This window comes from Hamadaea sp. NPDC050747, assembly GCF_040654195.1.
Lineage (GTDB): Bacteria > Actinomycetota > Actinomycetes > Mycobacteriales > Micromonosporaceae > Hamadaea.
This window is the reverse complement of record NZ_JBFAHM010000005.1, coordinates 195,163-310,505: the sequence shown is the minus strand read 5'-3', so window position 1 is coordinate 310,505 and position 115,343 is coordinate 195,163. Positions and strand designations below refer to the sequence as shown.

Annotated in this window: 91 protein-coding genes and 2 pseudogenes (2 of these 93 only partly in view); 59 read left to right on the top strand and 34 right to left on the bottom strand. The window is 66.5% G+C overall.

Annotated features, from left to right (window positions below):
- A protein-coding gene (locus AB0H43_RS13580) for a hypothetical protein (RefSeq protein ID WP_359999619.1) crosses the window boundary here: on the bottom strand, window positions 1-379 show its 5' portion. The gene continues 182 nt to the left of window position 1, outside the view; only the first 379 of its 561 coding nucleotides appear in the window; it begins with the start codon at window positions 377-379; its stop codon lies beyond the left edge, outside the window.
- A gap of 595 nt (window positions 380-974) precedes the next feature.
- Here AB0H43_RS13580 and AB0H43_RS13575 point away from each other — a divergent pair.
- Together AB0H43_RS13575 and AB0H43_RS13570 are read left to right on the top strand one after the other, a co-directional pair.
- On the top strand, window positions 975-1,220 hold the full coding sequence (locus tag AB0H43_RS13575; protein ID WP_359999618.1) for a hypothetical protein: 246 nt from the start codon (window positions 975-977) through the stop codon (window positions 1,218-1,220).
- A 325-nt stretch (window positions 1,221-1,545) separates the two neighbouring features.
- On the top strand, window positions 1,546-2,418 hold the full coding sequence (locus AB0H43_RS13570) for a DNA ligase (RefSeq protein WP_359999617.1): 873 nt from the start codon (window positions 1,546-1,548) through the stop codon (window positions 2,416-2,418).
- Window positions 2,419-2,478: 60 nt separating this feature from the next.
- Here the strand turns inward: AB0H43_RS13570 and AB0H43_RS13565 are convergent, their stop codons facing one another.
- Window positions 2,479-3,216, bottom strand: coding sequence for a hypothetical protein (locus AB0H43_RS13565; protein ID WP_359999616.1), 738 nt, complete (start codon window positions 3,214-3,216; stop codon window positions 2,479-2,481).
- A gap of 381 nt (window positions 3,217-3,597) precedes the next feature.
- Between AB0H43_RS13565 and AB0H43_RS13560 the strand changes: the two genes are divergently transcribed.
- Complete coding sequence (locus tag AB0H43_RS13560) at window positions 3,598-3,843, top strand: hypothetical protein (RefSeq protein ID WP_359999615.1); 246 nt, start codon at window positions 3,598-3,600, stop codon at window positions 3,841-3,843.
- 83 nt (window positions 3,844-3,926) lie between these two features.
- Here the strand turns inward: AB0H43_RS13560 and AB0H43_RS13555 are convergent, their stop codons facing one another.
- Window positions 3,927-4,796: an SOS response-associated peptidase gene (locus tag AB0H43_RS13555; RefSeq protein WP_359999614.1), complete on the bottom strand. Its 870-nt coding sequence runs from the start codon at window positions 4,794-4,796 to the stop codon at window positions 3,927-3,929.
- Window positions 4,797-4,851: 55 nt separating this feature from the next.
- Here AB0H43_RS13555 and AB0H43_RS13550 point away from each other — a divergent pair, with 55 nt between their 5' ends.
- From AB0H43_RS13550 to AB0H43_RS13535, 4 genes are all read left to right on the top strand, one after another.
- Window positions 4,852-5,214 (top strand): hypothetical protein, encoded by a 363-nt coding sequence (locus tag AB0H43_RS13550; protein ID WP_359999613.1) that lies wholly within the window; start codon window positions 4,852-4,854, stop codon window positions 5,212-5,214.
- Between the two features lie 164 nt (window positions 5,215-5,378).
- Window positions 5,379-6,212, top strand: a complete 834-nt coding sequence (locus AB0H43_RS13545) for a hypothetical protein (RefSeq protein WP_359999612.1) — start codon at window positions 5,379-5,381, stop codon at window positions 6,210-6,212.
- A 446-nt stretch (window positions 6,213-6,658) separates the two neighbouring features.
- On the top strand, window positions 6,659-6,844 hold the full coding sequence (locus AB0H43_RS13540; RefSeq protein WP_359999611.1) for a hypothetical protein: 186 nt from the start codon (window positions 6,659-6,661) through the stop codon (window positions 6,842-6,844).
- 192 nt (window positions 6,845-7,036) lie between these two features.
- Window positions 7,037-7,288: a hypothetical protein gene (locus tag AB0H43_RS13535; RefSeq protein ID WP_359999610.1), complete on the top strand. Its 252-nt coding sequence runs from the start codon at window positions 7,037-7,039 to the stop codon at window positions 7,286-7,288.
- 33 nt (window positions 7,289-7,321) lie between these two features.
- Here AB0H43_RS13535 and AB0H43_RS13530 read toward each other — a convergent pair whose 3' ends face one another.
- Both AB0H43_RS13530 and AB0H43_RS13525 read right to left on the bottom strand, forming a co-directional pair.
- Entirely contained in the window at window positions 7,322-8,407 is a 1,086-nt protein-coding gene (locus tag AB0H43_RS13530) for a Xaa-Pro peptidase family protein (RefSeq protein WP_359999609.1), read from the bottom strand.
- Window positions 8,408-8,653: 246 nt separating this feature from the next.
- Window positions 8,654-9,145 (bottom strand): hypothetical protein, encoded by a 492-nt coding sequence (locus AB0H43_RS13525; RefSeq protein WP_359999608.1) that lies wholly within the window; start codon window positions 9,143-9,145, stop codon window positions 8,654-8,656.
- 358 nt (window positions 9,146-9,503) lie between these two features.
- On the opposite strand from AB0H43_RS13525, the gene AB0H43_RS13520 reads away from it, so the two are divergent.
- The 11 genes from AB0H43_RS13520 (at window position 9,504) to AB0H43_RS13470 (ending at window position 19,180) form a co-directional block, all read left to right on the top strand.
- Entirely contained in the window at window positions 9,504-10,136 is a 633-nt protein-coding gene (locus AB0H43_RS13520; RefSeq protein WP_359999607.1) for a hypothetical protein, read from the top strand.
- Window positions 10,133-11,035, top strand: a complete 903-nt coding sequence (locus AB0H43_RS13515) for a DNA methyltransferase (RefSeq protein WP_359999606.1) — start codon at window positions 10,133-10,135, stop codon at window positions 11,033-11,035. Before AB0H43_RS13520 ends, AB0H43_RS13515 begins: the two co-directional genes overlap by 4 nt.
- Window positions 11,036-11,135: 100 nt before the next feature.
- On the top strand, window positions 11,136-11,645 hold the full coding sequence (gene dcm, locus AB0H43_RS13510; protein WP_359999604.1) for a DNA (cytosine-5-)-methyltransferase: 510 nt from the start codon (window positions 11,136-11,138) through the stop codon (window positions 11,643-11,645).
- A gap of 199 nt (window positions 11,646-11,844) precedes the next feature.
- Window positions 11,845-12,477: a hypothetical protein gene (locus AB0H43_RS13505; protein WP_359999602.1), complete on the top strand. Its 633-nt coding sequence runs from the start codon at window positions 11,845-11,847 to the stop codon at window positions 12,475-12,477.
- Window positions 12,474-13,532, top strand: a complete 1,059-nt coding sequence (locus AB0H43_RS13500) for a site-specific DNA-methyltransferase (RefSeq protein WP_359999601.1) — start codon at window positions 12,474-12,476, stop codon at window positions 13,530-13,532. Before AB0H43_RS13505 ends, AB0H43_RS13500 begins: the two co-directional genes overlap by 4 nt.
- The gene (locus AB0H43_RS13495) at window positions 13,529-13,816 is read left to right on the top strand and encodes a helix-turn-helix domain-containing protein (protein ID WP_359999600.1); all 288 of its coding nucleotides are present in this window, start codon (window positions 13,529-13,531) and stop codon (window positions 13,814-13,816) included. The genes AB0H43_RS13500 and AB0H43_RS13495 overlap by 4 nt, the downstream gene beginning before the upstream one ends.
- Entirely contained in the window at window positions 13,813-15,276 is a 1,464-nt protein-coding gene (locus AB0H43_RS13490; RefSeq protein ID WP_359999599.1) for a site-specific integrase, read from the top strand. Before AB0H43_RS13495 ends, AB0H43_RS13490 begins: the two co-directional genes overlap by 4 nt.
- Window positions 15,277-15,845: 569 nt before the next feature.
- Window positions 15,846-16,298, top strand: a complete 453-nt coding sequence (locus AB0H43_RS13485) for a DUF4262 domain-containing protein (protein WP_359999598.1) — start codon at window positions 15,846-15,848, stop codon at window positions 16,296-16,298.
- 291 nt (window positions 16,299-16,589) lie between these two features.
- On the top strand, window positions 16,590-17,228 hold the full coding sequence (locus AB0H43_RS13480) for a hypothetical protein (RefSeq protein WP_359999597.1): 639 nt from the start codon (window positions 16,590-16,592) through the stop codon (window positions 17,226-17,228).
- A gap of 114 nt (window positions 17,229-17,342) precedes the next feature.
- A complete protein-coding gene (locus tag AB0H43_RS13475; protein ID WP_359999596.1) occupies window positions 17,343-18,674 on the top strand; it encodes an ATP-binding protein in 1,332 nt (443 codons plus the stop codon).
- A gap of 89 nt (window positions 18,675-18,763) precedes the next feature.
- Entirely contained in the window at window positions 18,764-19,180 is a 417-nt protein-coding gene (locus tag AB0H43_RS13470) for a very short patch repair endonuclease (RefSeq protein WP_359999595.1), read from the top strand.
- Here the strand turns inward: AB0H43_RS13470 and dcm (AB0H43_RS13465) are convergent.
- Window positions 19,138-21,051, bottom strand: coding sequence for a DNA (cytosine-5-)-methyltransferase (gene dcm / locus AB0H43_RS13465; protein ID WP_359999594.1), 1,914 nt, complete (start codon window positions 21,049-21,051; stop codon window positions 19,138-19,140). The genes AB0H43_RS13470 and dcm (AB0H43_RS13465) overlap by 43 nt on opposite strands.
- A 524-nt stretch (window positions 21,052-21,575) precedes the next feature.
- On the opposite strand from dcm (AB0H43_RS13465), the gene AB0H43_RS13460 reads away from it, so the two are divergent.
- Genes AB0H43_RS13460 through AB0H43_RS13445 form a run of 4 tightly spaced genes read left to right on the top strand, consistent with a single transcriptional unit; the run spans window position 21,576 to window position 28,838 of the window.
- Entirely contained in the window at window positions 21,576-23,039 is a 1,464-nt protein-coding gene (locus AB0H43_RS13460) for an ATP-binding protein (RefSeq protein ID WP_359999593.1), read from the top strand.
- A 20-nt stretch (window positions 23,040-23,059) separates the two neighbouring features.
- On the top strand, window positions 23,060-25,837 hold the full coding sequence (locus AB0H43_RS13455) for a Z1 domain-containing protein (RefSeq protein WP_359999592.1): 2,778 nt from the start codon (window positions 23,060-23,062) through the stop codon (window positions 25,835-25,837).
- Window positions 25,834-26,838, top strand: coding sequence for a PD-(D/E)XK motif protein (locus AB0H43_RS13450; protein ID WP_359999590.1), 1,005 nt, complete (start codon window positions 25,834-25,836; stop codon window positions 26,836-26,838). The genes AB0H43_RS13455 and AB0H43_RS13450 overlap by 4 nt, the downstream gene beginning before the upstream one ends.
- Window positions 26,835-28,838 (top strand): AIPR family protein, encoded by a 2,004-nt coding sequence (locus tag AB0H43_RS13445; protein WP_359999589.1) that lies wholly within the window; start codon window positions 26,835-26,837, stop codon window positions 28,836-28,838. Before AB0H43_RS13450 ends, AB0H43_RS13445 begins: the two co-directional genes overlap by 4 nt.
- 275 nt (window positions 28,839-29,113) lie before the next feature.
- Here the strand turns inward: AB0H43_RS13445 and AB0H43_RS13440 are convergent, their stop codons facing one another.
- The 4 genes from AB0H43_RS13440 to AB0H43_RS13425 all read right to left on the bottom strand — a co-directional run bounded on the left by AB0H43_RS13440 (window position 29,114) and on the right by AB0H43_RS13425 (window position 36,970).
- Window positions 29,114-31,639, bottom strand: a complete 2,526-nt coding sequence (locus tag AB0H43_RS13440; protein WP_359999587.1) for an RNaseH domain-containing protein — start codon at window positions 31,637-31,639, stop codon at window positions 29,114-29,116.
- Window positions 31,630-34,938 (bottom strand): hypothetical protein, encoded by a 3,309-nt coding sequence (locus AB0H43_RS13435; protein ID WP_359999586.1) that lies wholly within the window; start codon window positions 34,936-34,938, stop codon window positions 31,630-31,632. Before AB0H43_RS13435 ends, AB0H43_RS13440 begins: the two co-directional genes overlap by 10 nt.
- Window positions 34,939-34,940: 2 nt before the next feature.
- The gene (locus tag AB0H43_RS13430; protein WP_359999585.1) at window positions 34,941-36,107 is read right to left on the bottom strand and encodes a hypothetical protein; all 1,167 of its coding nucleotides are present in this window, start codon (window positions 36,105-36,107) and stop codon (window positions 34,941-34,943) included.
- 98 nt (window positions 36,108-36,205) lie between these two features.
- On the bottom strand, window positions 36,206-36,970 hold the full coding sequence (locus AB0H43_RS13425) for a hypothetical protein (RefSeq protein WP_359999584.1): 765 nt from the start codon (window positions 36,968-36,970) through the stop codon (window positions 36,206-36,208).
- 537 nt (window positions 36,971-37,507) lie between these two features.
- Between AB0H43_RS13425 and istA (AB0H43_RS13420) the strand changes: the two are divergent.
- The 10 genes and pseudogenes from istA (AB0H43_RS13420) (at window position 37,508) to istB (AB0H43_RS13375) (ending at window position 50,755) form a co-directional block, all read left to right on the top strand.
- Window positions 37,508-38,733, top strand: a pseudogene (gene istA / locus AB0H43_RS13420) (IS21 family transposase).
- Window positions 38,733-39,518 (top strand): IS21-like element helper ATPase IstB, encoded by a 786-nt coding sequence (istB, locus tag AB0H43_RS13415; protein WP_359999582.1) that lies wholly within the window; start codon window positions 38,733-38,735, stop codon window positions 39,516-39,518. The pseudogene istA (AB0H43_RS13420) and the gene istB (AB0H43_RS13415) overlap by 1 nt, the downstream one beginning before the upstream one ends.
- Before the next feature lie 269 nt (window positions 39,519-39,787).
- A complete protein-coding gene (locus AB0H43_RS13410; RefSeq protein ID WP_359999580.1) occupies window positions 39,788-40,318 on the top strand; it encodes a hypothetical protein in 531 nt (176 codons plus the stop codon).
- Window positions 40,319-40,419: 101 nt separating this feature from the next.
- Window positions 40,420-41,112: a hypothetical protein gene (locus AB0H43_RS13405; protein WP_359999579.1), complete on the top strand. Its 693-nt coding sequence runs from the start codon at window positions 40,420-40,422 to the stop codon at window positions 41,110-41,112.
- Window positions 41,113-41,663: 551 nt separating this feature from the next.
- Window positions 41,664-42,758 (top strand): hypothetical protein, encoded by a 1,095-nt coding sequence (locus AB0H43_RS13400; RefSeq protein WP_359999577.1) that lies wholly within the window; start codon window positions 41,664-41,666, stop codon window positions 42,756-42,758.
- 33 nt (window positions 42,759-42,791) lie between these two features.
- Complete coding sequence (locus AB0H43_RS13395) at window positions 42,792-45,239, top strand: AAA family ATPase (protein ID WP_359999576.1); 2,448 nt, start codon at window positions 42,792-42,794, stop codon at window positions 45,237-45,239.
- A 606-nt stretch (window positions 45,240-45,845) separates the two neighbouring features.
- On the top strand, window positions 45,846-47,318 hold the full coding sequence (locus tag AB0H43_RS13390) for a hypothetical protein (RefSeq protein ID WP_359999575.1): 1,473 nt from the start codon (window positions 45,846-45,848) through the stop codon (window positions 47,316-47,318).
- Between the two features lie 618 nt (window positions 47,319-47,936).
- The gene (locus tag AB0H43_RS13385; RefSeq protein ID WP_359999574.1) at window positions 47,937-48,239 is read left to right on the top strand and encodes a hypothetical protein; all 303 of its coding nucleotides are present in this window, start codon (window positions 47,937-47,939) and stop codon (window positions 48,237-48,239) included.
- A 117-nt stretch (window positions 48,240-48,356) separates the two neighbouring features.
- Window positions 48,357-49,790 (top strand): annotated as a pseudogene (gene istA, locus AB0H43_RS13380) (IS21 family transposase); the annotation flags it as partial.
- 188 nt (window positions 49,791-49,978) lie between these two features.
- The gene (gene istB, locus AB0H43_RS13375; RefSeq protein WP_359999572.1) at window positions 49,979-50,755 is read left to right on the top strand and encodes an IS21-like element helper ATPase IstB; all 777 of its coding nucleotides are present in this window, start codon (window positions 49,979-49,981) and stop codon (window positions 50,753-50,755) included.
- Between the two features lie 566 nt (window positions 50,756-51,321).
- Here the strand turns inward: istB (AB0H43_RS13375) and AB0H43_RS13370 are convergent.
- From AB0H43_RS13370 to AB0H43_RS13350, 5 genes are all read right to left on the bottom strand, one after another.
- Window positions 51,322-51,924 carry a hypothetical protein gene (locus AB0H43_RS13370; protein ID WP_359999571.1) on the bottom strand — a complete coding sequence of 201 codons (603 nt, stop codon included), beginning with the start codon at window positions 51,922-51,924 and terminating at the stop codon, window positions 51,322-51,324.
- A 26-nt stretch (window positions 51,925-51,950) separates the two neighbouring features.
- Entirely contained in the window at window positions 51,951-53,213 is a 1,263-nt protein-coding gene (locus AB0H43_RS13365; protein WP_359999570.1) for a hypothetical protein, read from the bottom strand.
- Window positions 53,210-53,932, bottom strand: a complete 723-nt coding sequence (locus AB0H43_RS13360) for an ATP-binding cassette domain-containing protein (RefSeq protein ID WP_359999569.1) — start codon at window positions 53,930-53,932, stop codon at window positions 53,210-53,212. The genes AB0H43_RS13365 and AB0H43_RS13360 overlap by 4 nt, the downstream gene beginning before the upstream one ends.
- A 122-nt stretch (window positions 53,933-54,054) precedes the next feature.
- Complete coding sequence (locus tag AB0H43_RS13355; RefSeq protein ID WP_359999567.1) at window positions 54,055-54,561, bottom strand: hypothetical protein; 507 nt, start codon at window positions 54,559-54,561, stop codon at window positions 54,055-54,057.
- A gap of 51 nt (window positions 54,562-54,612) precedes the next feature.
- A complete protein-coding gene (locus tag AB0H43_RS13350) occupies window positions 54,613-55,131 on the bottom strand; it encodes a hypothetical protein (protein ID WP_359999566.1) in 519 nt (172 codons plus the stop codon).
- Between the two features lie 700 nt (window positions 55,132-55,831).
- Here AB0H43_RS13350 and AB0H43_RS13345 point away from each other — a divergent pair.
- From AB0H43_RS13345 to AB0H43_RS13335, 3 genes are read left to right on the top strand one after another with little or no spacing between them, the layout of a single operon-like run.
- Entirely contained in the window at window positions 55,832-55,996 is a 165-nt protein-coding gene (locus AB0H43_RS13345; protein WP_359999565.1) for a hypothetical protein, read from the top strand.
- Window positions 55,996-57,198, top strand: coding sequence for a tetratricopeptide repeat protein (locus AB0H43_RS13340; RefSeq protein ID WP_359999564.1), 1,203 nt, complete (start codon window positions 55,996-55,998; stop codon window positions 57,196-57,198). Before AB0H43_RS13345 ends, AB0H43_RS13340 begins: the two co-directional genes overlap by 1 nt.
- Window positions 57,084-57,335, top strand: a complete 252-nt coding sequence (locus AB0H43_RS13335) for a tetratricopeptide repeat protein (RefSeq protein WP_359999873.1) — start codon at window positions 57,084-57,086, stop codon at window positions 57,333-57,335. Before AB0H43_RS13340 ends, AB0H43_RS13335 begins: the two co-directional genes overlap by 115 nt.
- A 52-nt stretch (window positions 57,336-57,387) precedes the next feature.
- On the opposite strand, the gene AB0H43_RS13330 is transcribed toward AB0H43_RS13335, so the two are convergent.
- A complete protein-coding gene (locus AB0H43_RS13330) occupies window positions 57,388-57,642 on the bottom strand; it encodes a hypothetical protein (protein WP_359999563.1) in 255 nt (84 codons plus the stop codon).
- A 258-nt stretch (window positions 57,643-57,900) separates the two neighbouring features.
- Here AB0H43_RS13330 and AB0H43_RS13325 point away from each other — a divergent pair, with 258 nt between their 5' ends.
- Complete coding sequence (locus AB0H43_RS13325) at window positions 57,901-59,118, top strand: PQQ-binding-like beta-propeller repeat protein (protein WP_359999562.1); 1,218 nt, start codon at window positions 57,901-57,903, stop codon at window positions 59,116-59,118.
- Window positions 59,119-59,522: 404 nt separating this feature from the next.
- On the opposite strand, the gene AB0H43_RS13320 is transcribed toward AB0H43_RS13325, so the two are convergent.
- Together AB0H43_RS13320 and AB0H43_RS13315 are read right to left on the bottom strand one after the other, a co-directional pair.
- Window positions 59,523-59,927: a hypothetical protein gene (locus AB0H43_RS13320; protein ID WP_359999561.1), complete on the bottom strand. Its 405-nt coding sequence runs from the start codon at window positions 59,925-59,927 to the stop codon at window positions 59,523-59,525.
- Complete coding sequence (locus AB0H43_RS13315; protein ID WP_359999560.1) at window positions 59,924-61,120, bottom strand: hypothetical protein; 1,197 nt, start codon at window positions 61,118-61,120, stop codon at window positions 59,924-59,926. Before AB0H43_RS13315 ends, AB0H43_RS13320 begins: the two co-directional genes overlap by 4 nt.
- A gap of 100 nt (window positions 61,121-61,220) precedes the next feature.
- Here AB0H43_RS13315 and AB0H43_RS13310 point away from each other — a divergent pair, with 100 nt between their 5' ends.
- The gene (locus tag AB0H43_RS13310) at window positions 61,221-61,406 is read left to right on the top strand and encodes a hypothetical protein (RefSeq protein WP_359999559.1); all 186 of its coding nucleotides are present in this window, start codon (window positions 61,221-61,223) and stop codon (window positions 61,404-61,406) included.
- 49 nt (window positions 61,407-61,455) lie between these two features.
- On the opposite strand, the gene AB0H43_RS13305 is transcribed toward AB0H43_RS13310, so the two are convergent.
- Window positions 61,456-61,980: a peptidase inhibitor family I36 protein gene (locus tag AB0H43_RS13305; protein WP_359999558.1), complete on the bottom strand. Its 525-nt coding sequence runs from the start codon at window positions 61,978-61,980 to the stop codon at window positions 61,456-61,458.
- 391 nt (window positions 61,981-62,371) lie between these two features.
- Between AB0H43_RS13305 and AB0H43_RS13300 the strand changes: the two genes are divergently transcribed.
- The 4 genes from AB0H43_RS13300 (at window position 62,372) to AB0H43_RS13285 (ending at window position 66,253) form a co-directional block, all read left to right on the top strand.
- Window positions 62,372-62,962: a sigma-70 family RNA polymerase sigma factor gene (locus AB0H43_RS13300; RefSeq protein WP_359999557.1), complete on the top strand. Its 591-nt coding sequence runs from the start codon at window positions 62,372-62,374 to the stop codon at window positions 62,960-62,962.
- Window positions 62,959-64,110 (top strand): hypothetical protein, encoded by a 1,152-nt coding sequence (locus tag AB0H43_RS13295; protein ID WP_359999556.1) that lies wholly within the window; start codon window positions 62,959-62,961, stop codon window positions 64,108-64,110. The genes AB0H43_RS13300 and AB0H43_RS13295 overlap by 4 nt, the downstream gene beginning before the upstream one ends.
- 944 nt (window positions 64,111-65,054) lie before the next feature.
- On the top strand, window positions 65,055-65,318 hold the full coding sequence (locus AB0H43_RS13290; RefSeq protein WP_359999554.1) for a hypothetical protein: 264 nt from the start codon (window positions 65,055-65,057) through the stop codon (window positions 65,316-65,318).
- A 65-nt stretch (window positions 65,319-65,383) separates the two neighbouring features.
- Complete coding sequence (locus AB0H43_RS13285) at window positions 65,384-66,253, top strand: helix-turn-helix transcriptional regulator (protein WP_359999553.1); 870 nt, start codon at window positions 65,384-65,386, stop codon at window positions 66,251-66,253.
- Window positions 66,254-67,723: 1,470 nt separating this feature from the next.
- Here the strand turns inward: AB0H43_RS13285 and AB0H43_RS13280 are convergent.
- The gene (locus AB0H43_RS13280) at window positions 67,724-73,012 is read right to left on the bottom strand and encodes a phospholipase A2 (protein ID WP_359999872.1); all 5,289 of its coding nucleotides are present in this window, start codon (window positions 73,010-73,012) and stop codon (window positions 67,724-67,726) included.
- Window positions 73,013-73,834: 822 nt separating this feature from the next.
- Between AB0H43_RS13280 and AB0H43_RS13275 the strand changes: the two genes are divergently transcribed.
- The gene (locus tag AB0H43_RS13275; protein WP_359999551.1) at window positions 73,835-76,933 is read left to right on the top strand and encodes a BTAD domain-containing putative transcriptional regulator; all 3,099 of its coding nucleotides are present in this window, start codon (window positions 73,835-73,837) and stop codon (window positions 76,931-76,933) included.
- A 438-nt stretch (window positions 76,934-77,371) separates the two neighbouring features.
- Window positions 77,372-77,665, top strand: coding sequence for an STAS domain-containing protein (locus AB0H43_RS13270; protein WP_359999550.1), 294 nt, complete (start codon window positions 77,372-77,374; stop codon window positions 77,663-77,665).
- Between the two features lie 740 nt (window positions 77,666-78,405).
- Here AB0H43_RS13270 and AB0H43_RS13265 read toward each other — a convergent pair.
- Window positions 78,406-79,047, bottom strand: a complete 642-nt coding sequence (locus AB0H43_RS13265; RefSeq protein ID WP_359999549.1) for a response regulator transcription factor — start codon at window positions 79,045-79,047, stop codon at window positions 78,406-78,408.
- Complete coding sequence (locus AB0H43_RS13260; protein WP_359999548.1) at window positions 79,044-80,945, bottom strand: histidine kinase; 1,902 nt, start codon at window positions 80,943-80,945, stop codon at window positions 79,044-79,046. The genes AB0H43_RS13265 and AB0H43_RS13260 overlap by 4 nt, the downstream gene beginning before the upstream one ends.
- Window positions 80,946-81,206: 261 nt before the next feature.
- Between AB0H43_RS13260 and AB0H43_RS13255 the strand changes: the two genes are divergently transcribed.
- Both AB0H43_RS13255 and AB0H43_RS13250 read left to right on the top strand, forming a co-directional pair.
- Window positions 81,207-81,542 (top strand): hypothetical protein, encoded by a 336-nt coding sequence (locus AB0H43_RS13255; protein WP_359999547.1) that lies wholly within the window; start codon window positions 81,207-81,209, stop codon window positions 81,540-81,542.
- A 10-nt stretch (window positions 81,543-81,552) separates the two neighbouring features.
- Window positions 81,553-82,254, top strand: a complete 702-nt coding sequence (locus tag AB0H43_RS13250) for a hypothetical protein (protein WP_359999546.1) — start codon at window positions 81,553-81,555, stop codon at window positions 82,252-82,254.
- A 174-nt stretch (window positions 82,255-82,428) separates the two neighbouring features.
- On the opposite strand, the gene AB0H43_RS13245 is transcribed toward AB0H43_RS13250, so the two are convergent.
- From AB0H43_RS13245 to AB0H43_RS13235, 3 genes are all read right to left on the bottom strand, one after another.
- On the bottom strand, window positions 82,429-83,796 hold the full coding sequence (locus AB0H43_RS13245; protein WP_359999545.1) for a GGDEF domain-containing protein: 1,368 nt from the start codon (window positions 83,794-83,796) through the stop codon (window positions 82,429-82,431).
- Between the two features lie 534 nt (window positions 83,797-84,330).
- Window positions 84,331-85,254, bottom strand: a complete 924-nt coding sequence (locus AB0H43_RS13240; protein WP_359999544.1) for a M56 family metallopeptidase — start codon at window positions 85,252-85,254, stop codon at window positions 84,331-84,333.
- Window positions 85,254-85,625, bottom strand: coding sequence for a BlaI/MecI/CopY family transcriptional regulator (locus AB0H43_RS13235; RefSeq protein WP_359999543.1), 372 nt, complete (start codon window positions 85,623-85,625; stop codon window positions 85,254-85,256). The genes AB0H43_RS13240 and AB0H43_RS13235 overlap by 1 nt, the downstream gene beginning before the upstream one ends.
- Before the next feature lie 95 nt (window positions 85,626-85,720).
- On the opposite strand from AB0H43_RS13235, the gene AB0H43_RS13230 reads away from it, so the two are divergent.
- Complete coding sequence (locus AB0H43_RS13230) at window positions 85,721-86,314, top strand: phosphatase PAP2 family protein (protein WP_359999542.1); 594 nt, start codon at window positions 85,721-85,723, stop codon at window positions 86,312-86,314.
- The gene (locus tag AB0H43_RS13225) at window positions 86,311-86,925 is read left to right on the top strand and encodes a DedA family protein (protein WP_359999541.1); all 615 of its coding nucleotides are present in this window, start codon (window positions 86,311-86,313) and stop codon (window positions 86,923-86,925) included. Before AB0H43_RS13230 ends, AB0H43_RS13225 begins: the two co-directional genes overlap by 4 nt.
- 393 nt (window positions 86,926-87,318) lie before the next feature.
- On the opposite strand, the gene AB0H43_RS13220 is transcribed toward AB0H43_RS13225, so the two are convergent.
- From AB0H43_RS13220 to AB0H43_RS13210, 3 genes are all read right to left on the bottom strand, one after another.
- Window positions 87,319-87,966, bottom strand: a complete 648-nt coding sequence (locus tag AB0H43_RS13220; protein ID WP_359999540.1) for a hypothetical protein — start codon at window positions 87,964-87,966, stop codon at window positions 87,319-87,321.
- A gap of 106 nt (window positions 87,967-88,072) precedes the next feature.
- Window positions 88,073-88,747 (bottom strand): response regulator transcription factor, encoded by a 675-nt coding sequence (locus AB0H43_RS13215; RefSeq protein ID WP_359999539.1) that lies wholly within the window; start codon window positions 88,745-88,747, stop codon window positions 88,073-88,075.
- Complete coding sequence (locus AB0H43_RS13210; RefSeq protein WP_359999538.1) at window positions 88,744-89,847, bottom strand: sensor histidine kinase; 1,104 nt, start codon at window positions 89,845-89,847, stop codon at window positions 88,744-88,746. The genes AB0H43_RS13215 and AB0H43_RS13210 overlap by 4 nt, the downstream gene beginning before the upstream one ends.
- 263 nt (window positions 89,848-90,110) lie before the next feature.
- Here AB0H43_RS13210 and AB0H43_RS13205 point away from each other — a divergent pair, with 263 nt between their 5' ends.
- Entirely contained in the window at window positions 90,111-90,584 is a 474-nt protein-coding gene (locus AB0H43_RS13205) for an IS3 family transposase (RefSeq protein WP_359999537.1), read from the top strand.
- On the opposite strand, the gene AB0H43_RS13200 is transcribed toward AB0H43_RS13205, so the two are convergent.
- From AB0H43_RS13200 to AB0H43_RS13190, 3 genes are all read right to left on the bottom strand, one after another.
- A complete protein-coding gene (locus tag AB0H43_RS13200) occupies window positions 90,556-94,506 on the bottom strand; it encodes a hypothetical protein (RefSeq protein ID WP_359999536.1) in 3,951 nt (1,316 codons plus the stop codon). The genes AB0H43_RS13205 and AB0H43_RS13200 overlap by 29 nt on opposite strands.
- A gap of 360 nt (window positions 94,507-94,866) precedes the next feature.
- A complete protein-coding gene (locus tag AB0H43_RS13195) occupies window positions 94,867-95,271 on the bottom strand; it encodes a peptidase inhibitor family I36 protein (RefSeq protein WP_359999535.1) in 405 nt (134 codons plus the stop codon).
- A gap of 44 nt (window positions 95,272-95,315) precedes the next feature.
- Window positions 95,316-96,218, bottom strand: a complete 903-nt coding sequence (locus AB0H43_RS13190) for a hypothetical protein (protein ID WP_359999534.1) — start codon at window positions 96,216-96,218, stop codon at window positions 95,316-95,318.
- 160 nt (window positions 96,219-96,378) lie between these two features.
- On the opposite strand from AB0H43_RS13190, the gene AB0H43_RS13185 reads away from it, so the two are divergent.
- The gene (locus tag AB0H43_RS13185) at window positions 96,379-99,462 is read left to right on the top strand and encodes a BTAD domain-containing putative transcriptional regulator (protein WP_359999533.1); all 3,084 of its coding nucleotides are present in this window, start codon (window positions 96,379-96,381) and stop codon (window positions 99,460-99,462) included.
- A gap of 288 nt (window positions 99,463-99,750) precedes the next feature.
- On the opposite strand, the gene AB0H43_RS13180 is transcribed toward AB0H43_RS13185, so the two are convergent.
- The 3 genes from AB0H43_RS13180 to AB0H43_RS13170 form a co-directional block, all read right to left on the bottom strand.
- A complete protein-coding gene (locus tag AB0H43_RS13180) occupies window positions 99,751-105,828 on the bottom strand; it encodes an RHS repeat-associated core domain-containing protein (RefSeq protein ID WP_359999532.1) in 6,078 nt (2,025 codons plus the stop codon).
- 18 nt (window positions 105,829-105,846) lie between these two features.
- Window positions 105,847-107,364: a hypothetical protein gene (locus tag AB0H43_RS13175; RefSeq protein WP_359999531.1), complete on the bottom strand. Its 1,518-nt coding sequence runs from the start codon at window positions 107,362-107,364 to the stop codon at window positions 105,847-105,849.
- 98 nt (window positions 107,365-107,462) lie between these two features.
- On the bottom strand, window positions 107,463-109,478 hold the full coding sequence (locus AB0H43_RS13170) for a LamG domain-containing protein (RefSeq protein ID WP_359999530.1): 2,016 nt from the start codon (window positions 109,476-109,478) through the stop codon (window positions 107,463-107,465).
- A gap of 198 nt (window positions 109,479-109,676) precedes the next feature.
- Here AB0H43_RS13170 and AB0H43_RS13165 point away from each other — a divergent pair, with 198 nt between their 5' ends.
- The 10 genes from AB0H43_RS13165 to AB0H43_RS13120 all read left to right on the top strand — a co-directional run.
- Entirely contained in the window at window positions 109,677-110,339 is a 663-nt protein-coding gene (locus AB0H43_RS13165; RefSeq protein WP_359999529.1) for a serine hydrolase domain-containing protein, read from the top strand.
- Window positions 110,340-110,355: 16 nt separating this feature from the next.
- Entirely contained in the window at window positions 110,356-110,568 is a 213-nt protein-coding gene (locus tag AB0H43_RS13160) for a helix-turn-helix transcriptional regulator (protein WP_359999528.1), read from the top strand.
- Window positions 110,552-110,947: a hypothetical protein gene (locus AB0H43_RS13155; protein WP_359999527.1), complete on the top strand. Its 396-nt coding sequence runs from the start codon at window positions 110,552-110,554 to the stop codon at window positions 110,945-110,947. Before AB0H43_RS13160 ends, AB0H43_RS13155 begins: the two co-directional genes overlap by 17 nt.
- 364 nt (window positions 110,948-111,311) lie before the next feature.
- Complete coding sequence (locus tag AB0H43_RS13150; RefSeq protein ID WP_359999526.1) at window positions 111,312-111,947, top strand: hypothetical protein; 636 nt, start codon at window positions 111,312-111,314, stop codon at window positions 111,945-111,947.
- A gap of 539 nt (window positions 111,948-112,486) precedes the next feature.
- The gene (locus AB0H43_RS13145; protein WP_359999525.1) at window positions 112,487-112,681 is read left to right on the top strand and encodes a hypothetical protein; all 195 of its coding nucleotides are present in this window, start codon (window positions 112,487-112,489) and stop codon (window positions 112,679-112,681) included.
- Window positions 112,682-112,912: 231 nt separating this feature from the next.
- Entirely contained in the window at window positions 112,913-113,473 is a 561-nt protein-coding gene (locus AB0H43_RS13140; RefSeq protein WP_359999523.1) for a hypothetical protein, read from the top strand.
- Window positions 113,470-113,757 (top strand): abortive infection family protein, encoded by a 288-nt coding sequence (locus AB0H43_RS13135; protein WP_359999522.1) that lies wholly within the window; start codon window positions 113,470-113,472, stop codon window positions 113,755-113,757. The genes AB0H43_RS13140 and AB0H43_RS13135 overlap by 4 nt, the downstream gene beginning before the upstream one ends.
- Before the next feature lie 173 nt (window positions 113,758-113,930).
- Window positions 113,931-114,209 carry a TnsA-like heteromeric transposase endonuclease subunit gene (locus AB0H43_RS13130; protein WP_359999871.1) on the top strand — a complete coding sequence of 93 codons (279 nt, stop codon included), beginning with the start codon at window positions 113,931-113,933 and terminating at the stop codon, window positions 114,207-114,209.
- Window positions 114,210-114,677: 468 nt separating this feature from the next.
- Window positions 114,678-114,908: a hypothetical protein gene (locus tag AB0H43_RS13125; RefSeq protein ID WP_359999521.1), complete on the top strand. Its 231-nt coding sequence runs from the start codon at window positions 114,678-114,680 to the stop codon at window positions 114,906-114,908.
- Window positions 114,909-115,069: 161 nt separating this feature from the next.
- A protein-coding gene (locus AB0H43_RS13120; protein WP_359999520.1) for a PadR family transcriptional regulator crosses the window boundary here: on the top strand, window positions 115,070-115,343 show its 5' portion. It continues 74 nt past the right edge of the window; the window shows 274 of its 348 coding nt (coding positions 1-274); its start codon is at window positions 115,070-115,072; its stop codon lies off the right edge, out of view.

Here is a 115,343-nt window from a genome sequence, read left to right as displayed (position 1 = left end):
ATTTTTCGATCCAGGGATCTAGCACCGCCTGAAGTTCCTCCATGCCTCGCGTCAGTTTCCAACCACGTAGTTTTTCAACCTCGGCAAGCTCCCTGACCTTTTGTTTCACGCTAGTCAAGTCCTCGTGCCACTGGCGGACCGAATCGTCAAAACCGCTAGGGTGATCCACGATGACCCAGATCGTATAGCTCAGGTGCGTCAAATCGGTTTGTAGATGGTCAATCTCGGTGGCCGCTTTGCTGCCGTCTATCATACTGGCGAGGACGCTCGAAAGCGCCACGGCTCCGAAGCAAAAGCCGACGGTGCCAGATAGCAAATTGACGAGAATCGGATGCTTACTTAGCAAATCAAGGTTGTTAACTTCAAGATAGACGCTCAACGCTAGTAGCATCGACCCAACGACTAGGAGCAGAATCGTTATACCTCGAGGCAGCCTTGTCGACATTGGTCCCTCACGTGGTTGGCTGGTGAGTACATGATGACCGAAGACGTCAGATGATGCTGCGGGTCTCACACGCCGTGGCCGAAACCCATGCCCGTGCAGAGATCGTGGTCGCCCAGACAGGAGGCGACGCTGTGAAGGCCCGCGGCTGGCAAAGTGCGGCGACACCATCAGCCAGACGGACCGTGCCGGCCGATGCATGGATGGCAGCGAATGGTCGCCTGCTGCGAAGGGTGTGGCAACCTCCGGCTCGCCGAAGAACTGCACTCGCCGATGAGCGCGAAGAACCTGGCGCCGGCGAGCCAAACATGATCCCCTACAGTTCCCTTCCGAAGGCGGGAAGCCGGAACCCCTCTCAACCCACAGGGCCAATTGGCCAGTAGCCAGGCTCGCGAGAATTGGCTACGGCGGCTGAGTCCCTGCACCAATCGAGGTCGACCGTCTCGGCACCTCGGGCGTCCCCGGACACAATGCCCCGATCAGCTGCTCGCCGGCGACTCGTGTGCAATCTCGGCTACCCACCCTGGCCGGGGTGCTGGGGCTGATCAAGCTGATCCGCTCGCGCCCGGTCCACGGCAGCGGCATCGCGATGCGCCAACGCTCGCCGCAAAGCCGCCTGGTCGGCGCCACGCTGCAGCGCGTCCGCGGCCCGGTCATGAGCCGGGGCGCTGCGATGCAACGCGCTCACCAGCCGCACGTGGGCATCGTCCGCCTGGCGGCGAGCACGCGCGAGTTCCTCGGCCGACGAGACCGGAGCATCCGCCCCGCCGTGCCGTGACCGGCGCGCGGCCTGCAGCTGCGCTATTCGATCGGCTGCGGCCAAGGCTCGGGCGCTAGCGAGCTGAGCCAGCGCGCCGAAGCTGATGCCGTCGGTCGTGGCGGTGAAGCCCGAGTCCTCCACTAGATGATTGTCCGCCGCGGCGGCGTCCTCGTGGCGTGACGGCCCTGGAACCAGAGAAGCGACGTCGGCATGCGGCCAGGACTCGAGATCGAGATGCCCGTGATCCGCGACCCAGGAACGCGTCCCAGACGTCGCCGATCGCCCGCACCCCGGTTAAGCTGCGCAAATGGCACAGTGTCAGGCTCCGGGCTTCGTTGAGCCGATGCTGCTGACACGCGGGGTGGACCTGCCCACCGGTGACGGCTGGCTGGCCCAGCTCAAGCTCGACGGCGCCCGGGGGCAGTTGCGCGTCGTCGACGGATCCATCCAGCTGCGTACGCGCCGGGGACGTCGGTGCGAAGCGGAGTTCCCGGAACTCGTCCGGGCGGCCAGTGGGCTGCCCGATGTTGTGCTTGATGGGGAGATTGTTGTCCTCGACCGGCGAGGTTCGCCCGATTTCGCCGTCCTGCGGTCCCGGCTGGGAGCCTCGGCACGGCGGGCCGCACAGGCGGCAGCCACGATACCCGCGACGTTCTTCGCGTTCGATGTTCTGTGGCACAGGGGCTGCGATCTTCGGCCGCGGCCCCTGACCGAGCGTCGTGAAGTGCTGGAGTCGCTGCCGTTGGCCGGCGCTATCGCGGCCGTCGACTTCCACACCGGCGGCGCGGCCCACGTCATGGCGTTCGCCCGGCAGCGCCGGCTGGAGGGAGTGGTGGTCAAGCGCGCGGACTCCCCGTACCAGCCTGGCCGCCGGTCGCCGGCCTGGCAGAAGTTCAAGATCATGACCGCCGAACAGGTGTGGGTCACCGCGTGGCGGCCTGGGGGTCCAGGCGAACTCGACCGCTACTGGGTCGGCCGCCTCTCCGATGGGCGGTTGGCGCCTACCGGCGAGGTCAGCCTCGGCCTCGGGCGCGGTCAGACCGCACGGCTGCGGCGGATTCTGCAGGCCGCGAGCCTCAGCCCCGCACGGCATGGGCTGATCCCCGTCGTTCCGGTCGTGACGATGACCGTGGAGAGTCACGGCTCCGGCGACTGGCTGCGAGATCCGATCATCACCAGCGTCGACTTCGATCCCACCGGTCAGTTTCGCGCGTGACCAGCCGCCGTTGGGGAAGGCGCCTGCGCTGCTCCGCGTGAGGGGTTGAACCCATCGGTGTCAGGCGGCTGCGGTCAAGTCGCCGTTGCGGATGGCGCGCACGAGCTTTTCTTCGGCCCTGACCCTGCGCATCCGCAGAACGTCGACGCTCACGCCGCGTTGCCGGGCGGCGACCTGTGCCGGGACCTTGTCCAGGCGTGTGGCCGAGATGAGTTCTGCCTGCTCGGCGGTCAGCACGCCACTGGCGACCGCGCGACCCAGGATCAGGTCCTCGTGCCCGTATAGCGGCGGTGGCAGCAACGCGCCGGCGTCCAGGGGTCGGCTCACCTTCCAGTAGTCCGCCTCCCAATGGCGGGCCTTGACCCCGGCCCGGTGCGCGGTACGCAGCAGCGATACCGGTAAGACTGCGGTCAGTGGGTCGGCGCTGCGCAGTGCGACCAGAAATCCTTCCAAGATCGCCGAATCGAGGTCGGCGACATCGCCGTTCCATCCCTGGGCAAGCCGGCCGGCTATCGCGGTAAGGGCCGGGCGGGCCATGGCCGCGGCGGCGATCACCCAGTGCGGGCCGCCGGACTGCGCGTATGTGACCAGCAGCGACCAGACCGCCGCACGGGCCTGCTGCCCGACTTCCCGGGTCAGCAGCCGCTTGCGCAATTCGTCTAGGGCAACATGCCGGTTGGGCAGCTGTGGATGCAGGCCGCGGCAGTCCAGCGCGAGCGGCGATGGGCGAGTCACCAGTGCTTGGAAGGTGCGCTCGACCGCTTCGATGGCCGACGCTGGCCACACTTCGATACTCATGATCAGCCTCCATGGGAGTTCGTCTGCTCCCATGGCATGCGGTGCCGCTGACAATCATTGACAAGCGGCCCCGCGGCGAGGCTGTCGTCGGCTTGACCTGCGTAGACGGGTCACTGTCAGCGGAGTGCCGTAACCTGGCTGACTGGTGCTTGGCCGTAGGCGTTGGTTCGCGGCATCGTCGGCTGGGGGTTGTCAGCCTGACAGCACGCGCGTGCGTTTCTTAACGGCCTCCGGTTCGCTGCCCTGCGAAGATCAGGTCAATGGGCTTCGGTGGCGAGTCGCGGGCGGGGCGGAGCGATTGCATCCCCGGCGCGTGCGTTCGGCCGACCGGATTCGTCGTGGCGCGTTGCGCGCCGATGGGCGGCGGCTCATGCTGACGCCATGCCCGAAGGTTCCGATGCCCGCTGGCCGCGTCCACTGCTGGATGTCGACGCCCGAGCGATGATCGGCGTGTTGGCCATTGTGGAAGGGTATCTGCTGGCTGACGCGCTGCCGGCGGTGATCGTCGACCGGCTTCGGGATCGGCTGGCCGGGCTGGGACTCGTTACGGCCGACGCGGACGGACGCGGGGTGGCGCGTGCGCTCAACGATCTCAACCAGCGAGTCCGCCGTATTCGAGGTGAGTGAGGCTCCCTAGCGCGTCGAGGAATGCCATCGTCCGATGTGGCCCACCCTTGGGCGTTGGCAGGTCCGCGAGGAGGGCGGATGTTTCAGGCGAGCTGCTCGATCGGTTCGATGAGTTGCGGGCCGTTGTTCTTGGCGCTGTTGACGGTGGTGGCGACCTTGACGATGCTCAGGGTGCCGCTGGGCGGTGTCGCCAGGAGAGCCTGGGCGGTGTCCATGTCTTTCATGGACGGGTCGAGCCAGGAGCCCCAGTTCTCGGGCCGGACAATGACGGGCATCCGCTGATGGATCTTGCCGATATCGTCGGTCGCCTCGGTCGTGATGATCGTGTACGTGGGAATCTTCTTGTCCGGGTCACGCGGGTCTTTCGCCCACTGCATCAAGCCGGCCAACGCCAGCACTCCCCCGTCCTTCGGAGTGAAGTAATAGGGCTGGTTGATCTGCTTGCCTGAATCGTCGGTCTCCTTCCACCACTCGTAGAAGCCGCTCATCGGGACAAGGATCCGGCCCTCGCGCAGCGGCTTGGCGAAGCTGCGCTTCTCGGCCAGGCCCTCGATCCGGGCGTTGGCGAAACCCCGCTGCTCGGGTTTGAGGAACCCCGGCCGCAACCCCCACAATGCCAACTTGACCTGACGAACCGGGTCCGCGGCCGCATCCTCAGGCGGCGCCGCAGATAGCACGATCGGCGCCCGCTTCTGCGGCGTCACGTTGTAGTCCGGCAGATCCTTGAGTTCGACATACTTCTCGGCCACAGAAAAGTCAGCGACGATCTGCGCCTTGGACCGGGCGTTGGCGTAGCGACCACACATGGAACCAGCCTGCCACGCCCCAACCGCCTCGCGCGTAAAGGCAGACGGCCAGCGTCGCTGTGAAGCCACACCCTCGGTGAGTTTCCGATGGCCGAGCCTCCCGTCGCGCTGCGCCTCATGGGTGAATCCCGCTGCGCTTCCCAGCACACGAATGCCATCATTGATTTGCCCGAAACACCCGTTAAGCGAAAGGATTGGCACGATGGACGATTCGGCATTTCGCGCGGCCCAGCAGACGTTGACCGCCGCGCGGCGGCGATTCGCCCAGACCGCGCAGAGCACGTATGCCAGTCCGACCGACTTTTACGAAGCGCAGCTCGCGCGTTCTCCGCGCCTTGCCGATCGGGTGCCACTGGCCAAGATCGCCGAGATCGGCAGTACGGCGACGTACCGGCAGGCCGGCGATGTCGCCAGCTGCACCGAATGGCTCGACACTGCGATCGCCTTCTACGAGGTGGCAGTGGAGTCACTCAAGGCAGGCGATCTTGAAGGGGCGAACACCGCCGCGTCGATGGGCACCTGGGCCGAGATGGCAGCAGTCGACTGCATGCAGCTCACCAACTAAGCCCAACGCCGACGACAGACCGGCTCATCGACGACAAACAGCTCACCGTCCAGGCAGCGGCGGCGATCGCTTGACCCATGATGACCGACCACTGCTATCCTTCGAACAAGCGTACGCATCTTCCCCTGCGTCGGCACAGTTCGTTGCCTGGGAAGGAGCAGAAGGTGGCGTCGTCGGCGGCCGCATCCGCACCCGGGGAAGGAACGCGGATCACCGGCCCGGCCGACATTCAGCGCGCCCTGTCCGTCGTCCGCGATCAAGCGGAGGCACGCGCGAACACCGCCCAGATGCAGGCCGCCGTCGCCCGCGCCGACCACCTCGACGAGCTGCGCCCGGAGCCCGAGCTACCGATCGCGGCCGAACTGCGCAGCCTTCTGCCGTGGACGGGCCTTCGTCGCGGGACGGTCGTCGCCGTGCACAGCTCGGCCTTGGCTTTGCTCGCCCTGCTCGGCGAAGCCAGCAAGAACGGCGCCTGGATCAGCTTCGTGGGCTTCCCGCACCTGGGCATCGCCGCGGCGGCCGAGGCCGGCATCGTCCTGGAACGCGTCATCCTCGTCCCTCAGCCGGGCGCGAAGTGGCTCGAGGTCATGGCGATCATGCTCGACGGCACGCAGATCGTGGTCGCCCCAGTGCCACCCGGCGGCGTCACCGACGCGCAGGCCCGGACGCTGGCCGCACGCGCGCGCCAGCGCGGTTCGGTGATCGTGCCGTTCGGTCCCGGCTGGCCGGGCGCCGATCTCACAATCGAGCGGACCGCGGCCCGCTGGCAAGGGCTGGCCATGGGGCACGGCAGGCTGCGCTGGATGGAGGCCGATTACGTCACGCGTGGCCGGGGCAGCGCGATGCGCCCGCGGCGGTGCACCATCTCCTTACCGCTAGGCGCGCAGGAGAAGTGGGAGCGTGGGAGAGGTCGCCCAGTTGCGCCTCAGACCACGGGCGGGCGGAACCTGCGCGCCGTGCCTGATCCGGGCAACAACGGCGGTCCGGTGCAACGGTGAACACGCCAGGCCGCCGGTATTCGAATCCCCACGTCTTGGGTTTGCGCGCGTAAGCATGCCGTCGATGAGCGCGCCGCCGTTGGCTCGATCACCGCTCATGAGCGTTGAGAATTGCCGCGCCGCCGCGTCCGCGACGATCGTGTGCACGTTTTGGTGTACCGAGGTTTGCAGCGCACGCGTACGCCGAAAGCCGGTTCGCCGACGGAGCGCCGCGCCGACTCCCCGACCGACATTGATCATGGAATCGGCCATGACCAGGCCTCGCCTACCACCGCATCGCCGGCCGACCATCGCAACCCAACGTGCGCCTCCCCGGCCCACCGACATCGGCGACTCCGGCATCCTCAGACGGAGAGCAACCACGCACAGAACACAACTCCATCGTCCGTGTCACACCCGTCCCGTCTGCGGGATCGGACTTCCGGGCGTCCGCCTAGCATGTTCGCGTGGCCGAGCAAACACCATCCAGCGCCGACGACGACGGTCTGTGCTGCGGCGACAACGCGGGCAAGTCGTACGGGCCGAAGAAGGGCGAACCTCGCAACCTGCACTGCATCAAGGGATGCCCGAACAGTCCCCGCTACTGGAATAGGGACAACGATGCCGAGCTCAGACCACTCGGCGAACGCTGACCGGCTCGGCCCTTATGAGCTGCACCCCGCCCGGCGTGCGGCAACCAGCGACCGCCAGAACACCAACAGCAAGTCGCGACATCCGGACAGCCAGCAGCGTTTCGCTCCGGGCAAACTCGCTTCACACGTGCGTATCCTTCGCCGGGCACAGCAGCCGTTCATCGAACTGGCGTTCGACTACGATGATCGACTGTGGGACGGCAGCCGACACGACATGACTTGGCAAGCGCACGGCGCCGCTACGCCGAGGCCGTCCGGCGCGTCCAGCAGGCGATCCTCGGCTTTCATGCCGCCGGGATTGCGCTGAACCCCGAGGTGCGTCAGATCGCGCACTTGTGGACGCGCGAACAAGTGGCCGCCGTCGTGGAGATCCGCGACGCATGGATCGAACTCGCTGACGCCCGGCGCGCGTATGAGCGGATTCTGCGCGCCGACTCCAGCTGATCCCAGGCGACGGGCCGCGGTCGTGACGCCGGGCTACAGAACGCGGAGTTGCCGTGGCGTGTTGTTGAGCGTCTCGACTCCGTCATCGGTGCAGATGACGATGTCTTCGATCCGAGCACCGTGCCGGCCTGGAAAGTAGATGCCGGGTTCGATGGAAAACGCCATGCCCGTGGCGAGAATGCGAGGGGATCCGGCGACAATGTACGGATCTTCGTGAACGTCGAGGCCGATGCCATGCCCGGTCCGGTGAAGGAAGTTCGGTCCGTAGCCTGCTGCGGTGATGATGTCGCGGCCCACCGCGTCGAGTTCACCGGCGGTGATGCCAGGCTGTGCTGTGGCGACCTGTGCTGATTGTGCGGCCAGCAGGACCTCGTAGTAGGCGAGGAACTCGGCGGGCGGCGCGCCGATGCTGTAGGTGCGCGTGCTGTCCGAGCGGTAGCCGTCGGGCATCGTGCCGCTGATGTCCACCACGACTGGTTCGCCAGGGCCGATCATCCGATCGGACGCCTCGTGGTGGGGGCTGGCACTGTTCGGGCCGGAACCGACGATGACGAAGTCTGCCCGGGCGTGGCCGGACTGCAGCATCGCGTCGGCGATGTCACGAGCGACCTGCCGTTCGGTGCGTCCAGGAGACAGCCACTGGTTGATCTCGGCGTGCACCCGGTCGATCGCCGCACCGGCCGCTCGCAGCGACGCAATCTCCTGGGCGGTCTTGCGCATCCGCAGGTCACCGAGGATCGTGTTGGCCGGGCCGAAGTGTGCCCGTGGCAAGGCGGCCTGGAGGGCGAGCACCTTCTCTGCCCACATGTGGTTGTCCACGAGGATCCGGCCGACGTTGCCCGGAAGCCGGTGACGGATCAGCTCATAGGGGTCCACCGTGTCGGCCCATGCGACGATCTCCACCCGGACTGGACCTAAGGAGGCGTGCGCGGCCGGCAGCTCAAGCTCAGGAACTACCAGGAACGGATCCACGGCGGCCGGGATCACCAGGCATGTCAGCCGTTCTAGCAGCAGCGCGTCGTAGCCGATCAGATATCGAAGGTCTGCGCCTGGCGATATCAGCAGTGCGTCTACCTCTGCAATTTCGGCGGCCCTCCGCGCGCGTTCGATCTGCCGCATTCTCAGCTCCTAACCGCTCATGAGTCGAGTGGACATTGGCGCGGCCGGTCGGCGCCGCCGACATCACCTTGGCGTGGCCACGTCACGGCGCCTAGCGAACTGCGTCGAAGGAGAAACCTCGCCGACATTGGCCCGCGCGCAGTATGCCGCCGACCGCTCGCCGATCGCGCGATCTAAGTAGGGGTTGATCGCTTCACAACACCGGGACGGAGAAGAGGCCCGGCCTGCCGCGGCCGGGCCCATCGGTTATTCGTCGGCCGCGAAAGGGCCGTTGGTGTCGTACCAGTCGATGAACTTGCTAACCGACCCACCGAAGTCGGCGCGGATGCGGTCATGGATCGCCCGCTGGTCGTGGCCCTGCATCCATTCGCCACGAACGACAGTCTCGCCGCAGCCGCAGCGGCAGGTGGCCTCGTCGACCGGGTCGGCCAGGTAAAGCACCGGAAACCGGCTGGTGGACTCAGCCGGGTCCGGGTTGCCGACGAACTTGTCATGAACGGGATCGCCGGGCCGAAGGATGTCGCCCTTGAACGCTCGCCGGTCAGCCTCGTGCTGCCATTCCGTGATTCGGATAGCCATCACGGTCAAACCGCCCGCTACGACGACGGCGTAGCGTTCCTGCTCGGCGCGCTGGTTGAGCCGCCACCAACCGCGGGCGGCGTCGTAGACCTCCTTCTCAGTCATAGTCGGATCCCATCCGGCGTGCTGACGCGGCAGGAATGAGTGCGAACCCTGCACGTCCCCAACGTACGTGCGCTGACCCAGCTTGATACGCAGCAATCTAGAACCCCTTCTGGTTAATGGCCGTTCGAAATAAAGACCATAGAACCACCTGCCTGTCTTTAGCGCAAGAGTCGATCAGGCTTAGAGGGTGCTGGCAGTAGATCCATACCGGTGCAGGCCTAAGAAGCCCGGTGGTTGGGGCGGCAAATTTGAGAACGGCGCAGGTCACCTGCGAAAGGACACGGTTCTCAGCTGGCCTCAGCGATCTCGACGGCTCCGTTGTCAGCCTGACAGGCCGTTCGGTGGCGCTGACAGGGACGCCTTTAGGGAACGTCAGCGCGCTCAGATCCAGCCCGCGAGGGCCACCCCACGTATGACCACACCGCATTCCCCCAGCGGTGACTTCGACGTCACCGCCGGTGATCCGCCCGTGCCACTGGCCACGTGGCGGACACCCCGCGATCCCGCGGCCCCGCCGCATCACGTTCCCGAGGCGCTCGCGGCCCGGCTGTGCGCCGCCTACAGCCACCCCGGCGATCCGATCATCGACATGATCGGCGAACCGTCGGTCGCTGCCGCGGCAGCCGCCTACGGCCGCCATCACCTTCCCGCCACCGTCCACGACCTCATTCACCTGCTACCGGTCGAGCAGCCCATCGCCGCACTGGTCCTGCTGCGCTGGCCCCCGATCCCACCCGTGCCCGACCGCGTCACCGTCGAGCACGTGATCGCCGGGGTCCGGTGGCTGCTGCGTCCGGGTGGCTGCCTGGCCGTGCTCGCCGACCTGACGGCCGGCCCGGTCAATCTCGGCACCATCGTCGGCGCTGCCGCCCGGCACGGGCTGCGTTACCTGCAGCACGTGGTCGCGATCGACGCCGACATCGTCGGCGACCGCCTGACCACCGACAGCGTCCCGGTTCCTCCGGCCCGCCACGCTCGCGTCCACCGGGACGTTCTGGTGTTCACCCGCCCCCGTCCTGACGATGTGGATCGGGGTGCGCCATGACCAGCCCGGTACCACAGCTGCCCCTGTCGGTGTGGCTCACCGCGCAGAAGACCTCCCGCTGGCAACGCCACGGACGCTATCTGCCCGACTCTGTCCGCCACCCGGCACGGATGCTGCCCGCCATCGCCGCGCACGCCATCACCACTTACACCCAGCCCGGCGACCTGGTCCTCGACCCCATGTGCGGCATCGGCACCACCCTCGTCGAAGCCATCCATCTCGACCGGGACGCCATCGGCGTCGAATATGAAACCGCCTGGGCCAGCCTGGCCATCCGCAACATCCGCCACGCCGCCGACCAAGGCGCCACCGGAACCGCCACCGTCCACACCGCAGACGCAACCCGGCTCACCCAGCTGCTGCCTGCCGACATGTTCGGCCGGGTGGCACTGGTGGTTACCTCGCCGCCGTACGGTCCCGCCACACATGGGCAAGTCAAGCCCGAGCACGGCCACGGGATCGCCAAAACCCACCACGCCTATGGCGATCCGCACGACCGGGTTAACCTCGCCCACGCCGGCCGTGACCTCGTCGACGGATTCACGCAGATCCTGGCCGAATGCGTCACAGCGCTGCGGCCCGGAGGGATCGTCGCGGTCACCGCCCGCCCGTTCCGCCGCAACGGCACGCTCATCGATCTGCCGTCCCAGGTCGTGCAGGCCGGTGTTGACGTCGGCCTACAACCGGTCGAACGATGCGTCGCCCTGCTCGCGGCCCTCCGCGACGGCCGGCTCATCAGCCGGGCCAGCTTCTTCCAAACCCACCTCGTCCGGAAGGCACGGGCAGCAGGCGTCCCCATGCAGCTCCTGGTGCACGAAGACGTCCTCATCCTCCAAAAGCCACATAACGCTCAAATGCCGTCGGCGACGCCAGCCGGAACGCGCCGGGGCCGCCCATGACTGCCACACAACACCCAACCGCCTCGCACGGGGACGCCCCAATAGCGAGTCCACTCCCGGCCCATCACAACGGCCTCACCACCGATGCCCGGCGGGTGGCGTGAGTGCCACGACCCAGCCCGCGCAGCTCACAATCGGCAGCCTCTGCACCGGATACGGCGGCCTCGACCTCGCTGTCGAAGCCGTCCTCGGTGCCCACCTCGTCTGGTACGCAGACAATGACCCCGCCGCCAGCCGCGTCCTGGCCGCCCGCTACCCCAACCTGCCCAACCTCGGCGACATCACCACCATTGACTGGACGACCGTCCCCCCTGTCGACGTCCTCACCGCAGGATTTCCATGCCAGGACATCTCCAACGCCGGCCGCCGAGCCGGCATCACCGGCAGCCGATCCAGCTTGTGGACCACCGTCGCCCAAGCCATTCGCACGCTACATCCGGCGATCGCGTTCGTGGAGAACGTGGCCGCCCTCCGGACCCGCGGCCTCGACACCGTCGTCGGTGACCTGGCCCAGGTCGGGTACGACACACGCTGGCTTTGCCTACGCGCATCCGACATCGGCGCCCCCCACCGCCGCGACCGAATGTTCCTGCTGGCCCACCGCCAGTGAGCAACCTGGCGGGCTCCTGCCGACCCCGTGCGCCCGTGACGGCAAAGGCGCCGGACACCAGACCGCCAGCCTGCCCAACCTGATCCGCGACACACCCGGCCTGACCCAACCCCCAGCCGCCGCACCGCCCGACGACCACCCGACCACCCCTGCAGAAGACCCGGGTCTGAACCCGCCGGCCCCACGCGGCCAACCGCTGTTGCCCACACCGCGGGCCAGCGACACCGGCAGCCCCGGCCGCGCCGCCGGCCCCGGGTTCCGGCCGCCACTGTCCCAAGTCGTCCTCCCCCTCGCACAGCAGAGTCTCCTGCCTACCCCGCGAGCGACCGACGGCACGAAAGGATCCCCAGGGCAACGCGGCTCCGCTGGAGACCTCACCCTGCCGTCCGCCGCGATCCAGCTCCTGCCCACACCGACGGCCGCAAGGCACGGCAGCAACAAGACCCGATCACCGGGAGCCACCCTGCGCCCCGGCCTGGACTCGATCAACCGGCTCCTCACCACAGCCACCAGCCCAGGCCGCGCCCTTGCCAACCAGGCGACCAACAGTGCGGGCTGGGGCAGGTACAGTGCCGCGATCGCCCGCTGGGAGGCGGTTCTTGGCCGGCCCGCACCCGCCGCGACCCAACGCGGCAGCACCGGCACCCCGGTGCTCGCGCCAGCGCTCGTGGAATGGCTGATGGGCCTGCCCGAAGGCTGGGTCACCGACCCCCACATTGGCCTTGCCCGAACCGCCGCGCTGCGGGTGCTCGGCAACGGCGTCGTGCCGCACCAAGCCGCCATGGCACTGCGACTGCTGCTGTGCCCACATCGCTGGCAGGACCGGCCATGAACGGTGCCGAATCCTACCTCTACCACCAGTCCGACAAGGTGACGCTCTACCTCGGCGACGCCCGGCAAGTCTTGTCCGTGATGCCGACGGCCAGCGTCGACTGCGTAGTCACCTCACCGCCGTACTGGGCGCTGCGGGACTATGGCACCGGCGCCTGGCACGGCGGCGACCCCCGGTGTCCACACACCACGCCACCAGCGTGCCGTAGGTGCACCGCCATCTGGCGCGACCCCCAGCAGGGCCTCGAACCTACCCTCGACGCCTACCTCGATCGTCTGCAGACCGCATTTGACGAGATCGCCCGCGTGCTGACCCCCTCGGGAACAGTCTGGCTCAACCTCGCCGACGCCTACACCTCCAGCCGGCGGCGGCTGCCCGGCACCGGCAAACCCGCCGGCAAGCAACTGCTCGGCGTGCCATGGCGGACGGCGCTACGGCTGCAGGAGCACGGATGGATCCTGCGCAACGCCATCATCTGGGCCAAAACCAACCCGATGCCGTCGTCGGTCAAGGACCGATTCACCACCACCTACGAGCACCTGTTCCTGCTCACGCGACACCAGCGGTACTGGTTCGACCTCGACGCCGTCCGCCCGTCTCCAGGCCAATCCTTCGCCACGGCCGTCAGGCCCACCGCCGCAGACCAGCCCGACACGGCAGGCCGCACCCGCCACGGCGTCAAAGCCAGCAAACACGACCACCCATCCCTGCCCGCTGCCGCCGCGGGCACGAACTTGCGCCCCACCGGATCCCGGCACACCGCCGCCCACCGGCTCGGCCGCAACCCCGGCGACGTCTGGACGCTGCCTACGCGCCCCTACCACGGTGCCCACGTCGCCCCGTTCCCCATCGACCTGCCGCTTCGCGCCATCGCCGCCGGCTGCCCACCCGCAGGCGTCGTCTGCGACCCCTACTCCGGCACCTCCACCACCGGCCTGGCCGCCCTGCGACTCGGCCGCACCTACATCGGCATCGACATCCACCCCGATCACCATGACCAGGCCCTGCAACGCATGGGCCGCCCGCCCACCAACCCCTCAAGGAGATCACCGTGACGACACCATGGACACCTGAACGCATCCGCGCCCTAGGCGTCATCACCGACCTGATCACCGCCGGCCAGATCCTCGGCATCAGCCGCAACCTCGCATACCGGCAGGCCCGAACCGGCACCTTTCCTATCCCGATCCACCGGGTGGGGCGCACCTACCGCGTCCGCATCAGCGACCTGCTCGCCTACCTCCACATTCCCCTGGAGGCCAGCGGACTTGATGATCACATCAACCCAAGCGTCGATCCATCCGCAACGATCACCATCGATCGAAGGGATTCGACGTGAGCCAGGGAGCCATCAAGAAGCGCTGCGGCTGCCGCGACCAGCAGACCGGAAAGGCGCTCGGCGCCAAGTGCCCCAAGCTCAAGCGTCGCGGCGGGGCGTGGAGCACCGACCACGGCACCTACCACTACCAGCTCGAATTGCCACCCGCCCCCGGCGACGTCCGCCGGATCCTGCGCCGCGGCGGCTTCGCCACCGCCACCGACGCCGGCAACGACCTCGACCAGGCCAAAACTCTGCTCGAGCTTGCGGGCAACGACTTCGACGCCCGCGAAGACGTTGTCTACCTCCTGCTCGCCTGCCGCAGTGGCACACCGCTACCCACCGCCGCCGACCTCGCCCATAACCTTCAAGCAGGGGTATCAGTCACCGGCGGGCCGACCATAGCCGACTTCCTGTCCGAATGGATCATCCGCCACAACGTCGACGACAACACCCGCCGCGGATACCAGACGCACATCACCAACTACCTGATCCCGCACCTCGGGCACATCAAGGTCGGCGACCTCAAAGTCCGGCACATCCGCAAAATGTTCGACGCCCTCGACGAACGAAACAGCGACATCCTCGACGCCCGCGCCAGCCGCCACCCCGAAATCCGCGCCAGCGTCCGCGGCATCCGTACCCTCGGCCCCGCAACGTTCCAGCGCATCCGCGCCACCCTGCGCGCCGCGCTCACCGCCGCCGTCAGCGAGGAACTAGCCACCTTCAACGCCGCCCAGCGGTTCAAACTCCCCCAAGGCGACCGACCCCGGCCCCGTGTGTGGACCAAAGCCCGAGTCGCCGAATGGCTGCGCACAGGCGAGATCCCCAGCCCTGTCATGATCTGGACCGTCGAACAGACCGCCCAGTTCCTCGACTACATCGCCGACGACCCGCTGTACGCGCTCTACCACCTCATCGCCATGCGCGGCCTACGCCGTGGCGAAGCCGCCGGCCTACGCCGCACCGACCTCAACCTCGACCACCACCAGCTCACCGTCACCAACCAGATCGCCCAGCACGGCTGGGAACCCATCCAGAAGAAGCCCAAGAGCGACGCCGGCGACCGCGAAGTCGCCCTCGACACCCTCACCGTCGAAGTCCTCCACGAACACCTACAGCATCAGAAGGAACTCGCCCGGCTGCGAGGCTTCGCCTGGCACGACACCGGAATGGTCTTCACCGACACCGAAGGCCGACCGCTTCATCCCGCCGCCATCACCGCCAAGTTCAAGAAACTGGCAGAAGCCGCCGGACTACCCCCGATCCGGCTGCACGACCTGCGACACGGCGCCGCAAGCATCGCCCACGCCGCCGGCGTCGACATCACCACCATCTCCAAGCAACTCGGCCATTCCTCCATCCAGATCACCGCCGACACCTACACCGAGGTCTTCACCGAAGTCGACCTCGCCGCCGCCGAAACCACAGCAAACGTCGTCCCGCTACGCCGGCGTGCCCAGCTCGGCAAGGCCGCGTAGCACGAACGAGGCCCGGGTGGGGAGCATCTGCTCTCCACCCGAGCCCCACGGCCGACGAAGCGGCAGTCAGCTAGGTGACGAACGCCTAGGTTGGGGATCGGGGACTGCGGCCTCGAACACCTGACGCGCCGCGCGCTCAGACCGATATGAACGTCCCGCGGAGGGCCCTCCGCGAATCCAGACGTGGCCACGAACGAAGGTGTCACCGTCGTAGAACAATCGAAGGCTAACGCCGTCACGTTCGAGGTGAACCTGACGTTTGTGTCGCATGGCGATCGCGGTATCTATGCCATCGGCCTCAGCGATGTCGCGAAGCCATGCCTCGCGTGCCCGCTGTTGAGCGGGTGTGAGGTCCTCGGGATTCATCCTCGGCTCCTAACTTCCCAGAGTTGTGAGCAAGTTGGCTCCGCCGAGGTGCGCATTCTCTGCGCAGTCTCCTTGCGGCAGCTTACCGGGCCTAGGTGGCAGGTGGCCTGCCGCAGGAAACGAGACCTCCCGGGTGTAGTCTGGCCTGCGCCTCCAAAGCTCGGAGGCGCAGGTATGAGGTCGGACACTCTGGAAGAGGATTGATGGTCTCCCGCGCGCAACGTGATCAATACGCTGCTCAGCTGCGGCAGGTCATAGCCGAACACGGCTGGGCCATCCAGATGGTTCATGGAGATCTGCAGGACCCTCCGTTTTCCTACACCGTAGGTCTGACCGAAGCTGGACTTCCCGAGTTGATCATTCTGGGCCTCCCGACGAATGTCGCGGGCCAAATCCTCAATAAGCTGGCTCGGCAGTCCCTGGAATCAGAACTCGACGTCGACGCCCGCTACGATCTCCCCAACGGCGATGCCACCTTGCCTTACCTGATCGGTTCGGTCAGCACAGCCAACGTGCGGCGCTATCTTAAGCTGGCAACCGTGCTCTATGACCGTCATCGGATTCGGGCGCTACAGGTCATATGGCCCTCCAAAGAAGGCCGGTTTCCGCAGGACCCTGGCTGGGATCTTCAGAAGGTGCAGCCGGTCCTGGCATGACAGCTGGTGCACCCTCCGCGGATACGCTGGTTGAGGCGTGTGCTGAGGCCATGCCGATGTTGGGCCTGCTCCCTCAATTTCAAACCGAGGCGGAATCACTTGTCGCCGAGCTCCGGGCCGGATCGCCTCACTCCAATGGAGACGCACTGCCGCATCTCCGTCGCCTGCGGCACCTCCTAATGGAGGGTACAGATCATCCGGTGGCAGCGATTCTCGTGGACCGCATGGGCCGGTTCCTCGACGATGGCATCGGCGGGCTGTTCTTCTGAACCGGGTGGGAGTATCACCCCCATGATCCCACACTACGAAGTCGAAACGACGATAGAAGTCGGCTCTCCGCCCAAGCGGCTGTCACCTGAGACTGTCGTTCACGGTTTCGAGGCCATCCGTGACTACGAACCCTTGCTCGACTTATCGTGGGCGGAGGTCGATGAGTGTCTCCGAGCCGAAGAAGCCTGGCTGGAGTATGCGGCGTCGGCCGACAACGAGGCCAGTTTCGACGAGATCCTTTCGTCGGCGCACGGGCGCGGGCTGCCGCACGAAATCTCCGAAGATCCGGAGGAGCCAGACTTCGACGAGCTATTCCGATACCTGGACATCGGAGTTGCCGGACTTGTGTACGCGCTGTCTGCCGCCGGGTACGCAACCTGTTCAAGCTGCCGGGGTCATCCGGGTATAAGTCGGCCTCCTCAGGTCGGCTTCGGAACCGAGCCGGAACGCCTGTCCCACCTCATCCCGTATGTCGAACGGTCGGGCTGCGGCATGGAGGTCAGCGGAGGAGTTGCCTGGATCTACAGCAACTCGGTAACAGCACTACACGCCCTAGCGCAGATGCTGTTCGACCACCGCGCGCACTTTGAGAGCATGGCTCGACCCCCATGGCTCGACGCAGCCCTAGCGCTCCTCGAGAGAGACGACAGCGACGAGTAACCGGGCCGTGACGAGTCGACCGTTCGCCACACCGACCGACGTGCCTGACTGGAGCGGGCGATGTCAATGTGAGATCCTGGTCTCCGTCCGCATCTACTGTCTTGGGGGATTGCGATGCTCGAGACCCGACCTCGCTTCAGCGTCACGCCATCGGCTTCGCGCCTGACCCGTTCACTGCGCGACATCGGCTACGACTTCGCGCCAGCCGTTGCGGACATCATCGACAACAGCATCGCCGCTGGCGCGAGGCGCGTCGATGTGGAAATCGAATTCGACGGCCCGGACTCCTACGTCATGATCACCGACGACGGGGCCGGCATGACCGCCGGGCAACTAGACGAGGCACTCAGATTCGGCACCCGTCGAAGCTACGGAAACGGCGAGCTGGGACGCTATGGCCTCGGGTTGAAAACTGCATCGCTTTCGCAATGCCGCAGTCTGACCGTCGTGAGCCGGACCGGAGAACGAAGCAGGGCCCGCTCTGTCCGAACACTGGATCTTGACCTCATTGACGAGGTAGATGACTGGATCGTGGTAGATCCGCCCATCGACCCGAGGATCTCTCGGGCGAAAGCAAAGCTCCTCGACGGCCCGGGTACGGTCGTCCTTTGGCGAACTCTGGACAGGGTTCTTCCCGAGCGTCGACCGGAAGGGGCGTGGGCGCGCAGACGTCTCGAAAATCTCGCTGAGCGCACAGCCGTCCACCTCGCGATGGTCTTTCACCGGTACCTCGAAGGTGGATCTACGACTTCCGTTCAGATGACCGTCAATGGTTTGAAGGTACAGCCGTGGAATCCGTTCGCCCCGGGCCAGCGAGCCACGAAGGCCCTTGCCCCGATGACCTTCGAGTTGGCCGTGGGCGATGCCTCCGGGATGGTCAGGCTGGAACGCTACATCCTGCCAGCGCGTGACCAGTTCAGTTCGCCCGCCGAGTTCGAGCGGCTCTCGGGCCCGATGAACTGGAACCGCCAGCAGGGCCTGTACATCTACCGGGCGGACCGGCTGGTGCAGTGGGGTGGCTGGGCAGGCATCCGCGGGATTGATGAGCACACGAAACTAGCCCGGGCCTCTCTGGACTTCGGGACAGAGCTAGACGAGGCGTTCAATATCAACGTTGCGAAGATGCGGGTGAGCTTGCCTTCGCAGATTCGTCAGATGCTCGAGGATCCCTTGAGCGAATTGTGCACCAGAGCCGACGACGCCTATCGCAAGACGGCGCGCCGCACAGGTGAGACACCTCGCACGGTTATTCCTGGCCAAGCCGAGCGGCCGGCTGCGCAGACCGCGGTCGAGCTGCCGCCTCAGCACGCCGTCCTCGGCGACATCGGCCTTGCCCTGCGCGCAGCCGCCATGCAGGCTGGAGAGTACGCTGCGTTCAAGAAGATCATTGCAGCACTGAACGAGACAGCTCCCGATGTAGCTGGGGGTCTCGGACTGACAGGGTGAGCTAACGAGTGCCTGCCGTAAATTCCCCCGGAGGAAGCGAGCCCACAAGGCGTCACCCGACGGCGCTCAATGAAAGTGTGGCCCGGCAGATGAGCAGGATGCCACGTGCATCCACCCGACCTGAGGTAGCCGTACGGCGGGCCATGCACCGGCTGGGTTTGCGCTTCCGGATCCACCAGCGGCTACCCGGCCGACCCGATATTGCTCTTACCCGTGCTCGCATTGCCGTGTTCATCGACGGTTGCTTCTGGCATCGTTGTCCGCAGCACGGCACCTCTCCACGCAACAACGCGGAGTGGTGGCAAGCGAAGCTTGGGACCAACGTCGCTCGCGACCAAGCCGTGAACACAAGCCTCAGGGAGCTCGGCTGGGCTGTCATCCGCGTCTGGGAACACGAGGATCCGGACGAGGCCGCGGCAAGGATCCGCGAAGCGTGGCTGGAACGGCTATCCGACCCGGCCGGTCAGAAGAAGTCGCCGTCGTCAGACGGCGCCTCGCCCATCTGAGCATCATGGCAGAGCTTCGCCAACGGGCAGGCGAAGCAGTGAGACACCTCGGGCCGGCATACCGAATTGGCGATCTCGACCAACGCCAAGTGCGCCGAGCGGGCCTCGGTCCCGTAGCCGATCATGCGTGCCACCGCCAGACGGCCATCCGTCAGGATGTTGCGTCGGTTGACGGGATCACCCGTAAACCTCGCCGCCACCCGAGCGACTCCTTTGCCTACAATCACCGGTTGCTCTGCGTTGTCCTGGTCCTTAACCGGCACCGCAAGAATCGCCAGATCCACGACAGTTGTGTTCAGGCCCCACGAGGCACGAGCCTTGTCATCTTCCTCGAGCGCTGACGGGTCGTCTTCGAACCTTTCTGCCGTTGCGAGAAGGGCCAGCGCCTTGCTCTGCCGACCCAACCATTTCGCGATCTCGGTAACTTCGTCAGCCGCTGCCAGCGTCTGTTCCGGCGTCGCCCAGCGACGGAGCAAGGGCCACAGGAGGCGGATATGTTCGGCCGGGGCACGGTCGAGCATCAGCTCGCTGGAAATCACCTGCCAACGAGTGTCAGCCTTGAGCCAAGGCACCGCGGTGAGCTGAGTGCCGTCGAACCAGCGCGCCAGTAGTCGGCCGACCTCAGTCGTCGTGTGCGAAACGGTCTTACCGAGATCGAGGCTGGACATGATCGCCTTGCCCAGGTGCTCTCCGAGCAGAGGTGGGACCGCGTTGCCGATCTGTTTGAAGGCGAACGACGGCGGCCCGGCGAATCGAAACCAGTCCGGGAAGGTCTGCAGACGCGCGGCCTCACGGACCGTGAGCGTGCGCGGCTGGTGCGGATGGATAAACCCGTAGCCGTCCTTCGCGATATGGGCCACGATAGTTCGCGAAAGATCATTCGCATCCAGGCGTTTGTACTTGTCGTCGAAGATATCTGCCCGATACCGCCGCATCTCCTCTGGCAGGTCCGAGTAGCGGGTGCTCGCATCCATCATGTCGAAGATCTCGCGATCATCCTCACGAACCGGACGGGTGATGTGATCGAACACCTTGTCGCGATCCGAGGCCCGCACACCTTGACGCATCTTCTTCTGGAACGTGGACTGAGGGCCGCCGTACTTGATGTAGCCCAGTGCCCCGCCCTCAGGTCGCCATCCGCCCTCGACCGGCGGTAGATCGCCGATCGCATTCCATACGGTGGTCCGCTTCTCCGTCATCTTGGGCCAGCCAAAACTGACGTTGCCCGACAGCCCGACGAGGATCAGCCGCTGTCTGAACTGTGGAACCCCGTAGCGGAAGGTCTCAACGACCCTCTCCTCAACGGCGTAGCCCATTTCCTCCAGTTCGTGCACCATGTCACGCAAGATGAACATTTCACGGTCCAGCGCCATGTCCGGCACGTTCTCCATCAGGACTGCCCGCGGCCTGGCCTGCCGGACGACCTCGACAAAGGACCGCCACAGCTCACGGCGCTCATCGTGAGGATCTCTAAGATGCTCGCGGACACGGTGCCGGATCTTCGACCTGCCCGCCTTCGAAAAGGGCTGGCACGGCGGTCCGCCGGCCAGCAGCTCGACTCCAGCGTCACGTACAAGCTGTGCAATCTTGTCGACACGGTCCGGGTCAGCCAAGTCCCAATCCAAGGCCATGCCACCAAAGTGGTGACGGTGCGTCTCGACAGCTTCGCTGAAGTGGTCAGCGGATAGCACGACCTTCCAGCCCGCAGCTTCGAGGCCGAGGCTGAGTCCACCTGCACCAGAAAATAGGTCGGCAGCCAACCGGGCACCGCGGTCGCGGAGCTTTGCTGTCCACGCCAGGAAACGCTTCTCGTCCTCGGTATGGTGTCTGTGCGGCGCGAGCCGAAGGAACGGACCGCGAACAAGCTTCACACCGTACGGTGCCCGCTTGGACTCTGCGTCCCCGTTCAACAACGCCTCCTCATGGCCGCACCCCGATCGCCGCCGTGGCAGATTACCTCGGCGGACATTTGCGCTGACGATGACATACGCGTACGACAACCGTTGCGCAAGGAGAAACGACCAAAAGGTTATATTATCGACCCAAATCGACCTACCGCGGCACTAGTGGCTGATATCTCACTGTACGGACGGCAACGTGCCGACAACCGCACGTTCGGTTCCCGCTCACTCTAGACCCCGTCCGGTCAGACGTCTGCATATCCTGTAGACGTAGTGCACTTCACATCTGACCGGTCCTCTTCACCCGGAGCTTGCAGAGATGTCGAGCCGCCTCACCTCATCTGACTGTCGCGCCGTGCCGCGCCTAAAACTGCGCTGCGTTGCCCGGACTATGCCTCCGGCTTGGATGGCACAGCCGTCCGTTGTTGAGGGGGAGGGCGTCATGACGGCCGCAAGTGGCCCGGTGTCGTCTCGTCTGGCGAGGCTTGCGGCACATGAGCTATGACATCGTCAACCCGGACCCGGCAGGAACCATCGCCTCGCTCCGGGCAATGGGGTACACCATTCAGGCCGCGGTGGCCGACCTCGTCGACAACAGCATCGCGGCAAACGCTCGGCAGATCGACATATGGTTCACATGGGACGGGCAGGAGTCATGGATAGCTATCGCTGACGATGGCGACGGCATGACGCAGACCGGGCTTGTCGAGGCAATGACGGTTGCTGGCCGCGGGTTCGCCACGGCTAGGTCTCAGCGTGACCTTGGCCGCTTCGGCATGGGCCTGAAGAGTGCATCGTTCTCCCAGTCAGGACAGTTGACCGTAGCCAGCGCCGCACTCGCAGGTCAGTGGGCGATGAGAACCTGGAATCTGGGTATTGTGCAGACGTCGGGCGAATGGAGACTTCTCCGCGACACCGATTCGGAGACGGAGGCCATACGACAGCGCGTTCAGAAGCACGATCGCGGAACGGTAGTAATCTGGCGCGAACTGCACCGTTACAACGACATCTCGGAGGGCGCTCGGTCCGAGAAGCAGTTCTATGAGGAGATGCACCAGGTCGAGGCGCATCTTGGCATGGTATTTGCTCGATTTCTGGTGGGCCGCAACCGGCTGCGTATCATCGTCAACGGAGAGAGTGTCGAACCCTGGGATCCGTTCCTCCAGCATCATCCATCGGTGCAACGGCTTCCTGTCGAGGACGCACCTAGCGGCGGCGGTACCGTACGAATCGAAGCCTTCATACTTCCTCATCTGAAGCGTCTGAGCCTGATCGAACAGCAGCAGGCAGCCGGCCCCGCTGGCTGGCTGGATCAACAGGGCTTCTATCTCTACCGGCGCAATCGGCTGATCCTCGCTGGTGACTGGCTTGGCATCCGGGGCTTCCGCCGCGACGACCGGTACAACCTCGCACGGATCGCCGTCGACATTCCCGCCGAGGCGGACAGGGATTGGTCCATCGACGTTCGAAAATCGACAGCCGTGCCACCCACGGGTGTACGACGACACCTGAAGAGGCTAGGCACTGCTGCACGCGCCCGCGCAGCAGAGGTAGTCAGTCACCGCGGCCGGATTGCCGCTCGGACGCATGCGGCTAGCTTCACCTACGCATGGCGCGTAAGCAAAAACGACGGACGGATACGGCTGCGGATCAACCGAGAGCATCCGCTTGTCAACCGAGTGCTATCCGGCAGCGGCGGACAGCGCGACCTGCTCGCGTTGCTGCGTCTGGTGGAGGAAACAGTTCCAGTCGCCACGCTGCGCATTCTCCACGAGACCGATGCCGCCGACGACCCAGAGCCCTTCACCGCGGCATCGGACGACGCCGTACGGGTGGCTGAACGCATCTGCGCCGCCATGGAACAGGAGGGTCTCACGACACACGAGGCCCGACGCCGACTCGCCCTGATGCCACCGTTCGACGAAATGGACGGCTTCTGGCGAGCGACCACCGACTAGTACATCCGGAGACGTGACTAGTGAAGACACCCGATGCCGAGGACGTCGTCAGCCCGGCGATTCGTCTTGTGATGGCCATGTTGCCGCAGGACCGGCAGCCGACGGCCGAAGAAGTACGCGAGAGCGTCGATGTCGTGTGCGTGATGCAACAGAAGCGCGGTTTCCCAGTTGACTACGACCAACTGCTGCGCGAAGTACAGGCCAAGCTCGCAGTATGGCAGGAAGACTCGGTAGGTCTGTCGGACAGCAGGAACCACATCGATTGGCTTCCTCAGGCCGAGGTTGAGAGGCCATGGGAGTTCTGGGAGCGGTACAAGCATTTCCTTCAAGACGTAAAACTGCTTCCGCCTCCGGTGGTACGCCAGCTAGACAAGACCACGGGGCGGATCCTTCGGCAACTCGAAGATCCCCAACGCGCTGGGCGATGGCGGCGCACCGGTCTTGCGGTCGGCCAAGTTCAATCTGGAAAGACCGGGAACTACATCGGACTCGCCTGCAAAGCGGCAGATGCCGGATATAAGCTCATCATTATCCTCGCGGGCATCCATAACAGCCTGAGAAGCCAGACACAACTACGCGTAGATGAGGGCCTCCTCGGCTTTGACACCCAATTCCAATTGCGCTCGGACGAAGCGACTCACAAAATGGGCGTCGGCGCGTTGCCACTCCACAAGCGACTGAAGATCGCCTCGCTTACTAACAGTGCAGAGAAGGGCGACTTCAAGCGGAACGTTGCGAGCAACATCAACCTTCCCGTCGGTGATGTGCCGATCGTTCTGGTCGTCAAGAAGCACAAGAGCATCCTTGAGTACATCCGCAAGTGGATCGTCGAAGTCGAGGGCCAAGAAGCTGGCGACAACGGTGAGAAGCTCGTCTATGACGTTCCGGCCCTAATCATCGACGACGAGGCGGACCACGCTTCAGTCGATACCAGCAAGGAGGACGACACCGACCCAACCAAGATCAATGCCGCGATTCGCAGGTTACTCAACAGCTTCGAAAAGGCAGCATACGTCGGCTTCACTGCCACACCTTTCGCCAATATCTATATCGACCCTGAGGCAGAGCACGACGTCTTGGGTCAGGACCTCTTTCCTATCAGCTTCATTGAGAGCCTACGCGCGCCCACCAACTATCTTGGCCCAGAGAAGATCTTCGGAATCCGCTTCGAGGACTCGGACTCAGATGATGTTCCGGCCTTGCCGGTGACGCGTCCCACGACTGACTACCAAGACTGGATGCCGAGCGGCCACAAGAAGGACTGGGTTCCACCGGACGAGTTGCCCGTGTCACTCAAGCAGGCATTGCTGTCATTTGCGCTGACCTGCGCCGCCCGGCGCGCCCGCGGCCAGGTCACAGAGCACAACAGCATGCTGATCCATGTCACCCGGTTCATCAGCGTGCAGAACCGTGTGAGGGAACAAATTGATGACTACATTGCACTGATAGCGGACCGACTCCGCGATGGCCGCGGGGCCCAAGCCGCCAGTTCCCTCGCACGTCTGCGTGAACTGTGGGAACAAGATTTCGTCCCCACCACGTTGGTCTTCCCAGCGGACGAGGCGTCGCGATTTACGTGGCAACAGATCGAGCCGCATTTACTGCCGGCGCTGCGAAAGATCCAGGTGCGCGCGGTAAACGGTTCAGCTCAGGACGCCCTTCAGTACTACGACAACCGCAAGGCTGGCTTGTCGGTCATCGCCATCGGAGGCGACAAACTCTCGCGCGGGCTTACGCTTGAGGGGCTCAGCGTCAGCTACTACCTGCGGGCATCAAACACGTATGACACGTTGCTCCAGATGGGCCGATGGTTCGGCTACCGCCCCGGCTACGAGGACCTGTGCAGGCTGTATACGACCAAGAACCTACTTAAGGCATACACGGAAATTACCGCTGCGGACAATGAACTGCGCCGGGACTTTGAAGAGATGTCCGCGTTGGGCGAGACGCCCGAGACTTTCGGACTACGCGTGCGTTCTTCGTCGGCTGGTCTTGCTGTGACAGCGCAGAACAAGATGCGTCGCGGTATCAAGGTCAAGCTCAGCTACTCCGGCGAGCTGCCAGAGACGACTACCTTCTCTTTGAAAGCCGACGTTGTCACAGCGAACTTCAAGAATCTCTCAGCGTTCATCACGCGGTTGGACGAACTTGGCTGCTTCGCCGGACGCAGCGGATCGGGGGTCCTGTGGAGTAACGTACCCGCGTCCGAGGTCATCGACGGATTCCTTGAAGGATACCGGCCCGACCGCAGGTCATATCGTGTACGCCCGGCCCTGATATCCGAGTACATCCGCCGTTGCATTTATGTCAATGAACTCACCTCATGGTCGGTCCTTCTTGCTGGAGGTAACGGCTCCCAGATGCCGATCGGGAGCCGGACCGTACCCCTCGTTACTCGAGGTCCCGCCAAGAACAAGCTGCCTGAGGAGGGCCAGTACACGGTCCGCCGCGTGCTCAGCCCATCCGACGAGAGCGTCGATCTCACAAAAGAACAGTTTGACAACGCGCTCGCGGAGACCAAGCTCGTTCGGCAACAGAGCGCTCAACGACGCAACAAGCCGTACGTCGAGCCGACGGTTCCGAGCGGCCAGCCACTGCGCCGGCATCGTAACGTGAACCAGCCACTACTCATCATCTATCCCATTACGCACCCGAGCGAAGGCGAGCAAGAACCCCTACCGCTCATCGGATTCGCGATCAGCTTCCCATTGTCGGAGAACTCAGAAGCGACCGAATACGTCGTCAACACCATCTGGCAGCAGGAGATGAACGACATGGATGCCGGGGACGACGAATGATGGTCACAGAAGCGGACTGGGCGCAGCTCGAAGACGAGAGCCATCCGTCGGGTGTCGTGACACTTCGGTTGTTCCCACGATCGCCGCACGACATCTTCATCGCGGTCCGGCATCCTGTAAGGCAGCGAATGCTCATTCTGCGGGTTCCGGACAGAGCTGCAGAAGAATTTGCACGAAAGCATGGTCAACTGCCGGAAACCCGCGGGCTGCACCTACAGTTCGCACCAGCCCAGCCCGGAACCCGCGAGCTTCAGGTCACCCTTACCGAGAACGTCCGGTGCGAAGTCTTCAACCCGCTCGTCACGGACATGGCCGAGACGGCTCAGTCCGCACCCACTGCCGCTGAGGCACTCGAGACAGCACTAGAACGCTTCAATCAATGGCGGAACCTCCTGCAGACGCTAGCTGTTAGCGGCCTAGACGTGCAGGCACGGAGGGGGCTGTTCGGCGAGTTGTACATTCTGCGAAAACTGCTTCAGGCCGGCGTCGCCCAGCAAGAGGCCCTCAATGCGTGGACAGGACCAAACGGCACAAGCCAAGATTTCCAATTCCCACGCCTAGCTGTTGAGGTCAAGACCGGCACCGCGGTTCAACCCCAGAGCCTTGTTATCGCGAATGAGCGCCAGCTCGACGACACCGGAGTGCGACATCTCGTCCTTAGTCACCTATCACTCGACGAGCGGCGCGGCGGCACAGGACAGAGTCTGCGTTCCCTTGTCGACGAGTTGCGGTCGTTGTTGCACAGCAGCGCCCGTCCGATGCTCGACAACCAGCTAGCCCGCGTCGGCTATCTGGCCGAGCACGTCGACCTATACGAAGAACCGCGGTACACCGTCAGAGCCCTGCGTCTGTGGCACGTCTCAGGCGACTTCCCGCGGATCACCGAGCATGAACTCCGACCTGGTGTCGGCGAGTGCCGGTACAGCATCTCCACCGCCGGACTTGAGCCGTATTCTCTGTCCGAACACGACCTTCTGAGTATGCTGAAGGAGAATGGGTGACGACCGCCGACCGTTCGGAGTACGCCAGGGAGATCGTTGCCGACGTGCTGGCCACTGCCGAGTCCGAGAACGCCTCAGCAGCGGAGACCTTTACACAGCGGGTCCTCGAGGACTTAGAGCAGGGCGGCGAGGTCGAGAATACCTTTACCGCATATCATCGAGCGCGCGGAGTCGAGGCCAGCGGATACGGCGTCAACGAGACGCTGGGGAGCCTAGATCTCTTCGTCACCTTCTTCACCCTCGAACCGCTCACCGAGCGTCTAACCCGGCAGACGGCAGACAACCTGCTGCGCAGACTAAACGCCTTCGCGCGACGATGTACTGAAGGACTTGCAGCTGATCTGGACGAGTCGTCCGACCTACACGACATGTGCCTCGCAGTGGAGAAGGGGCTCAAAGACGCAACGAGGGTCCGGCTCTTCGTACTCTCAAACGCCGAGTACACCGGATCCGCATTCCCCCCGACCGAGATCGATGGTGTGTCTTACACCCATGAGATCTGGGATCTCGCGCGTTTGCATCGCATGGCAACATCAGGGACCCTCAGCGAACCAATTACCGTGGAGTTCCAACCTGTTCTACCGTGCCTGACCGCGACCGAGGCGCAGCGGGACTACTCTGTCCTCCTAGCCATTGTCCCCGGTAAGGACCTAGCCGAGCTCTACAGCCGCTACGGTACGCGCCTGCTGGAGCTGAACGTCCGCTCCTTCTTGCAGACCAAGGGTGGCGTGAACCGCGGCATCCGGGACACACTCCTTAACGACCCGGAACGTTTCCTCGCCTACAACAACGGGATTACGGCGACGGCCGCCACCGTGGAGTTTGAGGATCGACCGGATGGTGGTCGTGGTATCCGCAGACTCACCGATTTTCAAATCGTCAACGGAGGCCAGACCACCGCCTCGATTCACTACGCGCACCGGCGGGACAAGGCGGACCTTCAGCACGTCCACGTACAGATGAAGCTAACGGTCGTTTCGCCCGACCGGCTTCAGCAGATCGTGCCCGAGATCTCGAAGTACTCAAACACCCAGAACAAGGTCACGATAGTAGACTTCAGCTCAAACCATCCCTATCACGTCGCGGTCGAGAAGATCACTCGATCCCTCTGGGCACCCGCGGCGGATGGGAGCGGGCAAGAGACAAAGTGGTTCTACGAACGGGCACGGGGCCAATACGCCGACGCCCTAGCCCGCGAACGCACGCCAGCCAACCAGCGGAAGTTCCGGGCGCTGCATCCCGTCGCACAGAAGTTCAGCAAAGCCGACCTCGCGAAGTTCCTCCACTCTTGGGAAGGTCTGCCACACTTCGTCAGCCGCGGCGCCGAGAAGAACTTCCGTGAATTCATGATGCGCATGGGCGAAGCACCGCCCGACGTTGACATTAAGTACTGCAAACATCTGGTCGCCAAAGCAATCCTTTTCAAGGCTACCGACAAGATCGTGCAGGCGCGGAGCTTCGGCGGTTACAAGATCAATGTCGTGGCATATACCGTAGGCAGACTCGCTTACTCCGCCGGAACGCTGATCGATATGGAGCGCATCTGGCGTGAGCAGCGGCTGCCGCCAGCCCTGGTCGAGGCCATCGACACGCTGTGCGTCGAGGTACACAAGGTCATCGCGAGTCCCCAACCGCAGGGCTCAAATGTTGGCGAGTGGGCAAAGAAGGTCGAATGCTGGAACGAAGTTCTCGCGATCGACTGGGACGTCCCACAGCGACTCGCCGACGAAGCCGCGGGCTCTGACGAGGGCTCGACCGCGATTCACGGTGAAGCTTCGAGGACTGTTGTCACCGAGATCCCAGCCGAGATCTGGTTCGCCGCCTCGAAATGGGCGAAGGAGACCAACCACCTCCAGCCTTGGCAACGGCAGATCGCGTACACGGTGGGCCGGTATCTGACGAATGGCTGGGAGCTCTCTGACAAGCAGCTCATCCAAGCCGAACGTCTGATGGGCGAGGCTCGGCGTCTGGGCTTCGATCCGCAGGTTCCCGGCGACTAGGTGACGGCGGTGTCTCCCCGTGCTCACGCCTTCATAAAGAACATTGCGACAGCGTGATCCTCTTTTGAGCCGTTCGGCAGGCCGAAGACCGCTCCATCCGCCGCGTGAGGAAGCCGGTATCCGCCACTGCTCTCGAACTGGCCATGGTCGCTTCTAGTAGTTGCCGGGACGTATGGCTCGGGAGAGGATCCTTGGTATTAGGGGTTCGAGTCAGGTCAGAAATTCGCGGTGGGATGCGTCGCAATCATCCCACCGGCGTCCGCATGACGCGATGTCTAGGACCCTCCGCTGTCCTCGTCGTCAGATCGGAAATAGGGGTGGGTCTTGTCTGCCAGTCTTGCGAGGTGCAGCGGCATCGGGGCTTCGGTTTGATCATCCCAATGCAGGGGGCGATCGCAGAGGCGTGCGGTGAGCGTTACCAGTTGCCGCTCGGTCCAGCCGCCGTGCTGAGCAACGACAATCTCGGTCCCGTTGAATGCGTGCCGATCTTTCTCTATCAGGTAGCGAAGGTCGTCGGGCAGCGTCCATGGCGTGTGGGCTGCCCCGATGGTTCCCCCGAATGCGCGGAAGCCCCGTGACGATTTAGCGAGCAGCCAGATGTCTGTTCCAGGCAGGCGGTATAGGTAGCGGTCAGGGCGTGACGGCGTGCCGGGGTCCGCTGATTGCTTGCCATGGTCTCGGTGGACGGGTCTGGCGACTTCGTCGTTGGTGTTCACGCGCACGATCGCTACATCCCGGGCGGCGGACAACGTCAGGCCGGGCAGCAGTGCATCGGCGAAGCTGTGATTCTGCAGTCCTGGATAGATGGTGCGCATGGAGGCGGCGTCGGCGAAAAGCACGGCATGCCCGGGTGGGAGCGCGTCGAGCAAGGATTCCATGTGCATGCGGGTGGCGACGGCCTTGTCACCTGACCGCCCGTGGCCTGTGGAACCGATCGGTCCGGCGTGAAAGTCGGCGATGCCTTCCGGCTGCCACAGCCACCGCTGGGCGGAATCGCTCCACATCCGCACGACCCAGCTGGCGACCGGGTCTCGGAAGGTCTGGATCGCGACCGCCGTGGTGACAAGCCGTGGAGGCACTCCTTCCCTGCCGGAATGCTGAAGCCGCGCGTGGATACCGACCAGGTGAACGGTTTCGTGGGTCGTGTTGTCGTAGAGATCGCCGATGAGGTCGGTGGAAAGTTTCGGATGCACAGTCCCGCACATCCGTAGTAGCAGGTCTGCGTTAGCCGCTACGGCTGGATGGTCGGTCGGCTTTGCCTCTTGTCGTTCCTTGGCGCGTTTCGAGGCGCGTTTCGGTTTCGCATCGGGCGGTGCGGTGGCGAGGAACTGCGTGCTGACGCCCATCTTGGCCAAGGCGCCTCTGAGTATCTGCTTCGCGTCGTCTTCTGGGCGTGCCTTGGGGTCGAACACGGTTTCCAGCCAGGCGACCACGATTCCCGGTTCGCCGCTGATGGCCGACTTCAGATCGCTGAGGGCAGCGCTGCGGTCATGGTTGCCGTGTTTGAGTAGATCTGTGCAACGGTGCATCGAAACCGCGAGGCGTGCGTTGACGAGCTGAGTTTCCCCGTCCTGGAGCTGGATGCCACCCGGAACCATGGCCGACAGCTGTGCGGTCATGCGGTCTCGGGCTTCCCGAGAGTCGTAGAGGCACAGTATGCGCAGGCGAGCGCGGCCTGCAGCGGTCACCGTGGCGGCGAGGGTTTCGAGGGAGACCGTCGCGCGTGTCGCCTTGTCATGGTCGACGGGAATCCCGAGGACCTGGCGGACGCTGCTGCCGAGGCGTGTGTTCTTGTCTCGTTCCCAGCGCAGAGGTTGCAGGTTCGGGCAGTGTTGCTCTATGTGCTCGGCGAGCCGCTTCATCACGCGCGCTCCGACGCCCTTGCCGATGGGGTATATCTGCGGGCCGGCGATGAGCGGCCTGACTTTGCCCGGGGACTTGGGGAGTTCTTGGGGCAGACCGAGGTTCTCCATACGACATGCCTCGGCGATCGCTGCCGCGTGGTTGGCGACCTCAGCGATCCAGGTGCCATCTTCTTGCTTGACGTTGCGGGTCTTGAGGCGAAGGACTGGCAGGCCTTTCGCTTCCTGTTTGATCCAGGCCGTTTTGGCTCCGGCCCACCGGTCGCCGATGCGAGACAGGTGCGCGTCGAAGCTGATGCACAGGTCGCCGATGGTGGGCAGGGTAAAGAACCGTGCTGTGACCCGGAGCATCGCGTGGGCGGTCCAGTCGTCCCAGGTGTTGGTCACTAGGTTGTCCCAGCCGACCAGCGATCCGTCGGTGTCGAGAGTCAGGTCGATGCTCTGATCGCCTCCCAGGCGCAGGCGTTTGGCCAGGCTTTGCATGATCTTCCATGTGGCTGTGTCGTAGAGCCATCCTGGTGCCGTCGCTGTGCCGGAAGGGGAAGTGGCGATGTAATCGATGAAAGGCCGATTGTCGACGTCGGGAAGATACTGACTGAGGCTGTCACGGTCCTCACCTCCGCGCTCGAGCCGTTCCCAGGTTCGCAGACACGTCCTGATCTTGTGGCCTTCGAAGGGTTTCGTGGACAGCAGGATGCCCTTGACCCCGGCGGCTTTGTCCTTCGCGGTTAGGCCGTATCCGTCGGTGATCCTGACAGGCTGGCCGTGGGCGGCGGTGAGACCGGTGAGCAGCTGACTGTAGGCGGGTGGGCGTCCTTTCTTGCGGGGCATCTGCCGCCAGGCGTCTTCGAAGTCGCTGGTCCATGGGTAGGCAGCGACGTTGCCGAGAATGGAGTCGATGTGTACGGCCGGGATCCGGTATCCCAGGGTCAGGAGCATGTTGCTTCCTCCGGCACTGTCGTGAGCTGCACCTCGCTGTGGGCGAAGCGGAAGAACTCTGCCAGCGTGGTGCCGTAGAGGTCTTCCATGCGTTCGAGGACGCCAGTCTGCTGCCAGTGGTCACGCAGTTCGAGGACAAGTTGTGCGAACGTGGGTCCGCCTTCAGGATCGAGAAAAGCCCCGTCGGCGAGATAGATCGTCGCTGGTGTCCCGCCGCGGCGCGCCCGGCCGACGAGCTGGATGATTCCGTTCATGATCGCGGCTGTGATCGCGAGCCGCACGGTCTTGGGCATGGTGCGGAAGAAGGGCAAGCTGGTGACGATCTGTTCGAGGTAGTAGCCGGCGTCGAGTTTGCGTTCTTCCAGGACGTCGGCAGGGTGTAGATGGGGCAAGTCGGCGAGCAGCGTGTCTGCTGGGTCCGCGGCGAGGGCGTGAGCGTTGACGTGGGCGATAAGCTCGGCTGGCTCGTCGATGAGCGGCACGGGCCGAACCAGCAGCCAGATAGATCCCAGGGCTGACTTGTCCTCGTCGCCGATGATGTTGACGCCGCGCTGGACCCGGGCAAGCGGGGCTATGAGGATGTCCGCCTCGGCGCGACTGGGGAACTCCTCGAGCCGGTCGGCGGCCAGTTCCCACCAGCTTTCGCCAGCGGTTTCCTCGCTGCCCTGTTCACCGATGTCTGGTCGGGACCGGGGCCGGACCGCTAGGCAGATCCGGGAAGGGTGGACTCCCGCTTTCACCAAGCCCTCAGCGACTCGCCGGGCACCGTCGTAGGAGGTTGTTGCCAAGAGGATCCGCGCGCGGCCCGGGTCCTCGTTGGCCAGCCGGATCAGCTCGCTCTCCAACCGCGATGACCACAGCCCTTCGGCCAGCGTGCGTAGGGCGTCGTCGCGTTGGCGCCCTTCACTGCCTGACACGCGCACGACCCTGCGCTGCCCCTTGATGACCTTGGTGAGGCGGGCAGGATGGATCGTGACGCCGCCGGCGACGTCGTCGGCCACCCACCACTCGGGGTCGACATGGACGTGGTGGTGCGGCGCCATCGGGAAGTATGCGGTGGCCGAGAGACCTAGGACCGCTCGCCGGGTCTGGGCGTGGCAAAGAGCGGTGATGTCGCCGAGCGTAGTTGTGTAGACGTGGGGATCTCCACCGAAGGCTGCAACGTTAAGCCGCGCCGGCGCACGCCCGGCGGGGTCGACGTGCTGGCTGAAGGCGAACAGCAGACGTCCAAGCGGGCCGTTGGGCAGCGCGCGCCAGCGGCTGTAAGGGCCGAATGTTTCGGCGATTTCGCGTGCGGCGTCGACGCCGGCCGAGGCCAGATGTGGGGCGTCATAGACGAAACGGCGAAGATGTTGGCGCAGCCGTTCCAGAAAGGCTCGTTGGAGGATCCTGTTAAGGGCCTTGGCACGTGCCACGTCGTCCGGTATCAGCGCGCGGAGCGCTCCGGCGAGCGCGTCGCGGGCGTCCTCCACGGAGTACTCGGCTCCGACGGTGAGCATCTGGGCAATCACCATGCGGATCGCGGTGAACTCCGGTGGTTCGTCCGGCTGCGGCGGGTCGTCGCTGCCAGGGAACAGCGAGCGGAAGCCTGAGATCATCTGCATGGTTAAGGGTTCACCGGCGGCGAGTCCGAACAGTTGGGCTGTCAGCGTGCCGTCCCAGCGACGCGGGACGGTCCAGTACCTACCGGCGCCTCGGCGCGCTTGCGGGCCGCCGATGCCGATGATTCGGTCGTCGATAGCGGCGGTGTACTCCACCGCGAGGAATTTCATGTGATGCAGCTTGCTGTTGGCTCGGCGCTCGACCTTCCGGTTGATCTTTCCGCTGGCCGGCACGAATTGGGTTTCGAGAGAGTGCAGAGGGCTTTCCAGACTGCCTCGGCGATTGAGCAGCAGTCCGCGGGCCGCTTCACCAAGTACCGTTGCCTGGAACGCGTCGACTTCGTCGATGATGACGGCGTGGCTGCGGCGAAAGACGAGTTCTTCCACCGTCATCTTGTCCGTGATCCCCCGCTCGTCGGTAACCGGAATTTGCAGGCGCCCACGGTGCAGGTTCGCGTGGCTGGTGATGATCAATGAAGCCGAGGTCGCGGCCCGGGCAAGGCGGAACTTGCCGCAGGTGGTGCGCCATGGGCAAGCGTAGGGTTTGCCGTTGCCACCGTCGGCGTACAGCGCGACGCAGGGCTCTTCACCAGGTGTCCAGGTGTCGACCGCGCGTTCGCTCTCGGCGGCCGCGGCCAGTGCGCAGCCGTAGCCAAGCCGTTCCAGTGTCCAGGACCCGTCCGGGTCCCAACGAGGCTTTTGCAGGTTGACTTTGCGGGTTAGCTCGAAGATGCCCGACGGTGACATCAATGGAGTGACCTGCGAGGCGCTGCCGAACGGTGCGAGGTCCTGCTCGATGGCACGAGCCAGCTTGAGCACGTCGGCATTGGTTGGGACCGCGATCGTCAACACGATGCCGTTGAGCACTGCCCAGCAGCCGATCACTTCCATAATTACGCTCTTGCCGATGCCCGTCGGGGCGTTGATTAAGCGCAGATCGCCAGCGGTGAGACGCAGCGCATCCGATAGCGACATCAGTCCGTCACGGTGGCGCAGCCGGCGAATCAGTCGCTCCACGTTCTGTGCCCGGTAGGCGGTGCCGTCGCTACGGATCTCGTCGATCTTTTGAGCCAAGGTCCGGAGGTCTTCCAGCGGGATGAGGACCTCGTCCATCTGCGGGGAAGTGACCACGACCGGCGCCTCGGCGGCGGCAGGCAGCGGATTGTTGGCGTAGACGGGAATCCGATAGTGCTGGTCGATGACCTTTCCACGTCCGCCGCTTCCGGCCGGTGTACGAGTGGTGCTGTGGTAGGTCCCCGGGCCGGCGATCCGCATCCTGCCGCGTCCCGCCTTACTCACGGCGGCCAGTTCTTGGAGGGCGTCGTCGACGAACTGTCGCAGATCGGTGCCCGGCGAGCAGGAGATGTAAAGCTCGAGTCCGGCATCTTCGACCAGGCTGCATCCGGATATTCCGTCCGACAGACCATCACGCAGGTCGCGCAGGACGTGTTCGCCGTCAGCCATGGCCGCAGGCCGGATGCGCAGGAGCCGGGCGATGGTGATGGCGTCGGAGTCCGGCAGCGCTCGCCAACCTGGCCAGACGTCGACGTGACCGTCGAGAATGAACGCGACGTCGCGGCTGGACACTGTGTAGGTGTTGCCGTCGATCGATCGGGGGAGGTGCAGGGCAGCGAGCCCGATCGCAGCCCGATACATCAGCAGCGATGTCTGTGACAGTTCCTTTTGTCGCACGTTCATCGCTATGCACCTGCCTGGCTGTACTCGCGCAGGACTTCCTTGTACAGCTCGTTCTCGGTCAACACTCTTTGCGGAATCCTTCCCCGAAGCCCGTTCGCCTGGCCGGCATGGCTTTGCGGCAATACAAGATGGGTCGCCTTCAGCGGTTTGTCTTCCAAGTGCCGGAGAAGCCCGCCGACGCTGTTGTGCTCCTTGACGTCGGCTTCCCACCGCCCGTCGGCTATATCAAGATCGCATCTGTCGAAGCCCGGGTAGAGCACCACCGGAACGCCATGGCCATCAAGTGCTGTCCACATCCTCAGTTCGCTCGCACCGGGTACCACGATGAACCGCCACACCGGCTCGTCCACCTGGATGGCTCCATCTGCCGGTTGGGCCGCCGGGATCTGTGGCTCGTACGCCACTGAACGGAGGTGTCCATCGGGGTCAGTCGGCAGCAGGTGAAGCCGGCCGGGTGTGTCGACGATCTGGAAGACGGCCCGGTGGTGTCGGTACGCGCACCGGGCCATGTGTGCCTCGACCGCCATGGGCCACCGGCAGACCGGACAGGGCCACCACCAGACTCCGTCACGATTGCGATAGAGCTTGCTCGACGGCATCGGGATGTACCGCGCGAGGCGTTGGGCGCCGGCCATATTGCAGGCGTCGGCCACCTCCTCTTGGTGACCGGCAGGATGCTCCACGATGAAACGCCGGTTGACGGTATACGCCAGCGGGTCACCCGATTTGCGCAGCGCGCCGAACACCTGCTCCTCGACATCGTTGGCGCGCATCCACGCCCACGACGGCAGCCAGTCTCGAGCCGGGTCGCGTCCCGCCATCACGCCGCAGATGTAGTCGGAACCGACGTCGTACGCGTCGTCCGAAAGCGCATCGCCGGCAGTGAGCAACACCAGGTCATCCAACGCAGGGTCGGCACTCTCGCCCGCCAGGGATGCAGGCCACAGATTCCGCATCGGCTGTCGCAGCAACCGGACAAGGTCCATGGGCGTGACCGGTCCTCGACCAGGTCCGTGCTCGAACATGATCACCCCGGTCATCCGGGCGAGTTCCTCGACAGCGCGTAGCTCATGTGATCGCGCGGACCATGCGAATGCTGCACGAAGCGCCGCGGTAGTGATACGCGAACGGGTTTCGAATTCGTCGGTGGCGGCGCTCTCTATGATCATTCCGATGTACTCCGTTCGAATACGACTGAGCCGACCTCGGAAGCTAGCAACACCCCCCGACAAAATCGCGGTCACCCTCGAATCGAGTCATCCGAAATTCACACGGCGGAGCCCCTCGCGTCGCGCTCACATTGGAGCTGGCGCCGGAAGCCCGCTCGCAAATCACTCACTTGCTGACGCGCGAGCGTGTGAAAGAATTGCTCGATAGGCCATCGAATGCACCAGCCCAGCCGTGTCTGATACAGCGCAACTGATCGAATGCCTAGATCGTCGTCATAGTCCAGCAGGGCATAGCCGGCGAGCTGCCAGATTGCCTGGTCGCTGAGGAAGTCCGGACGGGACGAAGCCTTCATTTCCAAGAGCACATCGCCCACGAGAAGATCACCGTCGGCACCCCCGACATCGGACGACCCGGCGAACTCCGGGCCACTTACGCAGTCCTGCTGCGCGACGTCGTCGCGCAGGTCGCCCAATGCCCGCTCGGCAAGCCGAACCTGGACCTGCAGGTCACGCACTGCCTCATCGGGAACCACCCGCAGCAAATCGCCCACCTGGCACAGCGCAGGATCACGCAGCGGGGACGCCGCCATCACACATCCGTCGCGATAGGTTCGCTCGTACCAGGAAAGAGCGACGCACATCCGGTCGAGACGCGACTCAACCCCGGTGGGCAACGTCCACGATCTCCCGCGGACGCTCGATCCCTGATCTTCGGTCAACGCGAGGAACTCGGCTTCAAGCGCCCGTCCGAGCTGCTCGATACCGCGTCCCAGCAGTACGCCTGCCGTCCGAATGCCCAGGTGCACCGAGGAAGGGACCCGGCTGACGGTGAAGGCCGACCGAATGCGGAGATCGATCGCCATTCCAAGAACGTCCCAACCGACAGTGCTCGATGCCGGAAGAACAGGTCGATGCACCCGCCAGGTAGGCAGAGCCCGCCGGTACATCGCACGAAGACCGGCGGTCCCCGCCAGCTGTCGTCTCAGCCAAACTGCCGAGGCATGCCGGTCGTCCTCAAGAAGAGACGTCAAACTCACCATCGCAGCGTACGACCGCGACCAAGCGTTGGCAGCGAACACAACTCGGCCCGGTCCACGCGGGTGTCCACAGCGCATCAACGCCGCGTACCGCCGCTAACGGCGACCGCCAGCCGCAGATCACATGCGGAACCTACTACGCCCATTGACGCTAGCCCGCAGCTTGCGGGCACCGCGTTCATGCGGGCTGTCGGCTGTCACGGTCGCATGTCGCATGTCGCATCCATGGTCCTACATAGGAGTCCCCCGCCAACCGGGGCAGGCTCGGCAGAATCTTGCCGCGAGCCGGTGTCGGCGCCGGTTGAAAAATGACCCCTGTTGGGTTCCGGTTGAAAAGTGACCCCTTCTCGCGAGCATGAGGAGGTGTTGAGCGTGGAGGACTGGGCGGAGATTCGCCGGTTGCACCGGTCTGAGGGTTTGCCGATCAAGGCGATCGCTCGCCGGTTGGGATCTCACGGAACACGGTGCGTAAGGCGGTGGCATCGGTTGAGCCACCTCGATATCAGCGCAAACCGGCCGCGTCGATCGTGGATCCGGTCGAGCCGCAGATCCGGTCGTTGCTGCAGCAGCATCCGGACCTGCCATCGACGGTGATCATGGAGCGGATCGGCTGGACGCGCGGCAAGACGGTGCTGTTCGATCGGATCGCGCAGTTGCGGCCGTTGTATCGGCCGGTCGACCCAGCGTCGCGGACCCAGTACGAGCCTGGCGGGCTGGCGCAGTGTGATCTGTGGTTCCCGCCGGTGGATGTGCCGTTGGGCTTCGGTCAGCTCGGGCGGCCACCGGTACTGGTGATGGTGACCGGCTACTCGCGGATCATCGCCGCGGTGATGATCCCGACCCGGCAGGCAGCCGATCTGCTGGCCGGGCACTGGCGGCTGCTGTCCGGATGGGGCAAAGTTCCACGCGTTTTGGTGTGGGACAACGAATCGGCCGTCGGCAAGTGGCGTGAGGGACGGCCTGTGCTGACGCAGGACATGAACGCCTTCCGTGGCAGTTTGGGCATCCGCGTGGTGCAGTGCCGGCCCCGTGACCCGGAAGCCAAAGGCCTCGTCGAGCGGGCCAACGGCTATCTGGAAACCTCGTTCCTGCCAGGTCGGGCGTTCACCTCGCCTGCGGACTTCAACAGCCAGCTCGACACCTGGCTGCAGCGGGCCAACCAGCGTCAGCACCGGCGCATCGGCTGCCGTCCAGTCGACCGGTGGCCGGCGGATCTGGCCGCGATGCTGGACCTGCCACCGGTCGCGCCTGCGGTCGGGTGGCGAACCTGCACCCGGCTGGGCCGCGATCACTATGTCCGGCTGGACGCCAACGACTACTCGGTGCACCCGTCGGTGATCGGCCGCCGGGTCGACGTCACCGCCGACCTCGAGCAGGTGACCGTCACCGCAGCCGGCGCCCCGGTGGCCCGACATGAGCGCTGCTGGGCCAAACACCAGACCATCACCGACCCCGGCCATCGCACCGCCGCGGCGATCCTGCGCCAGCACATCAACACCGAACCGGGCGAACAGACAGCTGTGCAGTATCGGGACCTGACCGACTACGACCGCATCTTCGGCACCCACGATCTGCAGGCGGTGGCGTGATGGCTGCCAAAGCCCATCGTGATGTGACCTCAGAGCTGGCGTTCCTCACCCGGGCGTTGAAAGCACCATCGCTGGCCGCCGCTGTTCCCCGCCTGGTCGAGCGGGCCACGGCAGAATCCTGGAGCCACGAGGAGTTCCTGGCCGCCTGCCTTCAGCGGGAGGTCGCCGCCCGCGAGTCCCACGGCGGTGAAGGCCGCATCCGAGCCGCCCGGTTCCCCGCCCGCAAATCCCTCGAAGAGTTCGACTTCGACCATCAGCGGTCGGCTGACCGCAAGGTGATCGCGCACCTGGGCACCCTCGACTTCGTCGTCGCGAAAGAGAACGTGATCTTCCTCGGCCCGCCCGGCACCGGCAAGACCCACCTGGCGACCGGGCTGGGTATTCGCGCCTGCCAAGCTGGACACCGCGTCGCGTTCGCCACCGCATCGCAGTGGGTGTCCCGGCTGGCCGAAGCTCACCAGGCCGGCCGCCTGCAGGACGAGCTGATCAAACTCGCCCGCATCCCGCTGCTCATCGTCGACGAAGTCGGCTACATCCCGTTCGAAGCCGAAGCCGCGAACCTGTTCTTCCAGCTGGTGTCCAACCGCTACGAACGAGCCTCGCTCATCGTCACCAGCAACAAACCGTTCGGCCGCTGGGGAGAGGTCTTCGGCGACGACGTCGTAGCCGCAGCCATGATCGACCGGCTCGTCCACCACGCCGAGGTCATCAGCCTCAAAGGCGACAGCTACCGACTCAAAGACCGCGACCTCGGTCGCGTCACCAACGCCAAAAACAACAACTAGCGAAGGTGGTCACGATTCAGCCGGAAAATCAGCTCACGATTCGAGCGGCGTTGACAGCCGGTCAAAGCGGTGATGTATGGCGCGGCCGAGCAAGCCCATCCACTGACCAGGCAGCATCTTCAGGGGAGCCGACAAGCCGCAAAATTGCGGCCCAGGGAGTCGGTCGGCTCGGATTGTCCAGCCGATGACATACGGGAGCTTCAGTGGATCTTCGCGTGTTGTATGTTGACGCGCCAGGACCGCGATCTGACCATGCAAAGGACTGCCCGATGACGATGTACACCGTCAGCATTACACCGGACGACCCCGGCTTCGCCGTGACCACGATTCGACTGGATATCACCGAGGCGGCTGCCACGATCCGCGAGCTGCGGTTGACTCCAGGAGACAACGACGCCCTGGTCCCGAGTGGCCTGCCTGTGCTCGACCTTGGTCAACTGGTGGCCGCCGTCGCTGCCGCCGTCCTACCCGGATCTGTTCCTGTGAGCGCTCCGGTGCCAGTAGCGCCCATCACCGAGCGCAAGCCAGAACGCCAGGCGGCCGGCAAGGCTACCGACAAGCCAAACCGCGCCAATAAGTCGGCGAGCAAGAAGCAGACGCCGGCCCGCGTGAACAAGGCTCCCGCCGTCACATCTGCTGGCGGCGGGCGGACTTATCGGCGTGTGCCCGACGACTTCGACCAGGTGCTGCGGCAGGCCGGGGGAAACGCCGCTGTCATCGCCGACCACTACGACGTACCCCGCCACACTGCCTATAGCTGGATTCGCAGCGCACGCAAGCGCTCTGAGCCAACGAGTTAACGAGACGCTCAGCACGCTGGCACGACCCGCATCTCGGTGCCGGAACCCTGGGTCGACCGTTGCGGCGATCGGGCGGCGAAACCTCGATGACGTGGCTTGGGATGGACGCTGTCGACATCTTCAGGCGGCAGCGCCACCGCACCACCATCATCGGTGTCGAACTCACCTCCTCCGCTCGCGGCTATTGTCGACGACAGCTTTGGGTGACCCATTGTCCTTGTCATCGACAAGTAGGGCGGTGGAGCGTGCGTTCGTGGATCGTGGAAGTTGAGTACGAGGGCTTGATCGCCGAAGTGATGTTCGGCGAGGGTGACCTGCTGACACACGTTGGGGCCAAGTCGGGTTGGGCCCGCCAAGATACACATCGCAGCTGTTTCACGTTCGATGTTGCCGCCCGGGACGCGGTGGATGCCTTCGACCGCGTCGGCGCTCTGGCTTATCAAGCAGCTGGCGTTGTGGCCGCCCGCGGCGGGCCGGCGCTGCGCCCTGTGCGCATGCAAATCGGAACGGCCAGCGACATGGCGATGGCCACATTCGGCGACCGAGTGCCCTTGGTCGGCTACGCCGACATCGCGGAGCTCGGCGGATTCTCTCGCCAGTACGCACGCCAGCTAGCGACCAAAGCCGACTTCCCTCCCCGGGTCGGCACGGTGTCCGGCGCACCAGTGTACGTACTGTCTGAGGTCGAGACATATCTGCGTAGCATCGGCAAGCTCGCCAACCCTCGCGAGAACCTCGCCTGGATCTTCGATGAACAGGTCGCCGCACTGCCGCCAATCAACTCGGACAGATGACGCCGTCGAGTCGCGGCGCAGCGGCAAACCAACCGCGTTGCAACCTGCATCCCGGCTTCGATACCCGGCGCCATTGTCTGCTCGGCGATCGTCATCGGCACCGGCCGTCCCGACTCCGACATCCTCGCAAGAACGACTTAGTTGTCTATGTATTTCAAGATCGAGGAGCAGTGCACCAGTTGCGATGTCTGAGAATGTGAAGGTGGCGCGACACGGCTTTTGACTTGCAGTCTTCGGACCGCCACTCCATACTGATTCCGGCTGTCGTCCAATTGATCAACCCGCTTTTGTCAGTGCGGGATGGTGTACTGGACCAACCGATCAGGCGTCTTCTGGTGAGATGGGCCTACGCTGCAGCGAGCGGCGCCCGACTCGACCAGGATCCCACGGGACCCGCGTAGGTGGGACGTCGGCTCGGATCGCTGCCAGCCGCAACGTTGAGGAGTTTCGGCCGCGCTTTGTGCAGCGTCGGCCCTCCGTCGTGAGCGGCTGGTCGAGGTGGTTTGTGCGCAGCGATGCTATGGTGCCGTGCCGAATGGGCAGGCGGCGCTATGTTTGATCTGAGTGCGCTCCGCGCCAATCCGATCACAGCAGCCGATACGGACGCCACCCCGCCGGAGTCGATGCTCGACAGTCTGAGCGGCAAGGTCATCGCCTTCGCAGTGCAGGGGGTTCCCTCGTTGCGACTGCCGCGCGATTCTCAATCCCTCGCCAACCTGTGGAAACTGTTGGTCACATGCTCGCCGAACCTCACTGAACGGCATGACGCCGTCTGGACTACCTTGTCCAGAGCGACCTGCCGAATCCCGCTCACTCCAGACCAACATGGCGGCCGACGCCTCGCCTTGGCCGCCATCGTGACCACTTTCGATAGTACACCTGTTCTAGCGATCGTCAAGATTTGCTTCGCACCGTTGAAGTCCCGCCATGGCACGCCGGCCATCGTCGGCGCATCGGCAATCGTTGTCGGCGAAGTCGATGGCATGGCTGAGGCGCTGGAGGAGATTTATCGCGAGGCGACGCCGGAGGCCCAGGCCGCAGTCCGCAAATCAGGAGCCCGGGCCGTATGGCTCGGCGGATCCAGCATGGCGGATGCGACGAACCCGCACTGGCGCAAGCATGTGGAGGCCCTAGGAGCGGTATTGGGTCTGGCAGTCGAGATCATCGTGGAGCCGGCAAGGCACATGCGCAGGGTGCAGACCGCATGGGGCAGTCAGGCTCCCCCTGAGTACCTGCTTGTGTGGCAGGCTGGCGCCCGCGGTTCGGAGGAATTGGTCCATTCGTTCAAGAAGATGCGCCCTGACGGCGAGGTCATCCCCTTGGCCGAGCCCGACATCACGAACGCTCTGCTCGAATCTCGCCTGGCCTTGATCAGCCTCGGGCTGCCCGACCACATGCCCGCCGCCGAGCCCAACCGCACACCGCCAGTCCCCGGCGACGAGCGGTTCTACATTAAGACCGGTGGATCCAAGACTGGCGACATCCTGCTACAGCAGCCCGACTGCGGGCACAGCAGATGGGGCAGCGACGCCAAGCGCAGGGCCCCGCGGGCGCTGATGGGCGTCGAACGACTCGAGGGCGTTCGGCCCAAGAATCTGTACCTCTGCGAGCGATGTACCAAGCACCGGTGGCGTGCGAAGTTCTAGTTTGCGCTCCCACACACATACATAGGTGAAGCCATGTCCGACACCGTCGTCGACCTCGTGCAGGCCAGCCTGAACGACTCGGCGCTCACAACTGCTGCCCGACGCTACGCGTTAGCGGCCGTCATGGGAACTGATGCCCTTGCCCAGGCAATATCCACACCCGACAGGCCAATCGAAACCGACAACTCCGCCGACACGGCTGAGCAGACCGCGCGTCAGTTCTGGCTGTGCAGCGTTACCGTCGCTGGGTTCCGCGGCGTGGGAGCCAGACAGACCCTAACTCTGGCACCCGGCCCCGGATTGACGCTGGTGACCGGACGCAACGGCTCCGGAAAATCTAGTTTCGCCGAAGCGATCGAGGTTGCCTTGACCGGCCAGCACGCACGCCTCAAGGAGAGCCCAGCAGACTGGCGCAAGCAGTGGCGCAACATTCACAACAGCACACCACCCGAGGTAACGGTCGACCTGCTCGTCGATGGGGACGAGCGGCCCCTGACCATCCGGCGTCAGTGGACCGGGAAAGCAATCGAGCAGGCGGAGTCCACCGTCGAATGGGCCGGTGTACCGGCAGGTGGCCTTGAACAGCTTCGCTGGGATGAGGCCATGACACGCTTCCGGCCGTTCCTGTCCTACGACGACCTCGGAAAGGTCAGCGGCAAACCGAGCACCCCCTTCGACCTCATGCTCAACGTGATCGGACTGACAAGCATCACTAGCGCCCTCACGGCCCTTACCAAGGCTCGGGACACTGTCGCGGAGAAGGCCACGGTCCCATCCGAGACGATCAACCGGCTGCGAGAAGAACTCGAAGCAGCCGACGACAGTCGCGCCAAGTCCGCCTTGAAGCTCCTGCAAGCTGAACGCCTCGACACCGTCGCGCTTGCGCACCTACTGGCCGAACCCGTCGGCACGGTGGACCACTCCACCAGCTCGGTCCTCGGCCGGCTGGCCACGCTCCCCTTACCCGACGAACAGGCGGTCAACGCTGCGGCCCAGCGCCTTCACCGAGCGCAAGGAACGCTCAATAAGGTCAAGGGAACCGATACCGAGCAGGCCATGCAGCTCGTCAGCCTGCTGGAAGCAGCACTTGATCACTACGACCGCCACGGCATGGGCAGCTGCCCAGTCTGTGGCACCGGCGGGCTAGATGATCATTGGCGAGCACGCACCGACGAGCAGGTGGCCAGTCTGCGAAAGCAGGCAGAGACCGCGGTCAACGCGCGCAGGGAAATGCAGGATGCCTTGGCCGCCGCCCACCGGCTGGTCACCCCGCCTCCCGTAGACCTCGCCGCCGTCGCCAACGGCGCCATACCCACAGCCGCCCTCAGGGGCGCCTGGGAGCAATGGGCGACGCTTGCCAAGGAGACCGAGGCACAACGTCTTTCCGACGCGATGCTGGAAGGTCTGCCAACGCTCCTACGCGCGGCACAGACGGTAAAGGATGCGGCCACGGCCCAGTTGCTTACGCGCGAGAACATCTGGCGGCCAGTTGCCGCGCGAATCCAGACGATACTCGACCTGTACAGCACCGCCGAGCAGCACAGACCTATGCACGAGGCTCTCTGTGCAGCCACCGACTGGATGAAAGCAGAGTCAGAGCGCCTGCGCGAAATTCGGTTGGCTCCATTCCGCGACCAGTCCGCACGGATGTGGGCAGAGTTGCGGCATGAGAGTAACGCCGACCTGGGCTCGATTGCGTTCGTCGGCTCAGGAGCTACCAGACGCAAACTCGATGTCACCGTGACGATTGACGGCGAGGCGGGCGCCGTCTCAATGCTCAGTAACGGCGAGATTCACGCTCTTGGCTTGGCGCTGTTCCTACCTCGAAGCACTGCCCCGGAAAGTCCATTCCGTTTCATCGTCATCGACGACCCCGTGCAGGCCATGGACCCAGCCAAGGTCGATGGCCTGGCCCGAGTCCTCCACGCAACTGCCGAAACTCGGCAGGTGGTCGTGTTCACTCACGACGACAGACTATCCAACGCATTGCGCCGCCTCGGCCTTGCCGCCTCCGTGCTCGAGGTCGCGCGTCGCGAAGGCAGCGTCGTGGAGATTATCCCCAACCTCGACCCGATTGCCCGGCATCTCGACGACGCCCGCAGAATCGCCAGGTCCGACCGGCTACCGGCAGATTTCGCAGCATTGACGATCGCCGGCAGCTGCCGCGACGCGATCGAAATCGCCTGCCAGAGAGTTGCGCGCCAGCGGATGCACCTACAGGGCTTAGGCATCGCCGAGGTCGACGACCTACTCATCCGAGCTCAAACAACGAAGAACCGCGTCGCATTGGCCTTGCTAGGCGAAAGCCGCATGGCAGGACAGCTCATGACACACCTATCCCGGACCATCGGCGCACCGTGGGCAGCCGATGTGCTGCGAGCGGTGCGCGAGGGCACCCATCACCCACGTGACCAAGCCGGCCAAATCATCGAGGACAGTCAGCGCCTGTGTAACTTGATCCTGCAGGAGCTAGACAAGTGAAGCATTCTGCATCTGCATGCCGCCCCACTGAGATCAAGCGCGGCCCGGTCCACGACGCGTTAATCTGGGCGGACCATCTACTACGCGAGCCGGATCCCGACACCGCAGGTCTGTGGCCACGCACCGCCGCTCGCCTCATGCGTTTCGCGCTGGAAAGCGCTCTCAGCAACCACTGGCGGCAGCACCGCATCGAAATGTGCCAAGCCCAGCTAACGATGCAACTTCTCATGCTGGAGGCAACCCTCGGACGACAGCAAGCAAGAGGCGCCTACGACTTATGGTCACAGCTGTCTGACGCATCTCACCCCCACCCATACAACCTTGCGCCAACAGCCACAGAACTTCGCCAATGGCACCGGGCCGTAGTCCAGACCGTCCAACTGCTCGCTACCGGACACATGGACCGGTCGGCCTAGGGATTGCCGATCCGGCAAGACGACCTCATAATGCAGAGGAGCGCGCGGTCGGCTATGGGCCTCCGCGTGACGGGTTAACGGCTTTTGCGCGGACGTCAGCGGGAAGTCGGCGGTCCCCATCCGTTCGGCGGGGGGACCGTTCCCCTTCTGAGGGGCTGCTCAAAACATGATGATTGCCTAGGCTGAGCCGATGAAGCCGCCCATGTATCTGACAACGACGCGGCAGTTCGTGAACGTTCAGATTCCGATGGCCGATCTGCGGGTACTCCTCAATCACCCGACGGGCAGGTTGTCGCGTCCATCGTGGCCCGACCCGATCGCGGGCCGCGAGTTCGTTCGCGGCGTCGGCGTCATCGCCGATCTCAATCCGTACCGCTCGCCCGGCCGTCCCGCAGGCTTGGTCGGTATGCATGGAGAACGAAACTATTGTGAAGGCTCGCAACTGTTACGGTTCGTTGACCAGCAGAGCGATGAAGACCTGAGCTGGAGGCTCATACATCGCCGCTTGTTTCACACCGGCGTATCCTGGCGCCTCGACATCGGTCTCACTACGCGCTGGGGCTTCGAAAAGCACGCACCCAGGCACTCGCGAGTCTTCGGGAAGATCGATTCTGCTGCGGCAGCGCGCTTAATGTATGGAGGCCGAAAGCCCACACGCACACTCGGCGAGCGGATATTGCAACGCGCCGTGAAAGTCGGCCACGGCCGCTACATCCTGCACAGCGCCGGTGATGCCGTGGCGAGGCACCTTCTTGCTGCCACCACCGCCAACGGAGCTGGCGAGCAGATGCCGGCGAGTTGGTGGATGGCCAGCGGTCGCCCGTTTGTCCTGGTCGATGAGTACAACGATCGGATACATGATGTCACGGCGAGCGTCGAGACGATACGCATCAGCAAACAAAGCTTCGTATGCGTGTTCCTACAACACGGATACCAGCGCGGCGGATATAGCCGCTCGCTACGGATCTCCATATGGCGGGCATATCAAGAACTGGAAACCCTACGGCAGGTCATACGGGCGTGGCGCGCCCACCCAGCGGACTTCTCCCGATCTTCCCTTCGGGACTACCTAGCCCGGCAGCTGCGGCTCCTGGCGAAGAGAACCCGAAACAACCTCGACCAGACGACACTGTTCTCACTGTTCTCCGACGTCGTCGGATTCGAGGACTCGGATCTATTCGCACTGGCCGATGAAATGCGTCGGTATAGTAAGGGAATCTATCGCAGCCTCACAAGCCTCATCGAATCCCTCGACTCCGCGCGAGCCGACTCGCAACAGCCCGCGCAGGTGACCCACAACTATCTTGTCGTCCGGGGAGGACTTCGTATGCAAGGCGACCGCTACTCCTTCAAGGGCCCAGCAGCCGGGGTCTTCGGTGACGGCAACCAGATCAGCGGCAGCAGCTTTGTCGGACACCAAACCAACGTTTCCCTAGCAACACAGGAGTTACTGCACTCGCTTGAAGAGCTGATTCCAACGCTAACCGAGAAGCGGCGGCGGCGGACCGACGAGGCAGTCACCGAGCTGAAGAACGCCCAGGGCGACCGTCACCGCATCAAAGCAATCCTCGCGAAGATTTCCGCCATCGCCGTGACCGCCGGAGAGCTCGGCGCGCCGGTCATCGAGGCAATTCGGAAACTGGCGGCCGCGCTCGGCATATGAAGGAATGAGCGCGGCGCGTGTCTCCTGTATCCGGCTGAAGCTAGCCGTTCGCTTACGCGACCAGGCCTGATTCTCCGGCCAGATTCGCCAATTGACACATCTGCCGCGTCCGACAGCCGCGGCTGCGTCGACGACCACAAAGTCTCACATGTTGCGGCTTCTCGCCGTCAATGCACAACGCGCGGTTGGACGTTCCCGATGAAAACAATGGCCGGCTTGACGTCCTGGTCAACGGCACACAGAAGTTCGTAGCGCCGTTCCCGCGTACTGAGGCGTGGGCAAGCTTCGGCAGCGCACCGCAAATGCTGCCCGTGACCCTCGCCGCCGGGACGAACACGATCCGCCTGCGCCAGAGCGGGATCGGCTTCACCGAACTCGACTACCTTGACCTCGGAAGAGCTCCGACTCCGGTGTACGCCGCCGAAGCCGCCGTGACGCCGGTCAACGCCGACTTCGACGCGACTGGCGCCACACCAGACCCCGACCGGCTGGGGCACCTGGGCGGGCAGCAGCGGAACCTCCGCCGCCGCCGACTTCACCGAAGCCGGCGGCGTCACCGGGGGCTACCGGCTGACCCAGTACAAGGCGAGCGCCTACGAGGTCTACACCGATCAGACGGTGACTGGCCTGACCAACGGCACCTACACCCTCACCGCACAGGCCGTCGGCGGTGGCGGTCAGAGTGCCGCCTTCCTCAGCGCGAAGAACTACGGCACCGGCGTGGCCGAGCTGATCGCACCGATCCCCGCACTAGGCTGGCCGAACTGGCAAACGATCGTCATCTCAGGCATCTCCGTCACCAACGGCCAGCTGACCATCGGCGTCTACTCCGCCGGCACCGGCGGCCAGTGGCTGTCGATCGACGCCATCACTGTCAGCGCTCACGTAATTCCCCACGCAGCGCGGTTCGCGTTCAGGTAATTGGCCTGGCGCTCACGTAATTCCCCATGGGGAGGCCGAGCGACCAGGTGGTTCTCGTGATCAGGATGATCCCTCTCGTCTGAAGGCGAGGGGCTGATGGCGAGGAGAACGTTCGACGTGGTCGATGTGACTGAGATTCTGATCCACTGGCATGCGGGCCGGTCGATCAACGAAGTGGCTGACAGCCTCGGCCTGGACCGTAAGACCGTCCGCAAGTACATCGATCCCGCCAGGCAGGCCGGGATGGTGCCGGGCGGTCCTGCGTTGGGGCAGGCGGAGTGGGCCCGGCTGGTGATGGGCTGGTTCCCGCACCTGGCCGACACCCGGTTGAATAAGGTGACCTGGCCGCAGATCGCGGTCCACCACGACTACATCAAGGCCCAGCTCGGGTGCGGGGTGACGCAGGCGACGATCCACCAGCGGCTGCGTGATGAGCACGGCCTGGCGGCCAGCTACGCGTCGCTGAAGCGGTACGTCGCGGCGAACATGCCCGCCGAGACCCGCCGTGACCAGGTCGTGGTCCTGCGCGGAGAGGTCGAGCCGGGCAGCGAGGCGCAGATCGACTACGGGCAGCTGGGCTGGTTCGTGGAACCGCGCACCGGGCAGCGGCGCAAACTGTGGGCGTTCGTGATGGTGCTGGCCTGTTCACGGCACATGTTCGTCCAGCCGACCCTGGTTATGGATCAGCAGGCGTGGACGGCCGCGCACGTCGAGGCGTTCGCGTTCTTCGGCGGCGTCCCGCGCCGCCTGGTCCCGGACAACCTGCGCACCGGCGTCGACCGCGTCGACCTCTACGACCCGAAGATCAACCGGTCGTATGCGGAACTGGCCGAGCATTACGGCACGCTGGTCGACCCCGCGCGCCGCGGCAAGCCCCGTGACAAGGCACGTGTCGAACGCCCGATGCCCTATGTCCGGGACTCGTTCTTCCGCGGCCGGCAGTTCACCTCCGTCGCCGAGGCCCAAGCCGCGGCCGTGGCGTGGTGTCGTGACGTCGCCGGGCGCCGGCCGAGCCGCGCACTGGAGGGCGCGTCGCCGTTGAGCGTGTTCGACGCCGTGGAGGCCGAAGCGCTGCGGCCGCTGCCGGCCCGGCCGTTCGTCCTGGCCTCGTGGTCGACGGCGACGGTCGGCCCGGACATCCACGTCAAGGTCGGCAAGACGATCTACTCGGTGCCGTGGCAATACCTGGGTCAGCGGGTGGATGCCCGCACCACCGACACGATGGTGCAGATCTTCGCAGCCGGGCAGCTGATCGCCACCCACGTGCGCAAACCCGGCGGCAAGCAGACTTTCGAGGGCCACTACCCGCCGGAGAAGATCGCGTTCCAGGTCAAGACCCCGAACTGGTGCCGCAGCAAGGCGGCCGAGGTCGGGCCGGGTTGTGTCGAGGTCATCGCCGGTCTGCTGGAGACCGGGGCGCTGTTCCGGCTGCGCGCAGCCCAGGGCGTGCTCGGCCTGGCAGACAAGTACACCCCGGCCAGGCTCGAGGCCGCCTGCGTCAAAGCAATCAAGGTCGGTGACCCGTCCTACCGCACCGTCAAAGGCATCCTCGCCGTCGGCGCCGAGACCGACCCCGTCGCACCCGCCGCAGGCGACGGCGGCGCCGGCGCGTTCCTGCACGGCCCTTCCCAGCTGTTCGCGAACGTCATCGCCCTGCCCACCGCGAACCCGACGCCCGCCACGGACCAGGCCACCCCGAGCGACGCCACCGGCCACCGCGACAGCATCAAGGACACCGCATGACCATCATCGACACCGCACTGCGCGACAGCCTGCGCGCCCTGAAACTGTCCGGCATGCTGCAGACCCTCGACGCCCGCCTCGTCCAGGCCCACGCCGGCGAACTCGGGCACCTGGAGTTCCTGCAGGTCCTCTGCCACGACGAGATCAGCCGACGCGAGACGACCTCCATCGCCCGCCGCCTGGCCAAAGCGAAGTTCGAACAACAGGCCACCCTCGAGGAGTTCGACTTCGCGGCCAGCCCGAAACTACCCGCCGCGCAGATCCGCGACCTGGCTGCGCTGCGCTGGCTGCAGACCGGGGAATCGGTCATCCTCTATGGGCCCGTCGGTGTCGGCAAGACCCACCTCGCCCAAGCCCTGGGCCACCTCGCCGTCCGCCGCGGCGCCGACGTCCGCTTCACCAAGACCAGCCGCACCCTGGCCGACCTCGCCGGCGGTCACGCCGACCGCACCTGGACCAAACGCCTGGGCGAACTCGCCCGGCCTGACCTGCTCATCCTCGACGACTTCGCGATGCGGGAACTCACCGCGCCCCAAGCCGATGACCTCTACGAACTCGTATCCGAACGCGCCCGCACCGCCAAGTCGATGATCATCACCTCGAACCGGGCACCCGTCGACTGGTATCCGCTCTTCCCGAACCCCGTCGTCGCAGAGTCCCTACTCGACCGGCTCATCAACACCAGCCACCAGGTCTTCATGAACGGACCCAGCTACCGCCCGAACAAGAAACCCGGCCACACCAACTCGACAACCACCAAGACCGACAAGTAGAACTACACCCGAGGATCACCCCGGCCAATAACTTGAGCCGCAGCGGGTCCAATTACGTGAGCGCCGACAATCACCCTCGTCCGGCAATAGGGCCGCTGATTCCCCCTGTCACCTGGTCATCGCAGAGGCTCGCCAGAGGAGAAGTTCTCTGGCGAGCCTCGGACAGGCTTCGGTGACGGCCCGGTAACGGTTTTCGTCATGCCAGCCGGCGGCACGGGCGGGACAATCCGCGAACCGAATTCCAGGCTCGCTCGCCCAGTGCGTGCCGAGCGGTCACTGTCACCGTGTCGTTCGATATGGCATGACTGTCTGCCTCGCTTTGGCGGACGTGCACGGGTTGTAACCACTCGGTCCCGGGACGACTCCAGCCCTACCTGGAAACGGCCCAGCTGAGGATCACTCCAGCGGTAGCCGGGACCGCGGGATCTATGCGAGTCCACAATGCCAGTGCGGCGGGGTAAACCGGCAAGGCCCATCGACGGCTACTTCAGCGCAAACGGGTCTGTCTCCAGCCACTCCGGTCAGACCCTGATCGCAGAATGCCTATGGTGATGTCTCGACGTGTCTCACCGAGCTCGTCGAGCCCTGCGCACTGCCCAGGCGCCGGGTCCGGCCGGGCGACGTACGGTGATGAGGGCGGTGGCGGCGGCGGCAAGAATGCCTGCGGCGACCAACTGGCCGGTCGAGGCTTGACTGTCCATGACTATCGCCCACCAGTAGTAGCGGGGCTCGTGCGGTGGATAGCCAAAAAGCATGCAGCTGATGCTGTAGACGATGCACGGCAGCCAGAGAAGGTCTGGGTAGCCGAGGCTGAGCGTGGCCAACGCGATCGCGTGATAGATCAGGACGTTGCGCACGACCGCAGCCGATGTCAGGTCAGCGCTGGTGGCCAGGCCCACGCTGGTCGCCGCGATCGCGGCCAGAACCCAGGCGGACGACCAGCAGGCCCGCATCGCCTTGACCACGGGTGGATCCGGCAACGGAATGCCGACGTTGTTGCGGCAGGCGATGGCCGACGCCCAGCCGCCGAACATCGGCAGCAGCAACAGAGCAGCGATAGGCACGGGGAAGGAGAATGCTCCGATTCGGCTGATGCTCGCCGGTCCCAGCAGAAGTGACAGCACGGCGATGAGGGCCAGGGTGGTGGCCGCGGTGGTGGCCGAGTGCACCGCGGCCCAGGAGCGAATCGGCGACATCAGCCGGTTCCGTCGAGGTCGCAGCGTGCGAAGTCGGCCATGATGTCCATGACCTCTGCAGGGCTCAGCGGCTGAACGTCGACTGGGAAGCCCGCGGATGTGTCGGCGTGCGCGATGCGCAGCCAGGTTGTCAGGACGGAGAAGAATCGGTTGTCGTACGCGGCGCTGGGCGGGGTCTCCTGGTGTAAGCCGTCGCATTGGGACGGCTGGATCAGCTGATAGGCGACTTCCTCGACGGCCAGCGTGTTCTGCTCGTACAGCTCCGTCGGCAACCAGATCGACCGGATTCCTTGGCCGGCGCCGACGTATGACCGGCTGTTCTCCACGACCTTCCGCGGAACGAGGGCATCGTATCCAGCCGCCTGCGCGGCGTCAGACAGCAGCCGCACCCGCTGATCCAGGATCGGAGCGAACCGCCGGTGCTCGTAGTACACGCACACCTGCGGTGCGTTCCCACGACAGGTTTGCGGCTCGACGCCGGCCACAGGCACCGTTCGTTTCGCCGGCAGCACCATGGGGCTTGCGATGATCAACCCGGCGGCCGCCAGCAGTGCCAGCGCGCCCGACGCGGACGGTGCTTTCCACCGACCGTGTAACCGGATACTCGCCAGCACGAACAGCATGGAGGTGAGCGTCAGGACGGCCGCCTGGCCGGCGAGGTAGGCGCTGTCATACCGCAGTCCAATCCGGGAAACCGTGGCAGCGCCCAGCGCCAATAGTTGGAACGAATTTCCCGTAGCAGCGTCACCGATCGCATAGCTGAGGATGAAGCCCAGTCCCGCGCCCAGCAGACCAGCCAGCGCTGGTGACACCGCCCTGCCAACGACAGAGCCAAGCGCGGCGTACCACGCGATGACTAGGCACTGCACCAGCGCACCGGCCGCCATCGCCAGCCAGCCAACGCTCGGCTTGTCTACCTGGCCGGCGAGTAATCCGACCGCGGTGACGGCGAGGTGGATCGCGGCCAGCGGTGCTGCATTCCACAAGACGGCGCGACCGAGCGGTCGCCACTGACCGTGAACGGCCGTCACCAGGTGGATGTTGCCCGGCCGGGTGAGCCGAGCAGCGTCGACCGCCGCCGCGCCGGCTGCCAGCGGCCCGATGATGTACAGGGAGACAGCGAACCATTCCACGGTCCACATACCTTCGCCTCGCCACGGCATGCCCCGCAGGAGGAACACCATGACTTCGATGCCCAGCGCGGGAATGATCAGCCACGGGCCGAGCAGCGTCCGGAAGGCGTAGATGACGTGCTGCTTCACAGGTCACCTCCGATCAAGGCGGCCATGGCCTGCTCAAGCCCGGACAGGGTGTCAGATGAACCGTCCGCCAGGTTCTCGAGCTCGGCGACGGTACCGTCGAATCGGGCCCGACCCTCGTGGAGGACGACAACACGATCGGCGGTTCCACGGACGTCCTCGACCAGATGCGTGGAAACCACGACGACGCGCGACGCGCCGACCGCTGTGATCGTCTTGCGCAGCTGCACACGCTGGTGTGGATCAAGCCCGACGGTGGGCTCATCGAGGAGCAGCAGGTGCGGATCGTGGACAAGGGCATGCGCAATGCCGAGTCGGCGGCGCATGCCACCGGAAAGCGTGCCGATCTTGTTTTGGCGGCGTGCGGTCAGGTTAGTTAGTTCCAGGGCGCGGGTCACAGCGTCGGCGCGGTCAGCCCGCGGAATCCGCTGTAGCCAGGCAACGTGGTGAAGGAACTGCTCGCAGGTGGCCGAGCTTGGCAGCAGGGGCTCCTGCGGCAGGTAGCCGACGCGGGGCGGCCCGTCGGGCACCTGTAATTCCAGAGTGCCGGCGGTCGGCCGGTCCACGGCGGCGGCGAGCCGGAAGAAGGAGGACTTCCCGGCGCCGTTGGGGCCGACCAGGCAGGCCACGCCGGAAGTGAAGTCCAGGGATAGTGGGCCCAGCGTAAACGAGGTCCCGTAGGTCTTTGTCACCTCGCGGCAGATCAGCCGGTTTGTCGTCATGTGCGTTTCTCCATGCGCGGCGGGTGTCGGACCCGAACGGGTCGGGTCCGACACCCCTTTTGCGACAACCGCCGACGGTGAGCACGCGCGTGCAGGCTCGGTCGGCTGGCGGTCAGGGATGGTTAGTAGCTCGACGGCCCGGCGTACGTCCACTCAGAGCACGGGTCGACGCGCACCGGCACGTCGATGCACACGTTGACGCGTGCGCGGGCTTGGGTCGACGAACCCGGGTCCGTTGACGTGTTCGCGTACACCCATTTCCAGGTGGACGGCTGGTTGAAATGGGAGGTTTCGCTGTCATCCCACCAGGACCATGTGCCGCACACCGAGGCGCAGTTGACCTCGGTGACCAGCGTCGAGTACACGGTGTGGTTGTCCGCGTTGGTGTACCAGACCCGTGAGTCGAGGTAGGAGGTCACACCGCCCGTCCCGCTAGCCAGGCGCCATTGCCCGTAGGCCTTGGCCGTGCTGCCGTAGCCGCTCGCGGTCAGCGGCGACGACGAGGATTTCCAGTAGTGGTATTCGCCGACGGCGTGGGCAGCCGTGGCGCTGAGGGCGGTGAGCCCGACTCCCGCAGCGGCCGCCATCAGCAGCCGTCTGATACGGCTGGATCGTGTTGACGTCGTCATGATGTTCCTTCGTGTCGGTCGGCGTGCCTGCACGCGACGTGTCCGGCTCGGTCAGCTGTAGGACGGCCCGGCGTACGCGGGGCCAGCACAGGGATCGACACGCAGCGGGACGTCCAGACACACCAGGATCCGTGCACGGTGCCGCGACGAGATTTCGTCGATAGCGGTGTTGGCGTACTTCCATGCCCAGGTGTTCGACACGTTGTAGTGCGGGGTTTCGGCGCCGTAGTCCGTGACGTAGGCGCCGCAACTGTAGGAGCCGTCGGTGTTTTTCTCGCAGTCGCCCTGGGTCGACAGATCGGCGTACACGGTGTGGTTGTCGGCGTTGGTGTACCAAAGCCGGGCGTCGAGGAACGACCGGGTGCCGCTCGATCCGTCGGCCAGCCGCCACTGGCCGTAGCCTTTGGCGGTGCTGCCGTATCCAGAGATGCTCAGCGGCGATGCCGAGGAGTTCCACTGGTAGTACTCGCCTTTGGCATGGGCCGCCACCGCGCCGCTGGCGGCGAGCAGGCCACCAGCCGCGAGTGCGCCGACACAAGCAAGAAATCGGCGCGGTAAAGTAGATGCCATCCTCATTCGTTCCCTTTCTCGAGTGGATGAGGGTGCGGCGTGAGGTGGTGATGACGCACCGCCTCACGCTCCTTTCAAAACCAAAGTTCCGCGGAGCTATTGAAGTAGGGCAAGCCACTGTGAGCTGCCCTTCCAGATCGATCGGCAGGGACAATAACAAGGTCCAGCCGCTTTTTGGGGCCCTAGCGGCGGGCCCGGACAGACCTCGATAAGATGTCGCTACCGAGCGTCACCGTCATGGCGAGAATGCGGCGGCAATCTCGATCTTCGTGGTCCTGACGTCCGATTCACTTCCGGGCGGTTATTCACTGACGGTGAACCGAAACGTGATCTGGATCACATCTTGCTGGATAGGCTGACCCTCTAGCGCGTACGAGACGGCGCTCGGGAGACGCGGCGCGGGCCGCTCTTGCCGAACAGGGCGATTGGACCGAGCGTCGATATGCGGTGGACTCGAATCAAGTACCGCGCCGGAGGCCGCCCGAGGCGGCCGAGTCGGTGGCACAACTGTGCGCGTACCTGCCGCTGGCCATCCGGGTGGCTGCTGCGATCCTGGCCTGCCACCCACTCCTCTGGACAGTTGCCGACCTGGCCGCCTCGCTGCGGACAGATCCGCTCGGCGCTCTCGAGGTCGACGGAGACAGAGCCGTGCACGCCGCCTTCGAGCTGTCCTATCGGCGGCTCGATCCCCAGACCCGCCATGTTCCAGCTCCTCGGTCTCATCAAGTGCATCGACATAGGCGCGCCTGCGGCCGCCGCACTCACCCGCGGTTCGCCCGCGCTCGTGGCACGACAGCTGGACCGGCTGGCCGAGGCGCATCTCGCCGAGGAGCACGCGCCCGGCGGTACACGATGCACGACCTGATGCGCGCGATAGCTCACGAACGGGCCGACGCCGAGATCCCACCGGACGAGTCGCGCACCGCCCAGCATCGACTCGCCGACTGGTACGCCGCTCGAACCGCAGCCGCCGCCACGGTCGCGTTCCAGGGAATCCAGCGGCTACCCGAACAGGCAGCCTGGGCGATGAAGTCCGACCAGCAGTACACCGATCAAGCCGAGGCGTTGAAGTGGTTGGACAGTGAACGAGCGAACCTGATGGCGACCGTCCTCGACTGCGCTGCCCATGGTCCACGGTCGCATGCGTGGCTGATCGCCGACGCGCTGCGTCCCTACCTCCAGTTACGGGTGGACGTGACCGCATGGAGGGCCATCCCGCAAGCCGGTCTGGACGCCGCCCGAGCGGAGGGGGACGCCATCGGTCAGGCGGCGGCGTACCTAAGTCTGGGCAGCTCCGGTCGCTGGCGCGCCACGTATGACGAGGCGCTGGCCCAGTTCGAGGCCGGAGCGCGGTTGGCCCGGAGGGTCGGCTGGCAAGGCGGCCTTGCCACGATCTACAACAACGCCTCAATTCTGCGGCTGGAGCAGCGCGACGCGTCCGCCGCAGCAGACCTTCTCCAGCAGGCCGTCCCGCGCGGTGGGCAACCTTGCCCTGGTCAGCAAAGACCTCGGCGGCTCCGAGAAGCGATCGAGCAGATCGAACGGGCATTGAGCCTGCCGCTGCCCTCGACCAGAACAGGCGTCCCGCTCAACAACCTGGCGAACCTGCATCGCCTGCTCGGCGACCTCGACACCGCCCAACGGTACGCCACCGAAGCGATGGCCGAGTACCGCCGTGCCGACAGCGCTCAGGGCGAGGCCATCGTGCACGACACGTTCGCACTGATCGCCCGGGACCGCGGCGCCCTGGACGCGGCGCTGGAACTGGCGCAGACCGCGTACGCACTGCTGCAGCCGACGCCGACCCCGCGGTTCGTGATCGACGTACTGAACACGATCGGAACTGTCCACACCGAGCAGAATCGGCCGGCCGAGGCCGTGGACTGGCACCAGCGGGCAATCGAGACCAACCACGGACTGGTGCGCTACCAGGACATCCAAGCCACCTCGGGCTGGCGACCGCGAACTGGCGGCTCGGCGACCACGAGACGGCCCAAACCCACGCTCGCCAAGCGCTCGAGCTCGCCCGCGACGCCGGATTCCGCCTGTGGGAGGGGGACGCGCTGATCTCCCTGGCCGAGATCAGCGCCGACCTCGGCGACCACACCACGGCTCAGGCACACGCGAGTCAGGCCTGGGCCATCCACCAGCAGACCGGAAGCTGCGCGGCCCGCCGACGGCTGGCGAGCTTCCTGACGCTGTGAGCAGGGCTGTCACCCAGATGGCAAGCCCTCTGGCTAGTACGGCAGTTACGGATCACGATCTGGGCTGCGCGTTCTCTATCATTGCTCGTCGCTTGTAGCGGCTGGTCTTTGCTTGGGCCTGGTGTCGTCGCCAGACCGACCAGACCAGGACGCTGCTGGGCCGAACAGGCTTCGCGAGGGCAGCGTTGATGAGGCGACGGATCTCGGGCGCGGCCAGTTCCACAGCGGTCCGGCCGGAGGGGGACGAGATTCGAGCTCCTGAGGCGTCGGCGGCAAGGGAGATGACGAGGATCGCAAAGGCGAGCATGGCCAGAACGATGAACCGGTGCTACTGGGTCCAACCGCGGCATTGGTACTGGTCCAGGCCAACCTGACCCGTAGCGATCTGGAAGTTCTCCTCGACAGCCCACCGGGTGCCGGCCACCCGGATCAGCGTGGACAGCGGCACCGGATGCGCGCTCCAGCACAGATAGAACGCCAGGCTCACTGGCCGCCGACGTCTCGCAATGGCCAGGTCAGTTTCGCCGACCGCTAGGGCAGGCCGACCCGTATATCCTCGGAGATTATGATCGATCTCGATGAGCCGGGCTCTTACACGCCAGGACGGCCGCCGTCGCCGTGGCGATGGCTACACAGTCTTCGCAGCACACGTACCGCCTGGCTAGCTGCGCTGGCGACAGTCACTGCGGCGGCGGTGCCCGGAACACCGACGCACGCCGAGCCGCTACCAGTGCTGCACCCGGTCGGGCGGATCACCACCGATTCGGCAACCTCCGTGGCCGGAGACCTGATCCTCGCACCGGCCGCGGAGGGCAACGCCATCGTCGCGTACGCGCTCGACGGGTCCGGTGAGAGATGGCGGCTAGGTTTCAACGACGTCGGCCAGGTTCGCACAGTGGTCAGCGCCGCAACCGTGACGCTGCTCGAGTACGGCGTCACCACGATCATCTCCGAAAAGGTCCTGAGGGTACAGGACACGGTGGCCGCGATCGATGTGCAAACTGGCAACACCGTCTGGCAGCGTCCGGAGCAGCCGATCGTCGGATCGTCGGTGCTCGCTATGGTGGTGCTGCGTGCATCCGACGGCTCGCTGGCCGGTTTCGACCTCCCGACCGGACGACAAGTATGGCACCGGAGTCTGACGCCTACCGCCTGGGTGATCCCGGTCGCCGACTCGCCACCGGACCGGGGGCTAATCGTGGCCCAACCGGATGGGACGCTCTTCAGCCTCGACATCGCCACCGGCGCCGCAGGCACCCCCTGGCGCCTGAGCACACAGTTACCGCAGGTCAGCTTCGCCTGGCGAGACGTCATCGCGCTGCAGCATCCGTCACCCGACGGCAGCGGTGGCTTCACCGTCTACCGGTGGGGCGAGGCACAGCCGTTGTGGCAGCGACAGTTCAGGGTCGAGTTCGGCCTGGAGCCCTGCGGTGATTCGCTCTGCCTGCACAGCACCGCCGACGAGCGCGTCGACCCGTACACCGGGACACCCACGGGGCCGAGACGCCCAGCCGCCGACGTCATCGCGGTCGGGAACTGGGAGCCGATCGGCATGTACGCTGGCCGCACCCTGGCACGGTTGGATCCGCGTTGGACGGTGGACGCAACCACCTGGCTCGGCGTGATCTCAGCCGACGACACGGTACGGCCGCTGATGCCGTTGGGCGGCCGGTACACCGCATGTGTGGTGACCGGGGAATGGTTGTACTGCGAGGGATCGGCGCAGATCGACTCCGCATCCATCCGATTGCACGAACTAGACACCCTCATCCTTGGCGGTTAAGACGACTACCCCGGCACCGTGCCTCCACCGAACAACCCACCGGCACTCAACGCAATGGCCTAACACTTGCATCTATCTATCTTAACAGCTCATTCTGCCGATGAAAGGCCGTCACGGCGGGCGCACGCTGTCCGCTTAGGACACGAGCATCCATCCAAGTAGTCCATGCGTCCTGCCACCTCCGAAACGCCGAGGCCGACTACGTGACAGATGCGCGGGGGGCGAATGAGAAGATACTTCCGATTTGGCTTGACCCCTGGCTCAACGCCCGGCTGGAGTCCGCTGGGGTTTGGTCATACACAGTCAGCGACCGCTATCCGGCTCCCGGGCCTGGCAGACCGTTAGACGCCCAGTCGCACATCTTTCTTTCGCGCCGGTTGCTGGGCCGTTACTGCGGCGTCTACTCAGACGCTTTCGACGAATAGGTCGTTGGCGCAGAACGCGCCGGGGTTGAAGTCGTCGGCCCAGCCGTAGGGCAGGACGGTCATCTTCAGCAGTTCGGGGGTTGCTTCGAGGTCTTCGGTGAGGAAGTCGGTGATCTCGACCAGCGTCAGCGTGGCTTCGCTGCCGCGCAGGTACACCGCGGCGGTTGGGGTGGCCAGGGCCAGGGGGTAACGGATCGACACCATCGCCTGGTAGGCGGTGTCGTCAGCGAGCAGGACCCATTCCTCGTCGCCGGGTTCCCAGGTGACCGCGTAGCCGGCTTCGGCCGCGGCTGTGTCGGCAGCCTTCTTGGCCCGGTCGCCGGACCAGCCCGCGTACGCGGCCGGGTCCTGGTACGGGGCCAGCGCATGGTCGAGGTTGATCACTCTGGGCTCCCCGGTGTGACGTGGATGGTTCCGTTCTTCTTACGGTAGACGTTGACGACGTTGGTGGGCTGGCCGGTGCTGCCGTGCACGCCGACGGGCTGGTCGTAGACGACCTTGGCTTTGTTGGGGTAGTCGCTGGGGTGGCCTGGGTTCTGCCCGTACCACAGGCCCTTCTGGTCGGCGTACTGGGCGGCGTCCATGCTGAGCTGGTCGACGTCGGTGCCTTCGTTGAAGTAGCTTTTGCCTTCGGGGGCTTCGCCGTAGGTGTGGCGTTTGTTGCCGGCGCTGTTGACCCGGTAGGTGCCGTCGGTGAGGTTGCCGTGCCGGTCGACCTGCGATGGCCGGGGTGTGAAGTCCGGGTCGTCGATCTTCGGCGGGCTTTTCGGCGTGGAGGTCGGCAGGTCGTCGCCGTGCTTGCCGGCGCCGGATCGGCCGAGCTTTTTCAGCAGGTCCTTGAGTTTTTCGAGGATGTCGCCGAGCTTCTTGACCATCGGGATGAGCTTGCGCAGGCTCGACAGCAGCGCCCGGATGAACTTTTGGATCTTGTTGACCCAGGTGGTGACCAGCGAGACGACCTGCCCGATGACCACGGGGGTCGCCAGGCCCAGGGTGAGGCCGGCTTCGGCGAGCCATTGCGGCAGCCGGGCGGCCAGGGTTCCGATGAACTGGGCGATCAGGTCGCGGACGATGCCGCGCACGAGTCCGACGATCAGCCCGGCGCCGATGACGGCGTAGTGGATGCCGTGCGCGGCTTTGCCGATGCCTTCCATGACGTTGAGCTGGTTGCCGGCGTGCTGGCGGTAGGCGTCGCCGGACGGGCCGATCCAGGACGCGGTCTCGGCCTTGATCGCGTCGGCGTAGTACTTCTGCGTGTCCAGGACGTGTTTGGCGACGTTCTCCCACGTCTGGGCATGGGCGGAGATCTCGTCGGGGTTGCCGGCCAGCCAGTCCAGGGCCTCTTTGAGCGGTTTGACGTGTTCCATCAGCCACGACACGCCCCAGGCGACCAGCGACCCCAGCGGGTCGATGACCATGCCGAGCACGTCGAGGGCGCCGCCGACGGTGCCGAGCGTGCCGTCGACCCAGCTGTCGTTCTTGATGCCGTTGGAGATCTGTGCGGCGTCCTCGATCAGGCCGAGGCCGGTGTACCAGGTGGTCGACGACTGTGTCTGCGCTACCAGTGGATTACCCACTCCGCGAACCTCCCCCGTCGCAGCGCCCCTCCCCCAGGTGGCACTCTTGCCCGACCCTAGGCAGACGAGTCAGCCATAGACAAGGCCCTACGGATGACCTGTGGACAACCCGATCGATCAACTGGGGGCGACCATTGGCTTTTCCGATGTGGATGCACGTTGGTCACCGAGCCCGTCGCAATGGATGATCGGCCCGACTGTGGTCTCCTGGGGTGCCGGTGCTGGTCGGCGCTTCGAGCGCCTGCGGCTGGCGGATCCGCGTTCGGCGCGTGCGGCCAGTGTCTGACGACGCCGGGTGGGCGGCGGTGGCCGCCGTCCACCCGGCGTTGACGGGGTCAGCAGTGGTAGTTGACGTGGTCAGCGCGGTACGGGTACGGGACAAGCCGGAGCCCGGGTGAGCTGGCGCTGATGGTGAACAGTTTCGTGTCGTGGCCGTGGGAGGTGTAGCCGGCGGCGTGGTCGAGGAAGTCCACGTAGCCGGACTTCTGGGTGTTGTAGTAGGCCGACACGACGCGGTCGTTCCAGTTCCACTGGGCCAGGTCCTGCCAGCCGCAGCTGGACAGGCGGCCGCGGGCCCCGTTGTAATCGGTGGCGTCGTAGAAGCAGAACCAGCCGGCCGGGCAGTCCGCGGCCAGGCTGAGCGAGGTGGTGCGGCCGAGGGTGACGATGAAGGCGCCGCCGCTGTAGGAGATGTCGGTGGCGTTGATCTGGGTGCCGCCGGGGTTCGCGGCCAGATAGGTGTTGATCTCGGCCTGGAGCTCTGTGATGCCGGACGCGGTGGCGGGCTGGACGGTGCCGGCGACGGTGGCGGCGAGGATCAGCACGACGGCGAGGATGCGCCGGGTGATGCGAGGGGTCATGGTGTGCCTCCGGATCGGATGGCGCCACGGTGGGCGCTGAAGACTGTGGTCCCGCGCGCGGTGCGAGGCTTGGCCGGAGCCTCACGATCGTCACCTCTGAGTGATGCTGTGATTGCGTAAGGCAACGAATTTGCCGATCGTAAGCCGGGTCATCCGAATGTCGGCGAACACTGACCGAAAATCTACATGAGTGAGTGTCATCATCCTGACCTCACGTTATATGACCAGGCAAGCGACCAACGTGGATGGTTACTCGCTCGTTCATGGTTTCTTGCTAATTCATGACGTCCGAGTGTCATCACAGCCGTATCGAGCCGCACTGAGGTAAGTGGAAGGACAGTCACATCTGGCAATGGCCGGGTTGCCGGGCTCACACGATGGAGTAGATCCCTTGCCCCTCAGCACGGACCGTGCCGATGACGACACCTGGCTACGGACACTCTCCGCGGCGCATCACGCCAAACTGGTGCGTTACATCTCCAACATGCTCTATCCGAACTTCCACGACCTGGCTCCGCTCGCCGTCAACGACGCCCTGCACCTGGCGGTGAAGCATCGCGGGGAGCTAGACGACGACCCTCTGCGGTGGCTCTACATCGTCGCCACGAACCAGGCCCGTACCCGCATGCGTCAGGAAAGGCGCTTCAGCGACCGACAGACTCCGCTGGACGTTCTCGACGACGAACCCGTCGTGGCCGAGCCGGGCGAGAAGATCCTGATCAACGACAGTTTTCAGGAACTCGTCAAGACGCTCAACCCTGTCGACCGGCAGCTGCTGTGGCTCACGGATGTGGACAAGCTGCCGCACGCCGAAGTGGCCGCGATCCTCGCCGAGATCTTCAAGGTGCCGTACTCGGCGAACCTGGTCACCCAGCGACGCGGCCGAGCCCTGGACAGGCTGGGCGCGGATCCGATGGTTCAAGAGCGGCATCGTCTGCAACGGCTGCGCCCCATCCCGCCACGGAAAGGAGACGACGCATGACGCGCACAGACCGCCGGCGTGCGCTGAGCCCTGACGACGTCGCCGCGCTCCTGCACGCGACCGTCGACGCCGAACAGCCTGCTCCGACACCACCGTCCCCAGAGCAGATCATGGCGATTCCGGTGGCACGTGCCCGGCGGCGCGACCGGCTGCCGCGGCCGGTGCCGATGGCACGTCTGCTGACCGACCGCGTCCGCAACCGCGTGACGGCGGTGGTGTCCGCAGCGGCCGGGCTGGTCGCGCTGGCCACGGCGGCGGTCGTGACGACCACCGCCAACACCGTCGCCACCCCGCCGACCGCGTCGCCGGTCGCGACGACCGCCTCACCGGCCCCCACCGCCAGGGCGCGCATGGCCGACACCCCAGCACCGCAACTGGTCAGTGTCTCCCAAGACGGGACAGCGTTGCTCCATGTCATCTCACAACGTGTCCGAGACCGCGCGGCGCCGCCGATCCTGCCGGTCACCTACGTCCGGGTGCGCGACTACTGGGCCGACGTCAGCGACGCCGACCCCACCCAGGCCCGCAGCCAAACCGCGTACGACCTGCGAGTGTGGTGGGCGCCGGACCGCAGCGCCCACACCCGCAGGGTCACCCTGCCCACACCGGTTGCCGGGGTATTCGACGAGCCGTATCTGCGCGAGCCCATCCCCGCCGGCCAGCCAGTGCGCGACTACCGCGACCGGCCCGGCAGCGGAGCTGGCAACGACGAGGGAATCCGGCTGCAGATCCCGCACCCTGCCGACACCCCCGGCCAACTCGCCGCACAACTGGCCGCGGCGCATCCGGGCACTACCGGCACCAAGGCCACCTTGCGGGCGGTCGCCGACCTGTATCGGCAGCATCACCTGAGCCCGCGTCAACGCGCCGCGGTCCTGTCGATCCTGGCCGACAGCGGTCTGCGCTACATGGGTGACGTCCACGACCGGGCCGGCCGGCCCGGCATCGCGTTCGGTGTCGACCTCGACAACGACGGCCCCAGCGCCACCCGATTCCTGATGGTCATCGACGAGGAAACCGGGACGCTGCTCAGCTACGAGGAAGACCTCCTCGCCCCGGCCACCACCGAGGGTGCGACCAGGACCGCGGTCGCCACCGCCCACTATGTCCTGTACCTGGAAAGCACCACCATGAGCCGGATCCCATGACGACCCGGCGACCGCACCGCTCCCGCAGGCAGACGCCGCCAACCCGCTCGCTGCAGACCACCTCCACGACGCAGCCGGCGCCACGCAAAGGTACGCCGGCGGGCCAGACGAACACACACTCGTGGGCCGCAGGCACAGTCAGCCAGGATGGGTGCGTCAGCACGGGCGGGTGGAACGTGCTTGCGATCACGGTCACTCAGGTCCGCCGCCGTTCACCCGGCCGGATGTCACGGCGGTCCTGCCGCGGCGGGAATCGGCATGGCGCAGAACGACACCTGCCGCCGCCGGAACGCCCACCGGTGAACAAGGCGTGACGGACCGCTCTGAGCACCGCCGCGGATCCGCATGCGGGACCACGGCGGTGCGTCGAGCCCGGCACCCGCGATCCACACGGTGGAAACGCGTCACGCCGACCGGCGATAAGCACCGGGTGTTGGAGCAGTTCACGGCCACATCCGCAGGTGACGCCGTGAACTGTGAGCTCGCCCGGGACCAAGCGGACGGTCTCGTTACTAGGGATCGCACACCGCCACACCGTAAGGAGCAGCAGGCGGCAGCACCGCTGAATGCGGTGCCACATGTCTACCGACACACCAGGCGGGACAGAAAGGGGTCAGCCGTTCAGGTCTGTGTGTTCCAGAACGGCGGCTCTGAACATACGAGCCGGCTCCGCCGTTCAGCCGTCCCATTCCGAGTCGGCAACTCCCGCGAATCAGGACATACCTGCGTTTTCATACCTGCTGGTGTTCGGTTCGCTGGAACAGGTAACTCCAGACAGCTTCGCACTACCGGCACAGGCATCAACGGAGTGAAGTGGTTTCGGCGAAGAGATCACCGCGTGGGTGCGTCCTGACAGGACCAAGTCCGACCACCCGCCGTGCGCGGTGCCCACGCTCCGCCAATGGATCGCACACCCACACACACAAGCGCGTTAGGAGACGCACGTGTCCCTCACCCCACCGGCAGGATCCGCTCTGCCCGCGCCGGACCGCTCACCGGCCATCCCCGGCGACATGGCCCTCGTCGCGCTGCTCACGGCGCTCTGCCTGCGCCCACGCCGGCGCCCCGCAGTCGTGACCGTCATCGTGGTGGTACTCGTCTTCGTCACCCTCCTGGTGTCAGCCGGAGTGCCGCCCTACGCCGCGGTCGCCGTCACGCTCACCGGCGGGCTGGCCGCGGTACGCATCCACCGGCGGGCCCAGAGCTGATCCACGCGACAAGACGGGCCCATCGGGTGGGCCCGTCCTCACGCACGGGGAAAGGGACCACGAGAATGGCAAGGAACAACGAACGCGCGCCAGCGGACCCGGCCGACGGGCCGGTCGCCGAATTCGGCTACGAGCTGCGGCAGCTGCGGCAGAAGAGCGGATACTCCTACGCCGAACTCGCCCGCCGCACCTACTACTCGCGGGCGGCGCTGCACGCCGCCGACCACGGTTACCAGCTGCCCACCGTCGAGGTGGTCAAGGCCTACGTCGGCGCCTGCGACAGTGAGGCAGACGTGAAGGCGTTCGTCGAGCACCGCGACCGGATCGCCGCCCGGCTCAAAGCCGCCGCGACCCCGCCCGAGGCAGTTCAGCCGGCCACACCCTGGTGGCACGGTCAGCCGCTGCCCGACCCGGCCACGTGCAGCACCAAACAGCTATACGTCGAAGGCCTGAAGATGCTGCGCGAACTGTCCGGGCTCAGCTACAGCCGCATCTACAAGATCACTGTGGAGCGCGGTTACCATCCCACGCTCCCGCAGAGCAGCTGGCATCGCGCCACCAACGGCGGAGACCCCAACAAACTGCCCCCGAAACCGAACGTGGCCAGCTTCCTCAAAGCCATCGACCTACCCGACGAACAGCAGAAGGCATGGCTCGACCAGTGGCTGGCGCTCTACCGCGGGTACGCACAGCTACCGACACCTCGGTGGGTGGCCCTGTCCACCGCAGGTCATACGATCGCCGGACGCACCACTCCCCCGCCGATGGAAACCATCCGCGACTGGCAGCTGACCGATCACGGTGAGTGGGTCGAGATCCGTCAGGAAGAAGCACCCGGGCTGAGCCTCCTGCGGCCGCCACGCCCCGTCATGACGACGGTGACATGGCTACTGATCTTCCTGATCCTGCTCGGCCTGGTGCTGGCGGCCGCGTAACGGCGCCAACCCTCGGACGCCCCCGGTCGATAAGGACATGGTGGGACCACCGTCGGCGGTGAGCCGTTCGCCGTCGGCGGTGAGACATCCCGTTCGGACAAGCGGCTAACCCTGGGTGACGCGACGTGTTTGACCTGGGGCCACCGCGGATGTGGCGCGCCCTGCAACCCGCCAGGCGCTTCGGGTCACCCGCACTGTTGTGGCCCTAGCCGAGCAAGATGGAAACCTGCTCTGCCTGGGAGATCAGGCCCCCGGCCAAACGCTCAGCTACTTCGCCAACCGGTATGCAGCCGAGTACCACGGCCAAGTCCAGACCCGCATCGGTGAGTAGCAACGCCCGAATGTAGTAGCGGGTGCCAGCGGGAGCGTCCGGCCACGGGTCGAGAAAGCAGCGAAACGTGGTCGTGGACGTCCGTTCGCATGTTCCGAACACTGTCCAGTTTGGCTCATTCGCGACGTGTCCGAGGAGTGCAAGACGGTACGTGGCCGCGGTCGCCTCGTCGACCTGAGTCACGATCGGGTTGCCGCGTTCGAACGGCTCCGCCGGTCGGACAAGCGATATCGAGTGACTCGCGGACGGAGCCACTGTGCTTTCGGGAGCCGGCGACCGGGTAGCCGACCTGCTCGGAGCTGCGTCCGGTGCCGCAGGCCGCTTAGGCCGCGTTGTCTTCAGACTTGACGGCGACGGCGACGGACTCGTAGCGGTCGGCGACGGCGAGCCGACAGCCACGTTCGCGTTCTGACCAGCGCCGGATACGCGTGCGTCCTGGTTCAGCGCGAAGATCGCGGAGAGCAGGCCCACCAGAGCCACACCGCCCACGCTCAGCGCGACCCTGAGGCGGATGCTGACACGAATCCAGCTCCTGCCTGCATCGCTCGAGCCGCGGCGCAACCTCGTCCTTCGCCGTTTCAACGTTCCTCCCCCGACCGATCAGCCCGCCAGGTATAACAACGCGTGACCAGCCCAGGAGTATCTGGCCTTCTTGTCGTACCGCGCAGCTACGGTGCCGGAGGCGTGACGCGCACAGCGAGCAACGCAGGCACATCACCGCACGGCTCGCCGCCGGCCACCACATCGTCCTAGTACACCAGCGGCACGGGACTGGAGCAGTCTGACCTGCTCTGATGCGAGAGCGTGAAGGCGTGAGACCGGCCCGAACCGCACAACAGCCATCGCGAGATCATCGTCCGTTGTGGACCGTTTGAATCATGTCGCGGGGCCGCTGGCCACAGCGCCTGCCGCCACCGGGGTGACGGCAGGCGCTCGAGGGTGTGCTGGAACAGGATCGGTAGTCGGCTCGCGCGCTTCAGAGCCTCGCCGCACGGTCCGCGAGCTGCCGCTGGGTCTGCTGGCACCGATCAGCCAACCCGCGCGCACAAAGAGAACGGCGCCAATCAATCCACGGCCTCGCGGCACAGGTTAAACCACAAGCTAGCCGGCGAGCCAGTATCCCCGCGTTCGCCTGCGGATCACGAATCCCAGGCGCCCCGTCCCCATTTGCGTACGGCGGAGTAGTAGAGGCTGGCGTAGGCGTAGCAGTCGGACTGGTGTGAGGAGTACTTGGCGCATTCGTTGCGCAGGTCCCACAGCAACGTGTAGTCGACCCGTTCTCGCCATGGTTCGGCGTTCAGACCGGCGCGTCTGTTGTTGCTGTAGCCGAAGTCGTGCCGCTGGCAGCCCGGCAGGAAGTTGAAGCCGAAGGGCCGGTCGGGCGAGTTGCTGCACCCGTCGTCGGACCAGTCGAAGCCGTACTCCGACCAGGTGCTGCCGGACTTGCCGGCCCAGAACCAGCCCCACCCGCTGTTGGTCGGTGACGTCATCAGGACGTACGCGCTGGGGATGGACAGCATCTGGTTGGCGCCGACGACGTTGGACACCGCGGTGGTGATGCGTTCGGCGACCAGCCGGAACTCGATGTACTGCCCCCACACGAACACCGTGGTGTCGAAGGATCGGCCCTGGTCGCACAGGCCCACCTGATGCCAGATCGGCAGCGTGGCGCGGATCCACGCGCCGTTGTTGAGCCGGTGCTCGATCCACAGCGCCACCGGGCCGCCGGGGAACAGCGTGCACTGCCATTCCAGCCAGATGTAGCCGGGATGCGACGTGGCGCGCAGCGACGGCACGAACGGCGGCGGGGGCACCGGCCGGGCCGACACGGTGTTGGAGTAGCCGCTCTGGCCTGCCAGGTTGGCGGCGGTCACCTTGAACTCGTAGGTGAAGCCGTTGAGCAGTCCGGTGGCGACGAACCGCGTGCCGCTGGCCGGGTATTTGAAGTAGTACCAGGCACTCTGGCCTTGCGCCCGGTAGTAGATCCAGTAGTACACGTTCGGGGTGGTGCTGGCGTTCCAGGTGAGCGTCACGGTGCCGTCTCCGGCGGCGGCCTGCAGACCGGTCGGGGCGGCGGGCAAGGGCTGGAACGGTTTGGCGGAGACGGTGTTGGAGTAGCCGCTCTGGCCCGCCAGGTTGGCGGCGGTCACCTTGAATTCGTAGGTGAAGCCGTTGAGCAGCCCGGTGGCGACGAACCGGGTCCCGCTCGCGGGGTATTTGAAGTAGTACCACTCGCTGTGGCCCTGCGGCCGGTAGTAGATCCAGTAGTACACGTTCGGCGTTGGGCTGGCGGTCCAGGTGAGCGTCACCTTGCCGTCGCCCGCCGTGGCCTGCAGGCCGCTCGGCGCGGCGGGTGGGGGATAGAACGGGGTCGCCGACACGGTATTGGAGAACCCGCTCTGGCCGCCGAGATTCGCGGCGGTCACTTTGAACTCCACCGAGTAGCCGTTCCACAGTGGCTTGGCGGTGAAGGAGGTCGCCGTGGTGGGGTTCTGGTAGTAGTACCAGGTGGTCTGGCCCTGCGGCCGGTAGTAGACCCAGTAGTACACGTTGGGTGTGGCGCTGGCGTTCCAGGACAGGGAGACCTGGCCGTTGCCCGCGACGGCGGTCAGGCCGGTGGGTGCCTGCGGCGCGGGGGGAACCGGTGTGGCGGCGACGACAGTGGACGGGCCGCTCTCGCCGGTCAGGTTGACCGACGTGACCCGGAACTCGTAGCGGTGGCCGTTGGTCAGCCCGGCCACGGTGTACCACCATTCGGCGGGTGAGACCGGATGCTTGGTCCACCCGGTCTGCCCGGCCGTGGTGTCGCGGTAGTAGATGTTGTACCGGTCGGCGGTGGAGTTCATCTGCCAGCCCAGCCCGACCTTGCCGTTGTCGGCGATGGCGCTGAGCCCGGTGGGGGCGGTCGGTGCGGGCGGCATCGGTTTGGCGGAGGCGACGTTGGACGCCGGGCTGTCGCCGGAGGCGTTGGTGGCGGTCACGATGAACTCGTACAAGTGGCCGTTGGTCAGGCTGCCGACGGTCGCGGTCGTGCCCGACGCCGGGTATTCCAGGCGGGTGAAGCCCTGCGTGCCGGCCGTGTCCCGGTAGTAGATCCAGTAGTACACGTTGGCGGTCGGGCTCGCCGTCCAGGACAGCTGGACTTGCGCGTTGCCGGCGGTGGCCGTCAGCGCGGACGGGGCCAGCGGTAGCCCGCCGTGCGCGGTGATCTGCACCGGTGCCGACGCGGGGCCTTCCCCGCCGCCGTTGATCGAGCTGACCTTGAACTCGTAGAGGTGCCCGTCGACGAGCGCCCCGGTCGTCGCCGTGGTGCTGGTCGCCGGATAGGTGCCGCGGGTGAACGAGGTCTGCCCGGCGGTCACGTCCCGCTGGTAGACCCAGAACCACAGGCCGGGCGCGGGTGCGTCCCAGGTGAGCGAGATCGTGCCGTCCCCGGCCGTGGTGGCGCGCAGGTTCGTCGGCGCGGCGGGCAGGGCGTAGTGCGCGGTGGCGCTCGCGACCGCGGAAGCCGGGCCGTCACCGGCCGCGTTGACTCCGGCGATTTTGTACTCGTACAGGTGGCCGTGGGTGAGCCCGGTCGCGGTCCAGGACGGGCCGGTCGTGACGGGATAAGCCAGCTTCGTGAACGTGGACTCGCCGGCCGTTACGTCGCGTACGTAGACCCAGTACCAGAGGTTCTCGGCAGGGGCGGTCCAGTTCAGCGCGATCTCGCCGAGGTCGTTGGCCGCGGCGGTCAACCCGGTCACCTGGGCGGGCAGCGGCGGCAGCGGCTTGGCGGTGACCACGGCGCTGGCGGCTCCCTCGCCACCGGCGTTGACCGCGCTCACCTTGAACTCGTAGTCGTGCCCGTTGGCCAGCCAGCCGAGCGTCTGGGTGGTGCCGGAGGTGACCGGGTACGCCGACCGCGAGAACTCGGTGTCCCCAGCGGTCACGTCGCGGTAGTAGGTCCAGAACCACAGGTCCGGTGCGGGGGCGTTCCAGGTCAACGTCACCTGGCCGTCGCCCGGGACGGCCTGTACGTCGGTGGGCGTCCCGGGCAGGTCGTAGCGGGCCGTGGCGCGTACCGGAGTGCTCTTCGGGCCTTCGCCGCCGCCGTTGACGGCCGACACCGCGAACTCGTATTCGTGTCCCTGCGTGAGCAGACCCGGACGGGCCGAGGTTCCCTCGGTCACCGGGTACGCCGACCGCTGCAACGTCGTCTCACCGGCGGTCACGTCGCGCTGATACACCCAGTAGTACAGGTTGGGCGCGGGCGCGGACCAGCTCAGGCTCACACTCCCGTCGCCGTTGACCGTCGTCTGCAACCCGGTCGGCGCGGCCGGTGCGTCGTACCTGGCCCGTACGCGTACCGGGTTGCTCAGCGCGCCTTCGCCACCGGCGTTGATGGCCGACACCGCGAAGTCGTACTCGTGCGTGTCGAGCAACCCGCCGGGACGGGCCGTGACACCGTCGGTCACCGGGTACGCCAGCCGGGTGAAGCTCGTCTCGCCCGCGGTGACGTCCTTCTGATACACCCAGTACCACAGGTTGTCGCCGGGTGCGGTCCAGGTGAGGGTGACGCTGGCGTCCGGGTTGGCGGTGGCTGACACGCCGACCGGGGTGCCGGGCAGCGCGTACAGTGCCGTGGCTCGGGCGGGCGTGGACGCCGGCCCTTCGCCACCTGCGTTGATGGCGCTCACCTTGAACTCGTACTGGTGCTGGTGCTCCAAGGCGCCCGCGGTGAACGAGGAGCCTTGCGTCACGGGATAGGCCAGCCGCAGGAACGTGGTGTCGCCCGCGGTGACGTCGCGCTGATAGATCCAGTAGTACAGCTCGGGTCCGGGAGCGGTCCAGGTGAGGCTGATGGTGCCGTCGGCGTTCGCGGTGGCCGTCAGCGCCGCGGGCGCAACGGGCGCGTCGTAGTGCGCCCGTGCCGAGGCCGGGCGGCTGCGGGGGCTTTCCCCGCCGCCATTGAGCGCGGTGACGACGAACTCGTAGTCGTGATCGTTGGCGAGCTTGCGGGCGGTCGTGGTGGTGCCGAACGCGCTGTCCATCTCCATGGCGGTGAACTCGGTCTGCTGCTCGCTGACATCGCGGAGGTAGGCCCGATACTGCGCCGGGCCGGCCACGGCCGACCAGTTCAGCACGATCTCACCGGATCCGCTGGCCACCGCGGTCACGTTCGCCGGGGTCCCGGGCGGCGCGACGTCGATCACGACGGACCGGGTGTCGCTGGGCAGGCTTTCCCCGGCGGCGTTGACCGCCGCGACCCGGAACTCGTAGGTGTGCCCGTCGGTCAGCAGCGAGATCTCCACCGAGGTGCCGGGTTCTACCGCGGGCTGCCGCGTGAAGTAGGTCTGCCCGGCGGTCACATCCCGGCGGTAGACGCGGTAGCCGGTGGCTCCGGCGACGGCCGACCAGGTCAGCCGGATCGGATCGCCGTCACCGTCGATGCTCAACCCGGTGGGCCGGGCCGGCACGGCGGCCGGATCGGGCGTCGGGAACGGCCACGGCACCTCGGCGAACCGGGGGCGGTAGATCCGCGCGTCGGCGAAGTTGTCCGAGTTCTGGACGCTGTTCACGTTGTACGAGATCAGCAGCTTCCCGGTGGTCGCCAGGGTTTGCTGGGTGCGTACGTCGTAGATGATGTGGCTGGAGTTCGCGCCCGGCTCGGGGGCGTCGAACAGGTATTGCGGCGGCCCGAACGGCCCGGTCGGCGTGGACGCCACGTGCGCCACGATCGACGGCCCGAACAGGTAGTCGGTGTCCTGGCTGATCAGGACGTAGTCGGAGCCGATCCGGTCGACGGAGAATCCGCCGACGCCGCTGAACAGCCGCTGGGAGGATGCTTCGGTGCTGGACCAGGTCGTGCCGTCCCAGAACTGCCAGGCTCCGCCGAGGCCGGACGCAGTCCGTGCCACGTGTGCGAACTTCATGCCACCGGCGTGCTCGACGCCGTACACGTAGGTCTGCCCGCCGTCCTGAAGGATCTCCGTGCCCCAGGCGATCTTGTTGCCGACCGGCAGCATGGTGACACTGCTGAGGGTGAGCGCGGGCAGCGCGAAGGTGGCCAGCGCGGTGCCGACCAGTTCCACGTCCAGCGAGCCGTCGCCGGTCTTGCGATAGCGGTTGTACAGCACGTTCAGCGTGGCCCCGGACGCGATGCCGTCGCCCACCCAGTACATCTCGGTGGACACACCGGTGTCCACGAGGCTCTTCGGGGCGCTCGCGGTGCCGCCGTGGAGGGTGGCGCCCAAAGTCGTGCCGTCCTGGACCACCATCGTGTTGTTCACCATCGGGGTGTTCGTGGGACGGCTGAAGTCGGCGTTGACCGTGCCGAGGAACGTGTCGGAGAACAGCCAGACCAGTCGCCCGTCCGGCAGCGGCACCGAGACGGTGCTGTCGCCGCCGGTCCAGTGGCCGCCGGCGTTGCCGTAGGCCGCCCACATCGCGTTCACAGAGGCAGCCGGCATAGGCGCGGTCGCCGCGAAACCCCTGCCCGGCAGGGCCGACAGCAAACTCACGACGAGAAACAGGACCAAGGCTGACGCGGACAGCTGTCGGCGGAGAACTACAGACGACCGGCGCATCGACCTATCGTCAAACGCCGATCATTCGTGCGTCAACACCATTACTCGATCTTTATCTCGCTGGACGTCTTCGGTCTGCGCCGCGCTGAATCGTAAACGCTGTGTGTCGATGCGATCACCCGCGATGTCGCCCCGACCGCGGCCCGACAGCCACGGACGAGCCCACGCGGGCCGGAACCGGTCTCACGCCCGGTATTAGGGCCGCTACCGCCATCCCCGGCCTGCCACGGTCGACAGGCTGCTCGTGGCGCTCGAAGCCCGCTGGCGGGCCAGCCTCCGGGAACCGGACCGAGCAGCATCGACGACCTGGACGGCATTTCGTAGAAGTCCGCGCGCCCAGACGTCGCCGCCGTCGTCCCGTCCCGGACATAGCTGAGACCTGGCACGGACGGGCATGGTGGATCCACAGCGAGCGTTACGGAATGCAGGCCAAGGCTGGCGTGAACCGCGGGCCGCAGGTGCCACGGCGCCGCGGCCGCTTGTTAACACTCATGGGCATCGCCGCGGACGAGGCCCTTCTGGCGGGTATGGGATGTGATGTCACCGACCTGGTTGCCGTTGATGTCATCGCTGGCGTGCTGGCCGAGTGCCGCCCTCGTACACCGGCAGTTCAGCGCCGAGGTTCTCGCGGAGAAATCACCGTGCACGCCCCGACGGTCGGTGGTCGGTTAGGGTCGCTGGGTGCGGTTTCGTGTGCTCGGCGCGGTGCGAGCCGAGGTCGACGGGATGCCGATCCTGTTCAACCGGCGCAGGGAGCGGTGCCTACTGGGACTGTTGCTGTTGGAGGCTGGTCAGAGTCTGAGCAGCGAGCGGCTGATTGACCTGTTGTGGGACGAGCCGCCCAGGCACGCCCGCCGCAACCTTCATGGTCATGTCGCGCGTATTCGTGCCGGGTTCTCGGCCGCCGGTCTGGGCAACCTGCTGGTGTCAGGTCCCGGCTCGGGATACACCCTTGGTGTCGACCCGGACGACGTCGATGCACACCGATTCCGTGTGCTGGCCGAGCAGGCAGCGCTGCTACCCGAACCCGGTTCGCGAGCCGCCGCGTTGGACGAGGCTCTGGCGTTGTGGGGCGGCCCGGTCCTGGGTGCCGATGCCGATGCGGGCCTGCGAGATCGGATCGGCACGTCGTGGCAGGCGATGTACACGACGGCGATCGAAGGCAAGCATCAGGCGCTCATCGAGGCCGGCTCGGCAGAGCAGTCGCTTCCGCAGTTGTCCGCCCTGACGTTGGAGCATCCGACCTGGGAACGGCTCACCGAGCTGTTGATGACGGCGAACTATCACCTGGGCCGCAAGGCCGACGCCCTGGCCGCCTATCAGCGCACGCGCGAATGGCTCGCCGAGCATCTCGGTGTCGACCCCTCCCCCGGTGTGCGACAAACGCATCAGCAGATCCTGCGAGATGAGTTGCCCCTTCCCGCTGGGACAGCCGGCCGCCGGCCGCTGACGGTCGGCAGGCCCAGCGCCGAGTGCAGCCTTCCGGCCCGGCCCATCGCGTTCACCGGCCGCGACGACGAGGTAGCGGCCCTGGAGCGGCTGCTGCTCGGTGACGGACGCGAAGGCCCCTGCGCCGCGCTGGTCACCGGGACGGCGGGGATCGGTAAGACCGCCTTGGCGCTGCACGTCGCGTGGCGTGTCGCTGACCGGTTCCCCGACGGCAGCCACTACCTGGATCTCCAGGGCTTCGCAGCGCAAGCCCCGTTGACCGCCCGTGAGGCGATGGAACGACTGCTGCACATGTTGTCGATCGAGATCGGCTGGATGCCCAACGACGATGCTGACGCGGCCGGCTATTTCCGATCCCGGTTGTCCGGTCGCAGGCTGCTACTGGTGATCGACAACGCTTCGACGGCTCAGCAGATCCGCGCTCTGCTCCCACCAGCGGGTTGTGCGATCGTCGCGACCAGCCGTCACAGGTTGACCGAGCTCACCGTCGACCCCGGGATCAAAACCCTGGCGCTGAGCACACTTGGCCCGCAAGCGGCGCACCGGCTGTTGGCGGACGCTTCCGGTGCTCGGGCGGCCGAGCAGCCCGACGCGATCGCGGAGATCGCCCGGTTGTGCTCCTACCTGCCGCTGGCGGTCCGCATCGCCGCCGCCACCTTGTCGGCGCACCCCGGCTGGGACCTTCACGAGTTCACCGCAGAGCTACGCGCGGATCGGCTCGGAATGCTCACCATCGACGACACCGCCGTCCGGTCCGCCTTCGACACCTCCTACATCCGCCTTGAGCCGTCCGCCCAGCGCATGTTCCGCCTCCTAGGGCTGCTGCCCAGCATCGACCTGGGCGTCCCGGCGGCGGCCGCCCTTGCCGGGCTGTCGCCCGGCGAAGCCCGGCGGCTGCTGGACCGGTTGTGCGCTGCGCATCTGATCGAACAGCATCGGCCACGCCGATACTCGCTGCACGATCTGATCCGAGCGTTCGCTCACGAACGAGCCGGCCGCGACGAGCCATCGGACTCCGCTAGCGCCGCTGTCGCACGGCTGTACCGCTGGTATGAGCGTGCCGCGGCGGCAGCCGCAACGGCCGCGTTCCCGCAGGTTCTGCGTACCGACACCGTCAACACGCTCGCCGCCGAACACGATGACGCCCTGGATGCTGGTGCCGCGCTGGCGTGGTTTGCCGCTGAACGCACGACGCTGCCGGTGCTGATCGCCCACGCTGAGCGGCTCGGCGAGCGCCGCTCCGCGTGGGTGTTGCACGACGCGATGCGACCGGACTTCCGCCGGGTGTCGGCTCTGACCGCGTGGGAGCAGGCCGCCGCGCATGCGCGGCGAGCCGCGGACGCCGACGACCATCGGCAAGGTCTCGCAATGGCACACCAGTCGATCGGCGACGCGATGAATGTCCGTAGCCGGTACGACGCAGCCGTCGAACACCATCAGCGTGCGATGACGATCGCCGAGGACATCGACTGGCCGGCCTGCGCGGCGATCGCCGCCGCGAACGCCGGCGGCGACCACGGCGATCAAGGCAGCTTCATCCAAGCCCGCGCGTTCGGCGAACATGCCGTTGACGCCTTCCTCCGCAGCGAACGCGCCGCCAACGTGTGGGTCGTCTACGTGCAGCTCGCGTTCGCGGACCTGGAACAGGGCCGCATCGCCGACGCCACCGCACGACTCGAGCAGGCTCGCCAGTTATGTCCACCCGAGCTGCAGGCGGTCATTCTGCTCAACCTCGCCGACATCCACCGGATCCAAGACCGACTCGACGAGGCCGAACAGTTTGCGCTCGACGGCCTCGCCCGGCTACGCACGCACCCGAACCGGCTCGGCGAAGCTTCGGCCCTGGCCTGGGTCTGCCAACTCTGGCACGACCGCGACGAGCTCGCGCGGGCCCAGGACGCCGTCACCACCGCAGAACAGCTACTCGACGGCGGCGGTCCACCACGGCTACAGGCAGAACTCCACCTCGCCAGGGCCCGCCTGAGCCACGCAGACCACGCCACCGGCGAGTACCAGGCCGCTCTGGAGCTGGCGCTTGCCCACCGGCTGCGCCTGCACGAGATCCGGGCCACGCTGGGCCTCGGCCGCATCTGGGCGTCGAGCCCAGGCCGACAGATGAGCGCGGAGCAAACCCTTACCAGCGCCCTGGAACTGTCCCGAACACTCGGACTACGCCCACGCGAAGGTGAAGCTCTGGCCGAACTGTCGCGCCTGCACCGCCATCGTGGCGCTCACAACGTGGCTGCCGAGTTCGCCGACGCCGCACGGCACCTGTTCACCGACATCGGATACCGCCTCGCACTGCGTCAACTGTGCGATCAGCACCACTGAAGGAGCCCGCTCCCGAAATCTTGTGCCCAGGGTGACCCTAGGGGATCTGGGGGAACAGGTTGCCGCACGCCTGGGTGGACTGGACGTCGTTCGCCGCAGCCTCTCGCCGGTGCCGTCGATGCGCTCCGACGTCAGCTGACCGCAGCACGCCGCTACCTCTCAGGCGCGATCGCCACGTGTCGTCACCACGGCCTTCTGGCTGGCTACCGTCGGTGCCCCGACACACTCAAGGCAGGCGATTTGGAGGCTGTGAAGCAGCGCATCGTGGGGCACCGAATCGGGGACTCCAGAACCGGCCGTCAGCGCAAGCGGCGTGACGGCCGTGGCTCGCCGACCACACCCTGGAACGGGGTGAGGATACCAGCCGAACTCCGGCCCGGGGCGCTTCGCGTGCCGGCGTACGCCGCAACAGAGGCCAGGACGGGGCAGAATCGGGCCATGACCGATCCATCCAGGCATGGCGTATTGCGTGTGGTGCTCGCCGGCGATCTCGATTTCGCCAGCAACGCGGAGACCGCCGCGAAGCTCGCGGCCGCCTTGGAGTCCGGTGTCGATGTTGAGGTCGACTTGAGTGACGTTCGGTTCATGGATTCCGACGCCATCGGCGTCCTGCTCCGCGCCCGGCGGCTGGCCGTAGACCGCGGTCGGCGGCTGCAGATCACTCAGATGTCGGAGTCCGTTCGCTACGTTTTCGCACTGATGGGGCTCACCGAGCTGATGACCGGTCGTTAGCCCGAGCCCACCAGCGATACCCGATCGGCCACGCAAACGCACACCCGGGTGGCAGCACAGCGCCGCCACCGACATGACGCGCGACCACCATAATGGAGGGGTGACTGTGCGTCAGCCGTCCACACCTGCGGATGCTCCGCTCACGGATCCAGGTGTTCGAGCCAGGGCGCGTGCCGACAGCGCCGCTGACCGGGCACGGATCCTTCACGACAGATTGCTTCACGTTGCTGACGGCCGCCGAATCGCAGGCTCCAACGACCAGGACTTGGAGTTTGCCCGAAGGTGCGCGGCCGACGCTCGGCAACGACTCCTGGCCGATCGCAGCGCGAACGCCCATGAGCTTGCCGCATACACCATTGGCAACGCCGGCGACGAGCAGCGAGCCGAACAGCATTGCGCGGCGGCGCTCGCCGATCGCGCCCGGGCAGCCGAACTCCGGCACGGCACGTAAGCGCCAGACTGGTGAGCGCTGTCGGCGGCAGGCTCCATGGCTGGCAAAGCTGACAGCCTGGCCCCTCGACGAGCCTCCCAGTCCGTAGCGTGGAGTGCTAGCCGGCCCTTCGGACAAGTGCCAACAGCGAGCTGGGTCTTTCGCGTGCTGGTGTGTCCCTCAACGCGCGGAAACGATGCGCGGCCGGACCGGCAAGCTTGTCGCACTGACGGCTATGCGCGATGTGACTCGAGATCAGCAGCTCACCCGGCAGGTACAGGTCAGGGCGTGGTGACGACGCGATTGATCGTTAGCGCGTGCGGCCTAGGCCGGCGTCGCGGGCTTGGACGATGGCCTGGCTGCGCTGGGTCAGGTGGAGTTTGGCGAGGATGGCGGTGATGTTGTTGGCCACGGTCTTGGCCGATAGATGCAGGTTCCGGCCGATCTCGACGTTGGACAGCCCTGCCGCGAGATGATCGAGAATGTCCAGTTCCCGGGATGTCAGCTGAGGAAACGGCCCTGCTTGCGGTGGCGGTGCGGCAAACCAGGTGCGCAGCCGACCGGCCAGCGCCGCGCCGAACACCGGTTGCCCGGCGGCGGCCGCGTGGACGGCGGCCAGGATGTCGGCTCCGTCGGCGCCCTTCACCAGATAGCCGAGCGCACCGGCCTGGATGGCGGCGAACACGGTGGCGTCGTCTTCGAACATGGTCAGCACGAGGATCGCCGACTCCGGAGCCTGCGACTTGATCATGCGGGTCGCGTCCAGGCCGTGCAGGCCCGGCAACTGCAAGTCCATGACCATCACGTCCGGCCGTAGTTCGACGGCCTGCCGGACGGCGTCGCGCCCGTCGGCTGCCTCCCCTACCAGGGCGATGCCCGGCTCAGTAGCCAGAACCGCGCGCAGCCCTTGGCGTACCAGGGGATGATCGTCGGCGACAAGGACACGGATCATGTCGGCTCCGGTAGAGGAAAACGGGCTGTGACGGCACCGCGGCCGTCTACAGGGCCAGCATGACAGCTGCCACCCAGCTCGGCGGCGCGTTCACGCATCGCGGTCACACCGACGCCGGGAAGCCAGGGCCCGCGCGCGTCACCGTCATCGGTGACCTCCAGCACCAGCTGGCCACGGTCGACTTCCACGTGTACGCGGCACTGGCGGCCACCGCTGTGGCGAACCACATTGGTCATCGCCTCCACAGCTGTGCGGTAGGCCGCCACCTCGACCGCCGCGGGCAGCTCGGGCAGGCCGTCGGCTTCGATGCGAACCCGGATCGGCGATCCCGCGGTGAGCTGGTCGGCCTGCGACCGCAGCGCGCCGGCGAGGCCGAGGTCGTCCAGGGCCGGGGGGCGCAGGCCGTGCACGACCTTCCGCAGGTCGGCCAGCGCCTGGTGGGCGGCTTCGCGCGCCTCGGCCACATGCCGGCCGGCGGTTTCCGGGTCGGTGGGCAGCCGCGCGCGAGCGGCGTCGAGGCTGAGCCCGACCGCGGTCAGAACCGGCCCGAGTCCGTCGTGCAACTCGCGGCGTAACCGGCGCCGTTCCTCCTCACGGGCCGCGACGAGGCGGTGGCGAGAGCGCAGCAGTTCAGCGGTCAGGCTCTGGTTGCGCACCGTGAGGCCGAGCCGGCCGGCCAGCTCGGCCAGCAGCTCCCGGTCGCGGTCGTCGAAGACTTCTTCGCCCCGACGCGCGGCGGCGACCAGGAAGCCGTCCACCTGGTCTTCGTGCGTCAACGGCCAGCGTTGCTGCGGCTGGGACTCCGTGCCATACACCGCGACCGGGGTCGAATCGGCGCGCAGCACGGCCACATAGGGCAGGCGCAGCGCGGAACCCACAGCGTGTGCGAACGAGGCGAGCGTGTCGCCGTCCGGGACCGTGGCGAGGCGCCGGCTCAAGGCGCGCAGCGTCCGGTGCGGATCTTGGCGTCCGCCATAGAAAAGCCGATCCACCAGCCGTTGCGTACGTTCGCGCAGCGGCACGAACGACAGGGCGACAGCGGCGGCCGCCAGGGGGGCGGCGACCTGCCGGGAAACGATCTGTGCCGCCAGCGCCGAAAGCGCGGCGAAGGCGAGGATAAGCGCCGCGGTGATCGCACCGTAGACCAGGGACCGGCGCAGGATAGTGTCGATCGCCCACAGCCGGTACCGCAGCACGGGAATCGCGAGCGTCAGGACGAACACGACGGCGTCGAGCGCGGAGGCGAAAAACGGCAGCCGGTCGGTGACAGCCAGCGGAAACAGAGCCAGCGACGCCAGCACGCCGGCCGCTCGCCATTTCAGCTGCTGGCGGGACACGCCGGTGGCCCATAAGAAGCGGATCACGACTCCGACACCGGCGATCAGACCGAGCAGCACCACGACCGGCGCAGCCACCACCAGCGCGTCCGCCAGGTCGGCGAAGATCGTCCCACCGGTCAGCGGATGAGCCCGTCGCGTGCCTTGGCTGCTGTCGCCGAGCAGCCCGCCGAGGACCACCAGCACGGTCCCGGCGACGATGGCCCGTTCCAGCCACGCACCCCAGCGGCTGGCGGTACGACCGGACGGGAACCGGATATTGATCAACCCTTGGACCGCGATCGGCAGGAAGCCGAAGGCTCCAGTCGTCAGCGCCCATCCCACCAGCGGACCGTGGCGGCCGGCCAGGGCGGCGGCATACGCGGGAGGCACTGCCATCACCGACACGGCGACACCGACGGCAGCTACCGCCAGCAGCCAGCCGAACGGCAGATCCGGCCGACGGTCGATCAGCATCGCCCCAGCCAGCCCATATGCGAGCACCGTCATCAGCGGCTCCAGCCATGGAACCGGGATGCCGTCGGGATTCGGCCACGGCCGGCCGCCAGCGATCCAGAACACCCCGAACGTGGTGGCGACCAGGACAGCCGTCAGCGTGGCGACCGCCCACCGGCTGCCGTCGCGGCGCTGCTGCGTGCCTGAGGTGTCGATGATCTGAGTATCCGGGCCGGATGGCCGCGGCTCAACGGCCGCGCCTCCCGACGGTGCGGGATGAAGTTCCCACGCCCTCGGGAAGCCGGTCCGCTGCCGCGGGCCCGCACGGCCGAAGGTCGGGAGTCCACACCCTGGGCCAGCGGCATCAGCCGATCCGACGCTGAGGTCATGAAAACCGTCCGCTACACCGCCGCCATCGCGACCATCATCATGGCGCTCCTCAACCTGCCCTTCGCGCTCGACGACGGCGACATCGGCCTGCCAACGCCAGTGCGCTGGCTGTTCAGCCTGCTCGGCGTCGCCGGCCTCGTCGCCGCCGTCGCCCTGTTCCGATCGGCGACCTGGGCCGCGCCCGCCGTCGCCGCCGTCGGCGCGGCCAACCTGATCGCCGCCGTTGTCGGCCTGGCCAAGTCCTGGGACGGCTCGGTCATCGGACTGGTGCTGTCCGCTGTCGCTGTCGCGCTGGCCGCCACGTACGCCGTTCGCCGCCCGACCCGGGCCTAGGAGCAACCACATGTCGACCGAAACCGCCGTCACCCCGCCGATCGTGAAGACCCGCAAGGACCTGCGTGGTTTTTGGCGCATCCTGCTGGCCGTCCTCGCCCCGCTGCCCATGCTCGGCATGGGGCTGGCCTACATCCTGTCCCCGGTCGACGGCGGCGTCTCCTTCGAGGACACCGTCGCCGCCTACACCGGGCACCTCGACCAGGTACGTCTCACTCAGTACCTCGGGTTGCCGTTCCTCGTACTGCTCATCCCGGCCACCTTCGCCGTCGTCTGGGTCTCCCGCCGAGGTGCACCCCGGCTGACCACCGCAGGAGCGATCCTGGCACTGCTCGGGCAGCTTGCCGGGTTCCCACTCAACCAGGGCGGCGACCTTTTGGCGTACGCGACCGCCAAGCACCACCTGGACCTGGCCACCATGACGACACTGCAGACCAAGCTCGAGGAGGACCCGATCGCCCTGCTCGGCGGGCTGCTGTTCATCGTCGGCATCGTCTTCGGGCTCCTGCTTCTCGGCGTGGCACTGTGGCGCAGCAAAGCCGCCCCGGCCGTGTTCGGGATCCTGCTCGCGATCGGCGGATTCACCCACCCGTTCATGCCCGGGCACGTCGCCGCCGGCCTCGGCCTGCTCGTCACGGCCGCCGGGTACGCCGGAGCGTCTCTGGCACTACTTCGCATGAGCAACGACCAGTTCGACCTGCCACCACTGTGAGATCACGGGGGCCGGGCCTCGATGCCCGGCCCTACCAATCCGACGAGAGCCCCGCCAGATTCGCCAGCCCAGGGCATGTGGGTCAACGCAGGCCTAGCCCAATGGCACCGCAGAAACCGAATCTCACCACACCGTCGCCGACGTGGACGCGGCGTAATGATCACGGGGCGGCCGTCAGCTCGCTGGGCCGGCCCGCCCGGCCGACGCCGGGCCGGGTGGAGGTTCGCAGACCCGGTTGCGGCCGTGGTGCTTTGCCGCGTAGAGAGCCAGGTCGCCAGCCTGCAGTAGGGCGTCGGCTGTCGCCGCGTGGATCGGATAGATCACCACTCCGATGCTGGTCGTCAGGGTGAACGGCTGCCCGCCGAAAGCGAAGCGCTCAGCGGAGACCGCAGCGCGCAGTCGCTCCGCCACGGCGACCGCGTCCGCCCGGCCGGTGCCAGGCAGCAGCACCGCGAACTCCTCCCCGCCCAAACGCGCAGCTCGGTCGCCGGGACGCAGATCGGATCGGAGCACGGCGGCCAAGGTCTGCAAAGCGGCGTCACCGGCAGCATGGCCATGGCTATCGTTGATGGACTTGAAATGATCCACATCAAGCATAAGCAGAGCAACCGGACTGCCGGTCCGATGCGACGAGGTCAATGCCACATGCAGCCTGGACAGGAACGAGCGCCGGTTGTCCAGACCCGTCAGCGGGTCGGTACCGGCCAGTTCGGCCAGCTCGGCCTTTTGCGCGGCGATCTGATCGGCCATGTCGTTGAACGTGGCGGCGAGCTGGCTGATCTCGCCTTGCCCGTCCAGCCGCGCGCGGGCGGTGTCGTCGCCGGCGGCCAACAAGCTGGCAACGCCACGCAGCTGGCGCAGGTCACGCACGATGCCATGCGATAGCAGCAAGCCCAGCACCAGGGCGGCAACGGTTCCGCTAACGCTCACGCTGACGATGACTCGTCGGGTGGGTGCGCTGGCGGCCACGAGAGTGTCGTAGATCGGTGTGTATTCCAGCAGGATCGCGCCGACGACCGCGCCGGCGTGTCTCATCGGTACCGCCACCAGTTCGATGCCGTGGGGAAAGTCGGCGCTGGTTTCGGTGAACGTGCGATCCTGACCGTCGCGCAATGTCGCGGCGACCTGTCCACCGTCGCCGGTGAACTGTCGGCCGACGTTGGCGGGAATAGCGTCGGCGAGTATGCGCAGGTCTTGGTCGACGACTTCAATGTCGCGGCCCTGATCGGTGTGCTGGGTCGTGACGTAGGCCTGTAGTCCCACGGGGTCCTGATACAGCGGCGCGCGTCCCGGATCGGTGTGTGTGACGAACTGGGCGATCTGCGCGGCTACGTGCCCGGCTTCGGCTTGGGCTGCTCGGGCGGCTGACGCGTACTGTTCCTGGATTGCGACCCAGCCCACGAGCGGGATCAGCAGCGACACGGCCAGGAACGCCGACATCAGTCGCACCCCGACACGCGCTGTGTGCTGCCGCAGCCAGCTTTGTGCGCGCAGAATCCGGCGATTGACACCACCGGCGCCGAGCGCCTGGTCCGCCGACATAGTCCCCCGTCCTCGATGCCTGCTCAACCACCCTACGTCTATAACCTCAATACCCGCTGTGACGATGTCGACGCCCAATTGCGGCCTGGGTCGCATAGACCGCTCGTGACGTGACGATGCGACACGGATCGTTCAACAGGTGGAAGACCAGACATGTTGGCGTCGGCTACTGTGCCCGGATCGGCATGCGGATGCCGCAGCCGCGCTGGGCGCATCGCGGGACCGCGGCCGACTCGGGCTCCGGGTCCAACCCCCATCCCCCCTTTTCGGGCGCGGAGCCCGAGCACTGCTGCGGTGGACACGTGTCGGTTTGGTTGCGAGTGTCGGCCGAGGCTCGATACGCGACCCTATGGGGCGGCCAGGTCGACCCGATGCGTCAGCGGTTCTGATTTCGTCCGGCGAAACCGTCGTGGTCTCACCACTTACCTGACAGGCGGGCCCGGGCCGCATCGTTGGGATGCGCCCTCTGCCTGCCCAGAGCGAATGATCGACGCTGGGGGCAGGCCTCGCGTGTGCCGTCGGCACTTCGTCGACTCAGCGGTTGGCGGTCTCAGCGGCGGTCGGGTGATGCATGGCGTTCTCGATCAACGCCTCGCCGGCGTGCTCGACGGCCAGCGACGTTCCGGTGAGCGTGGCCAGTAGGACAAGCACTGTGAGCAGGTGGGCCGGGTGGGTGCGTGGCGGTGAGTCCAGCAGCGCACGTACGCGCTGCGGTATGCGCCCGCCGGTGGCCGCGACGGTCAGGTCGGGTCTCCGCCGGTTTCGCATCAGGGCGATGCGGCCGATCGTCAGCGCGACTGTGCGGCGGTCGGCTATCCGGGTGGCATCCTCGTCAGCCCACCGTTCGGTCATATGCATTACCGCACGCGCGGTCGGGCGCAGCAACGGGTTGATAGCGGCGTCCAGGTCAACGATGACGCGCCACCAAGCATGCCAGTGCACACGGTGGGAGCGCTCGTGCGCGAGCACAATGTCGCGCTCTGCCTGCGTTAGCGCGGCGAGCATGCCTTGCGTGATGAGCACCCGGCCGGACGGCAGGGTGAACGCATCGACGTCGTCGCTGTCGAGCACGCTGACGCTGCCCTCGCCGACCGGCAGGTCGCGTTCGATTCGCCGCCACGCGTACAGCTGGCGCAAGTGGCGCAGCACGGCCCGCGTCGTCCACGTCATGGCGGAAACAAGTAGCAGACCCGATCCGATCGAGACCTGGGCGGAGATCGGGTCCGCCGCCCGCAACGCAGCCGGTGACCAGTGGCCCTCCTCTGCGATCTCACCGAATTGTCCCAGCCATATGAAGGTGAGCACACCGAGGACGAACACCGTGGATGCGGCGGCGCCGGTTGCGGCCAGGCCTAGCAGCCACACTGCCCAGCGCGGAGGTAACCGAACGGCTAGCGGCGGACCGGCGGCCGCGACAGTGAGCATCGCGACGATCGCCGCCACTGCTGCCGTGATCATCACACCCCCGTGCCGTCCACGGTCTCACCCAGCAACCTGCGCAGAGTAGCCTCGTCGACGGGGGACAAGTCATCCACGAACCGTGCCAGAGCAGCAGCCCGGTCCGGCTCGACGGCGAGGACGCGATGCATCCGCCGGGCGGTCACCCGCGCCGGATCGCCCAACGGCACATAAGCGAACGAGCGGCCTGTCCTCTGCCGAGACAGCACACCCTTGTCATATAGCCGAGCCATCACGGTCATGACCGTGGTGTACGCCAGATCCGCGTCCAGCGCTTGGTGCACCTGGGCCGGAGTCAGAGGAGCATCGGCGCTCTCCAGGACCGCGAGGATCTGCTGACCGAGGTCCCCCCGTCCCCGCCGAGCCTCCATCAGCCAAACCCTTCCTACTACACCACAATGTCGCAGTACGCTTCATACGACTTTGCATTGTAGTAGCAGCATACGGTGAGGGAAAGATTCCAACGATGGACACATCCTGGCTCTACGCCGTCAACCATCTCGCCCGCACCACGGGCTGGGCGCATCCGTTGATGCTCGGCTACGCCGAGTATGGCACCGCCCTCTTCGCCGCCCTGCTGCTCGCCGGATGGTGGACGGCCCGGCGCAGCGCAGACCCGGTAAGGGTCGCCGCAGCATTCTCGGCGGGCCTGTCCGTCCTCGTCGCGGTCGCGATAAATCAGCCGCTGGTGGCGCTCGCCGCCCGGCCCCGCCCCTACACCGCCCATCCCGACCTGCTCATACTCGCCCACCACAGCACCGATGGGTCCTTCCCGTCCGATCACGCCACCATGGCGGGCGCGGCCGCGGCCGGCCTTTTGCTCGTCGCCCGCCGGCTCGGCCTCCTCGCTGGGCTCGCAGCCGCCGCGATGGCCTTTTCCCGGGTGTACATCGGCGCTCACTACCCCGCCGACGTCGCGGCCGGGCTTGCCGTCGGCGCCACCACGGCGTTGCTCGTCCACGTGCTCACCCGCCGCCCGCTCACACACCTGGTCACGGCGATGGCACGGACTCCCCTGCGCCCGCTTATCATCTCCGCCACCGCCGCAACGGCCAGATGACCGGGTTGCTCGACCATCTCACCAGCCTGCCCGCAGTGTGGGCCTACCTGACCGTCGCGCTGCTCGTCTTTGCCGAGGACGCCCTGTTCATCGGCTTCCTTCTGCCCGGTGAAACTGCCGCCATCCTCGGCGGCGTCACCGCCAGCACCGGCCACACCAACCTCGCCGCAATGATCACCATAGTGGTCCTTGCCGCCGTCGCCGGCGACACCGCCGGCTACGAGATCGGACATCGCTACGGCATGCGACTACTCGACGCCCGGCCCTTGCAACGACGCCGCGAACGTCTCGACCAAGCCCGCGCCTTCCTCGCCAGGCGCGGCGGGCCAGCGGTCTTCCTCGGCCGGTTCGTAGCCGTCCTACGCGCCACCACGCCGTTTCTGGCCGGAATGGCACACATGCGGTACCGCACCTTCCTTACCTACAACGCAGCCGGGGGGCTGCTCTGGGCAACGGCCGTCGTCCTGCTCGGCTACTTCGCCGGCGCCGCCTACCAGAAGATCGCCACACGCTTTGGCGAGATCGCCGCCATCACCGTTGCGGTCATCGCCATCACCGTCTTGGTCGTCGTTCACTTCCGGCGACGCAAGCGATGGCAACCACGACCGTAATCGCTGTGGATCACACCCTGCCGACGGAACCACACCCCGACGCCCTGGAACACGCCCACTCGTGCCATGCCGTCGGACCTCCCGAGTCACACCGCAGCCACGTATCTGCGGTGTGACTGCGGGCCGTCCAGCCTCCTGGACTTCCCTCCGCCATCGCCAGCAATCGATGTACCTCCGAGCGCAGCGAATGACGGCAGCTAATTATGCGATTGCGCCAGCGGGCCAGCAGACCCTGACCATTCGGGCGGTGGAGGTGCCGCTCGAGACACAGCCATCCTGTTTGCCTGCCGAAGCCCCGGCATCGATTTGCGGACCCCCCACCGATGCTCCGCTCGATGCGTGCTCAGATAGGCCCGGCCCGTCGACGACCGCGCAGATGTGGTCCATTGATCTTCAGGATGAGCGCTGTGTGCGCAACATCGCCGCGGCGGCCGGGACACTGCCTGCCACCAGTAACGTTAAGGCGATGGCGCCGATGACGCGTGGGCTCGACGGCAGCGCGAACGCCAGCACGGTCAGCGGGCTGCTCGCGACCATGGCCCAGCCGGCCCAGGCGGGGATCACGTGGCGGCGCAGGGCCAGTCCCAGGATCACGTACGCGATCAGGTGGCAGACGATGTAGACCAGTAGGTATCCGAGCATGACCGGGTCGCCGCCGAATGTGTGCAGCAGGGAACCGAGAATGGCGGCGGAGGGCTGTTCAGCCGCGACGTTGATCAGATCGTCGAGGGCGGTGAGGGCGGAGAACGGCAGCCAGCCGATGACGGCGAGTATGCCGCCGATGGTGGCGGCCCATGGCGTACGCGGATAGGCCAGGAACGCCAGGCCGACGGCACCGATGGGTAGCAGGTAGGAGGCGAGGACGAAGGCCAGCATGTGCAGGCTGTTGATGGTCGGGTTCGTGGCGGCGGCCGCGGTGATGCTGGACTGGTCGGGGGCGTGGATCGCCGGGCTGAGTGTCCCGCCGATGAGGTAGCCGAGCGGGCCGCCGACCATCGCGATCGCCACGATGACCCGGATGAGACGCTCATACATTGGCATGCGAAAAGTGTCGGTCCCTAACGGCGGTCGGGTCGTCCGCCGGTGGACGGCATCACGAGTACGCAGTCGGGCGTAGAGCGGTTCGCGGGATACGTCGATGGACGTATCAGGCGGCGTCGCCTGGCCGGACCAGACCCGTCTCGTACGCGAACACGACCAGCTGAGCACGGTCCCGCGCACCGATCTTGATCATCGCCCGGGAGACATGCGTACGCGCGGTGGCCGGGCTGATCACGAGGTGCCGGGCGATGTCGACATTGGACATGCCGCGACCGGCGAGGGTGACGATTTCGCGTTCGCGCTCGGTGAGGACCTCCAACTGTAGCGACGGCGGTCCTGAGAGCGCAGGTGTGGCAGCGAACGCACCGATCAGCTTCCGGGCGGCGGCCGGCGCGAGCAGCGCCTCCCCGGCGGCGGTGACGCGCACACCGCGGATCAGCTCGGCCGGCTCGGCGTCCTTGAGCAGGAAGCCGGCCGCACCCGCGCGGATGGCCTCGAACACGAGCGCGTCTTCGTCGTAGGTGGTCAGGATGAGGACTTTGACGTCGGACAGGGCTGGTTCGGCGGCGATCGCCCGGGTGGCGGCGATGCCGTCCATCACCGGCATGCGGATGTCCATCACGACGACGTCCGGCCGGTGCGTACGCACCGCGGCCAGCGCCGTCGCGCCGTCACCCGCCTCTGCGACGACGTCGATGTCCGGTTCGGCGGCCAGCAACGCACGCAGGCCCGACCGGATCATCGCCTGGTCGTCGGCGAGGACCACCCGCAGTACGCTCACCTGCCGACCGCCAACGGCAGGCGGGCGCGTACGGCGAACCCGCTAGATTCCGGCCCGGTCTGCAGCGAACCGCCGACCGCCGCGACACGTTCAGCCATGCCGGACAGGCCGTGACCTGGCGAGCGGACCTTGTCGGAGGACGCGCCGCCCGACGAGACACCGTCGTCGGTCACGTCGATCTCCAGCTGATCGTGCACCACCTGCACGCGTACGCGCGCTGTGGCACTGGCCCCGGCGTGGCGCAGCACATTCGTCAAGGCTTCCTGAGCGACCCGGTATGCGGTCTGCCCGACGGCTGACGGCACCGCTTCGTCGGCGACGCGAGCGTCGAGATGCACTGTGACGCCTGCTTCGCGAACAGATCTGACCAACGCGTCCAGGTCGGACAGGCTCGGCGTGGGCGGGCTCTGCTCTCCGCGTACCAGTGAAAGTGTTGCGCGGGCCTGGGCCAGCGCGTCGTTGCTGGTGATCCGGATCGCCTGAAGCGCCTCCCGAGCCTGATCGGGCTGCTGATCGAGCAAGTGGAGTCCGACGGCCGCGCGCAGGCTGACCGTGGCGAGACTGTGCGACAGCAGGTCGTGCAGGTCCCGGGCGATGCGTAACCGTTCGTCGAGCACCTGGGCGGCCGCGTCGCGCTCGATCTGCCGCCGCCGGATCTCTGCCATGCGCCACGCGAAGATCGCGATCGCGGCCCATACGGCCGCGATGGTGAGCATCCGGGCCGCGTCCCACCCTTCCGGACGCCCGGTCGCGACCGATATCGCCAACCCCGCCACCGTGACGGCCGGAACCCAGCGCCGTCGCTGCGGCACCGCGAAGATCAGCCCGATCAGGCTCGCGACCGCGGCGACGTACACCGCCCAGCCGGCGAAATCCAGGGCCAGGTACGCGACGACGCAGCCTGTCACCAGGACGAAGGAGGTACGCGCAACCACCCGACGCACCGCGAACGCGATGCCCGCCAAGACCAGCAGGACGATCCCCGACGCGGACACCGGACGGGCGTAGGGCTGATCCACCCGACCCGCGACGGACACCAGGACCATGAACGCGGTCAGCGCGAAAGCCACCACCACGTCCAGTCCGGGCACCCTGCGCACCAGCCCACGATACGGGCCGCCGAGCCGACGCCGACAGTACCGACCCGAGCGGGGATGCAGACCGCCCCTCAGCGCGCGATTCAGCGGGACTACGTGTCCGGCAGCCACGCAACGCCAGCGTCAGGCACCCGAGTCAGTCGCAACCCACAGCGGCCGATGAGGCCTCTCTACCCCGGCAGATCCGGGATGCCTATGTCTACGGCGTCTTCCGCTGCCACTGGTTAGGACCCCGCCCGTGAACATCAGTTCTATCAACGCATGCTTTGTCGCCTGCCCACATCCGCACGAGACTGAGACGAACTGACCGGTTCGCAGTCGCAACCCTGCTACCGGTCCTTGGCTTCGAGCCCTTCACGTCCTACGGGTGGTTGGATGCGGCCGCTGATCCTTGTGGCCATGACGATGCAAATAGCCATGAGATCTGGACGGCGTTGGGGCCCAACTACGGCGCGGACCGCGTGCACCGGCAGCTACGCCGAGACGGTGTGCGCGTGGGTCGCAAGCGCATCGGCGGCCGATGGCAGCCCAGGGCTGGCCGATGCGCCGCACCTTCGCAGCGGCGTACCGCTCGCTCCGCCTCGAACGGGGCTGCCTGGCGGAGGCATGATAGGACTCAGCAGTCGGATCTCAAGATCCTGACCCGCCACTGCAGGGACACCGATGCGGGCGTGGCGGAACCGGCCGCCACGCCCAGATTGGTTGTGATGCTTACATGTCGTCGACGGCCATGGTCATGACACCGGCGTAGGTGATTGCGCCGAGAAGGTTCGGATGGAACGACTGTTGCGAAGCAAACTCGCCTTCGCCCTCACCGTCGGTCTTGTCAAGTACGATGCCATTCAGCGCCGGGACGGAAGCGCAAACTCCGCGGCCCAAGAAGTCGTTGATCGGCTGACCGATCCGGACCGGGACGCCCGTGGCGCGCATCTGCTGACCTAGATCTACGAATTCGCTTTGGATGAGGGTGGCCTGCTCGCCCAGCCAATCTTCCTCGAGGGCGTTGATGCCGTCTACGCACCAGTGGTCGTCTTGATCGCTGAACAGTCTCGGGTATGCCATGAGCAGGATCTGCGCATTGGGTGCCCGTTTGTGGATCTCTGTGAGCACGGTGCGGATGGATTCCTTGACAGGGCCGCGGATGCGCTCGGGCGAGGCGAAAATGAGGCTGCTGGTGTCGCCCGCCAAGGTGGCCGCGTAGCAGGGGTCACCGAGTTCAGGCACTGCCCCGTAGATGCATTCCTTGATGATGTCGGAGAAGCGGGCGTCGTTGCCACCGATAGACAGCGTGACGAGGGTTGTGCTCGCGTCGAGGAATCCGCGGTCGAGTTGGGACAGCTCATTGTATTGACCTGTTCCGACGCGGTTGAAAGCGTTGCGTGGTCGTTGGTCGGCGGGAACGCTGTAATACGGAAGCAGGTTCTCGGTTGTTGCGCCGGAGCAGGCCAGCAAGTGGTAGTCCATGGTGCTGTCCCATTGGTCGGCGCGGAGGCCGATCGTGGCGGTGGAGTCGGGCATGTGTGCCAGCCGCGACCAGGAGTTCTTCGACCGGTGGCAGACGTTGCGGTAGGCGTCGGCCCCGTTGTCGAGCTTGAGTTTGAAGTCGGTCTCCGGGTAGTAGGGATAGTCGGGGAGGTTCTCGTCTCCGGCGCCTTCACCCGACGCGTACGAGTCGCCAAGAGCCACGATCTGATTGGTTGGCTTTGCCGACAATGGCTGAATGGCGACCGCGTCCCAGGCGATGTCTTCGTCGCCGACGCCGTCCTGGGTCGCGGTGGACAGCCGGACCGCGGGCAGGCCGTTGAACCTGAAAGCGCCCAGCGGAACCCAGGTGTTGGAGCGGATGCGTTGCAGGATGACCCGGTAGCGGTCGGCGGTGAAGCCGCTGCCGGTGTCGATCTCGTACTTGGCCTGCTGGGTGTGGGCGCCGTGGTCGGGGATGTGCACCATCACCCGCCCCCAGCCGTTGAGGATCTGGTTGAAGTTCCAGGTGCCGGTGATGTTCATGGAGCCGGCCTTGTCGTCGGCCCGGCGGGTGTGGGAGAACCAGAAGTGGGCGTTGAATCCTCCGCCGAGCTGGTGCAGGTCGGCCTTGGCCCGGTAATGCCCGGTGCCGTCCTGTGGGAAGGACATCGTAAATGTTCCGGCGTCGGTGAAGAGGTTGTTGCACGGACGCATCTTCGGTGTGGACGCCGGCTCGTCGTCGACGATCATCGCCCCGGCGGGCAGGTCTTCCCGGTGGCATTTGGGCGGGAACGAGTTGGCGTCGGCTTGATAGTCGTAGCCGGGGTCGAAGCGCAGCAGTTCCCGGCCTGTGGTGACCGGATCGCTCTTCCATTGGGTCGGTTGGTGCCACCAGCACATGAGGTCGAAGTAACCGTTGGCGTTCTTGTGGGAGCACGGGCCGGCCGGTTCGCCGATGGTGCCGTCGTCGGGATCGTCAGGATCGCCCGGGTCGTTGGGCGTGTACAGCTGTCCTGGGTAGCAGTCGTTGACCGTGCTGCAGAACTGGTCGATCGCCGGCTTGGCTGACAACCGGTAGGCTTCGTTGGTCCACCAGGCCGGCCGGAACCCGGAGACGAAGGTCATGCTGTCGCGTTCAGCCGATTCCGGCAGCTCCGGCGGGTGCCCGGCGAAGCCGATGACCTTCTCTGGATATGGCCAGTTCTGCGGGTGGGCGGCGTCGTCGTAGGTGAGTTCCATGAACGGGTACCGGTCGGCGGGATAGCGGGGGTTGACCGGGTTGTTCGCCCACCCGAGTCCCCACGGGGAGCCGTCGCCGAGATTGGGATGGAAGCCGCTGTTGTAGGCCCAGACGGCGAAGAACCAGTTCTCTAGGCCGGCCGGGTCGCCGTTTCCGACGGTCAGCCCTGCGGCCCGGGTTTCGTTCCACTTCTTCTGCAGGATTTGCAGCCCGGCCGCGATGTTGGCTGCGAAGTCGGCTGCGACGGCCTGCTGTTTGTCCCAGGACAGGGCGGTCTCCCCGGGCTTCTCGTGTCCTGCCAGCCGCATACCGTCGGTCACCTGCATGACGCCGTAGCCGCAGTCCGCCTCGTTCCAGCGGACGTCCCAGTCGTCCGACAGGTCGTCGTCGTAGATGTCCAGGCCGTAGAAGTTGCCGATCAGCGGGTTGCCGGTCACTCCGGGGAGGGCAAGGCGCGAGGCCTGCCACATGTTCGATTCCTGGGCAGCGATGCCCAGCATGATCTGGGCGTGGACGCGTCCGCCGCCGAGTAGGCCGATGCTTGGGAACATGCCCTGCGGCGTGTAGCCGCGCATGCCGAGGTTCATCCAGTTGCTGGGGCGCTGCACGGTCAGCGAGCCGGTGACCGCCTGGTCGATCGCCCATTCCACCTGACGTGGCTTGGGCTGCAGCACTTGGAAGATCCGGTTGTTGCGTGGCACGGAGCACCAGCGGTCCTGGTCGATCGGGTCCGTCGAGGTCGCCGCGGTGATGCTCTGGCGTTGTTTGCCGGGCCCGCCGAGTTTCGGGTTGAGGGCGGGGGCTCGGGTGGCCGGGTTGGCCGGTCCGGCGCCGAAGGTGATTGGTTGGCCGGTGACGAGGCTTCGTGCGTCGATGCGTACCGGCCGAGGCGTATCGGGGTCCGGTGGGAACAGTCTCGGGTCGGTCTTGCCCGCCCACGCGGTTTTGGTGACCGCCAGCTGTCCTTGGGTGGAGATGTTTGCACCGGCTGGCGCGTCGACTCGGACGACGGTGGCGGGCAGCGGGTGGACCTGTTGAGCAGCGCCCGTCAGATAGACCTTGCCGCCGGCGGCGGCGACCCCGATCTTGCCGAGCCGCCCGGTAGCCAGCGTCACTGGACGGTTGCCGCTGCCAGGCACTGTGCGCCGCAGGCGCATGGAGTCCTGCTGACCGCGTTCGGCGTAGATGACGCCGCCTGCCGAATCGGTAGTGAGGTGGAACGGCACGCCTGAGGTGGCCGCCGCTGCCGATGTCTGCCCGGTCGAGGAGATCGACACGATTTGGCCGGACGCCGCGGCGACGATCCCCGTTTGGGTCGCCACGGCCGAGGTCAGTTCCCCCGGCACCATGACAGGCACGCGCATCGTCGCGGTGGCGGTGTCGACCACGGTTAGCCTGGTCCGTACCGGGGTCTTAGCCGCGTCGTCGGTGTCACCGCTGAGTTGGGTCAGTACCGCCGTCTCGCCGGCCCCACAGCCGGGGTTGAAGTAGGCCAGAGTGGACAGCCGGGCCAGCTTCGTCACCACGCCGGTCGTCAGGTCCACTACCGCGGTGAATCCGCCGCGGTCGAACAGGTCGGCCCGGTTGGTGAACGAACGGGGGGCGTACACGATCACTGCTCGGCGGCCGGAGGCGGTGACGCACGCGTTGCCGATCCACATGTCGGTGTCGAAGCCGGGCTCGGCGAGGGTGGCGGCGGTGCGCCACGCGTATCCGTCGGACGCACGGGCGATCAGAAGGTGGAATCCGGTCGCGTCGCCGGAGGTGGTCCACGCCAGGTCGGTGGAGGATCGCCAACGCTTACCCAGGATTCGGGCCCGGTCGGCCGGGTCGACGTCGGATCGGATAACTGCGCTGGTTTCGCCCGGCGCGGTGGGTGCTGATGATCGGGCGGTCGCCGCGGGCGCTGCCAGTAGTTGCGCCAGCAGCGTCAGCCCGGCGACGGCCGCAAGTCTCATGCGCAGACTGCGCGGTCCATGGTTCGTCAGCTTGGATGGCATCGTCAGCCGACCAGCTGGCGAGATTCGTGGGACTCGGGCTTGCTGTCGGTGCACAAAGGCAGATCCCAGTTGATTGTGATGAATAGCTGGCGCATGTGGTCTCCTTGGGTGCGCGTTTGCCACGCTGGCGAGGAGTGATCAGTCGGAGTCGAATCCGTGGCTGTTCGGACCGTCGCGGGGCTCACTGTCATGAGTCTTGTGTCGGGCGAGCCCGCTCGGAGCTGGCGCCGACGCGAAGCCGGCAACGGATGGTGGGAACGGCGGGCCGTCGAGCCGCCGGCGCCGGGACCGGCGCCGGCGGCTTACAGGTGGCGGCGATCAGCCGACGGGGCCGCCCCACACGTGTGCTTCGATCTTGTTGTCCTGGTAGGACGGCAGGTCCATGCTTCCCCAGCCCGGAGGCCACCAGCCGAGGAACACGTCGAAGCTGGTGTCGTCGAACACCTGGACGTAGTCGCAGTGGTAGCAGGGCGTGCCGTTGTTGTATACCGAGGTCGCCCGGTTGGCCGCCGACAGGCCGCCGCTGTAGTCGTTGCCCCAGTTGTAGTCATCGCCTGACCACTTCCACATGAGCCCGGTGTAGCTTTCGAGCTGATACGCGCAGAAGTATCCGGACGGACAGTTCGCAGGTCTGACGGTGGTGTCGCCGGCCTTCGCCGGGGCAGCCGCCATCACACTGGCCAGGACCGCCGCTGTCGCGGCGGCCACAATAGACCTACGCATAGGTGGATATCCTTTCTTTGGTCACCGCCACGGTGGCGGTGAAGTCACTTTCCGAACTCGTCGGCCACGATTCGGGTTGCCCGTGGCAGCGCGCCTAGTTGCAGGCGGTGATAGGAATCGACGTCGGCCTGGAATCGCGTCGCTGCCGCCGTCGACAGCTCGTTTTGCACCGCGCGAGCTTGGGCTCCGAATCCGGTCTCCTGGGCGCAGGTTGCTTCGGCGACTGCGGCCGCGATCTCGTCCGCGGAGGGCGTGGTCTGCTCCGGTGCGGGTTCAGTTACCGTCTCGCGCAGCTCGGACGGTCGGGATACCTGGTATCCATGGCCGCCCATGCATGTCGACCATGCGCTCTGCGCCGCGATGTATCGCGGGTCGTCGTAGACTTTGCGCAGGTACAGCGCCGGCAGGTTCTCGACGATCACGCGGGCGCGGAACCATCTCCGCACGTCGCCGTACAACTCGTCCTGGGCCTTCGACTGGCAGCTGCCCGGGTTTTGCGTCACTGTGTGACCGGCTGGGTTCGGTGCGCTCATGCCGACCGGGGCGGCTCCGTACATCCAGGTCGTGTACGCCTGGCGCCGGTCGTTGGGAAGCGACTCCAGGTAGCGCTGGTTCGGGTTGGCGCGCCGGGCGGCGGCTGTTCGTGCTCTGTCTGTCAGTCCGAGCCCTCGCGACCGGGCCCAGGACAGGTCGTCCACCACGTACGGCAGATTCCACGGCCGCATCGCCGCGTCGGGTTTTTGCGGCTGGTAGGCATATCCGTGTCGCCGCAGGCATTGCCCGAGCAGGACATCCTCGGCGGCATACAGAAGGTCGCCCTCGTCGGATGTCACGTCGCGCAGCGGCCCGCCGGCATGGGTGTCGGATTGAGACTGGGCGTAGGACAGCACCGGTACGGTCAGCGCCGCCAACGCGGTAGCGACCATGATGATGCGGCGGACAGTCACGGCCGGATCCACCTTCTTCCTGGGCTCGAGGCGAGACAGCCAGCGTCCGTCGCGGCACTACACGCGTACTTGCACGCTGCTATACGGTGGGTCTGCGCGGGCGGGCCGTCCGCGACTGCCGGGGGGTGTGGTGAGGTTTTCGGTACTCGGGCCACTGGAAGTGCAGGACGACGACGGCCGACGGATTACGTTGACCTCGACCAAGCAGCGGCTGCTGCTGAGTCTGCTGCTGGTGCACGCCAACGAAGTTGTCGCCGTCGACCGTCTGATCGACGTGCTGTGGAACGGCAACCCGCCCGCCTCAGCCCGCACGAACTTGCAGGTGTATGTACACCGGCTGCGTAGTGTCCTTGGACAGGACCGGCTGGCTCACCGGCCGCCCGGCTATCTACTGGTCGTCCACCCTGGCGAGCTCGACGCCGACCAGGCCCGCGAACACAGTGCCGCGCGGCAACATCACCGCGCTTTGCTGTTGTGGCGGGGCGAGCCCTACGCCGACGTCGCCGAGGCCGAACCCCTGCGCCGGGAGTCCGACCGGCTCACGCAACTGCGACTCGACCTGATCGAACGCCGCATCCAGGACGACCTAGCCTGCGGCCGAGCCGCCGAGGTGGTCGCCGAGTTGACGGCGCTGCAGCAGCAACATCCGATGCGAGAACGATTCATCGAGCTGTTGCTGACGGCCCTGCGCCATTGCGGCCGGACCGCCGAGGCGATCGAGGTGTATCACGCGTTTCGCCTGCGGCTGCGGGAAGAGCTGGGGATCGACCCCGCGGCCGGCATCCAGTCGATCTTCGGTGAACTGTTGCATGACGGCCCTGCGGGCGCGGCCACCGTGGCCCCGCCCGCCACCATCTCTGCGCGCACCGCCCAGCCGGCCCAGCTTCCCGGCGATGTGGTCGGATTCGTCGGTCGCAGCGAACAGCTGGCGCAGCTGCACGACGCCGCGGACAGCCAAACGCTCATCGCCGTCGTTGGTGTGCCCGGTGCTGGGAAGACCGCGTTGGCGGTGCGCTTCGGTCATCAGGCCGCCGACCGTTATCCCGATGGAACCTTGTTCGTCAACCTGCGCGGCTACGCCGCGGACGCGCCGATGAGCCCAGTCGATGCTCTGGGCCGTCTGCTGGCCTCGTTGGGTGTGGCAAGCAGGGACATCCCCACCGATCTGGACAACGCCGCGGCGATGTTCCGCTCACGCCTGTCCGGCCGACGGATGCTGGTCCTGCTCGACAACGTGAGCAGCGCCGACCAGGTCAGGCCGCTGCTGCCGGCCGCACCTGGCTGTCTGACCGTCGTCACCAGCCGCGACCGCCTTACGGGCTTGGTCGCCAGCCATGGCGGCCGAGTCGTCGTCCTCGGCCCTCTGCCGTCGGATGAGGCCCAGCAACTACTCACCTCCATGATCGGCTACCGACGGACGAGACTCAACGCACCCGCTGTCACCGAAATGGCACGGTTGTGCGGCGACCTACCGCTCGCGCTGCGAATCGCTGCGGCAAACCTCGTGGCACACCCGCAATGGCCTGTCACCGACTACGTCGCCACGCTGCGGGAGAACCGGATCGCCCATCTCACGGTGGACGGCGACATCGGCGTGGCTGGCGCGTTCGACCTGTCCTACACCCGCCTGCCCGCCTCAGCCCGCCGGCTGCTGCGGTTGCTGGGCCGCACCCCAGGCGACGACATCACGGTCGACGCCGCCGCAGCCCTTGCCGACACCGATCCGGCGACCACCGCAGCCCTGCTCGACCGGCTGGTGAACGCGCACCTGCTGGCTGCGCCACGGCCCGGCCGGTTCGAACTGCACGATCTGATCCGCTCCTACGCCGATCGACTCGCTATCCGGGAGGACGGCCTACAAGACTGCGCGCTGGCAGTACACCGCCTCATCGAGTGGTATCTCGCACGCTCCGACCGCGCCGCCGACCTGACCGGCGGCGCCGCGCGCCTACCCGCGCGGGCCCGCCCGGACGCCCGTGCACCACAACCGTTCGCCAGCCGCGAGGAGGCCCTCACCTGGTTGGACGGCGAGCGCGTCAATATCGTGGCGATGGTCGCCCGAGCCGCAGACGACGGCCCGCGCCCGGCGGCGTGGCTGATCGCCGACGCCCTGCGCGGCTACCTCATGATCAGGTCGTCCTACGCGGACGGGTCGGCCATCGCAGACAACGCGTTACGAGCGGCGCTTAGAGACAAGGACGACCACGGTCAAGCGGTCGCATACCTGATCGCCGGCTGGGTCGGCTACGCAAGACTCAACTATCAGCGGGCCGTCGACGCGTTCGACTCCGCCGCGGCCGCCGCCGAGCGAGCCGGATGGACCGACGGCACGTTCGCGGCCAACAACAACCTCGCCGCGGTCATGCGCGTGCACGGGCTGCCACGGCAAGCGCTGCCCTATCTGCGGACCGCCCTGCGTGCCAGCAGCGCGAGCGGGGACTCCACGACACAGGTCATCACCGCGAACAATCTCGCCGGCGTGCTCCTGGAGCTCGGCATGCTTCGCGAGGCCGAACAATGCCTGCGTCAAGCCGCGGCCTTGTTGGCGGACACGACGACCTCGCTGGCCGCAGGCATGAACATCACCTGGTCATACGCATTGTGGCTGCTCGGCCGCCTCGACGAGGCTCAGACGGCCGCGGAAGGGGCGCTGGCCACCTTCCGCGCCGAGGGCGACCAGGAAGGGCAGGCTCACGCGCTCAAGAACCTGGCCGGCTTCCACCGCCGGAACGGCCAGCTCGACCTTGCCCTGACAGAGGCCCAGGCGGCTCAGAAGATCGCACAGCAGGTCGAGAACCCTTGGCTGCACGGCCATGTCCTCAACACGCTGGCCGCCGTCCACAGCGCGACAGGAGATCATCGCATCGCCGCCGACGTGTACGCACAGGCCATCGTTCTCGGCCGTGATAGCCGTAGTGGCGACGTAGAAGGCCAGGCGCTGACCGGGGCGGCCGATTGCTATCGCATACTCAACCTTCACGACGCGGCCACCACGACAGCCGACGCCGCATTGGCCATCGCACAGCAGGCCGGCCGGCGCGTCCAGGAGGCCGAGGCGCTCCTGGTTCTGGCCGCCATCGCGGTCGACTATTGCGAACCTTCTCAAGCTGCCAAACGGGCAGCTGAGGCTTTGGCGCTGTTTACCGAACTCGACCACCCCGACGGAGCCCGGCGCGCCGCCAGCCTGCTCGCCCAGGCCGAGTCCGGGGCCGCATCTGCCAGCGACCGTCAGCGCTGCGAGTGATCACCTATCCGGAACGGGCTGGGAGCAATCTTCGCGCGGGGCACGTATGGCGACGCATCTGCGCTGCTGACGCATCCGCGTTGCCTCGCCGGCCCGGAAACCTTGGGCGCCGCATGCAACTGCTGGTGCGGCACGTCGCTGGTGGAACATGCGACGAGTCGGGCGGCACAGCGAAGGCGACCGTACCCGGGTCGCCAGGAACGGGACTTTAGGAAAGCCGCCATGATTTGGCGGCCCGCTGGTCGTGGTGCCTGAAGCCGCCATGCCGCTCCAGGCACCACCCAGGGTCTAGGCGCCGTGCCAGCGCCAGGGTATCGGCCGGGCGGCCTTGCGTTGCGCGGTCTTTCCACCGGTCGATGACCTGCTGGTTACTTTGCCGCCGCTCGTGGTTCGCTTCCCGCCGCTACGGACAGTTTTGCCGCCGTGGGAGGTCGACTTGGGGTTGGTTCCGCCCGTGCCGGTGGCGTTGTGCCGGGGTGTTGGACGCCGCAGAGGCGGGTGGGGTTGTGGCTGGACGATGGTGGTGCCGCCCGCCTCGACGCGTGCGCCGGTTCTGGTGGCGTGGCCGCGTCCGGCTGTCACCTTGGGTCGCTTGTACAGGTGCCGATCGCCCCCCAGCAGGTACTCCGTCAGACTTCGGTTGCCCTGCCACGCGAGCCAGAGGGCGCTGAATGCGAAGGCGGTCTGGTCGATGAACTCGACGCGGGGGGCGCAGGCGCCCAGGCAGAGCAGGCCGATGATGGAGGTGCCGATGCCGACGGTGCAGTCGACCGTGTCACCGCCGGAACAGGACTTGATCGCGGACAAGATCCCGAATCCCACAGCGACGCCTCCAGCGAACGGCGCCAGCGGTGCGCAGATGACGATTTCCATGCATATGAGTGCGGTGGCGCCGGCCACGAAGGCGATGTCGCCCGCGTGTTCCCAGAGCTGCCCGACGTACCAGGAGGTGGCCGTCCACCAGGCGTCGGCCACCACCCCGGCGGGTTCGGCGACGATGGGTCCAGCCGCCGGGCCGAACGCGGCGCCGATCGCCCCGTTGACGATGTCGTTGAACCAGTCGGGTGACAGGCCGTCGGGGTCGCTGGCGGTCACCGGCGCGTTGTTGGCGTACGCGTATCCGTGTAGCTGCTGCGGATCGGCGGTGTCGATGATTGGATCGACCGAGATGAACCGGCCGATCGCCGGGTCGTATTCCCGGGCGCCGAGGTGGATGAGCCCTGTGTCGTCGTTGGTGCCGCCGACGAAGCCCTTGTCCATCGTGGATGGCCAGTCGCCGCCGGTCGAACGCTGCTGTCCGAACGGGGTCTCGCGGCGGATGGCGACGGTTTGCCGGGCGGCGTCGATGGAGATCTGGGCGGTGCCGTGGTGGTCGCCGGACAGCCAGGTCACTCCGGCTGCGGAGCGGGTGGCCACGGTCTGTCCGGCGTGTGTGTAGTAGCGCACGCCCGCGGCCGCGTTTGCGCCCTTCGGCGTACGCAACTCCTGCATGGGCAGGTAGAGCGTGGTGCCCTTCGGGTCCCGGCGTAGCAGCCGGTTGCCTTCGCTGTCGTAGAGGTACGAGGTCGTGCCGGTGGGGTCCTGAACGGTCGCCAGGTGCCCTTCGGGGTCCCAGGTCATCGTCTGCTGCCCGGCCGGGCCGGTTCGGGTCAGCGTGTTGCCGGTCTGGTCGTAGGTGTACGCGGAGGATGTGGCCCCGGCGGTGGCGGTGAGCTGATGTGTGCCGGCTTTGACGGTGTAGGTGGTGGTCTTGTCGGTGGTGCCGTGTTGGACCAGTGCGCTGCGATTGCCGGCGGTGTCGTAACTGTAGGTGTGCCAGTACGGTGCTGGTCCGCTGAGCCTGGCGAGGTTCGGCGCGGTGGTGCAGTCGCCGTCTGCCGGGGTCCATGCCTGGGTGAGGCGGCGCAGCTGGTCGGCGGTGAAACACTGGTGGTCGCCGGTGGCCAGGTCGGAGATCTGGGTGACGTTGCCGGCGTCGTCGTAGGCGTACCGCTGGTCGGCGATGGTGCCGGGGGTGGCGGCGACGGTGAGCAGTTGGGTGAGCCGCCGGGTTCGGCTGTCGTAGTAGCGTGCGATGTCGGTTTGCGGTCCGCCGTTGCTGCGCAGGTGCAGCACCGCCAGTTCGCCGTACTTGGTGTAGTCGGTGCCGGTGACGTATGTGCCGCCGACGTCGGTGCTCAGCGTGGTGGGTAGTCCGGTCGCGGTGTAGCCGAGGGTGAGGCGTTCGCCGCCGAGGTCCCCGGCGGCGGGCAGGTCGACGGTGGCCAGCGATCCGTCCGGGTGATAGCTGTACGCGTAGGTGTAGCGGCCGCTGAGGCCGGTGTTGCCGGGCACGTCGGGGATCGTGTAGACGACGCCGGTGGGCTGGCCGTCGGGTGTGAAGCCGGTCTGTTCCACGGTGTACTCGCTGCTGTCGGCGTACCGTGTGGTCTTCACGAGCTTGCCCTTCGCGGAGCTGCCGTCGCCCAGCTGGTCGTAGACCCACCGGGTCCGCACGGGCCCGGTGACCGTGCCGTCGCGGACGGTTTCGCGGCGGCCGAGCGTGTCGTAGGTGGTGGCGAGGGTGACGCCGCGGCTGTCGGTGACCGTCTGCGGGTCGTCGAATCGGTTGTATTCGGTGCTGGTGACGCCCTGGTCGGGGTCGGCGACCGTGGTCTGCCTGCCGAGCAGGTCGTAGGAGTAGGTCCAGCGGGCGCCGGCCGGGTCGGTCAGCGCGATGAGCTGGTCCTTGCGGTCGTAGGTGTAGCTGGTGGTGTCGTATCCGCCGGGCCGTAGCTGCCGTAGCTGAACGATGCGGCCCTTGGCGTCGAAATACGTGGAGGTGGCGATGCCGCCGTTGGGCGGGGTGACGTCCTCGTGGTCGCCGCCGTAGCCGGTGGTGGTCCGCCACAGTTCCGTGCCGCCGTCGCTGCCCGCCGGGGTGTTGGTCTTGCGGATGGCGGCCACGACCCGGCCTGCGCCGTCGAAGGTCTGCAGGTCGACCGTGGGGATAGTGCTGGTCGGCACGAACAGGTTCGCGCTCGGCGCGGCGGTGATCGGATAGGGCTGATGGATCTTGTAGGCGCGCCCGGCCGAGTCGTAGACGGTGTCGCTGACCAGGGTGCCACCGGCTGGGCCGGGTATCTGCGTCTGGCGGGGGCGGGCCAGCCCGTCGTAGAACGCGTAGGAGGTGGTGTAGCCGCCGCTGGGGGTGAGCTTCGTCGTCGCGACGACGCTGGGTGCGCTGGTGCGCACGGTGTAGGCGTAGCGGAGGCTGGCCGTGTCGGTGGCTTTGGCGCGGCCGGGTAGCCAGACGTCGGTGAGCCGGCCGAGCGGGTCGTAGGAAAGGTCGGTGCGGCGGCCGTCGGGGTCGACCGTCGACAGTGGCAGTGACCAGGCCGGTTGCAGGGTGGTCGTGGTGGTCCAGCCGAGCGGGCTGGTGATGGTCACCGCGGTGACCGGACCGGTCAGTTCCGGGGTGTAGCGGGTGCGGATGACGTTGCCTCGCCGGTCGGTCACGTCGAGCGCCCGGCCACGGGGGTCGTAGGTGGTGCGGGTGTCGTCCTGGTAGCCGATGACGCCGCCGGTGATGGTGAGCAGGACTTCGGTCAAGGTGAGGTCACCGCGGGTCGGCGCGGTGTTCCACGTCGTCTGGTCGTAGGAGAACCGCTGGGCGTCGATGATGTCGTCGCCGGTCAGGTCACCGCGTCCGGTCTGGTCACAGGGCAGAGCGAAGGTCCGCACCGAAGACGTCAGATCGACGATCCAGGCCGTGGTGTTGCGGACGTAGGCGGTCAGCGTGCACTGCTCGTCTCCGGTGACGGTGTCGTCGCCGCGGTCCTCGACTTGGATCGGCAGGCCGTAGCCGTCGAACACGGTGGTCTCGGTCGTGGTCTGCGGCGCCCGGCCGCCGTCCAGCGTGGTGCGGGTGTGGGTGGCCGCCACGTCGGTCAGCCGCGCGGTGACGGTGGAACCGTTGATCGTCCTGGTCGCTGTCGGGTCCGATCGCCACGGCTCGTACGCGGTCGCCGAGACCTCGGCGCCTCCGGGGGCGTTGTAGACGATGCTTTCGCGCAGCATTCCGGCGTACGCGTCCTCGTCGGCTGCGGCCGGAACGGATCCCGCGGCGATCGCCTGGAGTTGCACGGTACGCGTGCCGGTAGGCAGCTTGTCGCCGTTCATCCCGCGGAAGAACCGGTGTTCCTGTACGGTTTGCCGGCCGGGGTCGCCGATGGTGACGCGTACGGCGCTGTAGCCGCGCCACACCGACCAGGTCTTGTCGGCGGGCTTGATGATGCCGTCGTCGTCGGTGTAGTGCCAGGCCGGGTCGCCCAGGTAGTCGTAGTGGGTGATCACGCGTGTGGACTGGCCGGACAGGTCTGCCTCGACGACGTCGGTGACCAGGTAACGGTGGAAGAAGTCGGTGATGGGCTTGGCCGCGCCGTCGGGCGTCCACTTCACCGGGTAGCAGCGCAGGACGTTGTCCTGCAGTTTGGCGGTGTCGGGAACCCGAGTGCCGGCTACGCAGTCGGCCGGCGAGTAGAGCAGTTCGGTGCGCCCGCCGGTTTCGGAGGTGATGGTCTTGAGCCGGTAGCGGGTCATCGACGGGTACTGGTCGGAGTTGGTGTCGACACGGTTGGGCATCGCGACCCCGGTGAACACGGTGTCCGGCACCGTGGCTATGCCTCCGGCCAGGCCGCTGTGTGAGATCTTGTCCAGCCACAGCGTGGGCTGGTCGGACGCCGGGAACGCGTGGGTCAGCGTCCATCGTTCGACGTCTTGGTACGCCGAGCCGGACAGCACCTGGGTGGTCACCGAGGCCAGCCGCACGGTGCTGTAGAAGGTGGGCGAGTTCTGCGTGACGCCGCAGGTGCCGGCGGTGCATTCCCGGTCCCATGGGACGTCGGGCCAGTGGGCGGCGTCCTTGGTGGCACAGCCGGACAGGCACCGGTCGGCGACGGCGAACGACACCCGCACCGGTGCGCTTGTGGTGTCGCCGGCGCGGCCGCCGTATTCGATCGCCGTCAGGTAGCCGTCTCGGTCGTAGACGGTGTCGTCGGCCGGAGTGTTGTTGCGGCCGTATTTGTTCGTCGCCTTGGCATAGGTGTAGGTGATGACGTTGCCGTGGGTGTCCACGACGTAGTCCAACTGCCAGCGGTACGCCTGGGTGCAGGCGGAGGTGGTAAACGACGAGGTGTGGCACGGTTCGCCCGTGTGGTTGCCGTACACGGGCACGGTCAGCGTCGAGCTGGAACCGGTCCGGCCGCCGAACCAGTATTGGGTGCCGTCGGTGGCCCGCACCAGCCACCATTCGCCGTCGTTGTCGCCGTTCGGGCCGCCGGTCTTGCGCTGCACGTAGGTGCCGTCGTCGTCGCGCAGGTGCCAGCGAGACGGGTCGGATGCGTCGCGGATCAGCTCACCGGCGTGGCCGGGCAATGCCAGCCACGCGTTGTCGGTCTGCCAGCACAGGTCGCCGGTCTTGGTGGTGTTGTTCGCGCCGGTGCCCATGTCGTCGGCGCAGCCGCGGTAGCGTCGTTCGATGGCGCCAGGCTGGAAGTCGAAGCCTTCACCGACCCAGGACGCCTGATTGTTCGCCGACGCCATCCGGCCGTCCACCGACGCCGACGAGTAGGACATCGCGACCGCCGGGCTGGGCCCCGCGACGGTCGACGGCAGGCGCAGCGGATACGACCAGGCGAAGTCGCCGGAGTTGCCGCCGGCGCTCCAGGTCGACGACGGTGCCAGGGATGTTGTCCGGTAGTCGCCGCCTGCCCCCGCAGGCCCGGCGGCGAGGACGACGACCGTGTCCGTGTCGACGGCGACGTCCGCCGACACGGTGTGAGATCGCACGTCGTTCGTGCTGGCCAGGCGAGCGCCGTCGGAGTACAAGGCGAGCCGGGAGGCCCAGTCGGCGCCGCCGGCCCAGCGGAATCCGGCGTATCCGACGCTCATCCGCACCGTGCCGGGTGTGGTCCGGCCGTCTGACCGCGACAGCCGGACCGCAGGTCCCTCGCCGCCGCCTCCGGCCGGGGCGCCGTCTAGCCATTCGACCGACACAGCTGCCGGGGCGTCGGGTCCGGCGGTGAGGCGTACCGGCGAGCCGGGGACCTGTACGGCGCCCTCGGTGCCCGCCTGGCGTTGTTGCGGTCCGGGCAGGCTGACCTCGGCCCGGCCTGGCTTCGGCCAGGACACAGCGCCGGGGGCGAACCGCGACAAGGTGGTGGTTCCGGGCGGCCGGCCGGTGAACGAGTGGCCGCCGACCGGCCCGTCGTCCTGAGCCGACGGTGCGATGTAGGGCTTGGCGGCTGCCGGGACCGCCTGGGTGAGGCTGAATACCAGCAGCGCAGCGGTCAGCAGGATCACCGGGCGCGCGTGGAGTCGTCGCATGAGCAGTGCCTTCGCAGGTCAGGCGGCCGAAGCCGGGACGGTGAACGGGTAGACCACGGGGTCGCTGGGGTTACCGGCCCGGTCGACCGCTTGGGCGTACAGGGTGTGCAGGCCGGATTCGGTTGGCGCCCAGTCCAGGGCGGCGGTGCCGCCGACGGCGTCGGGGGTCAGCCGGATCGTCGGCGGGTCGTCCCAGCCGAACAGGAAGTACGCGGTGTCGGCCGACGCCGCGGTGAAGGTGAACCGGCCGGTGATGCCGACTCCCCCGCCGCTGTGCCCAGCGGGATAGGTGTCGCTTGTGACGATCGGCTGCCCGGGTGGCGTCAGATCGACCTGCCATTCACAGTTCACGCTGATCGGCGAGGTCAGATAGGCCGGGTGGGACGGCGAGTCGTCCGACCGCGACCGGAAGGCGTACACCGCGCCGTCGTCGGCCGCGGCGATGGCCGTCATCGCCGTGCCGTTGTTGGGCACCGAGTCCTGCCGCACGCCCGATCCGGGCTCGTCGACGAACTGGCTGCCGTTCCATCGAGACCACCAGAAGTAGGTGTCCATCGTGTCGCCGTTGACGTCGTAGACGTGCGCGCGCAACGTCGGGGTGGCCGTGTTGACGAACGGCCGGTCGGTACCGGTGCCGCAGGGTTGGTCGTTGACGGTGAGCCGGTCTGGTGTCCGCGGGGCGTGGTTGTAGGTGATCGTCAGCTTGTAGTCCTTGACGAAGAACCGCATGTAGTGATCGACCGAACTCTCCCCCGACCCGTCGGCGGCCACGCCGGTCGCGCCGACCGTGTAGGTGGCGGTCGCCGAGTTCAACGCGGCCTGAAGGTCATTGATCAACGCCGCGCTGGTGGTTTCGAACGGCTTGTTCGGTGCGGCGCAACTGCCTTCGTTGGCGGTGACGTGCACCGCGCCGAGGTAGGTCACCAACTTCGGACCGGGCCAGGTCTGCTGCGGCGTCTTGGTGATGGAGCCGGTGCGCCACAGGTAGCTGTCCTTGGCTGAACACCAGTAGGTGTGGTCGGCGACGCCGGAGATCTTCGCGCCCAGCACGACCGCCCCGGCTAGGTCGGCGATCGGGAACTCGAGGAATCCCCGGTAGCGGCGGCCGACGTAGTCCGGCTCGAAGCCCGTCGTGACCACGCTCGCGGCTGGTTTCGGGTCACCTGTGGCGATTTTGGTGTCGGTCAGGTTGCCGGCGCTGTTGTCCGAGGTGGCGATGGTCCACTTCGCTGCGCCTTCGACATACGGCGGCACGAGGGTGCCGGCGCTCGCGGCCATGCTGGTCAGGCCGATCTCGCGGGTGGATGTTCCATCAGCCTCGGCGAAGGTGCGGCTGTACGCTGTCCGCTCGGCGAGCACCTCCACCCGATGCTCGCAGGCGCGCGCGGCCGCCCTCGCCTGCTCGGCGTTCGGCCGCTCGGCGGCGGCCGCGCAGGCGTCGGCCGCGGCGATCGCGGGGTGGCTCAGTGGCCCACCGACGGCAAGCATCACGGACAGCGACAATCCGGCGGCGAGGACGGCTCTGGATCTGATCATGGTGACCTTTCTGCGAGGAGGGAAACGAGGAGCGAGCCAACTGCTGGGGTGACGGCAGGTGGGGACATCCGGTGGGCGTGTCTCGGGCGGTCGGCCGGTCAGCCGAGGTCGGTCAAGGCAAACGCCGCGACGTACGGGGTGAACCGGTCCCACCACTGGCCGCTGCTGCGCTTCTGCATCCGCCGGGCCGAGTTCTCGTTCGACACCCACACCAGGCCGTCAGGACCGATCGCCAGGTTCTCGGCGACGCCCGGCATCGTGGCCAGCACTGCCCATTCCCCGCTGCCCGAACACCAGCGAACGAGCTGGCTGCGCCCTGACGCCGTGATGCCCGTCTTCACCTCATGGGCCAGCAGGAAACAGCCGCCCGGGCCGGAAAGAGGCGTCATGCCCTGGTTGTGGCCGGTGGCGTCCGCCGAGGTGGTGGGAATCTTGTGCACCGGCCCGGCCAGGCGCACCGCACCGCTCTGCGGATCTACGGCCAGTTCGATGATCCAGTTCGCCGCCGGTCCGTCCTGGTTGACGCTGTCGTTCTCGTAGTAGCCCAGCGCGTACATGGTCCGGGTCGCCGGCGCGTACGCCAACGCCGAGACGCTCGCATACGGGTACTTCCCGGCCGGGTCCCAGTCGTCGTAGCCGTCGGCGACGAGCTCCAAGACGGGCGGTAGATCGTTGCCAGAGTCGGCGGGTGTTTTCACGGTCGCGGTCTGTGGTGTGAAGCGGTAGACGCGCCGGCTCAAGCTGACGCCCGCCGGGTCCTTGCCCAGCACACCAAGATACAGTCGCCCGTCGATCTGCGCGATGCCCCCAGCGTGTGTTCCAGGTAGCGGTACGCCCGGCGCGGCGTACAGATGGTAGATCGCCGTGACCTTCTGCGTCGCGAGATCTGTGGCGGTCACCGCGTACGGCGGGCAGGTGACGGGTTCGCACAGCCCGTCAGATGGATTCTGCTGAGCGGGATCCGTACTGGCCTGCGAGTAGTAGAAGAAGTTGAACAAGGTCGCGCCGTCGGTGCTGACCGTGACGCCTTGCGGCACGTAGTTGGCGTTCAGCAGGGGCATCGCGACCCTGGCCTGCTCGGCGAGCACGTCGTCAGCCCACCGGCCGTCGCGCTCGGACTGGGTGAAGCGGCGGGCGTAGCTCCAGGTGCCGCCCGTGCCGGTCGCCGGGGACTCGGCAGCGACCAGGTAGTCGAAGTAGCTGGGCAAGCCCAGGTAGGGACTGTCCCCGTCATACGGCGGCCGCAATGCCAGCACATTGTGGTCGACCTGGTAGTTGTACACGACCAGGCCGCTGACGTCGCCGTGGAAGAAGCTGTTCGCGGCCACACCGCCGTCGGGCTCAGCGCCGATGGCCGGCACCGAGGCGCTGTCCCAGAACGTGAAATCACCGGTCGGGAACTCGAGATAGTCAGCTGGATCAGTCACCCGGACGCCGTCGACATACAACCGGGCCCGAGCCTGATATCCGCCGCCGTCCCGGGGCATCCGGGTCACGGCGAACGCGACCTGATGCCATTTGCCGTCGTCGACCCGCAACGGCGACCCGGCCGGCTGATACACCGTGTGCCGGTTCGCCGCAGTCGCGCCGCCCGACTGACCGGCCGGCCGGAAGCTGTAGGTGCCGCGCAGTAGTCCCGCGTCGTAGGTCAACGCGAAACCGCGATAGCTCTCGGTGTTGGAGAAGATCTTCGCGGACTGCCCCGGTGTCGAAGAGCGGATCCAGGCGACGACGGTGAACCCCCAATTCGTCTGCGTCGTCAGACTCGACGTGCCGACGATCGCGTCGTCCACACCGTCGAGGCTGGTGTAGATGAAATCGCGCAACGGTGCCGGTCGCGCAACGCTGACGGTCACGGGCCCACCCGTGCGGCGGATCGGGCAGGGTGTCGTTGCGCAGACCGAACCGCTGTAGCCGCCATCCGCGCGGTACCGGAACACGGCCTTGGTCCCGTCGCCGCCAGAGTTCCAGCGCAGCGCCTCCGGCCGCACATCCGTATCGACCGCCGACTCCGCCACCAGCGCACCATCCGGCCGCTCGACGGCCACCGCCAACAGCACACCTATGAGCGCGCACACCAACGCTCCAGCCAGCACGCGCCTACCGTGTCCCATCACGGCAGGATGACCACGACCGGTACACACATTGTTGACAAACGCCAGACATGCGGCTCGGAAGTGCCGTTACCTGCTCCTACTGGGGCCGAAACCGGATCGGGCTCAAACCACTCGCTGACGCCAGTCGCACCGACCCACATGCGCGACGCGGCGCACCATTGCGCACTGTGCTGGAACAGATCGGTCCGGCCCCGAATGCCAGCGCCGCCAAAGGACCCGGGCTCGTGGCTGCGTCACTGGTCGCCGGGCGAGTTGGTGGCGTTGATCGCCGATCAGCCCCCGCAGTTCCCGGCCGGGACCGACGGGCGCTACTCCAACACCGGATACGTCCTGCTCGGGATGATCGTCGAGCGGGTGGCCGGCCGATCGCTGGCCGCCGAGATCGGTCGCCGCATCGCCCGGCCGCTGGGGTTGCCGGACACGGCGCTGGCCGGCGACGAGCTGACGCCGCCGAGCCCGGTCATGCACGGGTACGCCCCCGTGCCGGGCGCCGATCCCGTCGACGTCACCGAATGGAATCCGTCGGCGGCGTGGGCGGCCGGCGCCCTCGTCAGCACGCTGTCCGACCTCGCCCGGTTCTATCGAGCCCTGCTCGGCGGCGCGCTGCTGCCCCGGCCACTGCTGCGGCAGATGCTGACCACGACCGACATCGACGGGATCGCGTACGGGCTGGGCGTCTTCGAGATCCCGACCCCGTGCGGTCCGGCGTTCGGCCACAACGGCGCGGTGTACGGCTACATCACCGACGTGTTCACCAGCGCCGACGGCACTCGGCAGGTGGTGCTGGCCGAGAGCTACTACGACCTGGGCGCCTGGCAGGCGCAGGAATCACTGATCGGCACGTTGCTGTGCCGCTGACCTTCGAGGGACACCGGTGGAACTGGAGCTGACCGGCAACGACGTCCGGGAGCTGCGTACGCGGCGGGGCCTGTCGCAGGCCGACCTGGCGGCCGCGATGGGGGTGTCCCGGCAGACCGTCAACTCGATCGAAACGGGCCGGTACACCCCGTCGTTGCCGCTGGCGATCGCGCTCGCCCGCTTCTTCGAGACCACTGTGGAGGAGATGTTCCATGTCAAGGAGCAGTAAGACCGGCACCGCCTACTGGGCCACTCCGGCGATGTGTCTGGCGGGCGGGCTGGCGTACCTGATCGCGGCGTGGATCGGCGGCCGGCCAGGCCTCAGCCTCGTCCTGCTGGCGCTGATGCTGGCCTTCGGCGTGATCCTGATGCTCGCCGGGCGGAAGTCGGAGACGGTCCGGCATCTGCTCGACCGGCGGGACGAGCGGATCACCGCGATCGACCTCAAAGCGACCGCCGCGGCTGGGGGCGTCCTCGTCGTCGCCGTGCTCGCCGGCGCGGTCGTCGAACTCGGCCGGGGACACTCCGGTGAGCCGTTCACCTGGCTCGCCGCCATCGCCGGGGTCGCGTACGCGGCCGCTGTGATCGTCGGCCGCGTACGCGGTTGACACTTGCGCCTGAGCAGGGTGGCGCCACCCGGCACGCCGTGGATTTCAGCGCGGCGTGCCCGCCCAGGCGTCGATCCGCCTCACCGCTGCCCGGACCGCCGTCACGGCCTGGGATCGACATCGACCCACGAACGCTCGCCCATCTTGTCGGCGCTGCGATGGGCACAGCCCTCATTTGACCAAACGCCATCGTTGTCGTCCGCTGCCCTCCGGCTCGCGCAGATGGCCGCAGGGCCGCAGATGCATGATGGGATGCAAAGGTTTGAGTGCGGTACTACGTACCCGCCGGTAGGCATCCGAGTTAGGTGTATTACGTTGTCGCGCCAGGAGCCCTGAACACCAGTTTGCGGAAGGCGGCACCTGAATGACTGCATACACCGTGACGATCACCCCCGACGATCCCGGTACGGCGGTGACGACGATTCGGCTCGACATCACCGACAGCGCCGCCGCCATCAGCGAGGTACGGCTGACGCCGGGCGCAGGTGGCGCGCTTGCCGCCGGTGGATTGCCCCTGCTGGACCTCAACAACCTCGTGGCCGCCGTCGTCGCCTCTGTCGTGCCCGCCAATCCCGCTGCCGTCAAGATGTCGGCCCCGGCTGTCGCGGACGAGCCCGCTGAGGACGTCGCCGCTGCGCCGGTGGCACCGAGCAGGACGAGACGGAAGACGGCCGGCAGGAAGGAGATGGAACCCAGGGCCGCCACCAAGAAGGCCGCAGCGAAGAAGACAGCAGCGAAGAGCGCGCCCAAGAAGACAGCAGCGAAAGCAGCCGAACCCAAGGGCGCGCCCGCCAAGGCCGCCCGGCCAACCAAGGCGGCGAAGAAGACCACCAGCGCGCCGGAGGAGCGCGGCAGCCGGACGTATCGCCGGGTCCCGGACGACTTCGAGCAGGTGCTACGGCAGGCCGGGGACAGCGCGAGAATCGTCGCCGACCACTACGGCGTCCCCCGGCATACCGCGTACAGCTGGATCCGCAGCGCTCGCAAGAAGGTTGCCTGAGATCAGACGCTTTCAACGGTCGACCTTCATCCACGCCGGCAGAAACCCGCACGGGTGTCCTTTCGCAGTTGACCTGCGCCGTTTCTCAAGGTTTCTGCTCCGACCGCACGGTTTTCGCAGCGAATCTGCTCCTTCCCGGTGGGCTGTCAGCTTCAGCGATCGTGGCGGTTCCTCATTCAGTCCGCAGATTCTCAGGATTCGATGGGTCGGATGGCGGCGCTCCAGCTATTGATCGACTCACGCCATGGCGATCGTCCGCTAAACTGACTTTGCCTTCGGGCGGGCCTGATGCGACGCCATCGGGAACCCGAGGGCGAGGCTTAATGCGGAGTCAGCGCACCAGACGTCGGCTTCAGCCTCCGCGCCCAGCGACCTGCACGGCCCAGCCGTGCGGAGGTGCACATACGTGGTGCACCGCGGGCATGAGGATTTGCGCGTCGGCAGCCTCAGCCACGAATCCATCTACGTCACGTAGGTGGTCGTGCTGAGGTTCCCGTTCCCCGGTCGACCACCTACCTTCGTCGAAGGATGCGTTGACCGTGAGTGAACCAGTCACCGCAGTAATCCTGGGTACGTTCGCCCTCGTCACCGTTGTGCTCGTGCAGGCCCGTCAGCTCATGCGGGAGATCCGACGCACGGTTGAGGAGTGGAGGAGGCTAAGGAACGCCATTCGCGACATGAGGATGAAGGACGTGTGCATGGCGGACGATGAGCCGACGCAGATCGAGCCATAGGAAGTGGCCTCCCGCCATCGGAGAGGCTCTTCGGTGGCGGGATGGTCACATAGTCGTCCGCAACCCCGGGCTTGCGGACGTGACCTTGCGCGGCTACCCAGTGGCGTCCCGAAGCGGCCGTCCGGTGGGTACCGGGCTTGGTACCCGATCGGTGCAGCCGATTGCGGGGTACCGGAGAACTACGCAGCAGTGGAACCACCACACGAAGCCTGCTATGTATGGCCTGTGACTATGGACCGCCCGCACGCGTTACTCGGCACCAGCTCGATCTCTAGAATTGCCGAGCTTGCCCTCTGCCCAGATGATGTGAAACAAGCTTGTACGGACTTCGGTCTAGCGTACGTGCCACTAAATCCGTGGGGTATTGGTATCGAAGACATAGATTTTCCCTCCCAACGGCTACACGCCTGGCACGTTGCCTACGCCACGTTGGAGGCGGCCGACCGTTCAGACCCAAATGTGATCATAAAGATCATGTACTTCACGCGACGCTTGGCGGAACTGGCTACCGTCGCCAGGACCGATGCTGCCCAGCAGGGGTTTCCGGGACTTCGACGGGGCTTAGAGGACGATGGGTTCTATCTCACGCTGGCTGGAGACCCCTTAAAAGTTCTCGACGATCTGTCTGTGTTCGCCCACGAAGCGGTGATGGATTCATCTGGAATTCGGGCAGAACTTCGGCGGCTAGAGTCAGCCCTGCCACGCGATCCAAGCGCCGCAATCGGTCGCGCTAAGAACCTAATCGAGGCGACCGCCGAGGCGACACTAAGGGGGCCACAACCTGTCAGTTGACGACAACCGCCCTCGCAAGTCAGGCCATGGCGACACTCGGCGCGCACCCAAGGGATGCCGCGAACGAGCAAACTCGACGCATCCTTGGTCGGCTCCTCGCAATCGTGCAAGATCTCTCCGAGCTACGTAACCAGATCGGCGATGGTCACGGAGTGGTTGCCGCTCCAGCTGTGGAACCCCGGCACGGTCGGCTGGCTGTCTGGGCTGCTTTGGCGTGGTCCGGATTCATGCTTGAGACGCTTCAGACACAGACAACCTGTCACAACGCTGATCAAACGAAGTGATCATTGACATCGGACGTGGGCGTTGACGCGTGAATGAACGGGGCTGAACGTTGTCAGGCCGGTTGCTGTCAGGCCGAAAGGCTCGTTGGTCAGGTTCGTGATCCGCGCTGTCAGGCTTCCCACCGGGTCGGCTGCCAGCGCGGACGAGTTCGTCGTCGCGTTCATCGGTGCCGATGGCCGGGCGCGGTGTGAGCCGCTTTACTCGCTTCGGCGGTCTGCCGTTCGAGGACATTGCGCCGGCGCGGGAGTTTCCGACGTTCAAGGGACAGCGCAACTTTCCGGGCCGGTGGTGGTCGTCCACGGTGGGCGGGCATGTGGGCTACGAGTCGTGGCTGGAACGTGATCATGTGAAGCTGCTGGATTTCGACCCAGCGGTGGTCAGAATCGCGTCGCAGCCGTTCTGGCTGTCCTGGCCGACAGATCGTGGGCCGCGCAAGCATCTGCCGGACTAATTCGCCCGCGTCGACGACGGCACCGGTGTGGTGATCGACGTCCGCCCGGATGAACGGATCAAGCCGCGCGATGCGGAGGCGTTCGCGGTGACGGCCTCGGCGTGCCGGCGCCGGGCATGACTGGCTCGTGTATCGGTGGGACGCCGCGACCGGCCGGTCGCTGGGTGCCCCCATCCGCCGGTCATCCCATCAGCGTGAAAGTGGTGGCCGCCGCCATGGTGGACTGTGTCGCGACAGTGTTCTCCGGCTGCGAAGCAGGACACGTACGCCGGTGGGACGCTGCGACCGGCCAGCAAATGGGCGAACCACTCGGCAGCGATCTCGACCACATGAGCGGCCTGACCGTCGTCCACACCAGTACCGGGCAGCATATTCTCGTCGGGTTCGACCTCGACGGTGGTCGGGGGTCGTGCACTCTAGGACGCCAGCACCGGCACGTTGATCTGGTCCGGCGACCAGATGACCCCGATGTCGCACCTTATGCACACCTACCAGGACCGGTCGGGCCACACCGTGCTCGTCTATGTCATCACCGAGAGCACCGTCGGCGAAGGACTCAACCGCTGGGAGGTCGAAGCCCGATGCGTCGTACCGCAGCCCTACCCGACGGCCACCTGGGCTGTGTACAACGACGACGACCACATCATGCTCGCCCGTTGCACCACCGACGGCGCAGTGATCATCGAACCACTGGAATAGCCTGCGCTCGCGCCAGCCTGAGGCCCGTGGGGGCGCCGACAGACCGGGTCGGCATTGCCCTGCTCATGTGACCCGCTACGGATCTGCCACCACCAGGATGTGCACCGGCCCCTCAGCCACGCGCCAAGCGCATATACGTGTTGAGCGTATATGCTGTCGCGGTGACGCAGGCAGCTTTGTCGCACGTGGCGTATCTCGTTTTGACCGCGGTGGTGGACGGCCCGAAGCATGGGTACGCGATCCTGGACGACGTCCGCACCGTATCCGGCGGAAGCGTCGTGCTGCACACCGGCACCTTGTACGCAATCTTGGAACGGTTGCATGGTGGCGGGCTGATCGAAGTGGACCGAGAAGAGGTCGTCGCGTCGCGGCTGCGGCGCTACTACCGGATCACCGGTGCCGGCGTCACCCGGCTGACGGTGGAGACCGAACGAA

What these genes read in the sequence shown, in the direction of transcription:
- AB0H43_RS13470 (WP_359999595.1), top strand. Translation starts at nt 18,764, where the DNA reads ATGAGCAGGATGCCACGTGCATCCACCCGACCTGAGGTAGCCGTACGG.
- AB0H43_RS13285 (WP_359999553.1), top strand. Translation starts at nt 65,384, where the DNA reads ATGGCAAGGAACAACGAACGCGCGCCAGCGGACCCGGCCGACGGGCCG.
- AB0H43_RS13220 (WP_359999540.1), bottom strand. Translation starts at nt 87,966, where the DNA reads ATGCCAATGTATGAGCGTCTCATCCGGGTCATCGTGGCGATCGCGATG.
- AB0H43_RS13570 (WP_359999617.1), top strand. Translation starts at nt 1,546, where the DNA reads ATGCTGCTGACACGCGGGGTGGACCTGCCCACCGGTGACGGCTGGCTG.
- AB0H43_RS13350 (WP_359999566.1), bottom strand. Translation starts at nt 55,131, where the DNA reads ATGGCATCTACTTTACCGCGCCGATTTCTTGCTTGTGTCGGCGCACTC.
- AB0H43_RS13520 (WP_359999607.1), top strand. Translation starts at nt 9,504, where the DNA reads ATGACCACACCGCATTCCCCCAGCGGTGACTTCGACGTCACCGCCGGT.
- AB0H43_RS13225 (WP_359999541.1), top strand. Translation starts at nt 86,311, where the DNA reads ATGACCGGGTTGCTCGACCATCTCACCAGCCTGCCCGCAGTGTGGGCC.
- AB0H43_RS13200 (WP_359999536.1), bottom strand. Translation starts at nt 94,506, where the DNA reads ATGAGACTTGCGGCCGTCGCCGGGCTGACGCTGCTGGCGCAACTACTG.
- AB0H43_RS13250 (WP_359999546.1), top strand. Translation starts at nt 81,553, where the DNA reads ATGTCGACCGAAACCGCCGTCACCCCGCCGATCGTGAAGACCCGCAAG.
- AB0H43_RS13425 (WP_359999584.1), bottom strand. Translation starts at nt 36,970, where the DNA reads ATGGCGATCGATCTCCGCATTCGGTCGGCCTTCACCGTCAGCCGGGTC.
- AB0H43_RS13240 (WP_359999544.1), bottom strand. Translation starts at nt 85,254, where the DNA reads ATGATCACGGCAGCAGTGGCGGCGATCGTCGCGATGCTCACTGTCGCG.
- AB0H43_RS13155 (WP_359999527.1), top strand. Translation starts at nt 110,552, where the DNA reads ATGTCAAGGAGCAGTAAGACCGGCACCGCCTACTGGGCCACTCCGGCG.
- AB0H43_RS13550 (WP_359999613.1), top strand. Translation starts at nt 4,852, where the DNA reads ATGGACGATTCGGCATTTCGCGCGGCCCAGCAGACGTTGACCGCCGCG.
- AB0H43_RS13165 (WP_359999529.1), top strand. Translation starts at nt 109,677, where the DNA reads ATGCCAGCGCCGCCAAAGGACCCGGGCTCGTGGCTGCGTCACTGGTCG.
- AB0H43_RS13170 (WP_359999530.1), bottom strand. Translation starts at nt 109,478, where the DNA reads ATGGGACACGGTAGGCGCGTGCTGGCTGGAGCGTTGGTGTGCGCGCTC.
- AB0H43_RS13180 (WP_359999532.1), bottom strand. Translation starts at nt 105,828, where the DNA reads ATGCGACGACTCCACGCGCGCCCGGTGATCCTGCTGACCGCTGCGCTG.
- AB0H43_RS13460 (WP_359999593.1), top strand. Translation starts at nt 21,576, where the DNA reads ATGAGCTATGACATCGTCAACCCGGACCCGGCAGGAACCATCGCCTCG.
- istB (WP_359999582.1), top strand. Translation starts at nt 38,733, where the DNA reads ATGGCTGCCAAAGCCCATCGTGATGTGACCTCAGAGCTGGCGTTCCTC.
- AB0H43_RS13265 (WP_359999549.1), bottom strand. Translation starts at nt 79,047, where the DNA reads ATGATCCGTGTCCTTGTCGCCGACGATCATCCCCTGGTACGCCAAGGG.
- AB0H43_RS13440 (WP_359999587.1), bottom strand. Translation starts at nt 31,639, where the DNA reads ATGCTCCTGACCCTGGGATACCGGATCCCGGCCGTACACATCGACTCC.
- istB (WP_359999572.1), top strand. Translation starts at nt 49,979, where the DNA reads ATGACCATCATCGACACCGCACTGCGCGACAGCCTGCGCGCCCTGAAA.
- AB0H43_RS13480 (WP_359999597.1), top strand. Translation starts at nt 16,590, where the DNA reads ATGATCCCACACTACGAAGTCGAAACGACGATAGAAGTCGGCTCTCCG.
- AB0H43_RS13330 (WP_359999563.1), bottom strand. Translation starts at nt 57,642, where the DNA reads ATGCTCGCCTTTGCGATCCTCGTCATCTCCCTTGCCGCCGACGCCTCA.
- AB0H43_RS13345 (WP_359999565.1), top strand. Translation starts at nt 55,832, where the DNA reads ATGTTCCAGCTCCTCGGTCTCATCAAGTGCATCGACATAGGCGCGCCT.
- AB0H43_RS13390 (WP_359999575.1), top strand. Translation starts at nt 45,846, where the DNA reads ATGAAGCCGCCCATGTATCTGACAACGACGCGGCAGTTCGTGAACGTT.
- AB0H43_RS13255 (WP_359999547.1), top strand. Translation starts at nt 81,207, where the DNA reads ATGAAAACCGTCCGCTACACCGCCGCCATCGCGACCATCATCATGGCG.
- AB0H43_RS13140 (WP_359999523.1), top strand. Translation starts at nt 112,913, where the DNA reads ATGGACCGCCCGCACGCGTTACTCGGCACCAGCTCGATCTCTAGAATT.
- AB0H43_RS13235 (WP_359999543.1), bottom strand. Translation starts at nt 85,625, where the DNA reads ATGGAGGCTCGGCGGGGACGGGGGGACCTCGGTCAGCAGATCCTCGCG.
- AB0H43_RS13355 (WP_359999567.1), bottom strand. Translation starts at nt 54,561, where the DNA reads ATGACGACGTCAACACGATCCAGCCGTATCAGACGGCTGCTGATGGCG.
- AB0H43_RS13130 (WP_359999871.1), top strand. Translation starts at nt 113,931, where the DNA reads ATGGCCGGGCGCGGTGTGAGCCGCTTTACTCGCTTCGGCGGTCTGCCG.
- AB0H43_RS13400 (WP_359999577.1), top strand. Translation starts at nt 41,664, where the DNA reads ATGTTTGATCTGAGTGCGCTCCGCGCCAATCCGATCACAGCAGCCGAT.
- AB0H43_RS13305 (WP_359999558.1), bottom strand. Translation starts at nt 61,980, where the DNA reads ATGACCCCTCGCATCACCCGGCGCATCCTCGCCGTCGTGCTGATCCTC.
- AB0H43_RS13565 (WP_359999616.1), bottom strand. Translation starts at nt 3,216, where the DNA reads ATGAGTATCGAAGTGTGGCCAGCGTCGGCCATCGAAGCGGTCGAGCGC.
- AB0H43_RS13560 (WP_359999615.1), top strand. Translation starts at nt 3,598, where the DNA reads ATGCCCGAAGGTTCCGATGCCCGCTGGCCGCGTCCACTGCTGGATGTC.
- AB0H43_RS13475 (WP_359999596.1), top strand. Translation starts at nt 17,343, where the DNA reads ATGCTCGAGACCCGACCTCGCTTCAGCGTCACGCCATCGGCTTCGCGC.
- AB0H43_RS13325 (WP_359999562.1), top strand. Translation starts at nt 57,901, where the DNA reads ATGATCGATCTCGATGAGCCGGGCTCTTACACGCCAGGACGGCCGCCG.
- AB0H43_RS13175 (WP_359999531.1), bottom strand. Translation starts at nt 107,364, where the DNA reads ATGATCAGATCCAGAGCCGTCCTCGCCGCCGGATTGTCGCTGTCCGTG.
- AB0H43_RS13405 (WP_359999579.1), top strand. Translation starts at nt 40,420, where the DNA reads ATGGACGCTGTCGACATCTTCAGGCGGCAGCGCCACCGCACCACCATC.
- AB0H43_RS13360 (WP_359999569.1), bottom strand. Translation starts at nt 53,932, where the DNA reads ATGACGACAAACCGGCTGATCTGCCGCGAGGTGACAAAGACCTACGGG.
- AB0H43_RS13195 (WP_359999535.1), bottom strand. Translation starts at nt 95,271, where the DNA reads ATGCGTAGGTCTATTGTGGCCGCCGCGACAGCGGCGGTCCTGGCCAGT.
- AB0H43_RS13395 (WP_359999576.1), top strand. Translation starts at nt 42,792, where the DNA reads ATGTCCGACACCGTCGTCGACCTCGTGCAGGCCAGCCTGAACGACTCG.
- AB0H43_RS13450 (WP_359999590.1), top strand. Translation starts at nt 25,834, where the DNA reads ATGATGGTCACAGAAGCGGACTGGGCGCAGCTCGAAGACGAGAGCCAT.
- AB0H43_RS13485 (WP_359999598.1), top strand. Translation starts at nt 15,846, where the DNA reads ATGGTCTCCCGCGCGCAACGTGATCAATACGCTGCTCAGCTGCGGCAG.
- AB0H43_RS13150 (WP_359999526.1), top strand. Translation starts at nt 111,312, where the DNA reads ATGACTGCATACACCGTGACGATCACCCCCGACGATCCCGGTACGGCG.
- AB0H43_RS13280 (WP_359999872.1), bottom strand. Translation starts at nt 73,012, where the DNA reads ATGTGGGCGGCCTACGGCAACGCCGGCGGCCACTGGACCGGCGGCGAC.
- AB0H43_RS13515 (WP_359999606.1), top strand. Translation starts at nt 10,133, where the DNA reads ATGACCAGCCCGGTACCACAGCTGCCCCTGTCGGTGTGGCTCACCGCG.
- AB0H43_RS13435 (WP_359999586.1), bottom strand. Translation starts at nt 34,938, where the DNA reads ATGAACGTGCGACAAAAGGAACTGTCACAGACATCGCTGCTGATGTAT.
- AB0H43_RS13270 (WP_359999550.1), top strand. Translation starts at nt 77,372, where the DNA reads ATGACCGATCCATCCAGGCATGGCGTATTGCGTGTGGTGCTCGCCGGC.
- AB0H43_RS13230 (WP_359999542.1), top strand. Translation starts at nt 85,721, where the DNA reads ATGGACACATCCTGGCTCTACGCCGTCAACCATCTCGCCCGCACCACG.
- AB0H43_RS13410 (WP_359999580.1), top strand. Translation starts at nt 39,788, where the DNA reads ATGACGATGTACACCGTCAGCATTACACCGGACGACCCCGGCTTCGCC.
- AB0H43_RS13245 (WP_359999545.1), bottom strand. Translation starts at nt 83,796, where the DNA reads ATGTCGGCGGACCAGGCGCTCGGCGCCGGTGGTGTCAATCGCCGGATT.
- AB0H43_RS13530 (WP_359999609.1), bottom strand. Translation starts at nt 8,407, where the DNA reads ATGCGGCAGATCGAACGCGCGCGGAGGGCCGCCGAAATTGCAGAGGTA.
- AB0H43_RS13430 (WP_359999585.1), bottom strand. Translation starts at nt 36,107, where the DNA reads ATGATCATAGAGAGCGCCGCCACCGACGAATTCGAAACCCGTTCGCGT.
- AB0H43_RS13500 (WP_359999601.1), top strand. Translation starts at nt 12,474, where the DNA reads ATGAACGGTGCCGAATCCTACCTCTACCACCAGTCCGACAAGGTGACG.
- AB0H43_RS13125 (WP_359999521.1), top strand. Translation starts at nt 114,678, where the DNA reads ATGTCGCACCTTATGCACACCTACCAGGACCGGTCGGGCCACACCGTG.
- AB0H43_RS13295 (WP_359999556.1), top strand. Translation starts at nt 62,959, where the DNA reads ATGACGCGCACAGACCGCCGGCGTGCGCTGAGCCCTGACGACGTCGCC.
- AB0H43_RS13340 (WP_359999564.1), top strand. Translation starts at nt 55,996, where the DNA reads ATGCGCGCGATAGCTCACGAACGGGCCGACGCCGAGATCCCACCGGAC.